Below are 115,343 nucleotides of genomic sequence, written 5' to 3' on the forward strand. Positions count from 1 at the left end.
GCATCGAGACCAGCACAATCCATCTCGACACCATCCGAGACCTCAAGCAGATCAACTCGCTGCTCGCATCAATGGCCTATCCCGTCCTCGAAGAACAGGGCCTCCTCAGCGATACACGCCTCAAGACACTCCAACAAGTTGGTCAGCTTCAGGATTGAGAACGCACTACACCCAAACAGATGTAGACAAATTACCGGCTCTTCTTTTGCGTCAATTAACGGCACAATAGCCCCTGAGCCGAAAATTTCTCAATAGTATCGAGGATTGGACGCTTCCGAGGAGAAATGGTGATGAATGATCTGCGTCCCATATCCAATGAGACCCTCAATGTCGGCGGCGTCCAAGCCACATCTTTAGGCTCCACCGCCGGACATCTAGCGCTCGTGCCGACGTGGCTCCCTTTCGATATGGCATCAGGTGCAACCGGTAATTCCGCCGGGAATGGTGGAATGGGCCTTAGCGTTGGCGTCATCAGCAGCGACGCTTCTGCCATATTCGTTCCCTCGAATACTGCCATTGCCGGGCCGGGCGCCGAGGTCGGCGCGGATCAGTTCAACAATGCGCTGATCAATCAGCATGTCGTTGAGATAGCAGGAATGGGCGGCGACGGAGGAAACGGTGATGCGGTGATCGGGGGGACCGAAGGTGCGACCTCCAATCACGCGGGTAGCGGTGGCAACGGCGTTTTCTTTGGTGGACTGGTCAGCTCAGATGTGGCCGTCTTCGCACCGGTCAATAGTGCGGTCGCGGGTGGGTCCGGCTCCATCGCATCCGCCAACCAGACCAACAATGCGGCCTTCCTACAAGGCGCGGACCAGATGGCAGGTATCGGCGGCTCAGGCGGAGACCATAACCTCGCAGGATCCGTCTCTCCAGTACATTCAGACACTGGACCCACCTATCTTTTCACCGGTGACAATTACGCCGGGCACGGCGGAGCCGGTATCTTTGCTGGCACCATGATCGATGTGAATGTTGCGATTTTCTCGCCCATCAATATTGCTATCGCTGCCGCTGGCGGCAATGCAGACGCCCACCAGACAAACAATGTGATTTTCGATCAGGGCGGCACGCAGATTGCCGGGATCGGCGGCAATGGCGGTGGCTTCAACATGGCCTCGGACACAATTTTCACCGGCAGCACAGCCGCGGGAAGCAGTGGAGATGGTGTTTTCGCCGGCAACCAGGTGGATGTGAGTATCGGCTATTTCCACCCGATCAATATTGCAGTTCCGGCTGGTGGAACCGCAGACGCCGAGCAGATAGACCATCTGCTTGTCGACCAGCATGCTCTGCAGATTGCCGGGATCGGTGGTTCGGGCGGGCACGATAATCTGACCGACGCCAGCCATGATGCGCTTCTCGCAAATGATATTCTTGCTCTTCTCCACGTTTGATACGTGCCCATCCGCCCCCACCCTAAAGCAGGTACCCGAATTTCTAGCTAGTCCCAAAACATCAACACGCGCACTCTTTGAACACGGTCGGTAGCGGTATTTTGCCAATGTCTCATCGGGAATTGCGGGCTGCCAAGACCGGTGTTCAATCCGAAACAGGGCCGGGGCCACAACAGGGAGGAATGAAACGATGCCTATTCCGCGTGTTTCCGACACAATTCATCTCAGTGACGTTTACGCAGGCGATGCGAATGCCGGTAACGGTGCTGACGGCTATAATTATGGGAATATCAACTACAATCCCAGTGCGGTCGTGGCCAATACGCAAAGCGTAACGGGCGCAGCCGTGGATGTGCATAGTGGCGATTCCCCGTGGTTAAACGCAACCTGGGATGCAGGTCATGCGGGACACGGTGGTGGAGCCGATGCAGCGAATGGTTTTCTTGCCAATATCACCAATAATGGCCACGGCGGAGCTGGCGGCGACGCGAACTCCAATGGCAGTCTGGGTTCTTCAAGCGGCGGCAATGTAGCAGCCGGTCAGGCGGACACCAGCGCCCTTCAATATACCGAACTTCTGGCCGACCAACACGCGACGATCCTTGCGGGTGTCGGTGGCAACGGCGGAGACGGGAACATGGCTCGTGGAGGTGACATTTCCTCCGCGCTTGTGCATTCGAACCCGGAAACGACGACGACAACAACGACCAACACGACCAACGATATCGCGAGCTTTGTCGATAGCTTTAACGACAATTTTCACGATATCGATCTGAGCCATCTGCCATTCTGACTGGCGGTTGGTTTTGTCGGGTAATTGAGAAGCTTGATTTGGGAGCAGCGACTGAGGTCGTTGCCTCCCATTTTTCCCACGTATTTCCAACGATTCATTCGAAACAGGAAATGCTTGGAGCGCTGATCTGATTAAATCAGATCGAAGCGCGCTCTAACATCGGAAATATCGACGGAGATGAGCCTATGACGGCGGCATTTACGCAAGCACGCTATACGGTGACCCCATTGGTCGCTGCCCTGCATCGGTGTACCGGTGCCTTCGGCTTGGTTTTCGCCTATAGTTGCGGTTACAATATTTTTCTGCTCGCTCCCTCCATCTATCTTCTTCAGATCTATGATCGTGTTCTGTCTAGCCGCAGCGTCGATACCCTGGTGATGCTGACGATCATCATCGCGATAGCGGTTATTGTCGGTTCTCTGCTCGATATCGTACGTCGTGCTGCGCTTTCCCGGATCGGTAGCTGGGTCGACCGCCAACTACGGCCTGTCGTGATGAATGCGTCGTTCGAATACGCGGCGCGCGCCGATGCCGGGATGGCGGCTGAAAATTATCGCGACCTTTCCGTTTTGCGTCAGTTTCTGGATTCCCCATCATGTGCGTTGCTATTCGATGTTCCTTGGGCTCCAGTTTTTCTTGTGTTGCTTTTTCTGGTTCATCCGCTGCTCGGATTTATCGGGTTGGGCAGTGCATTATGCCTGCTGCTTTTGGCTTTACTGAATGAATTCGTGACACGTGAGTTGAATGAACAGGCAAACATTGCGCAGGCACGAAGTTATTCCCGTTTCACGATGGCTCTCAAATATATCGGCGTCATCCGCGCTATGGGAATGCAACAGGGTGCGGCTCACCTCATCTATAGGGATGCAGAAGCCGTCAGAACGGCTCAGGACGGTGTGGCGCGAAGGACGGAGGTGCTTCTGGCATTTTCGAAATCGCTACGTTCGCTGACCCAGATTGTGATGATGGGAGCCGCGACATGGCTCGTACTCCAGAACAACAGTAATCCCGGAATTATTTTCGTCGCCAGCCTGTTGCTGGGACGTGGACTGGCACCCGTAGAAGGAGCCATAGGCGCATGGCGAGCACTCGCCTTCGCACGCGGCGCATTCAACCGTCTGAACAAGATGCTCACGATAATTGCTCCCGGGGAGAATATACGCACCATTCTGTTACCGGAACCCAAAGGCCAGCTCGTCCTCGACAATGTCAGTTATAGGCTCCCGTCATCGGACCGGTTCATTCTGCGAGGCGTTTCATTTCAAATCGCTCCAGGTGATTGTGTTGCGCTGATCGGACCGTCCGGATCGGGCAAATCCACCCTTGGGCGAATTTTGGCCGGCGTTTCGCGACCCACGTGCGGATGCGCTCTTTTGGGCGGCATCGACATTTCACTGCTTCGCCATTGCGACAACGTCCGGCATATCGGCTATCTTCCGCAGGATATTGAACTCTTCGGCGGTGCGATCAAAGACGTGATCGGGCGGCTCGACGGCTCGGATCCGCAAAAGGTCATTGAGGCCGCCAAGCTCGTCGGATTGCATGAGGCGATCATGCGATTACCCCAGGGCTACGAAACCGATATCGGCGAAGGTGGCGTGTTGCTTCTACGGGCACAACGCCAGCAATTGGGGCTTGCGCGCGCCGCCTATGGCAATCCGCCCCTTGTGGTACTGGATGATCCAAACTCAAGTCTCGACTATGAAGGCGAGCGACTGTTGTTCGACGCCATCGAGCGTATGAAGTGCAGGCAGATTACAATTGTGATCATTACGCATCGAATGGGCATATTGCCCGTGACCGACAAAATCGCCGTAATGCGCGACGGTACGGTAAGCGCTTTCGGAGATAGCGAGAAAATCTTCGATGCTTTCCTTCGCGTGCCCGCGAAAACCGGACTGTAAGGGACGCCTCGCCATGCCCCTCGTCCATCTCGAACTGCCGATGAAACTGGCAAATGCATTTAAGTATTCGCTGGACCTGGTTTCCTTGCGAACAATGCAGCTAAAGCTCCCGTCTCCTCCACCACTGCCGCGCAGGAGAAACACTTTGCCAACGCCGCTGACTTCGCGGCCGAGGCTGCGAGGCGTGGCCTGGACAGGAAACATGCTCGTATTGATCTTCGTTGCAGGTTTCGGAATATGGGCGATTTTGGCGCCGCTTAAAAGTGCGGCAGTCGCGGTGGGTGTTGTTGAAGCGGAAACCAGCCGCAAAACCATTCAGCATTTGGAAGGCGGCATCGTTCAGCAAATCTATGCCCATAACGGTGATCTGGTTTCTGGCGGCCAGGTTCTGATCAAGCTGGATGACACAAAGCCGAGGACGGAGTTGGTCGGTATTCAGGGACAGCTATGGGACGCGCAGGCGAGCCGTGCTCGGCTCGTCGCCGAACAGGCAAACGAGATGCAACTCGCCTTTCCACCGGAGTTGGAACAACTTGCACCGCACAACCCGGCAGTGAACGCCGTCGTCGTTGGGCAGCGAAGAATATTCGAAGCACGTCGCGACGTCTATCGATCCGAAATTGCCATAACCCACGAGAAAATGGGGCAAGTGAAGGAGGAAATAAGCGGACTAGCGGCACAAAAGATGGCCTTGTCTTCGCGTATTGAGATCACGCGCCAGCAACTGGACATGATAAACCCGCTTGTCAAAAAGGGGCTCGAACGCAAAACGAGCGTGCTGAATCTCGCGCGCGAGAAAGCGGATCTCGACGGACAATTAGGAGAAACCACAGCTCAGATGTCCCGCGCCTATCAGGTGATCAATGAAGCGCAGGCCAATCTCGTGAAGCTGGAGAGCGACCGGCAAAACGAGATCGCCAAAGAATTGCGTGAGACCGAAAATCAGCTTTTCCTGCTAAGCGAGCGGTACCGCGCAATTAATGACCAACTGATCCGCACAGAGATCAAGGCACCCGAAAACGGCATCGTCATGGATTTGCGTGTTCACACGACGGGCGGCGTTATCGGTGCGGGCGAGCCGTTGCTCGATCTGGTGCCACAGGACGGCAACATGATTGTTTCGGCGCATGTTCGACCCGAAGACATCAACGTCGTGCGCGCTGGCTTGAACGCGCAGGTGCATCTTTTACCTTATGATCAGCGGCGCGTGCCGCTTCTGAATGGAAAAGTGACCTATGTTTCCGCCGACCGGCTCCTCGATAAGCAGACAGGTCAGCCATATTACGCCGCGACGATCCGTGTGACCGACGATGAATTGCTGCAGGCGGGAGACGTGGAAATGATCCCCGGAATGCCGGTACAGGCTTTGATTGAAACCGGGGAAAGCAGCGTTGCAGTTTACGCGGTCAGACCATTGCTGGACAGCTTTCACCGTGCATTCCGCGAAAACTGAGCACCTGCGCTTATTGAACAGCACTTCCATTGGAGGCTGCTTTCACACCAAGCGATAGGACGACCTCAGTTCGGTTCTGAACACGCAACTTGCGCATAATATGCTGCAAGTGCATCTTCACCGTGTTGTCAGATAGATTGAGCTTCTCAGCAATAATTTTGTTTGAATGACCGTGTTGTAGCTCAGTCAGGACATCAACTTCCCGAGGCGTGAATCCCGCAATGGCCGGTTGACGCGAACTGTATTTGATAGGGATGGCAGCATCTTCGGTTAATTCCGCTTCCGACTTACCTCCGATGGAGTTTGTTTCGTGGATAGTTCCTTGAGCGCCGAGCGGGTGTGGACAGAAGATGCCTCCCGCAAGCACCAGCCGAATGCCGGCCAGGGCGATTTCTATCGGAAGAGACGGCGTAAAGATGCCGCGCACTCCCATTTTGATCGCTTGCGACTCCATCAGAACGTCATCTCTGTTGGAGAAAAGGGCAATCGATGCCCCTTGAAAATGGCACTCAACCGTAAGGAGATCTTCCAGCAGGGTAGAGTTGTCCATTGCCCTACCAGCTAAATCCAACGCAATCAGGGCTACGTCTCGCCCACATGCTTTGGCCAGTTCCGTTGTGGAATCCATCCCAAGAAAATCCCATCCGGCAAGTTCGTATTCAAGGAATTTTACGATGCATGTGCGCGCGAGGGTGTGTTTGGCCACGATGATCATCGTCGGACGTTTTCGCATTGCGCGCGGTGTTTTTTCATGCTCGGTCGACACTGCAGGCTCCGTTTCTCCAATCACCGGAGATCTTCTCCACGGTTCCGAAATTTTGATCGAAGGTTGGGATACATCAAATAAAGATATGGTCTTCTTCTAATCACGGCAATATTTCAACGATGTATAGTACCATAATTAATGACCAAGGCGCCAATTCATCTTTGGTTTATATTTCATTATCAGGTTGGATTATCGGCATAAAATCAGGCTAACATAAATTAACCTGTGTAAAATACATCAATATGATAGGAAAGATGTGTCGCTAAAATTTTCACTGCGACTAAGCAGCCACAGCCGGATACGACTTGCAAGCATCGTCTGAAACGAGCAATCCAGTATTCCAGGCCGACGATAACTCACATTGTGCAAGAACGCTTTCGACTATCTCAAAGAGCCAGCATCGATCCCACGCTGGTCACTCGCCCGCTAAGAGACGAAGGACGACACTTTCTGAACACTGTGCCCTTTCTGGAGCTTTTGGCGCGTACGGCATGGAACTGTCCGATAAGAAGACGCTTCGTATTGTGAGCGAAGCAAGCCTATGGGGAACGATCCGATATCACGAGCTTTTGGACAACATTCACGATTGTCTTTGATGATACCGGCCCGCCAAAGTCAGCAACGATACCGAGCTGTTCCACCGCTTGTCGTCGACCATATGAATGATCACGGTCATACAGGATGGTAAAGCCCGGATGATCGTCCTGTCAGTCCCTTCAAACGTAACCTCACCACCAGGCTTGCTTCCCTGTATCGTGGCAAAGCCTCTTTGTTGATGCAGAAGCTGTAAACGCTTAACGATATACTGGTTCATCAAACATCAGCATTGTTTCACCCAGACTGCCAATCTTGATCTCGATGATCAGTCTCTTCTTCCTGATCATCAACACCTGCTTCTCTGTCTGCCCGGATCATAGTCGATTACCGACATGCGTGAGGCTGCACAGTAAGACGGCCTAATATATCCGCTCCAGCCCCTAGAGGCTGAATAATTATTATATTGAAAAATATAGCTATTTCCGAGAAAACTAAAGCGAAACTGGCTTTAGATTTCGTCTCGCTGACAACAAGAATTCGCGCTTGAAAGGGGAATTTGGTGAAGCTCAATAATCCAATGCAACAGCGCGGACGGAGCCTTTCTGATGTTTTCGATGCTACCCTGATTTGGTTAAGAAATCCATCCCCGAAGATGGAAAACCAAGCAACCAACAAAGGTCATGCATTCGCAACAACCTTTGAGGCGGCCTTCTTATCATCGAAATCCGCAATTGTGAGAGAACTCGATATCGAAATTGAAGCAAGTCGGACAGAACCCTTTTTCCCTTCCGCAAAAGCCTCCCGGGCCTTCCTTTCGAAAACTGCCCTCCCCAGCCATCAGTAGGATCGTTTGAATCGTGCTGTGCATGCTTCCGTCACGCTATTTCAACTTCGCATCCCTCGCAGCTTCGTAAAAAGGTGAAAGGCTCGGCGTGAACTCGGGCCGATATAGTGCCTGTGAAGTTGTTTCGTCATGAAATAGCATGAGACCCCATCATCGGTAATACGATGCCGAGCTCCTAACAAGACCGGTCAACCGCACATGCTGCCGACGCACACAGGGAACAAGCTTCAACCTTCTCCATCCAAAGCAGCGCAGATCATCTGGGGACGCTTCGAACAACTGTCCTGCCGACAATAAGCGCCTCGAAACCATCCCCTCATCCGTCCGGTTTCGATCTCTTGCCGTGAACAACACTTCGGGCCTGCTTTATAGGCCGAGACAGAAAGCGCCTCATCATTTCGGGATCGGAATGATGTCAACGAAGCGCATATTCATAGAATCGCTAAAATATTCTCTTTCACTGGAGAAGCAGCCTTATTCCTATGTGGAAACAGCCTCTTCACGATTGAAATCCCGGCTGGAATGAAGTCGTCATCTTTTAGACCGCCGTCTATTCTCTATAAAATAACATAAAAACAATGGGATAGGTCAATTTTAGGCGAATCGATAAAATTTGGCTTAATTTTAGTGTTGGCGCTAACTCTTTGTTAATTCGGCTACCTCTTGCGATAGAATAAGAATCGGACATAATGACGGTATTTAGGCGGTATCAGTTCCAGTGCCGTCACTAGGGATCCCAAGTCAATGAATATCGCAAATCCAGCAGCAGCCTTGTCGTTTGACGACATGATACTATCGCAAGGGCGCGAGATTTCTCGCAAGCTCAATCTGCTGCGTCACGAAAACTTTCCGCCGGATGCACGCAAGAGCATGCTGCGACAGTTTTCGATGGCTGAAGCCGCGTATTTCCTTGGCGTTTCACCCAGCAATCTCAAGAAATTACATCTGGAAGGCAAGGGTGTCGAGCCGACAATACTGACAGGGGGGCGCCGCGCTTATAGTGTCGAACAGATCCAGGAACTGCGTCGGTGGCTCGACCAGAACGGCCGCGCCGAGGTGAAGCGTTACGTTCCGCATCGTCGCGCCAATGAAAAACTTCAGATCATTGGGGTCGTCAACTTCAAGGGCGGGTCCGGCAAAACCACGACGGCTGCGCATCTCGCGCAACATATGGCGTTGACTGGCCATCGCGTGCTTGCAATCGATCTTGATCCGCAGGCTTCGCTCTCGGCTCTGCATGGAATTCAGCCGGAACTCGATGAGTTTCCATCGCTTTATGAAGCCATTCGTTACGACTCCGAAAAGAAATCTATCAGCGAAGTCATTCGGCGGACCAATTTCCCGGGGCTTGATATTATTCCGGCAATGCTGGAGCTGCAGGAATATGAATATGATACGCCGCTCGCCATGCAAAATGGCGGCGAGGGCAAAACCTTCTGGAACCGTATCGCGCAAGCTCTCGCGGACGTCGAGAACGAATATGATGTCGTGGTCATCGATTGCCCTCCCCAGCTCGGCTATCTGACCCTCACAGCGCTCTCAGCCGCAACCTCCGTGCTCATTACCGTTCATCCGCAGATGCTGGACCTTATGTCGATGTCGCAGTTTCTGCTTATGCTCGGCGATATTCTGAAAACAGTTCGCCAAGCGGGTGGCGCCGTGCAACTGGATTGGTTCCGTTATCTGATCACTCGTTATGAGCCGACCGATGTTCCCCAGGCTCAGATGGTAGGCTTCATGCAAAGCATGCTCGCCTCACATATGCTGAAGCACCAGATGCTGAAGTCGACAGCGATCTCGGATGCGGGCCTTACCAAGCAAACGCTTTACGAGGTCGATCGTTCGTCGATGAATCGCGGTACTTATGATCGCGCCATGGAAGCCATGGAAGCGGTCAATGCTGAAATTCGCGGCCTCATTCATGAGGCATGGGGGCGTTAGACTGCCGTCTAAAGCGGCGAATATTGAATAAAATCAGGTCTCTGACCGGTTTGAGGACACGAGAATGGCAAGAAAGAACATATTCGAAAGCGTTATGCGGGACGAACCAGTGGCGGAACAAGCTTCGCAGCCGGTCGACAACGTGTCGCGCCGGTTCGGTGCCGCCAAGTCTCTGTCCGCATCAATTGACGAACTGGCAAAGCAGGCTGCCCAGAAGCTTGATGGCGAAACCATCACAGAGCTTGATCCCAATGATCTAGACGTCTCCTTTGTGGCAGATCGCTTGCCTGATGCGAATGACGAAGAATATCTGGAGCTTCTGGAAGCCATTCGAGAACGCGGTCAGGACACCCCTATTCTCGTTCGTCCCCATCCCGAAACCGGCGGTCGCTATATGATCGTCTTTGGTCATCGCCGCGCACGGGTCGCCAGAGAACTTGGTCTCAAGGTGAAGGCGGTCATCAAGCCCCTCGCCGATCTTGAACATATTCTGAGCCAAGGGCAGGAAAACTCCGCTCGTGCCAATCTGAGCTTCATTGAGCGTGTTTTCTTTGCGGCACGCCTTGAAACGCTCGGTTTCGAGCGTGATGCCATACAGGCCGCGTTGACAGTCGACTATCAGACTCTGTCGAAGATGCTGACCATTCCGAAAGCCATCCCTGAGCATATTCTTTTGGCTATCGGCCCAGCAAAAGGCATTGGTCGTGACCGTTGGCTGGAACTGCGCAAGCTGATCGAAATTCCTGGGAAAAAGGATGCCGCAGAGGAACTTCTGGAGACGGCAGCGTTTGAAAATGCTTCGTCAGGCGATCGTTTTGAACAGCTTTACGGCTACTTGAAAGGCGGAATGCAGAAGAAGCCGGTCACCAAAGCGGCCCTTCGTCCTGGAACCAGTTGGACGGCTTCTGATAAATCCGTCAACGCAGTTATCAAACAGAATGGCAAATCAGCTACATTGGCTCTCAGTGCAGCCAACGGACCTCGTTTTGCCGATTGGATTTCTCGCAATCTGGAGGAGCTCTATGCGTTGTTCCGGAACGAGGAAAAGTAAGTAAGCGTACGGACTAAAGGCAGTTGCCGTAGTTCGATTGTGTCTTGTGTAAAGCATGTCTCCCGAAAGGGGCCCGGTTTCGGGATAGCGACTTGTTTCAATAGTAAGCGTATTTGCGTCGAAACTGTTCAGGAAGAGGAACGAGACAGCAAAAGAAAAAGGCCCCCAAACGTCGCCGTGTGGAAGCCCTTCTCATTGGTTTAGCAGCTAGAGAATCGCAAATCCACGAATCACTGTCAAGTGTAATTAGCGTCTTTTCGGCGGGTGGATTTCTTTTGCCTTGTGAAAGGTGAAGGAAAATGGAGATTCAGTTGGCCTCGACGCCGTTCGGCAGTCGACGGATGACGCTTGCCTTATTGGCAAGTCAGCAGAATACAAAACAATTAGCACCGGGAACCGTTGCCGATAAATGGCAACTGCACCGCTGGCTGTGTGAAGCAAAGGTCTTGTTCAGTCTGAATGACCGCTCTCTGGCGGTTCTTTCGGCTTTGATGTCATTCTATCCGGAAACGGAACTGAACGAGCAGAGCAGCTTGATCGTATTCCCATCCAACAAGCAACTGGCATTGCGCGCCCATGGAATGGCAGATGCAACTTTGCGCCGTCACCTGGCAGCGCTGGTCGATGCCGGTTTCATTCTCCGTCAAGATAGCCCGAATGGTAAGCGCTATGCCCGCCGTGCCAAGGCTGGAGAAGTACAAATCGCATTCGGTTTTTCACTCGCGCCGCTCTTGGCGCGTGCCGCAGAACTGGAAGCAGCAGCCGAACAGGTGAGGGCTGAAAAGATCGCATTGCGCGAAATGCGCGAGCGACTAACATTACTGCGCCGCGATATAACCAAGCTTGTCGAATTCGCTGCTCAAGAGAAGCTTGCCGGTGACTGGCAGGCCATTAATTATCGCTTCCGTTCCATTGTCGACGGCATTCCCCGTCGCGCTGAACGTGAAGAGCTTGCTATGCTCGTTGAGGCATTGCAGATTATTCGTTCAGATATCGATAACACATTGAAACTTCACGAAAATGTTCAAAATTTGAACGGCAATGAATCTCAAAATGAGCGGCAGCAAATTGAATCAAACCCAGATTTCTATTTTGAAAAGGCAAAGCCTGAATTTGTCGACCAGCGTATAAGCGAAATCACCAGCGCACCCGCTGAATCCCTCGTCTCGCTCGACATAGTGCTTCGATCCTGCCCGGAAATCACCGCCTATGCCCCCTCATCCATCCGACACTGGCAAGATTTATCGGATACGGCAGAGAAAGTACGCGCTTTCCTTGGCATTGATCAAAAGCTCTACGATCTCGCTAAGAAAACGCTTGGAACCCACAATGCATCTATCGTAATCGCCTATATCCTGCAGCGTTATGATCAAATTCGCTCCGCTGGTGGGTACCTTCGTATTCTGACGGAAAAGGCTGCCAATGGTGCTTTCTCGATCCAGCCAATGCTGATGGCCGCTCTGCACATGCAAAACCGATCACAGTAGATCCACGCCTTGCCGCATGGATAAGCAATGACGTGCTGCTACTGACATCAAGCGACATCAATTCAGTGACGCTCTCAAACGGAGAACGAGGGGGGTCATAAAGCACGACGCACCCGTCAATCAGATTGAAACGCGCTTTAGAAAAGCCGACCAGCGAAAGGATAGCACCCACTCACAGCCTCATTGCACAGGCGGCAACCGTGCTGGCACTTTCTGTTTCATAACTGGCGCTGATGTCCAGATAAACGTAGGAACACGCATCAACGTAACCGGCGACGGGTCTTTGGGCTTCTTGGTGAAAACCACCGGCACGAAGAGGTTTACGGGACGAAATGCTGCCTATACCTTGCCAGGAACACTATCGGTTACGGGGGCTAACGCGGCAGCTTTTGCTGCTTCGGGAGCGAACGCGAAAATAATTCTTGACGGAATAAATTTTGCAACGGCATCTATCGTCACGCTGGGTAACGGTGACTGAATGGCTTATGCCCTGACCAACGGCCAAGTGGAATTTAAGGGCAATACGAACGCTGCAAACACAAAGCTTCTGGCGACTAGTTCTGGAAAACTTTTGTTTACCGGCGCTACGACGGCGATGGGCGGGCGTGTGAAGCTGGACGGCGCTGCAAGTGCGCTCGATATCAGCGGAGAGTTCTGTCGGCTCGCTTGAGGAGATGAGTGGTCAGGTTGTTCTCGGCGTAAACAATCTGACGATTGACAGTTCGACATCGACGATGTTCTGGCAGCATTATTGCAGGCGCGGGCGGGTTTGTTCGTGGAGGTACCGGCACCAGTTATGCATCGACCAGCCGCGCGGTGACGTTGGGTACAGGCGGCGGCTCCCTCGATATTGCGACAGCACGAAACATCGTTCGTCGTCGCACAGAATATCAGTGTCGGCGGTGCACTGACCAAGAAGGGAGCCGGTACGCTGGTTCTATCCGGCACCAACACCTGCACCGGCGGTACTCAGATCGATAGTGGCGTGCTGGCCATTCTTGAAGATGCAAATCTCGGCCAGGCTACCGGTAACATCCTCATCGGCGACGCTACTTTGCGCCTGGATGACAGTTTCGATACTGCGGCAACATCAGCCTCACCAATGCCAGTCGTGCGGTTGACGTTCTTGACGACGGTACAAATACGCTCACCGGCGTGGTCAGCGGAACCGGTTCTGAACAAGGGCGGAACTATTATCAAAGCTGGCATTCTGCAGGTTTCGATCTGACTGAATCAGATCCGTGCTCTAAGTATTTGTTTTAACGCATATCTTTTCCGGAAACTGTTTCACATCTTTCGAGATGCGCTCTAATCTGCATCTGACGACAGATGCACTTGGCATTTTGCGATCTCAGGGCACAGACTGTGCGGTGGCCTGATCCAGCAAGCGGTGATCGGCAGAAAAGAACTGATGAATGGAAAGATGGCGGTGGAGGTTTTGGATAGAATCGGGAATGGAAGCAAAGGGTTGCAGATGACACGCGAATTTAAACCGTACATGCCCCATTCGCGTTGCCGGGGCGACTGGGGCCAGTCTATTGTTCGAGCACTTTTGCAATTCTTGCGAACTCTTGCGATAAATGATGAGGATATGAAAAGTCGGTAGCGTTTATTGGAAGCAAATGCGCACCTGTGGCCCGAGCGTCGCGGGGATACATGCCGAAACGGCTTTTGAAAGCGGTGGCAAATTGGGCCGGATCATGAAAGCCGCACCGATAAGCAACTTCCTTGGAATAAACGATCCGGTTGCGCGCTTCCGACAGCAGGCGAAAAGCACGGTCCAGCCTCTTGTCGCGGATAATCTTTGCCACACCACCATCATTTTCGAAAGCGCGATAAAGATGGGAGCGCGATATATGAAAATTCTGCATAATCATGCGAACACCTAAAAGAGGGTCGTGAAGATTATTGTCGATGTATGACAGAATCCGCTTCCGCATCGGCAGATTGACAGGCAATTGCTCGACTAACTCGTCCTTCAGGCCCGTAATGCCGCTTCCAAGCAAGGTAAGCATTACCCTTTGAGCCGCGACCGCCTCATCTGCGCCTAGGTCCGGGGCAACGCAGTTAAGCTCCTGAATATAGTTGAAAGTAAGCTGGGTCATTGGCGCATTACCTGGCAAGACAAGACCATGCAGATTTCTTCCGCCCGCTATCTCTTCAAAATCGTTTCGACGAATAAAAACCGTCGTTCGCGATCCTGCGAAAGCGCGGCTGACAAGCGTTTTTGCGAGATCTATAATGATGATATCCCCAGGCTGTGCGGATACATTCCTTCCGTTGAAATCGCCCAGAAGATGCCCTCCTGTCATGAGCTGAAGGACATAAAAATCCAGTCCGCCTTGTGCGATGACTTTGGGAGTACGGCTATAATTTTGAGTGTTGAAGGTGGTCGTGCCGATCGTGATGAGACCGGAGGTACGCAGGTTGGCGGTGCCAGAAAGTTCATAGCTGCGCTCATCTGGATCCATGACGATTTCGTACAAAGGCCTCATGGCCGCTCGCAATAAATCATTACGAAACCTGCTCTCAACCAGCTCGGTTGAGAAAAAAGTACTATTCGTCATGGTTTTATATCGCTTTACCAAATAACTGCAAATGCATGTGGTTTAAGCAAATATATTACCTATTTTTATTTAGGCAGTAAAGATTTCCAATGCCGGTGGCTCGTAATTTAGAAGTTATAAATTTGCCAGAAGCAGTGGGGTGACCGGTGTTGTGAAATTTCTTTGTTTGTTTGGCTTGTTAGAGCGCTGATCTGATTCAATCAGATCAGCGCGTCTCAACCATTTGTTTTGACACACATCTTATCCGAAAACCGTTTCACCCTTTTCGGGATGCGCTCTAATCGTCGATGGTTGTCAGACATCTGTGAATCCAAAGCTATCAACAGCGGTGCAAAGGCGGGCTCGCAACGTTCAACATCCAGTACTGACGGCAGCAACTCCGCAGGCAAGGTAGACTACTGGGGATGTACGGAGAGTTTTTCTGTCATCAGATGGAATCAAAGTCCCCGCGGAACGATTAGTTCCGTCGGTATCATTTCCGGCAGGTCGGCTGTTTGAGTAGGTTCGTCCAGAAGTTCAAAGGCACGCTCGATCATTGCCTGAACATCCTGACGGATCATCACAACCGGGAAGTGGAGAACTTCGATGAATGGATCCCAGTCGAAACATCCGATGGAACATTCTCGAACCTCGTCAACTGGAAGCGTTTTGAGAAAGCTGACGACACCCTCAAAGGGGCTTGTCGAGTTAACGAACAGTGCCTCAGGGAGCCCATTCAACGCGTTGTAGATATCACGGATCGTTCTTGCGGCGATATCGGGATCGTAGCCATTCGTCATGATAGCGTCAGTGTGAACCGGAAGGTTCAGCGCAGCCAGCTCATCCTGATAGCCGCGCACACGCGCGCGTGTGTTGTAGTCGCTGTCTACCCCGCCGATGAAATAGACACTGTTGTTTTTTCGGCGTGATCGACGACGGGCGATCTGATGCGTGAGCTGGCGGGCGCCATCATAGTTGTCGCTGATCACGGATGCGCCGTGCTTTCCCGGAAGATCGACATTGATATGTTTCAGATGCGCCGTTTCACAGAGTTTGGCGACACTGTCCGGGTCGGTTGCGCCTGCGATCAACAAGGCGTCGACATTATGGGCAATCAGTGTTTCCACAGTGCTGCGTTCTTGTTGCGGATCGCGCAATGTGCTGGCCACGACGGGGATGAGATTCCGTGAGCGCGCCACCGTTTCGAACGACGCTGCCATGGAGCTGAAATAGCGATTATCCAGCATTGGCAAGATCATACCGATCAGCCCGGAATTCGATATGCGTAGTCCACGCGCCTGAAGATTGATTGTATAGCCAAGTTCGCCCGCTATTATTCTAACTTTGTCGGCTGTTGCTTTGGTAATTCTCCGGATTTTCCAAGATCCATTCATAACGGAAGCAACGGTCGAGGCGGATACACCTGCCCGTTCCGATATATCATAGATGGTTACTTTCCGGGAAATACTCATCAAGCGCGCTTATCCATCTGAATTGGGACCTGATCTTAGCGGGCGGAGACCATTTGCTGCAAGTGGGAGCGGGGCGTAATCCGACCTATTCCTCCGCCATTTTCCTCTTGACCAGATGCCGAGTGTTGCGCAATGGTAATGCTGCACTATCGATGGTGCAACATGATTATACCTCTGGTGATGCGATAGGCCGCAAAGCGAAGCAGTGCCGAAAGAACAGCATTCGTGGCATGGGAGGCGTTACAGGGAGAAATATGGGTGGAGCAGCGAATTAAATTTCGCCAGCAAGTTGGTCGAACCAGAAACTGAAAATGGTGGGAGTGAGACATGAAGAATATGTTTGGTAAGGCAGCGTTTGCTGCAGTGTTGCTGTCATCTTTCGCAAGCAGTGGCGCACAGGCGGAAGTGAAGGATGCGGTGGTCGGCTTTTTGATGCCGGATCAGGCATCAACACGTTATGAAGAGCGTGATTATCCTGGCTTCGCCGCCGAGATGAAGAAAATCTGCGAAAGCTGCAAGGTGCTCTATCTCAACGCCGATGGCGACGCGAGCAAGCAGCAACAGCAGTTCAACTCGGTCATTTCGCAGGGCGCGAAGGTGATCGTGCTTGATGCGGTCGATACGGCAGCGGCAGCCTCGCTGGTCAAGCTGGCCCAGTCGCAGGATATCAAGGTTATCGCTTATGATCGCCCGATCCCGGATGCGACCTCCGATTTCTACGTGTCGTTTGACAATGAGGCTATCGGCAAGTCGATTGCTGAATCGCTGGTCAATGACCTGAAGACCAAGAATGTTGCGACCGATAAGGGCGGTGTACTGCAGATCAACGGTTCGCCGACCGATGCTGCGGCTGGTCTTATCAAGAAGGGCATTCATGCCGGCCTGAAGGATAGCGGCTACAAGACGCTGGCCGAGTATGACACACCGGAATGGGCGCCGAGCAAGGCTCAGCAATGGGCGAGCGGCCAGATCACCCGCTTCAACGACCAGATCGTCGGCGTGGTGGCTGCAAATGATGGCACCGCAGGCGGCGCGATTGCAGCCATGAAGGCGGCTGGTATCGATCCGCTTCCGCCGGTCACCGGCAATGATGCAACGATTGCAGCACTTCAGCTCATCATTTCGGGCGATCAGTACAACACGATCAACAAGCCGTCTGAAATCGTTGCAGCAGAAGCCGCACGTGTCGCGGGCCAGCTTTTGAACGGCGAAACCCCGAAGGCGGAAGCCACGCTCTACAACACGCCGTCGAAGCTTTTCGTTCCGGTGGTTGTGACGGCTGAAAACCTCAAGGCGGAGATCATCGACAAGAACATCGTTTCAGCCGAAACGCTGTGCGTCGACCGTTATGCCGAAGGCTGCAAGAAGCTCGGTATCACCAATTAAATAGTGCCACGCCCGGCCGGTTATCCGGCCGGGCAATTTGGTGCGCAATGGCGTATCCTGCCATATGCCAGGGAAAGTGAGATCATGTCCCAAGATCACAATGCCGCTGCGTCGTCGCGGCAGCCAGTGCTGCGTCTAAGCGGTATATCCAAGAATTTCGGCGCCGTTTCAGCGCTGACCGATATCGATCTGGAAGTTTTTCCGGGCGAAGTTGTCGCTCTTGTCGGCGATAACGGCGCGGGGAAGTCCACCCTTATCAAGACGTTGGCAGGCGTCCATCAGCCGACATCCGGCGCAATCGAATTCAATGGCGAGAAGGTTGTGCTTTCGTCGCCGGGCGTTGCGCTTGATCTGGGCATTGCGACGGTCTTTCAGGATCTGGCGCTATGCGAGAATCTCGATGTCGTCGCCAATATTTTCCTCGGCCGCGAAATGAGCCCCTATCGCCTCGACGAGGTGTCGATGGAAATCAAGGCATGGAAGCTTTTGAACGAGCTTTCCGCCCGTATTCCGAGTGTGCGCGAGCCGGTTGCCTCGCTATCAGGCGGCCAGCGCCAGACGGTTGCAATCTCGCGTTCACTGCTGCTCAATCCGAAGCTCATCATGCTCGACGAACCGACAGCAGCGCTGGGCGTCGCACAGACGGCCGAAGTTCTCGATCTGATCGAGCGTGTCCGTGACCGCGGGCTCGGCGTCTTGATGATCAGCCACAACATGGAAGACGTGCGCGCGGTTGCAGACCGCATCGTCGTGCTGCGGCTTGGCCGCAACAATGGTGTCTTCTATCCGGATTCCTCGAATGAAGAACTGGTCGCAGCCATTACCGGCGCGAGCAGCAATTCCGTTTCCCGCCGTGCCGAACGGCGTCAGGCGCAGCATGAAGCCGGTCAGGTCCATGATCGGGGAGAAGCATAATGAACCAGGCAACCGGAAATACCCCTCTTGATCGTCAGGATAGCCGCGTGCGCCATGACGAAGGCGTTTCAGGCGCGCTGCGCAATTTCTTCGACCGTGTTCGTTCGGGCGATCTTGGATCGCTGCCGGTTATCGTCGGTCTCGTCATCATCTGGACCGTTTTCCAGACGTTGAATCCGGTCTTCCTTTCGAGCAACAACCTCGTCAACCTGTTGTTCGACTGCTCGACCATCGGTGTGATTTCACTCGGTATCGTCTGCATTCTGATGCTGGGCGAAATCGATCTTTCGGTCGGTTCGGTCAGCGGTCTGGCTTCGGCTATCGTTGGCGTGCTCTGGGTCAATCACGGCTGGCCTGTCGGGATCGCGATGCTGGCGGCGTTGTGTGCTGGCGCGCTGATCGGCCTGCTTTATGCATTTCTCTATAACCGCTTCAGCATGCCAAGCTTTGTTTCAACTCTGGCCGGTCTGCTGGCAGCGCTTGGCCTTCAGCTTTATCTCCTCGGCAATACGGGCTCGATCAATCTGCCCTATGGCTCGTGGCTCGTGAGCTTCGGCCAACTTCTGGTCATGCCGCGCCCGCTTTCCTATGCGCTGGTGCTGATTGCCGGACTTGCGATCTTCTTCACCGGGTTTCGCTCGGCGCAGCGTCGTCGTGAAGCCGGTCTGTCGGCGCCGTCGTCGGTCGGGATCGCGCTCAAGGCCATCGTCATCACGATCATTGTCGGTGGCGCGGTGTTCTATCTCAACCAGTCGCGCGGCGTGCCGTGGATGTTCGGCCTGTTCGTGGCGCTGGTCATCGCGATGAACTATGCACTCACACGTACCCAGTGGGGGCGGGCGATGCAGGCAGTCGGCGGCAACCGTGAAGCCGCGCGCCGTGCCGGTATCAACGTGAAATTCATCTATATGTCGGCTTTCATGACCTGTTCTGTTCTTGCTGCAGCCGGTGGCATCCTGGCAGCATCGCGTCTGGCATCGTCCAGCCAGCAGGCAGGCACCGGCGACGTCAACCTCAATGCCATTGCGGCAGCCGTCATCGGTGGAACCAGCCTCTTTGGCGGACGCGGCAGCGCCTGGTCGGCTCTGCTCGGCATTATTGTCATCCAGTCGATCGCCAGCGGTCTAACCCTGCTCGATCTGTCGTCTTCGCTTCGCTACATGATCACAGGCGCAGTGCTCGCAATCGCTGTGATCGTCGATTCTCTTGCCCGCCGCTCGCGCCAGTCGCACGGTCGCGCCTAAACCTCTAAGGACTGAAAAATGGCTCAGGATCTCAACGGAAAAGTTGGCGCCGTTACCGGTGCTGCCTCTGGCATTGGCTTCGAATGTGCCAAGCATATGATCGAAGCGGGCATGACGGTGTTTCTCGTCGACCGTGACGAGAAGGCGCTGAAGGAAAAATGCACCGAGCTTGGCGACAAGGCCAGGCCTCTGGTCATCGATCTGCTTAATCCGGCGTCCGTCGCCACCATGATGCCGCAGATTCTCGAACAGGCTGGCCAGCTCGACGTGTTCCACGCCAATGCCGGCGCCTATATTGGCGGTCCTCTGTGGGAAGGCGACCCGGACGCCTGGGACCGCATGTTGAACCTCAATATCAATGCGGCCTTCCGCACTATTCATGCGGTGTTGCCGCATATGATGGAACGCAAGACTGGCGATATTATCATGACCAGCTCCGTTGCAGGCGTCGTGCCGGTGATCTGGGAGCCGATCTATACGGCATCCAAACATGCCGTTCAGGCTTTCGTGCACACGGTTCGCCGTCAAGTTGCCCCGCATGGAATCCGCGTTGGCGGCGTTCTGCCGGGCCCGGTAGTGACCGCGCTCATCAGCGACTGGCCAAAGGCCAAGCTCGATGAAGCACTTGCCAATGGCAGTCTGATGGAGCCGAAGGAAGTTGCGGAATCTGTGATGTTCATGCTGACGCGCCCGCGCAACATCACCATTCGCGATCTGGTCATCCTTCCGCAGAGCCTCGATCTGTAAATGGGAGCGACCATGACCAGTTATTATCTGGGCGTCGATGTCGGCACCGGCAGCGCCCGCGCCGGGCTGTTTGACGCCAGCGGTACCATGCTTGCTTCGGCCAAGCGCGATATCACCATCTGGCGCGAAGCAGGCAGCGTTGTCGAGCAGTCGAGCGCCAATATCTGGCAGGCCGTGTGCGAAAGCGTGCGTGAAGCAGTCAAGATTGCCGGTGTCAATCCAGTGGAAATCGCCGGTATCGGCTATGATGCGACATGCTCGCTGGTCGTATTAGGCGAGGGGGGCAAGCCGCTTGCCGTAGGGCCATCCAACGATCCTGAGCGCGATATCATCGTGTGGATGGATCATCGCGCCGTCGAACAGGCAGAGCGGATCAACGCGACCAACGCCAAGGTACTTGACTATGTTGGCGGCACCATTTCTCCCGAGATGGAAACGCCGAAGCTGTTGTGGCTGAAGGAAAACAAGCCGGAAACGTTCGCCGCTGCCTGGCAGTTTTTCGATCTTACCGATTTTCTCACATGGAAATCCTGCGGTAGCCTTGTCCGCTCGGCCTGCACCGTAACTTGCAAATGGACCTATCTCAGCCACGAAAAGCGCTGGGACGAGGTTTATTTCCGTGAAGTCGGCCTTGACGAACTGGCGGATGAAAATTTCGTCCGCATCGGTACCGACGTTCGCGCGGGTGGCGAGAAACTCGGCGGCTTGAGCGAACAGGCTGCGACAGAACTTGGCCTGATGCCGGGCACAGCAATTGCCGCCGGACTGATTGACGCTCATGCAGGCGGTATCGGCACTGTCGGAGCGCGCGGTTCGGAAGGCCGGATATTGTCGCGCATGGCCTATGTGTTCGGCACGTCGGCCTGCACCATGACCACCACGGAACAGCCGGTCTTTGTGGATGGCGTCTGGGGTCCGTATTATTCCGCGATGGTGCCGGGTCTGTGGCTCAATGAAGGCGGTCAGTCGGCAGCGGGTGCTGCTATCGATCACCTGATCCACATGCATCCTTTTGCGGCTGAAGCCGAAAAGCTGGCGGCAGCTAAAGGCATGGGTTTGGCTGACAGTCTTGCAGCCGAAGTCGAGGCTAGAGGTGGTGTTGAAAATGCGGTTGTGATCGTCGGTGACATTCATGTCGTGCCGGAGTTCCTCGGCAATCGTGCACCTTTCGCCGATCCCGATGCGCGCGCGATCATTGCCGGGCTGGACCTTGATGCCGGAATCGACAGCCTGACGGCGCTTTATCTCGCCGGGCTGTGCGGCCTTGGCTATGGTGCGCGACAGATCGTCGAGGCGCAGAAGGCAAAGGGCATCGTGACAGACACTATCGTCGTCTCGGGCGGAGCAGCGCGTTCGCATTTGGTGCGACAGGTGCTTGCCGACACGACAGGCCTTGTCATCGCCGCCTCAACGTCGCCGGAACCTGTTCTGCTCGGCTCAGCCATGCTGGGCGCGGTGGCGTCGGGCGCTTATCCTGATCTTGCCTCCGCAATGCTTTCCATGTCTGAACTTGGGGAGGTGAACAGGCCGGATGCCGGGCGAACCAAATGGCACGACAGGCGTTGTGAGGCTTTCACGCTATTGCAGGCAACCGCTCGCAAGATCCGCTCAGCTCAAATACGCTAGTGGATTGAATTTGACGTTTGAATCCCGACCAACTGAAGCGCTGTTTCAAACGTCAAATTCGAAAAATCCACTCAATTCATAAACTTGCTGGTAGTCTTTTTGATTCCGGCATTCGTCCCGCGCCAGTGACGAATGTGGTGGAACGGCTGATCTCTGTCTTGCCGGTTCCGCCCCTGATCGGAGATTGACTGGCTTCGCTTGAAAATATGGCTCACAATTGCGCGTTGGGCTTACCAGATCTGGGCAAAATGCGAGGATTGCAACGTTAACGGGTTGTGGCTATTCGCGATCCGGCAAACGCCAGAAATGTTCCATCGTCTCATCAAGGAGCACCCATTCATGTTTCGATTGCTCGAATACAGATAGTGTGGGTGTTATAAAAGCGGGATCGGCGAACGAACCGACTGCTACTCCAATCACGGAGGGAGCAGCTTCGGGCAGCCAATAAACGGTTGAGCCGCAGTTTGGACAGAAATGCATCCGGACCTTGCGCCCGCTTTCGGCTGTCCGAACGAATTCGGTCGATGCACCGGAAATTTCAGCGCAATCTGACGCATAGAAAGCATTAGCGCTGAACGGCGATCCTGTCCGTCGCTGACAGGCGAAACAGTGACACAGTGCCGTCTATTGTGGTGGCCCATGCGGCGTTACTCTAAGATTTCCGCAAGCACATTGAGCATAGGTCATGGATTTCTCCTGCATGGTGAGATCGCATCAGTTGAAATGGAGTCGGAAGACAGCCCGAACGGCCATGTGGCTCGGGTGGAAGCTGGCGGAGACTCTGGCTTTGACGTGCAGTCGTTCGGTGCCAGCTTCATTCTGGGTTTCAGTTGCAACGTTGGCAATATCTGAACCGAGTACTGCATATTATTACCGCTTGAAGTTCTATCCGCAACCTCGATTAAACAGAATTTCTCACGCTTGCTTTTGTGCAAGATATTGCCGACGTTGTTGCCTGAGCTCCCATTCGGGAGAACACATGGGAGGAAAGACATGCAGCATTACAGACTGAAATCGCTTTCCCTTGCCGCTGCTATTGCCCTTGTTGGCCATTTGCCTTCGGCCTACGCGGCATCACCAGCCCCGGCGGAAGGCGAAAACGGCATGGTGGTTACAGCCCAGCATCTCGCCTCGCAGATCGGTGTCGATGTGCTGAAGAACGGCGGCAATGCCGTCGATGCGGCTGTCGCGGTCGGCTATGCTCTGGCAGTCGTTTATCCGACTGCTGGCAATCTCGGCGGAGGCGGCTTCATGACGATCCGCTTCAAGGACGGAAAGAGCACTTTTCTTGATTTTCGCGAGCGCGCGCCGCTCGCCGCCACCAAGACCATGTATCTGGACAAGGATGGAAAACCCGTCGAAGGCGCCAGTACTGAAACCTATCTCGCCATCGGCGTGCCAGGCACGGTGGCTGGCCTTGAGGAAGCACGCGAAAAATATGGCACCCGCAAGCGCGAGGAGTTGATCGACCCGGCACTGAAACTTGCCAAGGACGGCTTCACTCTGGAGCTGGGCGATATTCTCTCCTTTGCCGATGGTAATGAAAGACTGGCGAAAGACCCGGCTGCGGCGAAAATCTTCCTGAAAGACGGAAAGCCGCTTGGCTTGGGCGAGAAGCTTGTTCAGCCGGATTTGGCGAAATCGCTTTCGGCCATTTCCGAAAAAGGCACATCGGCCTTCTATCAGGGCGATATTGCCGATCTGATCGTCAAATCGAGCAAGGAAAATGGCGGCATTCTCGCCAAGGCCGATTTCGAGCAATACAAGGTCCGCGAGCTGGAACCGGTCAAGTGCAGCTATCGCGGCTATGACATCGTCTCATCGCCGCCGCCTTCTTCGGGCGGACTGATCATCTGCGAAATCCTGAACGTGCTTGAGGGCTATCCGATTTCCTATCTGGGCTACGGCTCGGCAGAAACCACGCGTTTGATGGTGGAAGCGATGCGCCACGCCTATGTGGACCGCAACACGGCATTGGGCGACCCTGATTTTATCGATAATCCAATCGAGAAGCTCACCAGCAAGGCCTATGCCGCAGAAATCCGCAGTCGTATCGATCCTTATCGCGCCGGTGTCAGCGAGGCGCTGAAGCCAGCCGAATTCAAGGAGTCCAACGAAACCACGCATTATTCCATCGTGGACAAGGACGGCAATGCGGTCGCCGTGACCTATACGCTGAACGGATCGTTCGGCACGGCCAAGGTGGCCGAAGGCACCGGCATTCTCCTCAACAACGAGATGGACGACTTCACCATCAAGCCGGGTGTGGCCAATCTCTACGGTCTCATACAAGGCGAAGCCAACGCCATCGAACCGCGTAAGTCACCGCTGTCCTCGATGAGTCCGACCATTGTGTCGAAGGATGGCAAGCCATTCATGGTCATCGGCAGTCCCGGCGGTTCGCGCATCATCACGATCACGCTGGAAGCAATCATGAATGTGATCGATCATGGTATGGACATTCAGGAGGCGATTGACGCCCCGCGCATCCATCACCAGTGGCTGCCCGACCGCGTCTATACGGAAGCGAACGCGCTTTCGCCGGATACGATCCGGTTGCTCACCGGTATGGGCTATACGGTCGGTGAAGACGCTGACTGGCCGGTCTGGGGTGAGGCAGCGGGCATTCTTGTCGGCGGCAAGGATATGGCAGCCATCGAAAAGGGCGGCGACAACCGCTATTATGGCGCCATAGACAGCCGTGCCGTCGCAGGTGCCGCCATAGGGTACTAAAACTGAACCACTTCGGCGGTAGCTGAGGGTATAGAAGCGAGGAGACGAGATGACGTCACGTCTCCTCGCTATTGAGGCTGATCAACCAGCGCTTTTGTCGTTTGTCCGTGCGCTCGTCAGTATTTCAATGACCATTTCGGAGGCCTTGTTAAGCGAACCGACTGGCAGAAACTCGTAAATTGAGTGGAAGTTGTGCGCGCCGCAGAACAGGTTCGGGCACGGCAGCCCTTTTTCGGATAGCACTGCACCGTCATAACCGCCGCGCATAGGCAGCGGTGTGGGCGTCAGGCCTATTGCCTTCATGGCCTGAAGGGCAAGCACGACCGGATAACGGTTCTCGCCCTGCAGGCTTTCGGCGGCGTTCCGATAGACAGCCTTGTAGTCTACATGAACTGTGCCGTCGCCATGGAGCTGGTTGAAACTTGCGGCGAGGTTCTCGATGAACGCACGACGTGTTTCGTAACCGTCCTTCGTGAAATCCCGGATATCGATAATGAGGCTTGTCTCGGCAACGGTCCCCTGAATGCCCTTGGCCCAATAATAGCCTTCAGTGCCTTCCGTATATTCCGGGCGTTCGCCGCCTGGCATCATTGCAATGAATTGCTGGGCATAGAGAATGGCATTGCGCAATTTGCCCTTGGCCGACATCGGATGGGCTGGCTGGCCCTTGAAGGTGAGGCGGAATTCACCGGCGTTCCAGTTCTCATACACGATCTCGCCAACCGCACAGCAATCGAGCGTATAGGCGAAATCGGCTTTCAGTGACGCGACGTCGAGCGCCTTGGCTCCAAGCAACCCGATTTCCTCATCGGGAACAAAGACCACCTTGACTGTGCCGTGCTCGATTTCGGGGTGAGTAGTCAGGACCTGCATGGCATGCATGATCTCGGCGATGGCGGACTTGTTATCGGCGCCGAGCAGGCTGGTGCCGTCCGTCACGATGATCCTGTCTCCGACATAACGTTCCAGCTCGGGAAATTCGGCAAGTCGCATGACGGCGCCAGTCGCTTCATTGAGCAGGATATCCCCACCCTGATAATCGACCACATGGGCGCGGGTGTCGGTCGTATATTCACTGGACGTATCGAGATGGGCGACCCATGCAATCGTCGGAAACTGCTGATCGGCATTCGAGACATTGGCAGGCAATGTGCCAACAACGATCGAGTGGTCACGCTCTTCGACTTCCATGCCCATGGCGCGCATTTCGCTGGCGAGCAACTTTGCGAGATCGGTTTGCCCTTCGCTCGACGGGAGTTTGCCTGCATTCGGCACAGCGGTTGTGTTGATGCGGGTATAGGCTAGAAAGCGGTCTACGATATCCATCTTGTTTTCTCGGCTAGAGCATTTCCAGCAAAAGTGCGAAGCGGTTTTGCGTCGGATAATGCGTAAAAACAAATAGATAGAGCATTTTCAGCAATTCGCTTAAATTGAAAATGCTCTATTGGTCAACTTGGCTCGGATTTCATCTGAGCACGAAAGAAGAATAGCGGGCGTTTAGGCCCGCCACCCGGAATTTATCGCCAGTTGTCGAACCGGCGCAGGAAAAGACTTATTCCTCGATGTTGACGTCTTCGAAAAGATAGCCGCCAAAGGGATCGATGCGGAAGTCTTTGACTTTCTTGCTGATCGGCTGTTCGACGATCTGATGGGCGATTGTCAGCCAGGGGGCCTGCTCCTTGAAGACGACCTGCGCCTGCTCATAGAGCTTGGTGCGTTCTGCCTGATCGGTCGTCAGCTTGGCTGCCTGAATGAGCTTCTCGAAATCCTGATTGCACCAGTTTGCGCGGTTTGCGCTGCCGATGGCCTGACAGCTCAGAAGGGCTGCGAGGAAATTGTCGGGATCGGCGATGCCGCCGGTCCAGCCAAGCATGACGGCGCCGTCGCGATCCTTTTCCAGCGAACGCTTGAGATATTCACCCCAGTCATAGGTGACGATTTCCGCCGTTACGCCCACCTTGGCGAAGTCGGACTGCATAAGTTCGGCTGCGCGGCGCGCGTTCGGCATATAGGGCCGCTGCACGGGCATCGCCCAGATTTTCATCTTCAGGTCTTTGACGCCCGCTTCATCAAGCAGCTTGCGCGACTGTTCGGGGTCATAAGGATCATCCTTGACGTTCTTGTTGTAGCCCCAGACACTCGGCGGCAGCGGATTGACCGAAACGACTGCCGAGCCGAGATAGACCGCATCGATGATCGCGGCCTTGTTGACCGCCATGTTCAGCGCCTTGCGGACACGTACGTCGTCAAACGGCTTCTGCTGGGTGTTATAGGCAAGGAAGGACAGATTCAAACCTTCCTTGTGCAGCATTTCAACAGCCGGGTCCTTCTTCATCTCCGCAATATCGGCAGGGTTGGGAGCGGCGATGACGTGGCATTCGCCCGACTTCAGCTTCTGATAGCGCACGGCTGCATCCGGCGTGATCGCAAAGATGAGATTGTCGATCTTCTGCTTGCCCGCCCAGTAATCGGGATTGGCCTGGTAGCGGATGGCGCTATCCTTCTGATAGGCGACAAACTGATAGGGGCCGGTTCCGACGGGCTGCTGGCTGAATTCCGCAATGCGGCCTTCCGCGACGAGCTTGTCGGCATATTCCTTGGACTGAATGACGGCGAATGTCAGCGACAGCGTCGAGATAAAGGTCGCTTCGGGATGCGCCAGCACAAACTTGACCGTGTGATCGTTGATCTTTTCGATTTTCTCGATCAGCGAAGGAAAGGAATAGGCCCCGAATTGCGGCCATGCGCCCTGATTGTAGTAGGGATTGTCCTTGTTCCCCTGACGGTCGAACGTGAAGATCACATCGTCCGCATTGAATTCACGCGTCGGGGTGAAAAAACTTGTGGTGTGAAACTTCACGCCCTTTCGCAGATGAAACGTGTATTCCTTGCCGTCGGCAGAAACGTCCCAGCTTTCCGCGAGACCGGGTTCCAGCTCCGTCGAGCCGCGCTTGATCTTGATAAGTCCATTGGAAACATTGCGCGCCGATGCGTCATATACGGCGCCGGATGTCGTCTGCGCTGCATCGAACATTTCAGGAGATGCCTCGGAGCAATAGATCAATGTCTTGGCAAAGACCTGTCCAACTGCCGTGCTGTTGAGCGCAGCCGCGACCAGCGCGGCTGAAAATAGTTTTCCGTAAGTATTCATGAGGCTGCATTCCCTTGCTGGCGACGCGACCGACCTTCGGCGGTATGTTGTTCAGTATCGACTTTTACAGATGATTCTAAACAGCAGTGCAGTTTCATATGAGCGCGCAAAGGCTCGTGAAGCAAGCTCAAAAGGCCCTAGCTCGCGCTGCCCGTTCCTGGAATTTCGGGGATCATCTGGCGAAGCAGGTTCCGCAGGATCGAACGCACGGCGACGGTTGCTGCCGATTGTTCGCGGTCACGAGGCGTGATGAGGCGAACCTCACGCACGATGGCGGGGTCCGTCAGGGGGCGGGCCACGATGCCGCGACCGCGCAAGGCGGTGAAGGCATAGGCGGGTAGAACTGCGATGCCGGCATTGACCTCCACCAGTGACAGTACGGTATGAATCTGGTTGGCTTCCATATGCGGTCGAAGTGCCAGTTTTGCCTGTTCGAAGCCGATTTCGGTTAAAAGCCGGATGTTGCTCTTCTGCGTGAGCGTGATGATCGGCTGATTGTCGAGTTCGGACCAGCCGACCTGTTCATATCCGGCGAAATCGTGATCGGGCGAAACGAATATCATCAACTGATCGCGCAGTGCCGTCTGGCTTTCAACGTCCGAGTCTTCACCGGAAAAGGTGCCGACGCCCAGATCGCAACGCCCGTTGCGAACCTGTTCGATGACGATTTCGGGCCCGACATCCTCGATCTTGATGACGAGGTTGGGGTGTTCATCGGCCACACGGCGAACCAGACGCGGAAGCACTGTCGTGCACAGCAATGGCGGGGCGGCAATACTGACCTGACCGCGCCGCAACTTCCCCAGATCGCGCACCACTTCGGCGGCGCGATCAATTTCGGCAAGACCGGCAAGCGCGCCTTCGGCAAAGGCACGCCCTGCATCGGTCAGGCTGACACGCCGCGTCGTCCGGTCGAACAGACGCGTATCCAGCACCGTCTCTAGATCGCGGATGGTGTGGGAAAGATTGGCCTGGGTCGTCCTGACACGCTCGGCTGCGCGGGAAAAATTTCCCAGTTCGACCACGGCCTGAAAACATTCGATCTGGCGGAGAGTGGGGCGCATCGGCTCACTTATGAGTTTTTGTTTATGAATATATTCTACTTACAAGACTTCCCGAATGAAAGAAAGTCAGGCTCGATCAGGAAGACGCGGGTATGGAGTGACCCGCCCCCGAAGCGAGGATTCCGATGAAGTATGACCGTCAGAACGCCAAGGCCCATTCGCGCGCTACGATGCGCGGTATCTGGGCTGCGGCAAACACGCCTTTCAACGAGGACGGATCGATCGATGAAGGCGGCTTTCGCAAGAATGTCGACCATTGGATCAACGATCTGGGCATTGACGGACTTTTCGTCGCGGGAAAGCAGGGCGAATTCTTCTCCATGTCGGTTGACGAGCGCAAGCGCATGTTCGATCTGGCTGTTTCGGCAGTTGGTGACAAGGCGCAGACGATCATGTCCTGCTCGGACCAGAACATGGATGTGGTTATCGATCTGGCCAAACATGCGCAGGCCAGCGGCGCCGACTATATCGTCGTTCATGCGCCGGTTCTGCATTTCCTGCGTGCGCAGGATGAAACGCTGCTGCGCTATTACGAAACGATTGCCTCGAAGGTGGATATCGGTCTTGCGCTGTGGTCGCATCCCGATAGCGGCTATCTGATGAGCCCTGAGCTCTGCAATCGTCTGGCCGATATAGAAACGGTCGTCGCGATCAAATATTCTGTCCCGCGCGATATGTATCGCAAGCTCACCGAACTGGCGGGCGACCGCATTCTGGTCTCGACCGCATCCGAAGACGAGTGGCTGGACAATATTCTCGAACTGGGCTGGCAGCTTTATTTGTGCTCTTCGCCACCCTATACGCTGCAGACCAAGTTTGATCGCCGCATGCGCGATTATACCGATCTGGCCTTTGCGGGCAAAGAGGCTGAGGCGCGCGCCGTCTGGCAAAGTCTGGAACCTGTCCGTCATGCCTTCAAGTCGACGCGACCGGCTGAAAAGCCCACTTCGCATCAAAAATACTGGCAGGAGCTGCTCGGTCAGGTTGGTGGACCTGTTCGCGCGCCGATGCTTGAGCTGACCGATACTGAAAAACGGGCAATCCGGGAGGCATTTGATAGCTGCGGTCTCAAACTGTCCTGATCGAACCAAAAAGGGGAACAAGAATGACAAAACTAAGCGCCTTCAATTTTCAAAAATGGATCGATGAACACAAGCACCTGCTGAAGCCTCCTGTCGGCAATCAACTGGTGTTCAAGGATGCGGACCTGATGGTTACGGTCGTCGGCGGTCCGAACAAGCGCACCGATTATCACGACGATCCGGTGGAAGAGTTTTTCTACCAGCTCAAGGGCGACATGCTGCTGAAGCTGCACGATACGTCGACGGGCGAATTTTACGATGTGCCGATCCGCGAAGGCGATATCTTCCTTCTGCCCGCGCATGTCCGTCATTCGCCGCAACGCCCGCAGGAAGGCTCCATCGGGCTGGTGATCGAACCGGCCCGTCCAGAAGGTGCTCTCGATGCCGTCGAATGGTATTGCTTCGAATGCAGCAGCCTCGTTCATCGCGCCGAAGTAGATCTGGAGTCCATCGTCGAGGATCTGCCGCCGCTTTACGCCGCTTTCTACAATGACGAGAAGCTGCGGACCTGCCCGCATTGCAACACCGTTCATCCTGGCAAGAACCCGCCGGAAGGTTGGGTCGCGCTTTGATGGGGTGCGCCCGGCGAAACTGTCGGGCGTCCATGCATAAGCATAAAAAGACAAGGGGAAATGAAATGAGAAACAAACTTCTGATGATCGGTCTGCTGGCGGGGCTGACGACTGGCGCTGCTGCCGCCGAGCCTGTCAAGATTGGCGTGATTACGACCCTATCGGGTCCGGGCGGTTATCTCGGTCAGGACGTGCGCGATGGCATGAAGCTTGCCATCGATGCAGAAGGCGGCAAACTCGGTGGCGTGCCGGTTGAACTGAAGGTCGAGGACGATGCGGCCAAGCCCGGCAACGGACGGCAGATCGCCGAGCGGTTCATGTCGGAAGACGGCGTCAAGCTGTTTACTGGCATCATCTTCTCGAATGTTGCCGGTGCAACGGTGCCGGATATCATCGACAATGACGGTATCTATATCAGCGCCAACGCCGCGCCGTCGAACATGGCGGGCAAGGGCTGCGATGCGAATTACTTTGTGGTCTCCTGGCAAAATGACTCACTCCATGAGGCATCGGGGATTGCTGCTGAGCAGGAAGGTTTCAAGCGCGCCTTCATTCTTGCGCCGAACTATCAGGCGGGCAAGGATGCGCTGGCAGGCTTCAAGCGCCGGTTCAAGGGCGAAGTTGTTGGTGAAATCTATACCCAGCTCGACCAGACCGACTATTCGGCTGAGATGGCGCAGATTCGCGCCGCAAACCCCGATGTGGTCTTCCAGTTTCATCCGGGCGGCATGGGTATTGCGTTCATGCGCCAGTATCAGCAGGCTGGTCTTCTCGGCAAGATTCCGATGGTTCTTTCCGAACCGTCCAGCGATGCGGTGATCCTCAAATCACTGGGTGACGCTTCGGTCGGCATCATGGCCACCAGCCACTGGAGCCCGGATATGGACAATGCAGCGAGCAAGGAACTCGTGGCAAAGTGGAAAGCCGCTTATCCTGACCGGCCGCTGACCTATTACGGCACGCAAGGCTACGACGTGGCTCGTCTGATTGCTTCTGCCTTGAAGCAGACCGGCGGCGTTGACGATATGGATACGGTGCGCGAAGCGCTGCGTAAGGCGGATTTCCAGTCGGTACGCGGCAATTTTGCCTTCGGTCCGAACCAGCATCCGTTGCAGGACTGGTATCTCCTTGATGTGGTCAAGGGCGAGGATGGCAATCCGACCACCAAGATTAAGAAGAAGCTAATCGAAAATTACGGTGATTCCTATTCTGCAGAGTGCAAACTCTGACAGCCACCGTCCGACGCGCGCGAAAGCGCGCGCCACGCTTCTTTTCATTTCTCATGAAGGTCGTTTTCTCCAATGACACTCATCTTCGAGCAGCTTTTGAATGGCCTTCTCTACGGCATCATGTTGTTCCTTCTGGCGGCAGGGCTGACGCTGATCTTCGGGATCATGGGCGTTATCAACCTCGCTCACGGTTCGCTCTACATGATCGGTGCGTTCATCGGCACCTGGGTGGCGGTGCAGACCGGAAATTTCTGGTTGGGCCTGCCCGCAGCCATTCTGGCCGCGACGATTGCCGGTATCGTGATCGAGCTTGGCATCATGCGAAAGCTCTATCAGCGCGATCATCTGGATCAGGTGCTGGCGACTTTCTCGCTCATTCTGATTTTCAATGAGCTGACGGTGCTGATCTTTGGCCGTCAACCGATTTTCACGCAATTGCCCGCATCGCTCTCGCAGCCGATCGAGCTGTTTTCAGGCCTGAGCTATCCGCCGTTCCGGCTGCTCATCATTGTGGCTGGCCTGCTGGTCGCTGGCGGTCTTTATCTGCTCATCAACCGCACCCGCATCGGCATGCTGGTCCGCGCAGGTTCGACCAATCGCGACATGGTGCGCGCGCTCGGCGTGGATATCCGCCTGCTCTACACGCTGGTGTTTGCATTGGGCGCTGCCTTTGCCGGGCTTGCCGGTTTCATGACCGGGCCGATCCTTGCCGTTCAGGTCGGTATGGGCGAGCAGATCCTGCTTACCACCTTCGTGGTTGTGGTTATCGGCGGCGTCGGCTCGATCAAGGGAGCCTTCATTGCCGGGATTTCGCTTGGCATTATCGATACCTGCCTGCGCGCCTTTCTGCCTTCCATTCTGCGCCACTTCATGGCCGGGGCCGAAGCCGACGCGCTTGGCGTGGGCATCGCCTCCATGGGCATCTATCTGCTGATGGCCATCGTTCTTCTGTTCCGCCCGAGAGGCCTCTTTCCGGTGGGAGCCTGAATCATGTCATATCGCTTTTTGTTCGTTCTTCTCGGCTGCGTGGTGCTCGCACTTTTCCCCTTTGGTGTCGAAGCGCTGGGGCAGACGGCTGCATCCAGCCTTGTCGCCCGGATCATGATCTATGCCATCGCTGCGGCCAGCCTTAATCTGATCCTCGGCTATGGCGGGATGGTTTCCTTCGGTCATGCCGCCTTCTTTGGCATCGGCTCCTATGTCGTGGGTATCCTTTATTTTCACCACGCCGAGGAGACTATGCTTTTCGGCTTTATTCCGGGTTCCGACCAGTTCCTGATCACCGTTCCGGCGGCAATGCTGGTGGCAGGTCTTGCAGCGCTGGTGATTGGCGCGCTGGCACTGCGCACTTCAGGCGTGCAGTTCATCATGATTACGCTCGCCTTTGCCCAGATGCTGTTCTTCCTCTTCGTTTCGCTCAAAACCTATGGCGGCGAAGACGGTATCATCGTGCGCCGGGCAAATGATCTTTTCGGCCTCAGCCTGCGTGACAAGACGACGATGTATTATGTCATACTCGTCTCGATGATCCTGTATTTCGCTTTCCTCTGGCGGGTCGTGCATTCGTCCTACGGCGCAGTGCTTTCCGGCATTCGCCAGAGCGAGCGGCGCATGACGGCCATGGGAATCGAAACCTATCGCTACAAGCTCTATGGCTTCGTCCTCGCCGGAATGGGCGCTGGTCTGGCGGGCGCGCTTCTCACTATTTTCATGCGGTTTGCGAGCCCGGATACGCTGCACTGGACCAAGTCGGGAGAGTTGATGGTGATGGTCATTCTGGGTGGTGTCGGCACGTTCTTCGGGCCGATCTGGGGCGCGGCTGCATTCCTGATCCTCCAGACCTATCTCGCCTCCTGGACCGAGCATTGGCAGCTCGCCATGGGCATCATTCTGCTTGTCGTGGTTTTGGGAACCAAAGGCGGCATCGTCGGCGGCTGGCGTGCGCTTTGCCGTCCGTTTTGCAAAGACCGCAAGGTGGAGGTGCCCGCATGACTGCGATATTGCAGGTCCGCGATCTGGTGAAGCGCTTTGCCGGTCTGGTTGCGACGGATCATGTGACGCTCGACGTTACGGAAGGGCATATCCATGCCCTGATAGGTCCGAACGGAGCGGGCAAGTCCACGCTCATCAACCAGCTTTGCGGTGAATTGACGCCCACATCGGGAACGATCAGCCTGATGGGCGAAGATATCACCAAACTGCCAGCGGCCACGCGTGTCGGGCGTGGATTGGGACGCACATTCCAGATATCGACGCTCCTGAACGATATGAGTGTACGCCAGAATATCGCCATGGCGGTGCAGGCGCGCGAGGGGCACAATTTCCGGATTCTCGACAGTCTGAAAGGCCGCAGCGCCATCTGGCGTGAGGTTGATGCAATCCTTGCCGGAAGCCGTCTGGCCAATCACCCGGAGAAGCTTGCAGGCGATCTATCGAGTGGTGGGCGCAAGCAGCTGGAACTGCTGATGGCGCTGGCCGGAAAGCCGAAGCTTCTGCTCCTCGATGAACCGATGGCTGGTCTCGGCCATGTCGAAAGCCAGGAAATGATCGAGCTTTTGCAGGGGCTGCGCGGCAAGGTTTCGATGCTGCTCGTCGAGCACGATATGGAGGCGGTGTTTGCGCTCGCTGACCGCATATCGGTGCTGGTCTATGGTCGCCTCATCCTCACAGGTACGGTGGAAGACATTCGGGCAAGTGAAGCTGTGCGGGAAGCCTATCTCGGCGGGGAGGAGGAACTGTGCTGAAAATCGAAGGGCTTCAGGCCGCCTATGGCCATTCACAGGTATTGTTTGATGTCTCGCTGGAAGTGAACGAGGGGGAACTGGTCACGCTCATGGGCCGCAATGGCATGGGCAAGACCACCACCATACGCACCTTGATGGGTCTGCTTGCCCCCAAAGGTGGGCAAGTCCAGATCGCAGGTCGCGACACGACCAGCTACAGCCCGGAAAAAGTGGCGCGTCTCGGTGTCGGCCTTGTGCCGGAGGGACGGCAGATTTTCCCGACATTGACGGTGAGGGAAAATCTGATCGCAACCGCATCAAACCGCTGCAAGCGGCAGTCGCCGTGGGATCTTGGAAAGATATATGCACTTTTCCCGCGTATGCAGGAGAGGGCGGACCAGACGGCGGGCACGCTTTCAGGCGGCGAACAACAAATGCTGGCCATCGGGCGTGCCTTGATGACAAACCCGCATCTTCTGATCCTTGATGAAGCGACGGAAGGTCTTGCCCCCGTCATCCGTACCGAAATCTGGCACTGCATCATGCAATTGCGCGAAATGGGCCAGTCGATCCTCCTGATCGACAAGAATATCGCGGTTTTGAAGAAGCTGGCGGATCGGCACTATATTGTCGAAAAAGGCCGAACGGTCTGGCGCGGAACGAGTGCCGATCTGGAACGTGACCGTGACCAGGTGCATGCCTATGTCGGCATCTGAGACAATCATCCTCGTCGGATGGGGTGCTATCGGCAAGCGGGTCGCAGAACTTCTTGCTGAGCGAAAAAGTACCGTAAGGATCGGCGCTGTGGCGGTACGCGACAGGTCGGCATCCCGTGACGGACTGCCTGCTGGTGCTATGCTCATCGAAGATCCTGCCGAGCTTGCAGCCACCGGCGCGAGCCTTGTGGTGGAGGCGGCAGGTCGTCCCAGCGTCTTGCCTTGGGGCGAGGCGGCCCTTTCCGCCGGAATGGATTTCGCGGTTTCATCGACATCGGCTTTCGTAGAAGACGCGATCTTTCAAAGGCTGAAGGATGCTGCTGCGGCCAGCGGTGCGAGACTGATTATTCCACCCGGCGCGCTGGGTGGCATCGACGCGCTGTCGGCAGCAAGCCGACTTTCGATTGCAAGCGTCGAGCATCGCATCATCAAGCCCGCAAAAGCCTGGGCAGGTACACCGGCGGCCCAACTGATACCGCTTGATGAAATCAGTGAAGCCACGGTCTTCTTCACGGATACCGCTCGCAAGGCCGCGGATGTTTTTCCGCAAAATGCCAATGTCGCGGTGATTACTTCGCTTGCCGGGATTGGTCTGGATCACACGCGTGTCACACTGGTTGCAGACCCGGCGGCGCGCCTCAACATGCATGAAATCATTGCCGAAGGCGATTTCGGCAGGATGCATTTGCGTTTTGAAAACGGTCCATTGGCGACCAACCCGAAATCGTCTGAAATGACCGCGCTCAATCTCGTCCGCCTGATCGAGAACCGGATCGCCACTACGGCAATTTAGAGCATGTCTCCCGAAAGTGGGAACCGGTTTCGGGATAAAGACATGCGTAAAAACAAATGGATAGAGCGGTTCCAACGACTCTGTTTTAACCGGAACCGCTCTAGAACATACTTCCCCAAAACGGGAACCGGCCTTGGAATGAAGACATGTGCAAGAACAAACATTACATGCAGCATCTGGCTGAAGAAGCGGGTTTCGACCCTGCACGACTTGATCGCGATTACAATGCCAAGGCTACGGTTTCACCGGAAGCCTTTGCCGCCGAAATGGTGCGCTATCGCGAGGCAAGTGTTACGCCGCGGGCCGATTGGGGCCGACATTTCGATGTGGTCTATGACGCAGAAAGTGGACAACGGATCGATATTTTCGGCCCAACTTCCCGAAGCGGGCTAAGTCCGGTTTTCGTGTTCATTCACGGCGGTTACTGGCGGGCTCTGTCAAAGGAGGATTCCGCCATGATGGCTGCAATGCTTGCGGCCGAAGGTATTGCGACCGTCGCGGTCGATTATCGTCTGGCGCCGGAAGCATCGCTCGCGGAAATCACGCGGGAGGTGCGTGCTGCTCTCGCCTTCGTCTGGCATCACGGGCAGGAATATGGCCTTGACCCGGACCGGATATCGGTTGGAGGGAGTTCGGCGGGCGGTCATCTCGCCGGTGCGCTTCTTGCGGAAGGCTGGCATGGCGATTTCGGTTTGCCGTCGGATATTGTGAAGTTTGCCATGCCGGTCAGCGGGCTTTTCGAGCTTGCGCCACTGGCGGCAACTTTCCCGCAGGAGTGGCTGAATCTCAGTCCGGCCGATGTTGATCAGCTTAGCCCGATCCGGCACATTCCGGTGCGCGGTTGTCCGATTACGGTGGCATGGTCAGAAGATGAAGCGGACGGCTTCAAACGCCAGTCGCGCGCTTATGCTGATTGCTGGGCCGCAGTAGGCGGGGAAGCGAAGGCAATCGAGGTCGCAAACCGGAACCATTACAATATTCTGATGGACTGGTGCTCACCTGAAACCGAGATGTCGCAAGCACTGCTCGCCGGCATTCGAAATATCGGCTGACTGACTTCCAAACGGAAATCGTTTGGCCGCACGACATTGCGCGGCTGGTGGCTTCGCTCGGGCAAAACTTGTCAATGCACCTATTAACTTATGCGATAATCCTCATAGATATATGGTTTTAAGATGAATTGTCGCATGAATTAAAACATCCCATTCTGACTGTAACGATGATCTGGGCGTGGGCCCGAAATTTTAGATTGCAGAGGCTTTCTGATGCAAAAATCCGACGTGCAGCTTTTCATAGGCGGTGAATGGCGCAAGACCGCCGATACGCTTCCCATTATCAATCCTGCGGATGAGACCGAAATCGGGCAGGTTGCGGTCGCGGAACGGGAGGATCTGGAGGCAGCCCTTCAGGCGGCGTGGAATGGGTATCAGATCTGGCGCAATACGGCGCCTGCCGCCCGTGCTGCGATCATCATGAAGGCGTCGGCGCTCATGCGCGAACGGCAGGAAGAGATCGCGCGCGCGATCACGCTGGAAAACGGGAAACCAATCACCGAAGCCCGACTTGAGGTTATTCGCGGCTGCGAATTCTTCGAATGGGATGCTGGCGAATGCATTCGTTTCTATGGCCGTGTGATTCCGAGCGCACCCGGTATCCGTTATATCGTTATGCATGAGCCGATCGGTCCGGTCGCAGCATTCGCACCCTGGAATTTTCCAATGAGCCAGCCAGCGCGCAAGATTGCAGGGGCTCTTGCTGCCGGTTGCTCCATCATCCTGAAAGCCTCCGAGGAAACGCCGACCGCCGTTACTTATATCGCGCGTGCGTTCGAAGATGCGGGACTGCCAGCCGGTGTACTGAATCTGGTTTTTGGCGTACCCGCAGATATTTCGCAGTTTCTCATTCCGCGACCTGAAATCCGGGCAATCGCGTTCACCGGATCGACTGCCGTTGGCAAACATCTGACCGAGATCGCTGCGCGCCACATGAAACCGGCGCTGATGGAACTTGGCGGCCACGCTCCCGTCATCGTTTGCGAGGATGCCGATCCGGTCGTCGCGGGTATCGCTTCTGCACGCCGTAAATACCGAAACTCCGGTCAGGTCTGCACCTCGCCGACGCGCTTTTTTGTTCATGAAAGCCATTATGAACGTTTCACTACGGCTTTCATCGAAACGGCCCAGTCGATCCGCGTCGGTAACGGCATGGATGAGGGTGTCCAGATGGGCCCCGTTGCCAATGATCGCCGCGTCATGGCGCTGGAAGAACTGGTGAACGATGCAGAGGCGAAAGGTGCGAAACTGCTTTTCGGTGGCCGTCGCCTGAAGAATAATGGCTATTTCTTCCCACCAACAGCCTTGGCTGAACTGCCGGACGATGCTCGCGCGATGTCGGAGGAGCCATTCGGTCCGCTGGCGCTGATCAATCCGGTTGCGTCTCTCGATGCGGCCATTGAAAAGGCGAATTCGCTTCCGTTCGGTCTGGCGGCATATGGTTTCGCAAACTCAGCGGAAAATGTGGATCGTCTGATGACGGGGCTGGAAGCTGGAAACGTCTCGATCAATACGCTCGAAGCTTCCGTTGCCGAAACCCCGTTCGGCGGCGTCAAGGACAGCGGACTTGGCCGCGAAGGCGGAGCCGAAGGACTGCATCATTATACGGTTGTGAAAAACGTCTCGCATCGTCTGGTGAACAGCCTGTAGGCGACTTCAGTTTAACGCTTCTTGGACCTGTCGCCGTCGATCACGGGCGGCGGGTTGATCCGTATCAGCGGGATGTTAGAGCCAGCGTGCGGATGGCTTCCAGATGAGCATGCATGGCGTGGTGAGCTCGGTCGCTTTGCCGTGCTTCGATTGCATCGACGATTGCCAGATGCATCGCGCTTTGCTCGGTCGCATATTCGCGTTTACGGGCCTCCCGAAAGATCGCATCATGTCTCCGCTGCCAGGTTGAGCGTCCACGAACCGAGGCGAGAGAGCTGAAGATTGCGGCGAGCAGGGCATTTCCGCTCGAGCGCGCAACTGCCTTGTGAAAGGCATCGTCCAAACGTTCATATTCCCGCCAATCGCGGGCTGTACCAGTCGCCAGAGCAAGCTTGCGCAAGGTGGCGAGGTCATCTTGCGTGGCATATTGGGCCGCAGCCGCGGCAAGCGCTGGCTCATAGACGAGTCTTGCATCCATGAGGTCCTGAGCGGATGCGGATTCGATGATCCGGTCTATGGGCCGTTCGATGTTCGACTCGGGAGGGCCTATGAAGGTGCCCTTGCCCTGATGACGCCACACCGTGCCTTCGATCTCAAGCTGACGTAGCACCTTTCGCGTCGTTTCGCGGCTGCAGCCGAGTGTCGCCGACAAAACCCGCTCGGGCGGGATCTTATCCTGCGGCCCGAAGTTCTTCTCCACGAGCAGCCTCCGCATGCGTTGCATCGCTTCGGCGGTCGGAATGCGATCTGTCATCCGGCAGCTATCCATACCAATTTGTAGACCAATTGCGCAAAGACCTATCCCCCAAACAAGGGTCGGTCAAGCTGACGAATGGCCGACGAACCAATGGTGGACGAATAGATGCGCCTTGATCCTTTTTTGATTCTGATGATTGCCGCGGTTGTTCTGGCAACTCTCTTTCCGGCGGCCGGCAACGCAGCAGACATTGTCAGTATGCTGGGAACTATCGGCGTTGCCCTGCTGTTTTTCGGCCACGGAGCGGCCCTGTCTCACAAGGCGATCGTTTCAGGTTTGAAGCAATGGCAATTGCATGGGTTTATTTTCGCGACGACATTTATCGTTTTCCCGTTGATCGTGCAGCCTTTGCGGCTCGTTCCCGAAAGCATCCTGCCACCGGATCTTGTCCTTGGTTTCATCTATCTGGGCGTTCTGCCTTCCGCAATTTCCAGTTCGATTGCCTACACCGCTTTGGCAAGGGGCAATGTGCCGGCTGCCGTCTGCAATTCGGCTGGGTCGAATGTCTTCGGATTGTTGCTGACGCCGCTTCTGATGACGATTTTCATGCGTTCATCCGGGTCTATCGATTTGGGGCAGGCTTTGCGCGATGTGGTGATTGAATTGCTGTTGCCGTTCGGTCTGGGACAAGCCTGCCATCGCTGGCTCGGGCCGTTCCTTTCGACGCGCAAGCACTGGCTGGAGAATTACGATCAGTCGGTGATTGTGCTGATCATATATTCGGCTTTCTCCCAATCGGTCACCGCCGGACTCTGGCAGGTTTTGCCACCATCGGGGCTCATCATGGCAATCGTGCTTTGCGTCGTTCTTCTGGCGGGCGTGATTGGCTTTACGATGGTTGGCTCGCGCTGGTTGGGCTTTACCCGTGAAGATGAGATTGCGGCTGTGTTCTGCGGGTCCAAGAAGAGCCTGGCATCCGGGCTTCCACTCGCTCAGGTCCTGTTCGCTGGCCTGTCCGGCTTCGGCATGATCGTGTTGCCGATCATGCTCTATAACCAGATCCAGATTCTGGTGGGCGCTGTTCTGGCGCGCCGCTATGCGATGCGGCTTTCCACAACCGACACCGCCACGCAGACGGGTTGAGCATGGCAAAAGACGAGATGGTACGAGATGGGCCAGCAGAATGGCTGCGCCCATTAGACAGGCAGCCGCTTGTGATACAAGTCGCGGAGACAGTGCGGCTTGCGATCCTTGAAGGGCGATGGCGCAGAGGCGAGCGCCTGCCAAACGAGGCTGATCTGGCCGATGATCTCAAGGTTTCTCGTGCAACCTTGAGAGAGGCAATCGGCATGTTGGTGTTCGCCGGAATTGTCGTGCGTCGGCATGGATCAGGCACATTTGTTAGAGACGAGAAGCGGGAAGAAAGAGAGAGGGCGGTTAAACCGGCTTCCTTTTAACCGGAACTGCTCTAGGAGCGGAGGACGTCGATGACACTGGCAAGCTGCATGTCCTGCTCACCCGCCTCCATGGTGCGCCGGAGGACTTCGGACACGCTAGCGGCAGCGCCGCGCGCAGCCTCGACCAGCGTGTTCCCTCGCGTCAGTTTGGCGGTCAGAAGGCCTGTGAAAAGGTCGCCGGTCCCGACCGGAACGATCGGCAGGCGCGGTGAGGTCAGCCGCGTGCAGGTTTCGTGGTCGAAGACAATATTTTCGAGCAAGCCGTCTGGCGTGTCCGCCAGATTGCAGCCTGTCACGACCAGCCTTGCGCCACGAAGCGCCTGCACCTGAGCGGCTGCCATTTCAAGTACAGGCCAGGACATCACTTTGGTACGCGCAATAAGACCCAGCTCGAACTGGTTGGGGGTCAACAGGTCGGCGAGCGGAACAAGTCTCTCGATGATACAGGCCACCACCTGATCGGCGACGAAAATGCCCAGATTCATATCGCCCATCACCGGGTCGCAAATGTATTTGATGTCCGGATTGATCTTGCGCGCGCGTTCGACGAACGCGGCGACAACATCCCCGTTGGCCCGAGAGCCGAGATAGCCAGAAACGATATAGCGGCTTGTTTCAATCAGCCCCCGTTCTTCAACGCCGCGCAGCAGATCGCCAACCAGTTCGGATTCGAGAACGCGCCCGCGCATGGTTTCGAAATGCGGATTGTTCGACAGCAAAGTCGTGGGGACTGCGGCGACATTCAACCCATGGGCTCGCATCGGCAGAACGGCAGCACTGTTGCCGACATGCCCGTGCACGACCTGGCTCTGGATTGAAATGATGGAGGTGGTCATTCCCTTGATTTCTGTAGTCATTTCGCAGCTCCTTCGCTCATGCTCAGTTTGGCCCGTTCACGGCGCGGCAGGCGACCGTTGAGAACGATATAGGCAACAAGTCCGATTATCAGCCCCCAGAAAGCGCCGCCGATACCGAAGAGCTTGATGTTTGCAGCCGAGGCCAGAAAAGTGATCAACGCGGCCTCACGATGTGCGGGGTCTGACATGGCACCAGCTAGACTGCTTCCTATCGTGCCCAGCAGGGCCAGACCTGCGAGTGTTGTAATGAAGCTTGCCGGAAATGCCATGAAGACAGCGGCGAGTGTCACACCGAATATGCCGACGAGAACGTAGAACACGCCCGCTGCAATACCGGCGATCCAGCGCTTTGATGGGTTCTCGTGTGCTTCGGGTCCGGTCGCGATCGCCGCCGTGATTGCCGCAATGTTGAAGGCATGCGATCCGAAGGGCGCCATGATGAGCGAACCGAGACCTGTTGCGGTGACGATTGGATTGGCGCTGGTCTTGAAGCCGTCATTGCGTAGAACCAGCATCCCCGGCATGTACTGCCCTGTCAATGTGATGAGGAACAATGGCAGCGCGACGGATAGCAGGGCATTGAGAGAGAATTCGGGCATGGTGAAAACCGGAGCTGCAAATTCCAGCCGCAATCCAGACAGGTCGACCCGGTTTTGCAGAAGCAGAAAGGCCACTCCGAGCACGAGAATGCCGACCACAGCATAGCGAGCGGATAGCCGTTTCAAAACGACGTAGGCAACAATCAGCAGTCCGACCAGCAACGGATCAATAGTGGCACCGCCGAAGGCTCCGATTCCGAATTGCAGAAGGATGCCAGCAAGCAGACCTGCAGCAATACCCGGTGGTATCAGCCGGATGACTTTCTCGAAATAGCCCGACACACCGAGGATAATGAAGGCGAAAGCCGAAATCATGTAGGCACCGATCGCCTCTGCATAGGATGTGGTGGCAAGCGCTGTGACAAGAAAGGCAGCGGCTGGGGTCGACCAGGCGGTAATGATCGGCTCGCGATAGTGCCAGCTAAGGTAAAGACCGGTCAAGCCGACGCCGATAGAGACCGACCAGACCCAGGAGGCCGTCAGTTCCGGGCTCAATCCTGCGACCTTTGCAGCCTGAAAAACAAGAATAAATGTGCCGCCATAGTTGACGATGACGGAGATCAGCCCGGCCACAATGGGATGGGTAAGATCGCTCAAGCGGATTTTTGATGTTGATGCACGGGATGAAACCATCCTGGGAAACCTCCTGGGAATCGAGGCGCATGGCCGACAAGATGTCTTGACAATTAGTCGTTTAATGGCCTGATGATCCCATCCATTTTTCCATTTAGGACCAGACCATTTGTTCAAGAACTCCCAACTTGAATCTGTGAAGGCGTGGATTGCCCATCCTGCCCATGCGGCCATGCCGCTCCACGCCCGCATTCAACGATCGATCAGGCAATTGATCGTTGATGGGGCGCTTGGACCGGGAAAGGCGCTTCCGGCTTCGCGTGGTCTCGCCAAATCGCTGGGCGTGTCCCGAGACACGATCGAAGCGGCTTATGCGCAGTTGCATGCCGAGGGTTTCATCGACCGCCGGGTGGGCAGCGGAAGTTTTGTGGCGCAGATAACGGAATTTACGCCCGGACACAGCGTTTCCCAGCGCGATGCTATTTTGCGCAATCAGGCGCCCAACCTGAGCAAGCGCGGAGCGGTCATGTTTCACAGCGGTGGCGTGCGCGAGCTGCTGGCACCACGGCCTTTCGCCCACGGCGTTCCAGAAACCCGGAACTTCCCGCTTCAGCTTTGGGAGCGTCTGGAGCGGCAGGTGTTGAAGGAAACCGGCACGCAGGTGCTTCTGCATGGCGCTCCGCAGGGGACAGGGCCCTTGCGGAGCGCTGTCGCCGAATACATGAACCTGGAACGCGGCGGACGCGCGACACCCGACAGGTTGCTGATCCTCACCAGCTCGCAACAGGCACTGACTTTATGTGCAAACATGCTGTTCGATCCCGGTGACCGGATCTTCATCGAGGATCCTGCCTATTACGGCGCACGCAAGGCGTTCGATGCCGCCGGACTTGAAGCCATCCCGGTCGGAGTGGATGACCAGGGCATTGTGATCGAGCGGATGGTAAGCGAAACGAGCAAAGCCAAAGCCGTGTTTCTCACGCCTTCGCACCAGTTTCCAACCGGTGCGACCCTGTCGCTGGATCGTCGCTTGGCACTGATCGAATGGGCTGCCCGCCAGCAGACATGGATTATCGAGGATGATTATGACAGCGAGTTTCACTACGCTGGCAAGCCGATGGCCTGCGTGCAAGGCCTCGACCGGCATGACCGGACAATCTATATCGGCACTTTCACCAAATCACTTTTTCCGGGTCTGCGTATCGGCTACATGGTATTGCCGCCACAACTGGTCAAACCGATGACGGTTGCGCGCACTCTGCTCGACGGGCATTCCGCACCAATAGCGCAGTTGACGCTTGCCCGGTTCATGGAGGGCGGACATTTTGGCGCACACGTCCGGGCCATGCGGGGCATCTATGCCGAACGGCGTGATGTACTGGCGGGACTGATCGAAAAACATCTGGCTGACTTTGTTGAGCCACAAGTATCTGCCGGAGGCCTGCAAATGTCTTGCCTGCTCACCGGCGATCTATGGGAGCGTAATGCTGTTGCTGCTGCCCAACGTGTCGGCATCGACCTCCTCGGCCTGTCCGGGCTTTACGCCGCCGGGAATGGAAAAGCCGGTTTCCTGATGGGATTTGCGGCCTACACGCCGAAAGAAATCGAGATCGCGGTCAAAAAACTGGCAGGGGCTTTTCGGGCGGCCGTGAAACCATAGTTTTTCCAGCAGACACCGCATTTGCCAGCCTCGTGAAACTCCAATAACCTCACAAGACTGAATAATATTATGATTATCAGTTGGTGCGATATTCTGTCTGAACAGCGACTGATACCGGGATGCAATTTATGAACCTCCACAATAGAAGCATCCGGTCTGCCGCACTTCCGATCCTCATGTGGTTGCTGTTCAATATTCTGGCGATAGGTAGCCTTGTCCTCTATCAGCGTGCCGCGTTGTTGTCCGAACTTCAGGCCGCCAGCTTTACGTTGCACCGCGAGGCTTCACAACGTGCTGACCAGCACGATGCCCATTTGACGGCGCTTTCGACGATTGCTCAATCCAAGGCGCGAACGGCCGATCTCTCGCAGGACGATGTTTTCGTCGAAGTGGCGGCAACGATCATTCGTTTCTATCCGCGCATAGATGAAATTCAATTGGTGCCGATGGAGCCAACCGCCCCAGTGACCGGCACCAGAAAGCTGGAACCGGAACTGGTCGACGCCATACGGGCGGCGGCTCGCTCGTCCCGCGGCGTTCCCGAACTGTTGGCACCGGCAGAACGGCCCGGACATTATCTGATCGTAAAACGCAGCCCGAATACGGATAATCCGCATGACGGCCTGGCTCTGGCGATCAATGCTGGCAGCCTGATTACCTCTGACGACGCATTCTGGAGCCGTAAGGGCGTTGCCCGACGCCTCGTCATGCCCGACGGAACCGTTCTGTTCAGTAGCCCGGCCTCGTTCGGCGAAGCGCGCTTCTCCAAGAAACTGGGCAGTGCTACACAGCCGCTTCTTTTCCAGACCGCTCTCGCAATGGGATGGACCGATCTGTTGCCACTCGACCAGTTGATTGCGATTCTCACCCTCACGAATTTACTGTTCTTCGGCGGATTGGTCATCGTTCGCCAGACACAGCGCACACGCCATGCGGAACGTCAGGCGGAACTGAGCGGCCTTGAGGCCCGGCTCGCCCATGCCTCTCGCGTCAACACGATGGGTGAGATGGCAAGTGGCATGGCGCATGAACTGACACAGCCCCTAACGGCAATTCTCGCTGGCGCGCAGGCGGGGCGCCGCTTGTTGATTCGCAACAATACGGAGGCTCTCGCTGGAGCGCTGGATGATATGGTGGACCAGGCGCGCCGTGCATCGGCCATTCTGGATCGGCTGCGCAACTGGTCTCGCCCGCAGCGGCGACAGACGGCACCTGCCGATCTGCGCCTGTCGCTTCAAAATGTGCAGACCTTGCTGGCTTCGGAAGCGACCCGGCAGAATGTCAAAGTTGAGCTTGTGATGCCGGAAACACCTTTGATGGCTGCGGTTGATCCGGTAGAAATGGAGCAAGTGATGTTCAACCTTCTGCGCAACGCGATTGAATCCTTTCATGACGATGATCAGGACCGGCGGGTAAATGCATCCCTGAAAGCTGACGGGCCGATAGCCATTCTGGAAATTGCGGACAATGGTCCCGGCGTTGCGCCTGAACTCTTGCCGCGCCTCTTTACCCCCTTTACCACAAGCCGCCCGGAAGGGACCGGCCTCGGTCTGGCGCTCAGCCAGCGGCTGGTCGAGCGTTTTGGCGGCGAGATTTCCTATATTCCACAGGAGCGCGGCGCGCTGTTTCGCGTTGTGCTTCCAATTGCTGAAGACGCAGGAAGTTAAGAGGAATGGTTCAGCCAGTCTATCTCGTCGATGACGATGAAGCAGTACGAAAGTCGCTTGGCCTTCTTTTGTCGACTATAGACATCGAGGTCAGGAGTTTTGCCGATCCTTCGGCATTTCTGGCCCACCTGCCGCGGCTGAAGCCGGGATGTATGATTTTCGACATTCGCATGCCGGTCATGACGGGGCTGAAACTCCAGGAGCTGTTAGCCGGGCAGGAGATTGACTGGCCGGTGATCATCATCTCCGGCCATGGCGATATCGAAGCCTGCCGTCGCGCCTTTCGAAATGGTGCGGTGGATTATCTTTCCAAGCCCGTTGATGAGCAGGATCTGATCGATGCAATCCAGAAAGCGCAGCAATTGCTTGAACACAGGCTGGGGAGCAAGGCGCTGAGAGCCGAAACGCTGGCACTGCTCGATACGCTGACAACACGTGAACGCGAGGTTCTTGACCGTATCGCGCAAGGATTTACTACCCGGCAAATTGCCGATGGTCTTGAATTGTCGCCCCGCACGATAGACAGCCACCGTGCGGCCATCGGCGCGAAACTGGGTACAACCTCACAAGCGGAAATGACCCGTTTGTGGCTGGAGGGGCAGCCAAATCCGTAGAACTACCGATAAGATCGTAAATGCTACGGATTTCGCTGGACGCTGGCGGCGACTAAATGTTTCTCATCACAACCGAGGAACGACCATGATCCGTAAACTTGCAATAATCGCCCTGTCGATGGCTCCGGCTACCGCTTTCGCTCAAACGCTTCCCACCACGCCCTATCTGCCGCTTGATCTCGCAACCAAGGCTGCACAGGCTGCGCTGGATGCCTGTGTCGCCAAGGGCAACAATGTGAGCGTCGCAGTCGTGGCCCGCGATGGATCGACCAAGGTTTTGCTCAAGGCCGACCTTTCCGGCCCGCATACCGGTAATAGCGCTGAAGGAAAAGCATTCACGTCAGCAGCTCTGGGTCGCGATTCCGGTGAACTTGCAGAGTTTATCGCGTCGAAGCCGGCCAATAATGGCATGCGGGACATGGATTCTCGCTTCGTCATTCAGGCGGGCGGACTGCCGATCAAGATCGGCGACGCGCTGGTCGGAGGCATTGGCGTCGGCGGTGCACCATCCGGCGCAACCGATGCGGAATGCGCCCTTGCCGGTCTTCAGGCTATCGAAGCAAAGTAAGAACGAATAAGCGGGGCTGGACTTTTGTTCAGCCCCATCTCTTTGCGCGTCCTTCTAATACCAAAACTCGATGAGTTTGGCTCATCGAGTTTTGGTTAAGCCTGTGCGGCGATTGAGCATTTTCAGGGCGTGATGCGTTAGCATCTCAGCGCCCTGGTATGAAGGATGCTGTTGCCTTCAATCTGTGTTGCTCTCCTGCGCTTCAAAAACCGATTGGATTTGTCGGTCTGATTCATCGGAGGCCGTGTTTATCTGGTGTTCGGTTATCAGTTCACCAATTATCGCCAGAAAACGCTTAAGTGTTGGTGAGGTGTCTCCTGCGCGATAGGTCGCGTATAATGGGATCTCTGGCGGTGACGGATGAATCGGCTTGAAAACCACTTCCGGCTGCGCCAGTTGCCGCATGCTGGCGGGCAACAGGGCGACGCCGATGTTGGCGCCGACGAGGCTTAGAAGAGATTGTACCTCGACGACCTGCTGGCGAATTCTCGGCGTGAATCCGGCTTTAACACAACACTGATAGAGGAAATCTGCAAATCTCGACTGATGCAGGCCGAACATGACGAACGGTTGATCTTTCAGTTGCATCAGGGAGACGGTGTTTTGACTGGCGAGAGGATGCGATCTCGGCATAGCTACCATAAGCGCTTCCTGCATAATGATTTCCCGTTGCAGGCCTTCCTGATGCGGCGGCATGCGAAAAAGACAAATATCAATGCGACGTTCGAGCAATCCCTGTATCTGGAGCGCTGGCGTCAATTCGTGAAGCTGCCAGTCGACATCGGGATAACGACTGGTGAAGATATCAAGCGCCCTGGGAATGATGCCGACCAGTGATGAACTGATCACTCCTATGTCCAGTCGACCGGTGGAACCTGCGGCAGTCATACGGGTCGTGACCACAGCTTTTTCCAACTGCTGGAAGATCAGCGGAGCCTGCTCCTTCAGAGCCAGGCCGGCCGCAGTCAGTTCAACATTGTGATGACTACGTTTGAACAGCACAACGTCGAGACGGTCTTCCAGTTGTCTGATTTGCTGACTGAGAGGAGGCTGCGACATATTTAAACGTACGGCGGCGCGACCGAAATGGAGTTCCTCCGCGACGACGAGGAAGTAACGCAGCGTTCGCAGATCGAACGGTTTCAGATGATTGTAAGCCATATCGAAAACCTCTCGCCAACCGGAACAAACAATACTGTACGTCTCAAAGGGGGAGGGGCGATAGTCCTTGAAAATACGAAACTCTGTTGCTGGATGCGTCTTGATTTCACTGCCGTCTTGCGTTTATGAGACCCACGTCAAGCGTGGGGATGAAGATCTGGGAGATCTTCAAGGGATGCTGACCGGTAAATCCTTGCCCGTTCAACAAGGCCCTGTGGCTTCCCATTTTCGAGGTTTTCGTGTTCGATATCATCCTTATCTTCGCTGTTCTCAGCGCAACCATGCTGTTCGACTGGAGCAAGCAGCTTGCCAAGTGACTGCCAGCGACGGTTTTGTACCACGCGAGTTACAGCCGACCTTTGGGTCGGCTTTTTTATTGCCTGATTTTGCTTTTCCGGGCAGGGCGGACAGATGTCGAAACTGCGCCCCAATCATATCGAAATCGTCTCACCATGTACTGAAAGCGATATTGTACGTCTCACCATCTATGCGACGATAGTGGGTAGTGACGAAAATCACTGCTGTCGAAAAATAAGCCTGCCGTCGCTTGGCGAACGGTTGTCGCACCAAAGGGGGACGCAGTTGGTTTTCTCGTGGATCGGTCCTTCATGACCGGGAAAAGGAGACCAATCAATGATCATCGATACCAGTTGCTATCCGACCAATCTGGTCGATCTGGCCTGGCAGCATGATGGCGATCCGTTCAGCGGCGAGCGCCTGATTCAAATGATGGACGGCCCCTATACGATCAATGGCAAACCGCGCCGCATCGACAAGGCGTTCATCCAGCCGCCACAAGGCAACACCATCTACACATGGACGGACGGGGAACTCGACGGGCGTCAGTCCATTGATGCCTATATGGCGTATACGCTTGAAATGGTTCAAAAATATCCGGACCGTTTCATTGGCTGCTTCGTCTATAATCCGCGTTGCGGCGTGCGCAACGGGGTCGAGGCCATCGAGCGTTACGTGAAGGAACACGGTTTCCGCATGGTTCAGTTGCAGGCCAACATGCACGCATACCGGCCCGATCGCGCCAAGGATTGGCTGTGCCCTGCACTCGACAAATGTCGGGAGCTTGGCGTGCTCGTCAAGCTGCATACGGGTGACGGCCCCTACAGCATTCCGACGGAATGGATTCCGCTGATCAAGGAATATCCAGACGTCAATTTCATCATGGCGCATTTCGGTGTGCAGACGGGAGGGGTCTACTGCTTCGAGCCTTTCCAATGGGCAATGGAATATCCGAACGTATTCTGTGAAAGCAGTTGGTGCCTGCAGTCGCGTATCGTTGAATTTGCCAAGGATTTGCCGACGCACAAGATTCTTTACGGCTCAGACACTCCGCCCAACGAACCGGGCATGTGGCTGAACCTTCTGGAAGTGCTTTGCCACGAACCGCCGCAAGGGATGAACCTCGACGAGGACACGCTCGAGGATTACCTCGGCAACAATCTCGCCCGCATGTTGGGCATGGAGCCAACCCCTCCGCCCGCCACCTATCAGGATGCAGTCGCCGAACTTGAACGTCATGGCATCGAAAACAAGCACTACCTGGCGACCCTTGCCTAGTTCAGCGGAGAATCCACATGATCATCGACACCCATCTGCATCCAACCAATCTCGTCGACGAGGCTTGGCGTCATACCGGTGAACCGTTCACCGGCGAGCGTATGCTGAAGCTCATGGACGGCCCCTATATGATCAACGGCAAGCCACGCCGGATCGATATGGGCTTCATTCAGCCGCCACCCGGCAATACGGGTTATCGCGATGGTAACCGCCGCGGGCGCGACGGCATTCGCGATTACATGTCTTACGTCGCCGAGCTTTGTCAGAAATATCCTGACCGCTTCATCGGCAACTTCAATTTCAATCCTCGCTGGGGTCCGGAGAACGGGGCTGCAGAACTGGAATTCCACGTCAAGGAATACGGCTTCAAAATGCTGAAGCTGCATTCCAACATGCATGGTTATCGCCCCGACCGGGCATTGGAATGGCTCCGGCCTGCCATGAAGAAATGTGCGGAGCTGGGCGTCGTCGTGCTTATCCACACGGGTGACGGGCCCTATTCGATCCCGACGCAATTCTATCCCATCATTCGCGAATTCCCGATGGTAAACTTCATCATCGGCCATTTCGGGATACAGACGGGCGGCAACTACTCGTTCGAAGCGTTCTGGATGGCGATGGACTCACCGAATGTCTATTGCGAGTCCGGCTGGTGCTTCCAGTCGCGCATCGTGGAGTTCGCAAAGCAACTGCCGCCAAACAAGATCGTGTTCGGAACGGATTCGCCGCCGAACAATCCGGGCATGTGGCTGCGCGAACTGGAGGTTCTGTGTTCGCCCGAGCCGCAGGGCATGAACCTCAGTGAAGATATTCTCGAAGACTATCTGGGTAACAATATTGCCCGTCTCGTCGGTATCGAACCCACCAAGCCTCCCAAGGATCTGGCGGAAGCGGAGAAACGTCTCAAGGCGACCTACGTCTGAGGGATTGTGCGGGGTGCGCCTGCATCCCGCACGTTTCAGGAAATGACATCGGGAGGAGTCATGAACGAGCTGCATTCAGTCACCAAGACGGGAACACAGGATTTTCAGGGTTTCGCGAACGTCTACCGGCAACTTTATCCCGATGACGTTGTTCATATCCGCGAACCCCTGCAAGATGGTCGCGATGTCACCGCTCTGGTGGCCGCGCTGGCCGAAAAAGGCAAGACGCCCATGCTGGTCTGCGATCAGGTTCCGGGCAGCGAGGTGCCGCTGGTCACGAATGTGTTCGCGTCGCGCGAACGGATCGCCCGTATTTTCGGAACGAGTGTCTCTGAGCTTCATGGCGAGTATCAGAAACGCGCCAACACTCCGATCGAGCCTGAATATGTTGCCGATGGCCCGGTAATGGAACAGGTCGATGAGAGCAAGGACGTCGATCTCGACAAACTGCCGATGATCCGGCATTTCGAGAGCGACCGCGGACCCTACATCACAAATGCGATCATTGTTGCGAGCGATCCGGAAACCGGTATCGCCAATCTCAGCTATCACAGATCGATGCGGCACGCCCAGTCGGCGCTGGCAACAAGCTTGCATTCACGCGGTCATTTATGGCGCATGTATCAGACGGCGCGTGAAGCCGGTCGCCCGTTGCCGGTCGCGATGGTGATCGGAGCGCATCCGCTTTTCATGCTGGCCGCTTCGGCAAGGTTGCCGTTCGGTGCCGATGAGCGTGCTGTTGCTGGTGGGCTGATGCGCGAGCCGTTACGTCTTGTCAGGACGCCACGCTACGCCATCGGCGTTCCGGCGGCGGCGGAATATGTACTGGAGGGACACCTTGACCCTAACGCTCATGTCGAGGAGGGCCCGTTCGGTGAGTTTTCCGGTTATTCCTCGGATCGTTCGACCAATACGCTGTTTCACATAACGGCGGTCATGCGTCGCAAGGCGCCCTGGCTGGTCGATGTGGTGGGCGGAGCGACGGATGAGCATCTCAACCTTGCACGCCTGCCGCGGGAAGCTGAAATGTTCGAAAAGCTGAAGGCACGGTTCCCATCGGTGACGCGGTTGCACTACCCCACCTCCGGCACGCACTTTCATTGCTATGTGGCGCTGAAGCAAAGCCGACCCGGCGAGGCGCGCCAGGTCATGCTCGGCCTTCTCGGCTGGGACCCGTACTTGAAGACCGTTATAGCGGTTGATGACGATATAGACGTCACGCAGGACAGCCAGGTGCTGTGGGCTTTGGCCACGCATTTCCAGCCGCATCGTGATCTCTTCAGGATTGACGGTCTGCCGGGCAGCCCGCTCGATCCTTCCTCAAGCGCCGACGGCACGACGTCACGGCTTGCTCTCGATGCGACCCGAAGCCCGGATTTCCACGGTATTCGTGCGGTCATCGGCGACGATGCGCTGGGACGTGCGCGCGATCTGGTGGGTAGTCTGGCCGGGGTAAAACTGAGGAGAGCGGTGACATGAACGCCATTTCCCCAAGATCAGACGAATACCGCCCGCGCATGGTCGTCGGTATCAGCGGCGCATCGGGCTTCGTTTATGGCTTTCGCCTTCTCGAAATTCTGCAACGGCTCCAGATAGAAACCCATGTCGTCGTCAGCCGGTCGGCGCTTCTGACCATGACCCACGAGACAGACTATAAGCTCGCCGATATCCGCGATCTGGCAAGCTATCTCTACAAGTCCGACGATATGGCTGCCAGCATTTCGAGCGGATCCTTCAGGACCATGGGCATGGTCGTGGCGCCATGCTCAATGAAAACGCTGGCGGAAATAGCGCACGGCCTGTCGGGAAGCCTGATTAGCCGAGCGGGCGACGTCACGTTGAAGGAACGGCGCAAACTGGTGCTTCTGGTCCGGGAAACGCCTTTGACGCAAACCCATATCGCTAACATGCTGACCGTCACCCAGATGGGCGCAATCGTGACACCCCCTGTTCCGGCATTCTATGCCAGGCCCGCGAGCATCGCGGAGATGGTCGATCACACGGTGGGCCGGGTTCTCGATCTTTTCGATCTTGAGACAGGTGGCGTGCAGCGGTGGCTCAAGACGCCCTGATAACGAAAATCCAAGGGAGAAGAAACGATGTTGAAGACAGTCAAGGACAAGATTCCGGTCACCGTGCTTACCGGTTTTCTCGGCTCCGGCAAGACGACGCTGCTGAACTACATCCTGAAGGAAAATCACGGCATGAAGATTGCCGTGATCGAGAATGAATTCGGGGAAATCGGTATTGATGGCGATCTGGTCGTCGGCAGTACGGAAGAAATTTTCGAAATGACCAATGGTTGCGTATGCTGTGTGGCCGAAGCGCGTGATGATCTTTTGCGGGTTATACGCCAGTTGCTGGCCAGACCCGAACGTCTCGACCATATCATTATCGAGACGAGCGGACTTGCCGATCCCTATCCGGTTGCACAGACATTCTTCCTTGACGATCCGATCCGCAACGAAACCAATCTCGATGGCGTCATCACGCTGGTCGACGTCAAGCATATCCGCCAGCATCTGGACGATATTCATCTGGATGGCATCGACAATCAGGCGGTCGATCAGATCGTCTGTGCAGACCGCATCGTGCTCAACAAGGTGGATCTGGCGCGGGATGCTGATATCGGTGATGTGACCAAACGCATCCGCCACCTGAACGAAACTGCGGATATCGTCTTGTCGAGCTATGCGCAGATCGATCTGACCAAAATCCTGGGGCTGGCGGCCTTCGACCGCAATCGCAAAATGGCAGCCGAGATCGATTTCGACTGGCATGCACACAGTCATCATCACCATGATGATGACTGCAATCAGAAACATGCGGATCACGGTCGCGACCATGCATGGCTCGGTGATGCCAGCCATACGCATGACGTGTCGGTCACGTCGGTCGGCATCGAGCTTCCGGGTAATATGGACCCGCAGAAAATTTCGCGCTGGGTGCAGGAACTCAAGCGACAGAACAACGAGAATCTGTTCCGAATGAAAGGCATCTTTTCCGTGCAGGACGATGACTATTGCTACGTCCTGCACGGCGTTCACAACGAGATCGAGTTCCGCCCCAATCATCCATGGGCCGGAGACCAGCGTTCGAACAAGATGATCTTCATCGGGCGCAATCTCGACCGGGCTTCGCTGCAGGCCCGTATAGAAGCGTGCCGGGTGCCATAACCCACGACTGATCGGCTTCGGAGCTGGGAGTTTATCCGCCAAACTACATAGCGAGGGGATGATGTCCGAAGCCGGTTTGATGGAATACGTGAAGAAAACGTCGAGACAAGACGTCATGAAAGGAACGGCCACAAGTCGTTGGAAATTGACTCAATAAGGGGAACAACGATGACATCTGCAATACATCCAGTCGATGAAATACTACCAGCCAAGAAAACGCTCACTCTGGCGCTGCAGCACGTTGCTGTGTCCTATGTGGGATCGGTTGCGGTACCGCTGATTATCGCCAATGCGCTCGGCTTCAGCTCCGAGGAAACCATTATATTGATCAGTGCTACCTTCTTCTGTTCAGGTATCGCGACGCTGTTGCAAACCATCGGGTTCTGGCGTTTCGGCGTGCGTCTTCCGATCATGAACGGTGTTGCCTTTTCGAGTGTTTCGGCCATCATCGCTATCGGCTCCATGCCAGGAGTCGGTATAGCGGGGATTTGCGGAGCCGTGATCGCAGGCGGCATCTTCATCATGCTGATCGCACCGATCACCGGTCATCTGCGACGCTTCTTTCCACCGGTCGTAACGGGCTGCATTGTCACCGCCATCGGGGTGCAGCTTCTGCCGGAAGCCTATCAATGGGCAGGCGGCGGGCGGGGCCAGTCCGATTTCGGCGATCCGGCCTTTCTGGGCGTGGCGCTGCTGGTCCTGATCGTCATTCTTGCATTCAATCGGCTTGGATCACCGCTCCTGAAAAATCTGGCCGTGCTTTTCGGCATGGGGGCAGGGGCTATCGTCGCCTTTCTCTTGGGGATGGGCAATCTCAGTCCGGTTGAAACCGCTCCCTGGGTGACCGTTCCAACGCCGTTCCATTTCGGTCTACCGACTTTCGCCGTCCTGCCTTTTATGACGATCGTCATCGTCATGATCGTCCAGACGGTTGAATCCATGGGGCTGTTCATTTCGATCGGCGAGATCGTTGACAAGGATGTGACGCCTGAACAGGTCGCCGATGGCGTGCGCGCCAACGGTCTGGCCAGCGCGGTTGCGGGTGTCTTTGCCGGGTTCCCCTTCATTGCTCATATGGAAAATGTCGGGCTCATCATTTTGAGTGGCGTGCGCAGTCGCTGGGTTGTTGCCCTGTGCGGCTTTATGCTGTGCGTTATCGCCTTCTTTCCAAAGTTCGGTGCAGTCCTCGCGGCGGTGCCCGCTCCGGCACTCGGCGGCGCAGCAGTGGCGATGTTCGGCATTGTCGCGGCGGCTGGCATCCAGTCGCTGTCCAAGGTCGATTATGCGAATAATCAGTACAACATTCTGATTGTCGCACTGACGCTGGCCATCGCTTTCATTCCGATCATGTCACCCAATCTGTTCCAGCAACTGCCGGACTGGACGCAGTCTATCCTGCATTCGAGTGTCGTGGTCGCTTGCGTGGTTTCAGTGACGCTCAATCTTGTCCTTAACGGTTTGGGAGACCGCAATCAGGCACATGATGGTCATCTGGCCGTGGCGAAGTCCCAGACAGACGGCGGCTGAACATAACCAGCTACGGGGTCGGGCGTGCTGCCCGGCCTGCGAGCGGAAGCTTCGCACCTGTCGTCACAGACATCGCCGAAGACGGCAGGCGACATAAGCCCGTTCTACCCTTTCAGTTCCATTCAGATAATGAGGTTTCACGATGGACAATTTGTTCCAGCAATCCGCCGCGCCGCGCCGTCGTCTTGTCCGGGGAGGTATGGTCGCAGTCGGCGCCAGGAATGCCCGACAGGCCGATATGCTGATTTCCGAAAAGGGCGTCATCCTAGATATTGCATCCGACATCGAGCTTGAAGATGACATGCAGCTCATCGATGCGGAAGGCTGCATTGTTTCGCCGGGTCTGGTGGACATGCACCAGCATCTCGACAAGACAGGCGTACTGCGTTTCGCGCCCAACCCGTCGGGCACTTTGCAGGGCGCGCGCGACGCTTTCGCAAAATATGCACGGCAGGCCCCGCCCGACGATATTTTCAAGCGGGCATCCAGAACCATCGAGCGTTGTCTCAGCCGCGGCACCACGGCTATCCGCAGCCATGTGAATGTGGACAAGGATGCAGGCTTCAACGGTATAGAGGCGCTAGCGAAACTACGATCGGACTGGGCCGACCGGGTGAAACTGCAGCTCGTGGCTTTCCTGATCCCGCATCCGGGGCAGGATCTGGACTGGCTGGAGGCCAACATCGATCGCGCGGTCGCGCTGGCCGATGCCGTTGGGGGCACGCCCGCAGTGGCGGAAGACCCGGAGCACTATCTCGATATCCTGTTCGCCGCTGCGGCACGCCATGGCCGTCCGGTCGACCTGCATCTCGATGAACATCTCAATCCGCAACGCCCGCTTTTTAATGCTGTTTTTGAGCGGGTCCGCCGCTATGGTCTGGAGGCGCGCACCGTGCTCAGCCATGCTTCGGTTCTCAGTGCGATGGACCGGCCGGATTTCGAAGCGATCCTGGAGCAGATCGTTGCGTTGAAGCTCGGTGTTGTCACGCTGCCTGCGGCCAATCTTTATCTGCAGGCGCGCGATTGCGACAAGCTGCCGCCACGCGGACTGACGCGGGTGGCCGAGATCGTGCGGGCCGGTGTGCCTATTGCCACTGCCTCCGACAATATCGAAGACCCTTTCGTTCCGACCGGCTCCGGTGACATGTTGGAAATCGCACGCTGGACCCTGCTCGCGGGTCATCTCAAGGGCGACGAACTTGCCACCGCCTACGCGATGATTACGGCGATCCCTGCAAAACTAATGGGGCTCAAGGAATATGGCTTGCATCGGGGAGCGCAGGCTGATTTTCTGCTGGCCAAAGCCGAAAGCATCGACGGCTTCGTGGCCGGCGGAACACCACATTTGCGTGTTTTCTCCAACGGAACGCTTGTATCGGAGACGCAAATCGCCACGGTGACCGAGGCGAAGACGCAATCCGTCGTGCGTGAAACGGCCTGAGACGTCGCGTGCTCCGGATAAAAGCGGGGGAGATGCGATGGCCGGGGGATTGGCAAAGCGACTGACAGTATTCGGCATGGTTATCCTGCGCGAAGCGATCAGCGTCTATTGGACGCTGATCAAGATCATGCTGCCGGTGATGGTCCTGACACAACTGGCAATCGAGATGGATTTGATCAAGGCCATCTCGCCCGCCTTCGCTCCGGTCATGCAGTTCGTTGGACTGCCCCCGGAGGCGGGTTTCGTCTGGGCGATGAACCTGCTCGTTGGCGTATGGAGCGGGGCGGTGGTGATGTTTGCCGTGTTGCCGGTCGACACGCTGACCACAGCGCAGGTGACGATTCTCGGTTCGCTCTTCCTCTTCGCCCACGCCATTCCCATTGAACAGCGTATCGTGCAAAAAGCGGGTCCGCGCTTGATCGTTTCTACCTTGATCCGGCTTGGTGGCGGGCTTGTCTTCGCATGGGGGATCAACCTGATTTCCAGCCATACCGGCTGGCTGGCGGAACCGGCTGCGCCGAGCTGGGTGCCGGGCCACTACGATTCAGGCTGGAACAGCTTCGTTGCCGACACTGCTTCCACGCTGGTCTGGATATTTGTTGTTCTGCTTGGTCTGGTGGCCGTGCTGAGGATAATGGACGCGCTTGATGTGACGCGCTTCCTGAACCTGCTTCTTTCACCCCTGTTGCGCCTGCTCGGCATAGCGAAGGATGCCGCTCCATTGACCGTCGTCGGACTGGTGCTGGGTCTGTCCTATGGCGGGGGCCTCATCATTCGCGAAGCGCAACGCGGGCACATTCAGCCTCGGGATGTCTTTCTCGCGTCGAGTTTCATGGGCCTCTGCCACAGCCTGATCGAGGATACGCTGATCGTGGTGGCTCTTGGCGCGGATATCTATGTCGTGCTGTTTGGACGTCTGATTTTCTCCGTGCTCCTGATCGCGATATTTGCCAGACTCCTGCGTGGAACGGGCGATGTCTTTTTCTTCCGCTTCCTTTATCGGGACACGCAGCATGGCAAATCGCGATCGCAATACCGACCGGTGACAGAGCAGCCATTGGATTCATAAATGCTGAATTTGATCGTGCTTCAGTTTGAACTGGAACAGGGTGAAGAACGCGCAGCGGAACGATCGCTGACGACGCGCCAAGAGTCATGAAGCCAGAACAAAACAGATGCTGATCTGTCCCAAGTGTGCCTCTCAACCCAAACGCTTTCTTTCAAGCGCGATCTGGCTGGCGAGCCGTGCAGTTTCCTCGTCGGAAATAAGAACGTTGCCGGTCCCGGACAGCAGAGCTGCGGCAAGCGCCTCAGCCTTGTTGAGGCCGCCCGAGGCAAACACTACCGTTGGCACGTTTTTCAAAGTGTCGAAGGAAGGCGCTATAGCGCGCTGATTGATCGGATGATTGATCGGCGATCCGTTCTTGTCGATAAACTGCGCCATGATATCGCCGCAAGCACCTGCCGCGATCAACTCCTCCAGCTTGACATCGCTCGGCAATCCATAGCGCACTAACAGGGAGCGCGGGGTCATGTCGCCGATACTGACGATGATAATATCGTTCTTTCGAATCTGCTCGAAGGCATTCTCGAAAACATCCTGGCTCACGATCGCGTCCCGCGACTGAGGACTGCCGGCATAGATCGGTGCTGCGAGATAGGCGCACTGGGCGTTGAGCTGGCGTGCAAGATCGCTCGCAATATCGAATGTATTGATTTCGATCCCGTGCGTTAATCCACCCAGCACCGAGTTCACGGAGACGTCAGGGCGCTTCATCATTGGAATATGGCGCACCATTTCACGCAATGTGGCGCCCCAGCCAACGCCGATTCCCGATATTGCGGTGGTGTTCAGTTGAGTGACAAGATAGTCGGCTGTCGCCTGCCCGACCAGAACCGGCACGAGATCGGCGTTGTCGGGCGTGGGTACAATGCTTGCATGATGCAAAGAAAAATCGGCTACAAGCTGCTGTTCAAGTTCGACGCACGAAGCCAGCCGGGAGTTCAGCGTGATCGTCACCAGCCCAGACCGGCGCGCTTCGGCAATGATCTTGTTGATGCGCAATCGATTGGTGGAAAGTGCCTGGGCTATTTCTCCCTGAGTGCGGCCTTCCATGAAGTACTGCCAGACCACACGCATCTGCATTCGCTCGTCAGCGTGAACGGCTGAAGAATTTTGCGTCGGCTTCCCGTTCATCGTCTGAACCTCATTTTTCTGTCATGCAAATTCGCTGTTCGGCGTCCTGGTTTGAAGACGTTTGTCCATCCCTGATTAGCAGCGCTTTCCTTGTTCGAAAAGATATTTGCAAGATCGGCTGTATAGCGTGCCCTTCTTCCCTTCCAACTCATATCGCATAGGAATTTACAAATGTAAATTAATATTGACACTTGTATGAATGCTCTTCTAGATTGAACGCACCAAACGAAAGCCAATGGGAGAAAAAGGCTATGCCACGAGCAAACCAGACGACGAAGCCGCTTCGAGGTTTCTCCTGGCGACTCAATTTTGGTGCAATTTGGTGAGCGCGATGAACAGCATGTGCTTGACGAACGAGCTCGAGAATATTGCGCTGGTCATTTTCGATTGCGACGGCGTGCTCATCGATAGTGAACCCCTCGCCAGCCGGACGCTTGCCGAAATGCTGCAGGAAGCCGGAATATCTATTGATGCGCGGGAGGCACATGTCAGGTTCACTGGCAATTCGGAACCGGCAATTCGCAGGATATGCGAAGAAGAGTTCGGTTTGACGGACGTTGATGAGCGTTTTGAAGCCTGGCACGAAAACCTCTACCGAGAATTCGGCCGTTCACTTAGGTCGATGCCGGGCATGGATGCGGTGGTTGCGAGTATCAATCGCCCCAAATGTGTGGCCTCTAACAGTTCTCTGGACCGTTTGCAGAAAAGCTTGGGAAGGCTCAATCTCTGGGAGCATTTTTATCCGGCTGTGTTCAGCGCTCAAATGGTGGCCAAGCCCAAGCCCGCTGCAGACCTTGTTCTGCTTTGCGCGGAGAAATTTCAGGTCAGGCCGGAGCATTGCGTGATGATCGATGACAGTCCGCATGGAATAGTAGCCGCTGTAGCGGCAGGAGCTGTGGCAATAGGATTTGTCGATCCGGCAGATCCTAGGCCTGATCGCGCATCCCTTCTGATGGCCAGTGGGGCGTCGTTCATCGCCCATGGTGCAGCAGAATTGCCAGTCGCGATATCTGCGGCCAATAATTTGCTCGGTGAAGCAAACAGGGTGGCTTGAACGCCGTGTTACATTTGCAAGATTGCACCAACAACTGTAAGCTTTTATTCGATGCGGTGAATTGATCTAATCAGTTTACAATCCGGGGAACGAAAAAATGGCCCGCGTCATACAGATTTCAGATACCCATCTTGGCCGCCGGAAGGCGCATTTCGTGGGCAACTGGCAACCCTTGCGAGACTGGCTTGTCAGTCAGAATCCGGATCTCATCATTCATTCCGGCGACATCAGCGTGGATGGTGCGGATGTCGATGATGATTTTGTATTCTGTCACGAGATCATGGCGGATCTGCCGGCTCCGATGCTTGTCGTTCCGGGAAATCACGACGTTGGCGAACCGAAAAACGTGCATCAGCCGACTGACAATCATCGTCTGGAGCGCTGGAACCGCCGGTTTGGCAAGGATTTTTGGGCGAAAGACGAGGGAAACTGGCGTCTGATCGGTTTTGATTCCATGATCCTCAGTTCTGGTCTTGCAGCCGAAGAAGAACAGTTTCACTGGCTGGAACAACAGATGGATAATGCGAATGGCCGCCGCATCGCATGGTTTTGTCATCAGCCGTTGTTCATAGATAGTTGGGATGACGTCGATAATGGTTATTGGTCGGTCAAGCGTGAACCACGTGGCCGACTGCAGGATTTGGTCAAGCGTTTCGGCGTTGATCTCATTGCCAGTGGCCATCTTCATCTTTCGCACGATTTTGTTCTCGACGGGGTTCAGTTCGTCTGGTGCCCGTCGGCTGCGTTCGCAGTCGGTCCCGAGATGCAGCCGCCGCTGGGCGGTGAAAAGCAGCTTGGCGCGGTGCGTTATGAATTCTCGGATGCGGGTTTCACATTCGAACGCGTGCATCTGCCAGAGCTGACGATGATGTGGATCGATGACGTCGTGCACGAAGTTTACCCCCCGCGATAAATTGGCGGACGACGAATGCTGGAGGAGAGCTTTTGTCCCAGGTTGATATTCAGAACATAAGCAAATCGTTCGGCACTCTTCGGGTGTTGGATGACATCAATATTTCGATCCGTGACGGGGAGTTTCTTACACTCGTCGGCCCATCCGGCTGTGGGAAATCAACCTTGGTGCGCATTATTGCCGGCCTGGAAAGGCAAACCTCCGGCACGATTTGCGTGGATGGTTCGCCTGTGAACCATTTGCGCCCCCACGAACGCAAAGTGTCCATGGTTTTTCAGAGTTATGCGCTCTATCCACATATGACTGTTTTCGACAATATCGCCGTTCCGCTAACGGTTGAAAAACTGAGTCTCTTCGAGCGAATTCCACTTCTGAAATATCTGTCCCCCCGGCGTAAAAGGCTGATGCACGGGATCGGCGAACAGGTGGAATCCGTCGCCGCGCAATTGAAAATAGAAGCTCTTCTTGGGCGAAAACCCGCTCAGCTTTCGGGCGGGCAACGCCAGCGCGTTGCCCTCGGCAGAGCAATGGTTCGCCAGCCGCGCGCCTTCCTTATGGATGAACCGCTGTCCAATTTGGACGCAAAACTGCGCGTCCATATGCGTACCGAACTGACGGAACTACATAGGCGCATGCGGGCGACTTTCATTTATGTCACCCATGATCAGACCGAGGCCATGACCATGTCGGATCGTGTCGCGATGATGGATGGCGGCAAGGTACAACAGCTTGGAACACCGTCTGAGCTTTACGAGCGGCCCGCCAATCTGGAAGTGGCCCGTTTTATTGGAAGTCCGACAATAAACACGATGGCTGCCGCCGTCGGACAAGGCGGTCGCGTGGAGATACAGGGCAGGTCCCTCGGTATCGCCGTCGATTTGGCCCAGGGCCAGAATGTGACCCTGGGTATCAGGCCAGAGGCGCTCAGCTTGCTTACGAACGAGCGGACATCCGCATACCGGTCGATCATCGACGCGCGCTTGCGCCGCATGGAGAATCTTGGGGCCGAATTCCTCTACCATTTCGATCTGACCGGCACTGACGCGAACAGCTTTATCGTACGGGCGGCTTCTTCTCATAACGCTATCCATGAAGGGGACATCGTGCGGCTCACCTTCGATCCCGCTCTTTGTCATATTTTCGGCTCCGATGGACGTCGGGTGGAAAAAACGCCTGTGCTTTTATCGGGCGATGAGGCAGGGAGGCCGAAACATGGCTCCATCGTCTGAGAATGCCGTTACCTTCGGGAATGGGAGACGAGTTTTCATCGAGAAACTGACAGGGCTCGGGCTTGCAGGGCCAGCGTTGCTTCTGCTCCTGCTGCTACATATCGTGCCTCTGATCATGCTGGTCGTTTTGAGCCTCACCGACTATCAACTGGGTGACCTCGCGTTGAATTTTGTCGGCCTCAAGAACTTTTCGAGCGCCTTGCAGGACGATGCGTTTCGACGGTCGCTTTTCAATACCTTCATCTACGTAGCCATCGTCGTTCCTGGTTCGGTCGGTCTCGGCCTTTTGTTTGCACTCCTCATTCATGGCAGAAAACAAAGTCGGGCGATCTATGAGGTGATATTCTTCCTGCCAGTCACCGCGACCCTCATCGCCATGGCGTCGGTTTGGAAATTTCTACTCCACCCTACTCTCGGCCCTATCAACGCAGTTATCGTTGCGCTGGGCTTCGAACCGGTGAACTTTCTCAGCGATCCCTCTTATGCGCTGCCGACGCTAGCGGTCATCGGCATCTGGCAGCTCGTCGGTTTCAATATGGTGTTGTTTCTGGCGGGGCTCTCTTCAATCCCCAAAGATCTCTATGAAGCCGCAGATATTGACGGCGCAGCGGGCGTGATCGACAGGTTTCTAACCGTAACCTGGCCCATGCTCGGACCGACGACTATGTTCGTCCTCATCACGACGTCGATCACCGCCTTCAAGGTGTTTGATACTGTGGTTGCTATAACGCGGGGCGGTCCGCAGGATTCTACCAATGTGATCCTCTACGCGATTTATCTGGAAGGTTTCCAGTATTTCTCGACTGCCTACGCCGCTGCCCTGACGCTGGTCTTCCTGACATTTATTCTGATTTTTTCCGGTATCCAGACCTTTTTCATCGATAGGAGGGTCCACTATTGATAGCGCAACACAACGAAACCGCTGCAATCGGCAACCCGCCAGCCCGAAATTCGACGAGATTGAAAAAGGGTCTGATGTTTCTGACGGTCCATGGAATCCTGGTCCTCGGTGCGATCTTCATTCTCATGCCGTTCGTCTGGATGCTTGTGACATCGATCAAGCCGCCGAACGAGATCTTCAGTGCGCAGTTGCGATTGTGGCCAACACAGTTTTATGGCGTCGAAAATTACAGCTTTGCGCTTGAAAGCGCACCTCTGCTTCGCTTTGCCTTGAATGGCATCATTGTTTGTGCCGGGATACTTCTGGTGCAGCTAATTGTGGCCATTCCCTGCGCCTATGCGCTGGCCAAGCTGGAATTCACTGGTCGCAACGTATTTTTCGTTCTGATCCTGCTCGCATTGGCCATACCCATACAGGTGCCGGCGCTTCCACTTTACATAGGTCTGGCCTGGGTCGGTCAGTTGAATACCTATTTCTCGATGATGCTGCCGTTTTTCCTGTCGGCCTTCGCGATCTTCCTGTTCCGGCAGTTCTTCAGGAGTTTTCCCGATGACATCATTAATGCCGCGCGTCTGGATGGCATGGGGGAGCTGGAAATCATCTGGCGTATTGTCACGCCAAGCGCCATGCCTGCCATTGCGGCATTCTCGGTCTTTTCGATCGTAGCGCATTGGAACGATCTTTATTGGCCGCTCATCGTGATTTCCGACAACCAGCTCGCACCCCCACCGCTTGGAATGCTGCTCTTTGCGGATGCCGAAACCGGTTCGAATTACGGTGCACTGACGGCTGCAGCAGCCATGCTGACTGCGCCTTTGGTGATCTGTTTCCTGATTGCTCGCAAACGCTTCATTCAGGGCATCACCATGACCGGCGTTAAATAAAAAGCCTCAATAAATAGAAGAGTTTTATCCAGGGAGGAACCAATGAAACACATAGCAAAACTCATCGCTGCCGGTGTTTTGACAATGCAGATGACGGGGCAGATGACGGGAACAACGCTGGCCGCCGACGTAACGCTGGACGTGCTCTATGCTCAGCCGGGCTTCGCAAAGTTTCACGATCCGATCGCACAGGCCTTCATGAAGGAGCATCCAGACATAAAAATAAAATTCCGGGCTCCAGCGAAGGATTACGATGAAGGGCACCTTCTGATGCAGCGGCTCGCCGTGACCAATCAGTTGCCCGACATCTATTTCCCAGGCTACCATCTGCTGCCGGAACTTGCGCGCACATTGTCCAAGCGCAAACAGATTACCGACCTGAAACCGTTTCTGGACGCTGAACCGGAAAGCTGGAAAACGGAGAATTATTCGCAGTCGATGCTCAACTTGGGCATCGTTGACAGCGTCAAATACGGAATGGCCTTCAATGCGTCGCTTCCCATTATATATGTGAATGAAAACGCAGTAGAGAAAGCTGGTCTGGACCCAAAGGAAGTACCATCCAGTTGGGACGATCTGCTGGCGCGCGCCAAAAAAATCCATGACGCGGACCCGAAAATGGCGGGTATCGGTTATACAATCTACGACTGGCCCGACGACTGGCTCTGGCAGACCATTTTGCGTCAGGAAGGGACACAACTCGTTGATCCTGAAACCGGAAAGGCCGGTTTCAACAATGAGAAGGGTCTGGCAGCCCTGAAAATTCTTCGCCGTATGGTGACCGATGGTGGCGAGACCTTGCTGGAATTCGAACAAGCGCGCCAGCAGTTCGCCGCGGGCCAGACGGCCTATTTTGTAGACACTCCGGCACGTCTCGCACAGATTATCGGTCTGGTTGGAGATCGCTTTAAACTGAACACGATGACAGTGCCGCTCGATGACAAGGAGAATGGTGGCTTTCCCACTGGTGGCGCAGCCGGGATCATTCTTTCGCAAGATGAAGCCGTGCAGAAAGCTGCATGGGAATATCTGAAATTCGCTACCGGCCCGAAAGGGCAGACTATTGTGGTGGAAACAACGGGTTATCTGCCGACAAACAAGCTGGCTAACGGTGCTGACTATCTTGCTCCATTCTACGAAAAGGAGCCGCGTTTCAAAACGGTGGCATCAGAGATAGAACAGGCGCGACCATGGGAAGGTTATCCGACGGGTTCATCGGTTCGCATCTGGCGAGCAGCACGCGATGTCATCGCCAAGGTAATGCGGGGTGATCTTACCCCCGAAGACGGCCTTCCTGCTCTCGTAAAAACGGTCGATGAGATGACCCAATAACGGTCACGCACCAATGCAGATAAGCACGGGCTTAGTGTTCGCTAAGCCCGTGTGTGCTTTTCGGGTTCATTTTTAGCAGGTTTGCACCAATAATCTTGGTCACCGCGTTCGGCTCGTTTCAAGCGCAGCACCACGGGTTAGGGTTTGAGGCTGATCCAGTATGAACCTTCAAAGGGAACGGCTGCGAAACGGCGGTTAATCTCCGTCAGTGTCGCTTCGGGGCTGAGATCGACAAACAACTCCGGTCGCAGCCAGACAGCAAAGGCCTCTGCCGCCAGGATGTTCAGGGGAACGGCGTTGAAAAAGTTCCACAGTCCATGTACGCGTCGATCCTCTACGGCATCCAAACCGGCGCGGAAAGGATTCTTCAAGGCGTTTGAAAGTGTGTCGCGGGCTTCCTGCTCGCTTACGCCCGGTCCAATCGAGAAGCCGCTATATTTACCCCCTGGGGATGAGGTGGCGATGTAAACTTGGGGGTCGGCGGCGACAATATACTCGCTGCTGATCACGGCCCCCTGGGACGGACCGTCGGCGGCAATGTTTCGGCTGCCGGTCAGCGTAATGAACTCGCCCATACTGTCTCGCCCATAAGCGTAGCAGCATTGTTCGGAATTGGGAAAGGCTTCAAGCAATACAGTAGGCCCGGCCCCATTCGTCGCCACCCGATCACGAATTCGCGCAATGCGCTCGTCATAGAAATCGGCAAAAGCGTTTGCCTGCTCCTCGCGGTTGAGTACCTTGCCCAACAGGCGCATGTTCTTCGAGGTATTTTTGAGTGCATGGTTGCCGAAATCGACCACGATCACCGGTACGCCCATTTTCTCGAGATAGGTGATCGCCTGCATACCTTCTTCATTGCGCATCTGCCAGTCTGAAAGAATGGCCAAATCGGCTTTTACAGAAACGATCTTCTCGACCGAAACTGTCATGCCGTCACCAATGATCGGGACCTTGTCAAGCTCCGGAAAACGTTGTCTGAAACTGGCATAGATTTCCGGGTTGTCCCCCTTGAGGTCATCGGCCCAGCCGGCCAGCACGCTGACGGGATCGGGATGGATAAGCGACAATGCAATCAGATTGAAGCCGCTGCCAAGCAATACGGACTTTGGCTGGGCGGTAATGGTGACGTCCCGGTCAAGGGCATCCTTGACATGAATGGGATAAGTCACTTCTGCAACTGCGCTGTTACCGAGAGCGAGCCACATCACAGTCAAACAGACAACCAGACGGATCATTTCATTGCCTTCTCAGTTCGGGTAGCGCACATAATTCACCGCATCCTGCAACACCTGGCAGTTTGTAGCGCAGACAGCAGATCTTGCGGCGGCACAAATTTGCGCCATGATCTGCTTCCTGGCGCAGACAGCCAAAAAACGGGTTGCGCGTTCCATCGGCGAAAGTCTGTGTTTCAAACAGCGGACGACACGGCCAGCCTTCATCAGAATGATCTTCCGCCGCGCTGTTGACGGCGTAATCGATATAGACTGCCGCATTATTCCAGGCGAGCCGCGGTGAGATGCCGGCGCGGTCCTTGAGGACCTGAACAACAGTGTTCAAGTGATTTTTTGCGACATGGCTGATCACGTCCATGACATCCAGCGCATCACACGCCCGCCCGCCATTGAGCAAGCCAAAGGAACGTGGCAAGCCCTGCTCATTGATGGCAATGGTCATATTCTCCAGCTCGACCGGAAGGGCCACTCCGTTCTGTCTGGCGCAGATATAGGGAATGACCAGCAGAGAAAAATAATAGAGCGACCAGAACGACGAAACCGCCCGCAGATCGGCATCGGGATAGGCAGCCGCGCATTTATGCAGAGTTTTCGTCAATTGAGCGCCGTGCAGAAACTCCTGCACAGGCATACCGTCAGTCAGTTCGGATGACAGCATCATACTGTCGGCGCACCATGCATTTTCACCATGGAACAGTGCTCTCAGGCCCTGCGGCCTGAGAGCTTCATTTTGTGTATCGGCGTCTACCATGAATATTTCAGGCTGCCGACAACGGTTCGGCCCTGATCGCGATAACAGAAACCTGCCGAGCAGACCGGCTTGCGGGTGTCGAAAAGGTTGGTGGCGTTGACCTGCAGTTTTACGCCTTCATAGTCCTTCTTGATAGCGCCAAAGTCGAAATCGATCGCTGCGTCGACAAAGGCGCGCGAACTGTTTTTCATGGTATTTTCGTCATTGCCGTAACTTGAACCGACAAAGCGCACGCCCGTGCCGACGCCCAGACCGTAGAGGATGCTGTTTTCTGGCAACTTATAATGCGCCCAGGCCGATGCCATGTGGGTCGGTACGGACGAGATTTCATTGCCTACCGTACCTTCCGGCCCGTCTTTGATGCTGGTCTGCATATAGCTGTACGACGCGATGAGAGACAGGCCATTGTCGAGACTGGTGCTGGCTTCCAATTCCAGACCACGCGAGCGTAGTTTACCACGCTGTACCTGAATGTTGGCCGGCCCGGTATCCAGTTCAACCACTTCGTAATAGAGGCCATTGTCCTGATTGATGTTGAATAGAGCGGCCGTTATCAGGGTATTGCTGTTGGGCAACTGGTACTTGATCCCGATTTCCTGCTGCTCACTCTCCGTTGGCTTGAACGGGTTACCGGTTTCCTGGTTTACACCGGCGTTGGGCGAAAACGCCGTCGAATAGCTGGCATATGGCGTAATACCCCAAGGCGTCTCGTAAGTCAGTCCGGCACGCCATGTGAAGGCCTTGTCGTTCTGGTCAGAATCGCTGGATGTATTGGTTGTCAGGTCGCTGCTTTTGGTGTCGGTGCTGACCCAGTCCTGGCGGCCACCGAGGGTGAAAGTCCAGGCATCATAGCGGATCTGATCCTGTAGATAGATACCAGCCATGAACTGGTCCTGAACGTCTTTTGTCTGGAAGTCGATCGGTGCTACAGGGCGCCCCATGGACGGATGTCTGGTATCCAGCGGCGGCGTATAGCCATAGCCGTTCAATCCCTTCCATTGCAGTTTTGTCAGATCAATGCCGGTCAGCAGTTGGTGTTCCAGATTGCCTGTATCGAAATTCGCTTCCAGTTGATTATCGATGGTGAAACTGGTCAGACGTTCTTCAAAAGTTCCCGCACTGCTGTCGAGAAGGAATGGATCGTCTTCATTGGCCTGATAGGCAAAAGCCCAATCGGCTCCGATCTTGGTCGAGGCAAGGCGGGCATTCTGGCGGAACACGAAAGTATCGTTTATGCGCTTTTCAAATTCATAGCCTATGCGCCCCTGTGTTTGTACAGAGTCGTTGAAAGCGGTGTTGCCTGCAAAAATGTCGGATACCTTGCCCGTAACGGCATCATAATAATAAGCAGCAGTGCCGCCAGTCTTGGTGCGGGAGAACTCGCTAAGAACGGTCAAGCGGGTGTCTTCATCCGGTTTCCACGTAAAAGCCGGTGCGATGTAAATGCGATCATCAGGAACGGACGGCTGTTCAGTATCGGCGTTGCGCCAAAGGCCGGTCAGTCGATAGTAAAGCGGGTCACCTTCCTTGACCGGTCCGGACAGATCAAACTGGGTCTGATAACGATTGTTGGTACCGTATTGAATCTGCACCTCATGAAGCGGAGTTTCCGTCGGACGCTTGCTGATCAGGTTGAACAGACCGCCTGCACCGGACGCGCCGTAGAGGGCTGACGATGGGCCGCGCAAAATGGAAACGCCTTCCAGACCATAAGGTTCTGTCTTGAAGAGTGCTGAACTCGCTCCCGGCTGGCGCAGATTGTCGCGAAAGACGCCGGTATAAGTGACATCGAAACCGCGCACCGTGAAGGAATCAAAGCGCGGATCAAAGCCGTAGCCACCAACGCGCGCGCTGGGTGTATAGGCAATGGCGTCGAGCAGGGTCTGCGGATTACGATCTTCAAGCTGCTGTTGGGTGACTGAGGAAATAGACTGTGGGGTCTGCACAAACGGGGTGTCGATCTTGGCGCCGGTAGCACTGCTGCGCGCCACATAACCGTCTGCATCAATCACACCACCGCTACCGCCATCAATGACGATCTTGTCGAGGACGATTGCGCCACTCTCTGCCTGAGGAGGGGTGGTCTGGTCCTGCGCCATTGCCGTAGAGGCAAGGGCAATCAGGGATGTGCCAGCCAGAATTGTGCGGCGAAGAGGCATGCAGTCTGAGCGCATATGGAATATTCCCAACATGAGTATAACAATCATGACTGTTATACTCATGTATCCGTGCTGGCAAGAAATTACCTGATAAAACAAGTCATGTTTTTGTGCCTGTAATCATCCTGCAACACTTCGGCTGATGCGGCGTTCAACGCTCAATACTGGCTTCGCCTCGCGTGGTTGAAATGACAGGATCGAGGAATAAAAGATCGGAACGATGAGCTGATCTGACTAGCCCCAGCGGCCGGTTTCGGCAACTAAGGCAGGAGGGCCGGATTAGGCGGTGGAAGAGCTCAGCTTGACGATCCACATGACAAATAGTGCGCCTGACGAAGAAATTCTCGTCAACGCGCGGCCTCCTCTTTTTAGAGCGCATCCCGAAAAGTGTGAAACGGTTTTCGGAACAAGATGCGCGTAAAGACAGAAAGATAGAGCATTCCCAATGATTCAATCAAAACAGGAAATGCTTTGGTGGATTGAATTTGACGTTTGAATCCCGGCTGATGCAGATGCTGTTTCAAACATCAAATTCGAAAAATCCGCTAGATGGATATACTTGCTCGTGGTCTTTTTGATTCCGACATTTGTCCAATGCTTGTAGCCGACGGATGCAGATGTCGGAACAAGACCACTAGTTGGATTGTTTCCCGTCAACTTCCTTGTAAGCTGCATCGAGGAAGCTGGTGTCGATCCACTTGTCGTAGTCAACTGAACCCTTGAGCAATTTGGCATCGGCCATGAATTGCTCTTCGACCTTAAGCGCAGCGAGTGCTTCGGGGATAATTCTGGGGTCCTGGTAAAACACGTTATTCCGGTAGGTCTGGCGAACCGACTTCTCTGACGACTTTGTTTCGGCAACGAAAATCTTGATCGTTTCTTCGGGATGGGCGTCGGCCCAGCGTGCTGTCTCGATATCGACCTTCAAGAGGCGCTTGACGATCTCGGGATGTTTGCGGACAAAGTCTCCATTCGCGGAAATGAGAAATGGGGCCGACCATTCCGGGTGCGAGGAGGCGTCGAGGATGACGCGGGCCTGACGCGCTTCGACGAGTTTTGCGGCGACGTCGCCGCTTTCGACGACGGCATCCACATCACCGCGCACCAGGGCCGGGCCTGAAGCATCAAAGGCGAGGTTGAGAGACTCTACGTCGTCAAGAGACAATCCGACCGACTTGAGAGCCTTGGCGAAGATTGAATGACGGACTGTTCCTGTGAGATAGGCGACCTTCTTGCCCTTCAGATCTTGCAGCGATCTGATCGACGAGTTTGTGTTGACGATAATCGCTGAACCGTTTTCCTTGATGAAGCTGGAAAGGCCGATTGCTTTGACATCCGCACCGGCTGCGGCGACCCGCAACGCTGGATTGTTGCCGGTGTAAATGAACTCTACGGCTCCAGTTGCAAGGGCCGTTGTTGCTTCGGAACCGCCGTTGGTGAAAGCGATGAACTCGACCTTGATGCCATCTTCCTCAAATTCCTTGGCAAGCGTGCCATTGTGTCTTTCGAGGATGAATTTCAAGTGGCCGGGCGCCGTGCTGCCGATACGGATCACACCGGGCTTGTCGTCGGCAAAAGCAGGCGATGAGGGGGTAAGGTTGCCGAGTGCGAGTGCCACAAGGCCACTCAACACGACGCGGCGCAGGATGGGAGAATTGAAAACGGTCATACGGTGTTTCCCTTGAGAGCAGGTTGATGTTGATGTGAGCTCAGGCGTGGGAGATGTCGGAACTGCCTTTCCAGGCGGTGGCCCAGCGTTCGAACCAGACCAGCAGATAGTTCACCAGCAGCCCGATTGCGGTCATGGTTATGATGCCGGCATACATATCGGCGGTTTCCATCATGAGCTGCGATTGCTGGATCAAAAATCCGAGGCCGGATTTCGCAGCAAGCATCTCTGCGCCGATTACCGCGAAGATGGAGGCTTTGACGGCAAGCCGCATGCCTGAGACGATCGAAGGAATGCTGGCTGGCAAGATGACTTTCCGGAACATATCGATGTCCGATGTGCCCATTGAGCGTGCCGCCTTCAACAGCAGTGGATCGACGGATTTGACGCCCGAGATCGTATTGATCAACAGAAAGAAGATCGACGAATAGAAGGTAATCGCAATCTTTGATGCTTCGCCTATACCGAGCAGGAGGATGAAGACTGGCAGCAACGCAAATTGCGAGGTGTTGCGCAGCGTCTGCACGAGAAGATCAGAAACTTTTTCGAACAGGGGGTAACGCCCCATCAGAAAGCCGAGCGGCACCGCAACGATGACGGCCAGGACGAAACCAATCGCCGCCCGTTGCAGACTTATACCGATATTGGTCGTCAGTGTGCCGTCGAGCATCATCGCGTACCATGCCTCTGACACTTCGCTCAGCGGAGGAAAAAAGATACGATTGAGCCAGCCGAGCCGCGGTGCGATCTCCCACAGTGCCAGGAAAACCAGGAGCAGGGGCAAGCCGTACGCAAATGTGCCGACTTCGGGCAGCTTGATTTTCCAAGCTCGCCCTTTTCCCCTCTTGGAAGAAGAGCGCGCACCGAATGCGGTCTTATCGGTTAGATAGGCCATCGTAGTGGACTCCTTCAGTGGGCATAGTCAGGCGCAAGCACCCAGTCCTTTTGTGCCTTGTTCACTTCATCACGAAGCGCTTCCCACACGCGGCTGCGATGCCGGTTGAATTCGGAACTGGCGCGGATATCACTGCCACGAGGCCTCGGAAGATCGACATCGATTATCTCCTTCACCGTGCCCGGACGTGCAGTCATGACGACGATCCTGTCCGCGAGGTAGATCGCCTCATCAATCGAGTGGGTAACAAAAACAACAGTTGTTCTTATCTTCTCCCAAATGCGAAGCAACTCGGTCTGGAGAATCTCCCGTGTCTGCGCATCGAGTGCCGCGAAGGGCTCGTCCATGAGCAGAACTTCAGGGTCGGTGACGAGAGCCCTGGCGATTGCAACGCGCTGTTGCATGCCGCCCGAAAGCTGATTGGGGAACCGGTCTTCGAATCCGGAAAGTCCGAAAAGTGAAAGGAAGTAGCGCGCCTTATCGGTGCGCTCCCGCTTCGAGATACCATGCAGTTCCAGCGCATATTCGATGTTGGACAATGCTGTGCGCCATGGAAACAGGGCATATTGCTGGAAGACGTAGCCCGTCTTCGGGTCCGGCTTGACGATACGCTTGCCGTCGATGCTGACGATGCCGTTGGAAGCCGCTGTCAGTCCGCCGATAATGTCGAGCAAGACGGACTTGCCGCTGCCACTCGGCCCCACCAGTGTTATGAACTCACCCCTCTGGATGGCAAGATCGACGCCATTCAGGACAGTGACGCTGTCGGAGGTGCGGCCATCGATCAAAACTGACTGTCCGGGCTTCAGCCGGAATGTCTTGTGGACGTCAGTCACTGTGATGCGGTCCATTTGATTCTCCATTCAGACTTGCGCAACGCGGATGCGGTGTGTCGGGTCGAGTTCCGATCCGCCCGGTTTGCCACGCCTCCATCCAAGCGCGCGTGAATAGCTGCCAAAAAGGTTCCGTTCTTCTGCTTCGGCCTCGGTTATCGAAAGCGGGCCATCCGCCCGTTCGGCGACATAAAGAGCGTCCGTCGGACAATAGATTTCGCACAGAAAGCAGGTCTGACAATCATCCTGACGGGCGATGAGGGGGACACCGTCCGACCCGTCGAAGACGTTGGCCGGGCAGACTTTCACGCAGATATTGCATTCAACGCAGCGGCTTTGGGAAATGATCTCAATCACGACGCGATTTCCTGATGCCCATAGATGGCGGTCGAGACGGTGATCTCGTCGATGCCACGTAACGTGATGGGTTGAGAAAATGCCTTATCGTTACCTTTGAAATCGCTTCGGCGATGCATGCCACGGCTTTCCGTGCGGGCAAGTGCTGCCGTTACCGACCAGCGTCCGGATGCTGCGATTGCTGCCGCCTCGCGCGCCTTCAGGCGATCAAGCCCTGATCCAGCAAGATGGTGTTTGACATCGCTCCAGATTGCATCGAGTTTTTCGCTGCTGGCCTTCAGGCGATTGCCTTCGCGGAAATAGTTTTTCTCCAGGGGCGTGACTTCAGCACGCACGCCGTCGATGACATCCTTCGGTGTGAGCGAAACCTTGGTTGCCGAGACGGGACGCAAACCTGCCTGCCCGAGCGCGCTGGAATTGTGCCTGAAGGTCCTGGTGCCTCGGTGCTTGGCATGAGATGCGGCTCCCTGGCCGGACCACCAGCCACTGGCAATCGCCCAGGAAGAGTTAGGTCCCCCTCCGCCGGAAGCAGCTCCGGCGATCTGTTCGCGGCTTGCGGCATCTCCTGCGACATAGAGCCCGACGACGTCAGTTGCGCAATCGGACGAGGCGATACGGATACCTCCGGTGCCGCGCACGGTTCCTTCGGCGCGGAAAGTAACACGGAATAAATCGTGGAAAGGATCGACCGGCATCCTGTTATAGGGCACGAAGCAGTTCGGCTGACCACGGCGCAGCCAGTCCTGCAGGGCAGGCTCTGCTTGATCGAGTATCGCATAGACCGGGGCGTCGATCATTGCCTTGGCGATTTCCTTTTCGCGCTCGCCAATTCCGTTCTGCAGATGATTGCCGTCACTATCGAGAATTGGCGTGCCATCCTCGCGATAGAATGAAGCCCAGCGGAACGGTAACCCCTTGTTGAGCGACGTACCGAACGGCGCCAGAGTGTACTTGCCGGTGAACTCCATGCCGGAAAGGGCTGCGCCGGCTTCAGCGGCCATAAGATGTCCGTCGCCCGTCAAGGTCGCGGCACCCAAGATGCGCTCGTTGAAGGCGCAGCCGCCTGTCGCGAGCACAACCGCACCGGCATCAACACGCCAGTCGCGGTTGCGCTGACGATCCATGCCCGCAGCGCCAGTAACCGCTTCGCCGTCGAAATAGAGTTCCAAGGCAGGATGGTGGTCCAGCACCGTAATTCCGGTTCCCAGAAGGCGGCGGCGCATGAAAGCCATATAGTCGGGCCCGCGTAGATTGGCGATATAGAGCTTGCCATCTTCGTCGTCGGGAAATGGATATCCCCATTCAGCCAGCTTAAGCAGATTTTCATAGGCTTGATCAACGGTGCGCAGCATCCAGCGTTGATCAGCGAGATTGCCTGTACGCTGCCAGCGCCGCTCGATGATCTGTGCCCGATTGTCCCCCGGCGGTACGGTCCAGGTACCGGTATTTGACGGTGCCGTCGCGCCGCTGGTGCCTAAATAACCCTTGTCGGCAATTACGACGCGGGCGCCGCTCTGCACAGCAGACAAAGCAGCCCAGGCACCTGCAGGGCCACCTCCCAGTACGAGTACGTCCGTTTGCAAATGCAGCGGGTCACCGCCTGTCAGGTCTTTTCGCTTCAATGACATTGAGATTTCCGGAAAACATTATGCGGGTTTGCGACCGCGCAACTGTCTGTTGTCATGCCACATTGGAGAACCAGGATGGTTCGTTGCCAGCAGTCCATTTGATGTTGCAGCCGATCGAGGGTGTTTGTGCCGCCGCAGGCTTCCTGCCAGCAAGTATTGCATCGGTTGCAGCGCGGAGATCCTTGCCCGTTACCACCTTGCCGTTGCCCGGGCGCGCATCGTCGAATTGGCCATGATAGGCGAGCTTGCGGTCGCCATCGAAAACGAAAAGATCAGGCGTGCATGCCGCGCCGTAAGCCTTCGCGGCCGTTTGCTCCTCGTCCTTCAGATAGGGGAACGAGTAACCGATCTCATCGACTTCCCGACCGATTGCCTCGATGCTTTCTTGGGGGTGGGCCTCGGCATCGTTGCTGTTGATGGCAACTATCTGCAGGCCTTTGGTCTGATATTCGCGGGCGAAGGATGCGAGTTCATTGCGAATGAGCTGTACGAAGGGACAGCGATTGGAGATGAAAGCGACGAGAAGCACCGGCGCGGCTTCAAAATCGGAGAGCCTGTGCGCTACCCCATTTGCATCGCTCAGGAGGAAATCGGCCGCTGTTGTGCCAAGCTCGATGGAATTGGATAGGGTTTTGGGCATAGGATCCTCCTTTAGTGGAGGGTCTATAGTCTACAATTTTTATAGGTAATGAAGGAAAGAAGATTGCGTCTTCTTCCCGGAATCGGAATTAACTTCCCACGGCTGTGACGTCACGCAAAAGCTATAGATTGTGAAGAAAAATAATTCGGCAACCTGCTGGCACTCCGACGAAACGCCGAGCCGAGCTCGAACGATGTCAGCTACGATGAACAACTGCGAGTTGCTCAAGTATTGCAACAGGTACGTCACAAAAATCTATCGGTCGGTGTCGTATTCCGAACCAAGATCCAACATGGACAAGTCGTGTGGGTAGAAACGATACGGTGCTCATTTGAACGAAGTAAACGATGTCTGCGTGGTCATTCTCATTCCTGCTTATGGCCAGCCTTCGGTGACGGCAGAAACCTTGCGCACGGCGGTTGCGCAACAATGTGACTTTCCGTTTGCCGTCGTGGTTGTAAATGACGGTTGTCCATCGCCGGAAACCCATGAAATCTGTCAGACTTTTACTCGCTCCATAGCGGGACAGTCTTCTATTTGCGCAAGGCGAATAACGGTCTGAGCGCAGCTCGTAACACTGGACTGGAATTTGCACTTCAGGCTTTTCCGGCGCTGGAAGCGGTCTTCTTTCCAGACTGCGACAATCATATCGATCCGGCTCTACTGCAACGGCTTGTACACGCGTTGAGAACAAGCGACGAGCGCACCGGTTGGATCTATACGGACGTGGACAAGTTCGGCTTTTCAAGTTTCAGCGATATGTCCGGGCCCTATTCCGCCCTTAAGCATCTGTTCAGAAGCTTCTGCGAAGCAGGCAGCATGGTCTCTCGCCGCATGCTGGATGCGGGTGCCCGTTTCGATGAGGCAATGCGGAGAGGCGTTGAGGACTGGGAGTTCTGGCTGCAGTGGCTTTCCCTCGGCTTTCACGGCATCCATGTTCCGAATGCCGACTTTCATTATCGGCGGCGCGGCGAAAGCATGCTGACCGATGCAGAACGCGATCCGCTATATTTGAATGGGCGGATAGCTGGTCCTGCATCATTCCTTTAAATTGCAGCGGAGACGACGATTTCGATACGCATGTCTGGATCAGCCATCAATACCTGCCCGCAGCATCGGGTCGGTGGATTGGCCGGATCGATCCAGGCATCCCACACCTCGTTCATTGCCTTGAAGTCTGACATTTCCCTCAACCAGATCTGCGCCGTAAGCAAGCGAGATTTGTCAGTCCCGGCGCGTGCCAGAAGGTCGTCAATCTTGGCGAGAGTTTCTCTCGTTTGCTGAGTGATGTCCTTATCTGAATCCGAAAACTGGCCCGACAGGAAACACATGCCATTGTATTTCACCAGACGGCTGCGGCGGTGATTCACATCAAGTCGTTCAATCTGCATTTGGTTTCCTCTCGGATTGAAGATTGGAAAAATTCCGCTCTCATGGTGTTGATGAAGCGGGCACAGGCTGTATCGCGTCGCCAAGGCAATCGCGCAGCTCATCGATGATCTTGGGGAGCCAGTCTTCCGTCATCATCTCAAGCGGTGCTGTGAATGAAATCGCAGCATTCAGCTCATAGGGACTTGTGGCGCGCACTGGCAAACCGAGCCCGCCTTCCCCAGGCAGATAATATGCCATGTTGACAGCGAAGCTCCGCCGTCGCGCGTCCTCAATCTGCGATATGACAACAGCCTTATCGACATATTGAACCGAAGGATGGCTAAGATAACGTGGTGCATTTGCCTCAAGTAGCGCGAGACAGTCGGCTTCAGGCATGATGGACATGAGAGCAATGCTTCCGGCTGCGACGCCCATCGGCACGCGCCCGCCAACCCCCATCGTAAACTGCCGGTCTGGAAATCGCGAAACCATCTCGGCGCAAACGGCGTCAACGCCCGCCTGTACCATCATGTAAACGGTGTGTCCGCTTCGCCGCGCAAACTCGGTCATTCCGGGTCGGAATTTTGAAATCAGGGGCTCGAGACGGGCCTGACCCCTCGCAAGCATTGGGATAGCTGGCCCAAGCCGGTAAAAGCCGTGCTTGCCAGCAGGCTCTGCAAAACCCTTTTGAAGAAGCGAAACGAGGCTGCGGTGAACTGCAGGTTTGGCCTCGCCAATGCGTTCGGCAATATCGGCTAATGCGAAACCATCGGCGCCTGCTTCTCCCAGGACAATTAGAATATCAAGTGCGCGTACTGCATTGCTTGATGCGTTCGTAGTCACAGCCGACTCCAGGGTTCTAATTATTAGAACATTTAATAAAATCTATTCCAATAAAAGGAATAGGTTGACTTCTGTCATATTTTTCGTTGTCATTCAACTCCGGCGTTAAGTCTTTGAACCGAGGGAGGAGCGTTCAAAGATTGCTGCTTTTACACCTGATCTCAGGTCGTTGACGCACGCCCCTGCCATGCTCCCCCATCATCTGTTTGAGGCGAGGACAACAGCATGGTGTCGTTCCTGATCAAACGAATGGGCTTCGCGCTTTTCACGCTGTTCAGCGTGTTGACGTTGGTCTTCGTAATTGTTCGTGTTCTGCCGGGCGATCCGGCGCTTGTCATCCTGGGCGATCAAGCCAGCCCCGCAAGTATTGCTGCACTGCATCACAAGCTCGGCTTGGATCAGTCGATCATTGTTCAGTACGCAAACTTCATGCTGGGCGTTCTCCAAGGTGATCTTGGTAAGTCCATGATAACGGGCCGGTCTATCACAGCCGAAATCATGAACGTTCTGCCCTATACAATGGAGCTGACGATCGCGTCGCTCATACTGGGGGTGCTGTTGGGTGTTCCTGCAGGTGTTTGGGCGGCAGTGAAACGAAATAAGCCGGCTGATCTGATGTTGCGCCTTGTTTCGCTACTGGGTCTTTCCCTTCCAGCTTTTGTTGCGGCGATCATCTTGCTCATGATTTTCGCAATTCAACTGCGCTGGTTTCCTGTCATCAGCTCAGGTGGCGGTGATGGATTGCTGGATCGGCTGAGACAAATGGCGCTACCGACCATTTCGCTGGCGTTGATCATGATGGCGTACATCACGCGTGTCACGCGCTCGGCCATGCTCGAAGTTCTAAATCAGGACTTTGTGCGTACGGCGAAAGCCAAAGGCGCTTCACATCACGCAGTTGTTTGGCGTCATGCGCTCGGTAACTGCATGATCCCGATTACGACGGTGGTTGGGCTCTATCTTGGTATTCTGATCGGTAATTCCGTTCTGACTGAAATCGTCTTCTCCCGGCCGGGCCTGGGCAAGCTAATTCTCAACGCCCTGACTCAGCGTGACTATACCCTGCTGCAGGGGATGATCGTCATTTATACGCTTATCGTTGTTGCGGTGAACATGCTGACTGACCTGACCTATGGCTTCCTCGATCCGAGGGTTCAGTACAAATGACATCCATTACAACCAATTCATCTGCCGCTCCACGCGCGCAGTCCAGATGGCAATTTCTACGTCGATTGAATTTTTCCACGTGGCTGGGCATAGCCATTGTCCTGACGCTTATTCTGTGTGCGGTTTTCGCGCCGGTCCTGGCGCCGTACGATCCGAACGAACAGAACATCATTGTGTATCTGTCACCGCCAAGCGCAGAGAATCTGCTGGGCACGGATCAGTTCGGCCGCGATGTTCTTTCGCGATTGCTCTATGGAGCGCGTTATTCGCTGACCATTGGCTTTCTGGCCATTGTGGTCGCGCTGATAATTGGCTCATTTCTGGGTATGATAGCCGGTTATGTGGGTCGCAAGACCGACATCATCCTGATGCAGATCATGGATGTCGTGCTGGCGTTTCCATCACTGATCCTTGGTTTGGCGCTGGTTGCTCTGATGGGGGCAACGCTGACGAACATCGTTATCGCTATCGCATTTACAGCGATACCGGCCTTTGCGCGAATTGCACGCGCTGGCGTTCTGACACAGCGCGACCGTGAATATGTGCAGGCCTGTCATGCAATGGGGTTTTCCCACGCGCGCATTTTGTTCGGCCATATTCTGCCTGCGATCCTGCCCGAGATCATGGTCATGGCATCACTATGGATGGCAACTGCCGTCCGCACAGAAGCCTCGCTTGCTTTCATCGGGTTGGGGCTCGCGCCGCCCACACCAACCTGGGGAGGCATGGTTCGCGAAGGCTTCGACAATATTCTGAGCTCTTTCCATCTGGCCCTCTATCCGAGCCTTGCAATCCTTGTGCTCGTTCTTGCTCTCAACCTGATCGGCGATGGTCTGCGCGACGCAATCGATCCACGACTGAAGGATGCCAGCTAATGACCGATCAGCCTGCAATCATCGTTCGAGATCTCAAGATTTCCTTCGCCAGAAAGCCGGTTGTCCATGGGATCAGCTTTCAGATCGAGCCTGGGAAGACACTAGCTCTGGTGGGGGAATCCGGCTCTGGCAAGAGCGTTACTTCACTGGCAATCATGCGTCTTCTGCCTGATCGCATCGCCAAGGCTGAGGGCGCTGTAATGCTCGGCCAGCAGGCCTTGCTTACATTGCCCGAAGCCGAGATGCGCCGAGTACGCGGCGGCAAGATCAGCATGATCTTTCAGGAGCCGATGACGTCACTCAATCCGGTACAGACTGTGGGAACACAGCTTGCTGAAGTTCTGAGAATTCACAAGAAGATCAAGGGAAGGGACCTGCAGGAAGCCGTTCTGGAGCTCTTGCGCAAGGTACGCATTCCCGATCCGGAGCAGCGCGTCAATCAGTATCCGCATACATTTTCCGGCGGTATGCGACAGCGTGTGATGATTGCGATGGCACTGGCATGCAATCCGGATCTGATCATCGCCGATGAGCCCACAACTGCTCTGGATGTGACCGTGCAAGCTCAGACGCTCCAGCTTTTGAAGGAACTGCAGCAGGAAACGGGAACCGCTGTTCTGTTCATAACGCATGATATGGGCGTTGTTGCCGAAGTCGCCGATGACGTGCTGGTCATGCGCCATGGCCGCGTCATTGAGCAAGGCCCGGTGATGGAAATCTTTAGCAATCCGAAGGACGCCTATACGCGCAGCCTTATCGAGGCAGCTCCCAGCCTGGTCGGCAAGTTACAGGCCGGGCCGGTTCCGGCGCGTCCCGTCGACAGTCCGGTGATGGCAAATACCGCAACGCCGGTTCTGGAGGTAAACGACCTGTCTGTGAGATTTCCTGTTCACGGTGGTCTCTTGGGTCGCGCCAGAGGTGCAGTGCACGCGGTCGAAGACGTGTCGTTCAGCATCAGCAAGGGCGAGACCCTTGGACTCGTCGGTGAGTCCGGTTCGGGAAAATCCACCATTGGCAAGGCGATCATCAATCTTGCACCTGTTCACAATGGCAAGATCACCGTCGGTGGGGAGACAATCGACTACCTGGATCGCAAAAGCCTTTTTTCATTGAGACGGCAGGTGCAGATGATCTTTCAGGATCCTTTCGGCTCGCTTGACGCACGTCAGACCATCGGCTCGGCGATCATGGAACCAATGAAGGTTCACGGTCTGGAGACCGGTGCAGCCGCACAGCAGAAAATGGAATGGTTGATGGAGCGTGTTGGATTGGATCCCAATCGCGCATCCAGCCTGCCTCACGAATTTTCAGGTGGACAACGTCAGCGCATCTGCATTGCACGAGCTCTCGCAATGGCCCCCCGTTTGATCATCGCCGATGAAGCGGTTTCCGCACTTGATGTCGCCATCAAGGGGCAGATCATTGAGCTGATGATCGATCTCCAGAAAGAATTCGACATTTCGTATCTCTTTATCAGCCACGATATGGCTGCCGTCGAACGCATCTGCAACCGCGTTGCGGTCATGTATTTTGGTGAGATTGTCGAGATCGGTCCTCGGGACGAAGTGATCGGACGCCCTGGGCACGAATATACACAGCGGCTGCTTTCCGCGATTCCCATAACACACCCTGACCAACGCGGAATACGGCAGCGGCGAGCTGCCGATGCTGGTCCGCCAAGAAGTCCGCTCAAGCCCCTCGGCTATAGCGCGCCAACTGCGCGCTGGAGCATGGCTGCGGACGGTCATTTCATTCGTATGGCGAGCTAGATTGGAGTCTTCTGGAAATGCATGCCCTAACTCAACTTGCTAAATTTGTTTCTGGCCACCCTAAAGGCGCGTTGCCGTCGGAAACGCGTGAAGCCATCTCACTTCTACTGCTCGATCTGATGGGGGCGACCGCAGCGGGCCTTCATTCGCGTCTGGCAGCCTCGGCGAGACAAGCAGCGTCCGATGTATATGGCTCAGGTGTTGCGCAGGTTTGGCTTACAGATATGAAGCTGAGCGTGGCTGGCGCTGCCATGGCAAACAGCGCGGCTGCCAGTGCGCTTGATATTGATGACGGTCATCGTGGAGCGGCGGGCCACGCTGGTGCTGGTGTCATTCCAGCGGCGCTGGCTGTCGGCCAATCCATCGATGCGTCGGACACCGAGATGCTTGATGCAATTGCTTTGGGTTACGACGTAGCCCTGCGTGTTGCAACATCACGCCCCACCAGCACTATCGAAACTTATGCAAGCGGCAGATGGGTAAGCTATGGTGCGGCTGCGGCTGCCGGACGGCTTCTCGGGCTCGACGCCGACGAGATGGCGCATGCGTTGGCGATTGCAGGTTCTGAAGGCCCTATCGTTTTTCCAACCGGTTCCTCCAAGTTTCAGGGCAGCACGGTGAAGGAAGGAATTCCACCTGCCGTCGTTGCCGGTATCACCGGGGCTTATCGCGCGAAGGCAGGAGCAACCGGGCCGGTAGACCTGCTCAACAATGAAGAGCGTTATGATCGCAGAATTCTGCTGGGACAGCTCGGCGAGGTCTGGGAACTGCAACACTGCTATCTCAAGCCTTATGCTTGCTGTCGTTATATGCACGCGGCCATCGATGCGATCCTGAAAATGCGCAGGGACGGACACCAGATTCACAGGCTCCGTATCGAAACCTTCCCGCAGGGTCTTCGCCTCGCTAATGAGCGCGCGCCGAGCACGTTGGAAGGCGGCCAGTATAGTTTCTATTTTAGCTGTGCGCTTGCGGCGTTGCGTGGGCCGGAGGCACTGCAGCCCGTTGACCCCGACAGCTTGAAAGACATAGAAGTGCTCGGCCTTGCGAACCGGATCGAGCTCGAAGCCTCGACCGATTTCGTCACAGCGTTTCCAGTGCGTACACCAGCCCGTGTTCTGATTGATCAGGGCGACGGTGCCGAAGAACTGGTTATCGATCATCCGCTTGGCGATGTAGCCAATCCGATGAGTTGGGATCAGGTCGCTCACAAGTTCAAGAATATTGGACGTGTCAGTCTGAGCCCCCAAAACCAGGACAGTATTATTTCGGCGATTAGCAGTCTGAAAAAAACGGGATTTACCTCACTGCTCAGTGCGCTTGCCAAGCCTCAAGACAATAATATTCAATAAAAAGGGAACAATCATGAAACTGAAAAGCATCATGGGTCCACCGGCGCTTGCCGCTCTCATGGCCTTCACGGCACTCGGCACACTCTCGGCATACGCAGCACAGACCGAATTACGCCTTGGTGCCGCCGCTGCCGATATCGGCAATCTTGATCCGCACTTCGCCGCGAGTACGTCGGATCGTACCCTCGTCGCATGGATTTTTGGAGGACTGGTCAGATTCGCGCCCGGTTCTACCGATCCGGCGACTATCGAAGGTGACCTTGCCGAAAGCTGGGAAGCAACAGACAATAATCTGGTCTGGACCTTCAAACTGCGCCCTGGCGTGCAATGGCAACATGGCTACGGCGAAGTGACGGCCGATGATGTCGTTTTCAGTTTGCAGAAGGCGGCAGATCCGAAGCGTTCAGCGTTCGCAACAGATTATAAGGCGATCAAGAGCGTCGAGGCCGTAGACCCACACACCGTACGCATCACGCTTGCAAATCAGGTTCCAAGTCTGCTTGGCCTTGTGACCAACTATTCCGGCGGCTTCATCATCAGCAAGAAAGCGTATGAAGAGCGCGGGGAGGGCTTTACCCGTAATCCTGTTGGTTTTGGGCCTTTCCAGTTTGAATCAATCGAACCCGGTGTTGCAGTTCACTTTATTGCCCACGAAAAGTATTTCCGTGGCAAGCCGAAGATCGAAAAGGTGACTTATCGTTTTCTCAACGCGGCGGCAGGTCGTGATCTTGCCTTTACAGCAGGCGAAATCGATGTATCCGCGGGCACGACTGATCGGCGCTGGTTACAGCGAATGAAGGAAACACCCGGCGCCAAGGTCGATATCTTCGATCCTGCCGAATTGACCGTGGTACATATCAACCGCAACCAGAAGCCGTTCGATGACATCAGAGTCCGGCAGGCCGTTGCCTACGCGATTAATCCTGCACAGATTGCGCAGTTCCGTGGGCCTGAATTCACGCGAGTTGCAAAGTCAGTCATTCCTTCGAACAATATGGGCCTCAATCCCGATCCAGGCCTCGTTCAACCCGATCCTGACAAGGCCAAAGCACTGCTTGCAGAAGCGGGTTTTCCCAATGGTCTTACCGTCAAGATGATCTCTAGCCAGATGCCCAGTTATGCGACCACGGACCAGCTTCTCCAGGCGCAGCTTGCGAAGGCCGGCATCAAGCTTGAGCTTGAACCGGTTGAACATGCGACCTGGCATCAGATGATCCGCAAGGACTTAAGCCCGCTTGTTGATTACGGTGCGGCACGCTTTCCTGTCGCCGACACTTATCTAACGCAGTTCTATCACTCCAACAGCGCTATTGGTGCGCCGGGGCAAGTAACAAACTTCAGCCATTGCTCGGTTGCTGACAAGCAGATTGAGGCCGCTCGCACGGAGGTCGATCCCAAAAAGCAGATCGAACTCTGGCAGGAAGCGCAGAAATTGATTGTCGCTGACGTTTGCGCTGTGCCGGTGACAGAGACCGCCCAGGTCTGGATCAGAAACGAAAAGCTTGACTGGGGCTTTGAGCTCAAGGGCTCGATGTCGCTGGGCCCGCTACTCACCGAACAAGCTCACTTCAAGGAATGATAAGAGCAATCGGGATGGTGCGGTGCACTGTCCCGAAATCTTTCAGGCACCAAAATGACAAAGCTAACCTATCCCTCCTATTCCAACCTGTGTGGTTGGAATGCCATGCTCCCGCCACGCCAACCGCGCGCCGCACTCACCCAAGACATTACGGTCGATTACGCAATTGTCGGAGCTGGATTCACTGGTTTCGCCATCGCACGTCGATTGCGTGAACTGAACCCCGACGCCAGTATCGCAGTGATTGAAGCGACTACGATAGGGGAAGGTTCCTCTGCCCGAAATTCGGGTTTCACAGGCTCGGATGTATTGCCGCGCAATGCTTCGATAGAAATGGCTGAAAAGGCGCGTCTTCAATCCGGCTTTTTTAACGAAGCTTTCCAATGGCTGATGCAGATCATCAGTGACAACAACATTGATTGCGACATGCGACAGGTGGGATCGATCCGCGGCGCGGCGACTGAACTTGGCGAAGCGTCGTTACGCAATGTTGCGGAAGTCGCTCGCGTCAATAAAATTGCTCATACTATCCTGTCGCGGGAGGACATCCATCGTCGCATCGGGAGTGCTTATTATCGCTTCGGCATCCACATGCAGGATACATGGTTGCTACAGCCCGCCGCCTTGATACGTGGTCTTGCCGATGCGTTGCCAAGCGACATTGCGATCTATGAAAACACACCGGTCAAGACCCTGGTCAAGCGCGATGGGTGGGTTTTGGAGACGACGGGCGGCGTTGTAAAATGCAAGAACCTTGCCCTGGCGACCAATGCCTTTATCCGCAAGTTCGGCTATTTGAAATCGCGCATGGCGACCATTTACACTTATGCTGCCGTGACTGAAGAAATCGCTGATAAACGGCTTGATGAACTCGGCGAGTCCGAGGCATGGGGCCTGTTGCCCTCGCACCGGCTTGGTACGACGTTGCGTCGCATTGGCCGCAATCGGATCATGGTACGCAGTCTATATGCGCATGAGGCTGAACTCGGTGAGCGTGAGGCTTCGAATAAGCTCAGGGATCGCTTTGAACGCCGCTGGCCAAATCTCAAAGACATGCAACTGGAGTATTTGTGGGCCGGTACGACAGCGTTCACAATGAATGGGGCGCCGTGGTGGGGGCGCGTTGAAGACGGTCTTTATGCATCAGGCGGCTGCAATGGGAGCGGCATTGCCAAAGGAACAATGCTGGGGCGACATCTTGCAGAACTCATGCTGGGCCAAGGCGAGCATTCAAGCATGTCTGCCATCATGGGTACAGCAAGCTGGATTGCTCCAGAACCCCTCCGGTCCATCGGCTTCAACCTCATCTCTACGCTGGAAAGTCGCAAAGCGGGTCTGGAAATGTGAAGCTGAACGACAACAAAAGCGGTCTGAATACGGGGCCGAATTGCATGAACATTTGCCTGGAAAGAGGCGGCCACACTCAACTGGCCGTCTCTGTATGTAATCGGTGTCGAGACCTCGCATGTGCTTGGCTTTATGACGCTTGCCGAAGTGTTTGCGATCCTTTGCCGAAACCAGGCTGATCTGATAGCTCACAGCATGATGCACCGGACGAGTTCTTAACAATAATGACGATTGATCTATGATCATCGCCTCTTTGAAGATGCGTTTCGGCTTCGGCTACGCGCCGTATTTCGACTCCACCGGCCAGACCGATTGAAGCTTCTCACCGCCGAGAATGCGGTCACGCGCCGAAGCTTCATTTGCGCCCAGCTTGTCGGCCTGATCGGCGACTGCGGCAACCATGGTCTTGGGAATGACGACAACCCCGTCAATATCCGCGAAGATAACATCGCCCGGAGCAATTTTCACACCGGCTATTTCGATTGGAACTTGTGAGAGCTTCGGCTCCATCTTGCCGGACACCGAAACAGGAGACCGGGCGCGACCGAAAAGCGGATAGCCCAGATGGCGAACCTGCGCGATATCACGGACCGTACCGTTGACAATCGTCGCCGCAGCGCCGCGCGTTTTAGCACCTGTGCTCATCAGCTCTCCCGAGCAGGAGCCTTGCGCGCAGGATGCATCGACGACAACAATTCCACCCTTCGGCGCGTTGTCGATGGCATTGTGATAGACATCCTGCGGCTGATTGCGACGCTCGCTTGGAGCAAACTGAACGGTGACGGCGGGACCGCAGACCACTTCGCCCGGCTTCAACTCACCCTGCAACGATATACCGTCCAGATAACCCCAACCGCCGAGTTGTTCCAGACTGTCATGGACATCGCCGGAATACCATTTCGAAAGACGCTCGATCGACGCCCAGTCTGTATCGGAATAATCGAAGTTGCTCATTTGGTTTTGACCTTGTTCTTGAGATTGGAATTGTCCAGCGCGACCTTGAGATAGCGCGAACTTTCATCGATCTGTCTGCGGATAGCTTGGCGGGCAGTCTCCGGCTCTCTGGCCTTTATGAGGTTGTAGATTTCCTCATGTTCGGCAAATCCGTCCTCCAGCGACTTGTTCGGCACACGGCTCGTAACCCGGATGACATCGATGATGATCGAGAAAAGATTGTCATAGACGACATTGAGGATCTCGTTGCCCACGGAATGCACGAGCCCAAGATGGAAAGCAGCGTCACTGTCGGTGAACCGGGCCATGTCATTGGCTTCGGCTGCAGCTCTCATACTGGCGAGCGCCTCATCCACTTCCGGCGTCATCACCAGGTCTTCCGAACTCAGTCGCGTCACGACTTCCGTCTCGATGATCCGGCGCACATCCATCAACTGGACGAGATAGTCGGAATTATTGGCAAAGAGCTGTTTGACAGTCGTTGCAAGCGAACCGAGAAACTCTCCAACATCGTCGCGCACGACAAGCGCTCTTTCACCATGCTTGCGGCGAACGAGGCCTTTTGTTTCGAGAATTTGCAGCGCTTCACGAACAGATCGCGTGCTCACATTGAATTCACGCGCTATTGCGGCTTCGGCAGGCAGACGATCGCCAATCTTGAGTTTGCCGGAAAGAATCTGTGCTTCCAGCGCCTCAACGACCGAGACGTGCAGCTTGTCACGATCAGGTAACGCGCGTCTCGTCAGAGTTCGATTGTCTGCCTGTTCTGTCACCATGCCGTAAAGCCTCCATCCACAACGACATTCGAGCCTGTCATATATGACGAGGCATCGGATGCCAGAAACTGTATCACGCCATTATATTCATCGATTTCCGCTTGTCGGTTCATGGGAACGCGTTCAAGAAACGCATCCACAAATTCCTTGTCGAAGTTTGCAGTTTTCACGCCGCCGAAGGAAATCAGGTTAACTCTGACATTCTTGGTTCCCCAATAGGTGCCGAGATAGCGGGTCAAGTTGACAAGACCGGATTTCGAAGCAGCATAGGATACCGCCTTGATGAAAGGCTCACCGTCTCGCGCCTCGCGATAGGCATAAAGCGCCTGATTTGGTGACACGATGCCGTAGATTGAACCGACATTGATGATGCTGCCGCGTCTGGCATCGGCCATCTTCGAGCCGATGACCTGACAACACAGCATCACACCCGTCAGATTGGTTTCGATGATCTCGTTCCAGTATTTCTGCGGATAGATTTCAAAGGGACTGTTCTGGTCAGCCGATCCTGACGGCTTTGAATCGATGCCTGCATTGTTGACCAGAATATGCGGCACGCCCCAATCGGCAATCAGCTTTTCGGTCGCATGCTCCAGGCTGGCCTTGTCCGTAACACTCGCCACATAAACGCGAATGTTCTTCGTCAAGCCCGGAAACTTTGCTTCAAGATCGGCGGCGTCGATTGCCCGGCGGCTGAAGATCGCCACTTTGGCGCCAGCCTCGGCAAGCGACTTGCTGAACTGCGTTCCGAGCTGCCCCAGCCCGCCTGTCACAATGGCAATCTTGCCTCTTACACTGAACTTGTCTGTCATCATTTCATTCCTGCACGTTAATCTACTGGTTCGGGGATTGTCCAAGTTCTCAAGAGCAAGGTTCCGTTCCGTCAGCATTCAGGCAATTGCCGTGGCGGGGCATGGTTTGCACCGGCCCCGCGACGGCACCTGTGTCACGACCGAGGCAAGTCATTGGCCAGCAGCTTCTGCGGGTCCAGACGAGCGCCATGATACTTTTCGTAGACGTCGACCAACTTGCCATTGTCGAGATTGGTCTTGATCCAGCCGTCGATCCATTCCTTGAGCTTCGGCTCATTCTTGCGAAGGGCAACGCCCAGAGGGTAAGCCTTGGCGACAAACTTCTCTTCGAGGTCGAGTTTGGGATTGGCCTTGATCAGTTCGGTCAGAAGCGGACGCGATGTTGCATAGATTGCAATCTGGCCGCTGGTTACTGCCGCACTCGATGTCGGATCATCTTCAAACCGCACGATCTGGACGCCGGAAACATCTGCTGTCTTTTCCGTGAGATTGGTGTCGTTGACCGTGCCGCGCGTTACCGCAACCGATGCATCGGTAAGATCCGCATAGGACTTTACGTTTGCTTCTTTGGGGGCTGCGACGACGATTGCGGTTTCAGCATAGGGGATGCTGAAATCCACAACCTCAAGCCGCTCCTTTGTTATCGACAGCGTCGACACGGCCAGATCCGCCTTACCCGAAACCAGGAACGGAATACGGCCCGAGGTCGGAACCGTCAGGAACTCAATATCCACGCCCATGTCTTTGGCCAGCAGCTTCGCTGTTTCCACTTCCGAACCTGTCGGCTGGAACTGCGCATCGCGCATCGCATAAGGCGGGTTTCCAAGATCAATGGCGACCTGCAACTTACCTTTCTGACGGATCGTATCCAACTGATCGGCAAAGGATGGCTGCGTTATCATGGCGGCCATGCCGATGCCGAAGCCCATTAACGCCAGAAACTTTCTCTTGTTCAGAATAGTCATATTTCCTCCTCCTCCTGTTGTTGATGATGTCTCTCCTCATCGACACCACATGCGTTGATTGGATGTTCAGTGGCGCGCGCCAACGAAGCTGCGCAATTCAGGGGTCTGCGGGCTCGTCAAAATGGCCGGACTGCCCTGTTCGCAAATCTGGCCCTGATGCATGAAGACAATCTTGTCTGCGACGCGTTGGGCGAAATCCATCTCGTGGGTGACGAGCAGCATCGTCATGCCATTTCTGGCAAGATCCTCTATGACCTTCAGCACTTCGCCGGTCAGCTCGGGATCGAGTGCCGAGGTAACCTCATCGAACAACATGACTTTCGGCTTCATGGCCAGCGAACGGGCGATAGCCACGCGTTGCTGTTGTCCGCCGGATAGTTGTTCGGGATAGGAATCGATCTTTTCTGCCAGCCCAACCTGCCGCAAAACGGTTTCGGCTATATCCCGCGCAACCGGTCTCGTCATTTTCTTGACCCAGCGCAGCGCCAGAGTGATGTTCTGTTCAACCGTCAGATGCGGGAAAAGGTTGTAGCTCTGGAAGACGATGCCGACGTCCTGACGCAGTGCGCGCAGATTGATATCAGGATCGCTCACACGATGATCACAAACCCAGATATCCCCGCTATTGACTGTTTCAAGCCGATCGACACAACGCAGGGCCGTGCTTTTGCCGGAGCCGCTGCGTCCGATCAGTGCAACAACCTGCCCCTTCTCTATTTCGAGATTGATGCCTCTGAGCACCGGCAGCGAGCCATAGCTTTTATGAACCTCAACGAACTTAACGACGGCTGACACTGTACATCCTCTCGAATTTCCGGCTGGCCGCTGAGAGCGGGAAGCAAATGCAAAAGTAGAAGAACGCGATCACGAGATAGGTCGTGAAGGGCTGGAAGGTCGAAGCGTTGATTTCTTTGCCGATATAAGTCATCTCGGCCATGCCGATGATCGATGCGAGCGACGTATTCTTGACGATCTGAACCATGAAGCCGACTGTTGGAGGTGTCGCGATACGCATGGCTTGCGGCATGATGACAAGCCAGAGTCCCTGCAAGCCGGTCAAAGCCAGGCAATCGGATGCTTCCCATTGCGTGCGTGGCACGGATTGCAGGCTGCCCCGCCAGATGGCGCCAAGGAAAGCGCTCGCAAAGATTGTCATTGCAAGGCTTGCGGCAAAGAGCGAGGAAACCTCGATGCCAAAGACCGGCAAGCCGAAGTAAACGATGAACATCAGGATCAGAACCGGTGTGCCCTGGACCAGAACGATATAGGCATCGACCAGCGCAACCACAGCCTTGTTTCTTGCTATTCCTGCCAATGCAACCGCAAAGCCAAGCAAGCCACCAAATATGAAAGCAATGGCGGAGAGCAAGACTGTCCAGACCAATCCCTGCAGCAGAACTTCGATGTGTATCCAGGAGAAATTCGTGAACATCCCGACCTCCTAAAGATTGGTGCCAAGGCGGCGCTTGCGTGGAAACAACGCCAGCCCCAGAAGCTTGAACAGCCCCCGCATTAAAACGGAAAGGACGAGATAGATGACCAGAATGACGAGATAGACTTCGAAAGAACGAAATGTCATCGACTGGATTCGCGACGCCGCTCCGGTCAGCTCTTCAGCCGAGATTTGCGATGCCACGCTGGTTGCCAGCATCAACAGCACATACTGACTGACGAGCGCGGGATAAACTTTCTCAAGCGCAGGTGGCAACATGATCCCCGCAAGCATCTGTAGACGCGACAGCCCGAGCGTATCGGCGGCTTCCAGTTGGCCGGGGTGAATGGCTTGCAGACCAGCACGAATAATCTCGCTGGAATAGGCACCGACATTGATGGTCAAGCCGATCAGCGCCGATGTCTGGGCGGAAAATTTGACGCCCATCGAAGACAGGCCGAAATAGACCAGAAATAGCTGAACCAGCAGCGGCGTATTGCGAATTGCTTCTACGTAGACCGCCACGAGAATACGCAGGAATTTGTATTTGCTGATGCTGGCAACCGCACAGATCGTGCCCAGGATGAAACCGAGCACCGTAACTATCAGGGACATCTGGATGGTCGCCAATGTGCCCTTGAGTAACAGCGGCCAATACTGGCTTAGGAAGCTGAAACTGAATTCGTAACTCATAGAGACTTCACCGAACCGGACGAAGCGTCATGCAATTCACAAACCAGTTTTTGATCTGCTCCCAACCATTTGCAGGCGGTTGCTCCGCGTGAAACATAGTTACCCGCAATCATGCAATCGACGATTGCAATGTACAATTTAGTCACAAATATTTCCTCCCAAGCTCAACGTGCTTCACCCTGGGGCGGGTCTCCTCGAAGCAACATCTGCTCAATTTCAATCAAGCTAATTCTAACTTATGACATATGTCAAGATTGGAAATTCAGTTCCTTGCGATGTGCATGAAATTGCTGATTATCGAAGAAACTATCCTGAGCTCCGGCGAGATCACCGCAGTTCTGGCCAATGTGCTTGGCTCTGCGCGTCTAGGCTCCAGACTCCATTGATCCACCATGTGACCATGGCGGCGATGTAGCAGGTCGCCGCGAAGTTAATCCTGAGCTTGTCATATCGTGTCGCTACGCGCCTGCAATCCTTGAGGCGGCAGAAGGTGCGTTCGATGATATTTCGCGGTCGATAGGCGATCGGATCGAACGGCCTGATCCGCTTTCGGGTTGGATTGTTGGGAATGACCGGTTGCGTGCCTCGCGTTGCAAGGAAGTCTCGCAAAGCGTCGCTGTCGTAAGCCGTGTCTGCTGCACAGAGGCGTGTCCGAGGCAAAGGCTCGAGCAGTGGAATGGCAACGGGGGCGTCGCCGCGTTGCCCTGGCGTTATTCACAACGCGACTGGACGGCCACAACCATCGACAACAGCATGGATTTTTGTCGATCTGCCGCCTCGCGCGCGACCGATTGCTTCGGCATCGGCCCCCTTTTGCGCCAGCGGCAGAGCGGTGTGCTTTTGCGGTGGTGCTGTCGATCATATGGATGTCCCGATCGGTCGATTTGCACCAAAGCTTCAAACAGCCGCCGCCATATTCCTTTGGCTAACCAGCGATGGAAGTGATTGTAGACGGTTGTCGGAGGTCCGTAACAGGCTGGACAATCCTGCCATCGGCAACCCGATCGCAGGACGTGGATGATCCCACTGATGACCCGGCGATCGTCGGTGCGATGAGCACTAGGCTGGTTGGTCGGAAGCAATGGCGCAATCACTGCCCACTGCTGGTCATCAAGCCAGAATTCTCCTGCCATGGTCCAAAACTCCTGCTGTAGAAGGCAGTGAATCACGGAGAGCCAATATGATAAAAAGTCTGATTGGGTTTTGACCCTAGGGACGGCCACAATCAACAGCACGGTTTCGGCACTGCGCTTTCTGTTTACGGTTACGCTGAAGTGGCGGGGCTTGGCGCGAGCGCTTGTGATAACCCGTAATCCACGCAAGCTGCCTGATGTGCTGAGCCTTGAGGAAGCTGCACGGCTGCTCGAGGTCGCACCGAGTATCAAATTCAAAGCGGCGCTCGGCGTCGCTTATGGCGCGGGCTTGCGCATCTCAAAGTCGACGATATTGACTCAACCCGCATGCTGATCCGGGTCGAACAAGGCAAGGGACGCAAGGACCGTAACGCCATGCTCTCGCCGCAACTCCTCGAACTTTCGCGGCTGTGGTGGCGTGAAGGAAAGCGGCGCGGCGTCATGTTGCTCCATGGCTGGCTGTTTTCAGGGCGCAACCGCACCGAGCCGATTTCGCCACGGCAATTGCATTGTGTGGTGCAGGAGGTCGCCGAAGTTGCCGGCATCCACAAGCGTGTCAGCCCACATACATTACGGCACAACTTTGCCACTCACCTTCTGGCGGACGACACCGATATTAGGGTCATTCAGGTTCTGCTCGGACATAGCAAGCTCTTACAAGGTGCAAACGGCGGGGGTTCGTTAGGCGAAAGTGACGGCCGCCACAGAGAGGCTAGCTTTAGAGTTTTGTTTGGTGTTCTGGATTGTCAGCCAAACATCAACGTAATCCTCCCACGTACCGGAAGCTTCATTGTATAGCGCAAGGGTCTGAAGCCGTCTGTCATGTGTTGCTTGCTCTGCATCTCAGGAATAAATCCCGGTAAGATTGATGTGTTCCCAACTGAGTGGCGAGATATGTTTCAATAACTCGTCTGGAATATTCCGGCTTGTTGTCGCAAAAATGTGCGGCGGCCGACTGAGATAAACGGTACTCCAGTAAACAATTGCGCTCACGATCAGATTGAGTCCGGACGTACGGAACGCCTGGCTGTCGTAGGAGTGATCACGGATTTTGCCGCGTTCGTGGAAAACGACCGCGCGTTTGAGTTTATGAGCTGCTTCGCCCTTGTTGAGTCCGGCCTGACAACGTCGGTGAAAAGCCGAGCTGGAATACCTTCGATCAAGAACAGTGTCTGCTCGATGCGCCCGAGTTCGCGGAGTGCTCTGGCCAACTTGCCGGATTTCGAGGAGGCGGACAGCTACTACCCCATTCATGCACATTAGTGGCGACGAATACATTTGGATAACCAAATGTAACGATTTTGATCGCTGTATTTAACGAACGTATTTTCTAATCATAATCCGATTAAAAGGTCAGCCGGAAAGAAACCTAGGGGATGTCGCCATGTGTAATACCAAGGGAGCGCGAGAGTGAAACGGATTGATTACGATAGTCTCATCAGTCTGGAGAGAGTGCGAAGCAAGCATTTATTGAGATATATTTCCGCGTTAATCATTCTAGCAATGTGCGTTATTCTTTTTCAATCATTTGCGCATGCCAAGATCGATTGGAGTGTTGTCAGAGAATATTTGACAGCGAAAACTATTTTAAGCGGCCTGCTGAAGACGATCATCATGGCGCCTCTGGCCATGGCGGTCGGTCTTGTTCTTGGATTGCTTCTCGCGTTGATGCGTATGTCGGACAATCCCGTTACACGTTGGGTTGCTGTCGTTTACATGTGGATCTTTCGTGGCAGCCCACAGCTCCTGCAACTGTTCCTCTGGTTCAATCTTGCGCTAATCTGGCCCGTTATAGCTGTTCCATATTTGTTTGAAGTGTCCACAGTTACACTGATGACGCCATTCGTGGCGACATTACTGGGTCTCGGCATTTGCCAGAGTGCTTATACGGCGGAAGTGATCAGAGCGGGCATCATGTCGGTGGACATGGGGCAGGCCGAAGCAGCCGATGCACTGGGCATGGGGCGAGGCTTGGCGATGCGACGCATCATCCTCCCCCAAGCGCTGAGAGCGATCGTACCTCCGGTTGGCAATGAATTTATCAGCATGGTGAAAGCTACCTCTCTGGCTAGTGCCATTCAGTATTCTGAAATATTAAATGCCGCGCAGCGTATCTATTACGTCAATAATTACATTATGGAACTGCTTATAGTTGCAACGTTTTGGTATCTTCTTCTGGTAAGTCTGCTTACTATCGGTCAGCACTATGTAGAATATTACCTCGGGAAATCTTCTAGAAAGAACAATAATTCCGTTTTGGTAATCGAAGATAGTAAGGCGTAAATCATGAGCGCGTCAAAAATAGTCATTCGCGGATTGAATAAATACTTCGGCTCGGCGCAGGTGCTTTACAATATCAATCTGGAGATTGCTCAAGGTGACATTACCTGCCTCATAGGGCCGTCCGGCTCCGGTAAAAGCACACTTCTGCGTTGTATCAACCAGCTTGAGCGAGCGGAAGAAGGGCTGATATGGGTCGATGGATCCATACAGGGATGGCGCGAGAAAGGCGGAAAGCTTGTCGAGCGTTCCGCGAAGGAAATTGTCGCGCAGCGTGCCAAACTAGGCATGGTGTTTCAGCGCTTCAATCTCTTTCCCCATTTCACTGTTCTGGAAAACATCATCGAAGCTCCCATGCACGTGAAAGGTTTCTCACGTCGTCATGCAGAGCAGCGGGCATACGAGTTGCTTGCGAAAGTTGGTCTCAGGGAAAAAGCGTCTGCCTATCCCATCCAATTGTCGGGTGGCCAGCAGCAGCGTGTTGCAATCGCCCGCGCTTTGGCCATGGACCCGGAAGTTATGCTCTTCGATGAACCGACATCCGCACTTGACCCTGAGCTCGTGGCAGAAGTGTTGATCGTTATGCGCAAGCTCGCCGAATCCGGAATGACGATGATCGTTGTCACGCATGAACTCGGCTTTGCCCGGGAAGTCGCGAGCAATGTGATCTTCATGGACAAGGGCTCGATCGTCGAGACTGGCCCGCCCGAACGTATTCTCTATGCGCCAAGCAATGAGAGAACCAGCAATTTCATATCAACGGTACTTCGATAAAAGGGGAATAAAATGAAGGTAACACAGTGCCTTAAGACGGTTGCTAAAATATTGGGCCTTTCTGCTGCAACGATTGTGTCGGTCCATACGGCAAGTGCGACGTCGGCTGACGTCGTTACATCCGAGATCAGGCAGCGCGGCTTCTGGAACGTGGGTACTGAAACGAATTCACCGCCCATGGAGTTTCACGATCTCAAGAGTGGTGAGTTGACCGGCTTTAACGTTGAGCTCGTCAAAGCACTTTCCAAGAAAATGAACCTTGAACTCAAATTCCAGGAAATGGACGTGCCGTCGCTCATTCCTGCGCTGGATTCCGGACGCATCGACATGCTCGGCTCTCATATCAGCGACGTGCCCAGCAGGCAGCAGAAGTTGAGTTTCGTTGATTATCTGAAAACCGGCCCGGTCTTCTACACGCTCAAGGATAATGTTGGGACGATGAAGGAAGAGGTCGATCTGTGTGGCAAAGCCATCGGCGTGCCGGAACATACCACCTATTTCAAGCAGCTTGCCCAGTGGAGCGAAAAGTTTTGTCCGGCTGACAAACAACTTGTGATTATCGGCACAAAAGGCCTTCCAGACACCAAGTTGCAAATTCAGCAGGGGCGCGTGTTTGCTGGCGTGATTGGTGCTGAAAAACTCCCTTATTGGGCGACTGACCCAAAGAACATGTTTGTCGGTATCGGCAAACCTCTGTTCGAAGAGCTGTACGGGTTCGCCTTTGCCCGCTCTGGCACCGGAATGCGCAATGCCGTCAAGGCGGCACTTGAAGAACTGCTCGCCGATGGAACGTACAAGACCCTGCTTGAACAATTTGGCATGGGCGACCAGGGGCTGAGCACGATCACCATCGATGAAGGTAAAGAAGTCAGCTTTTAGGATCCAAATATGATGAGTTCCATAACGATAGACGGTAGGACATTTGAAGTTGAATTGCTGGACAAATGGGCGCCAAAGACCGTCGAAGCCATGCAGGCAATTTCAGAACTTGACCTCAGCTTCGAGCGTTCGAGCTGGTGCGGGCCAGCACTGCACGCGCGACTTGATGATGCCCGCGTGCTCGCCATCGAGGAAGCTGAGCAGCCAGTTATTTCCATGTATCCAGGAATGATCTGCCTGCGCCCAATCGAGAAGCGTAACTCGACATACAAGCCCGAAATATGGGCCAAACTGCCAGACTATTACAACCATACAGCAGAGCTGCTTCTGGCCCATGATCACGCGGAACACCGCAATGCAACCGGTCCGTCATATGTGACCCCCTTTGCACGTATCAGGAACTTCACGTCGGAAGTTGCAGCACACATCAAGGCGGCTTGCGACGCCGGCCAAAGCAAGGGCCGCATTTCAATGACGGGAGCAAACAGATGACACGGCGCTTGCACTTCAAGATTGGCGACATCACTGGATCGGCAACGCTGTTTAACGATCTAGCACCTGAAAACATTGCGGTTCTGTGGAACCATCTGCCAGTCCATGGTCCGATCCGCCACGCACGGTGGAGCGGCCAGCAGATTTACATGAAGATCGATGAGTTGGCACATCTTTGTGACAAGGTCGAAAACCCGACCTCGTTTCTGTCGCGCGGCCAGATCAGCTTTCGTCCCGAGCGTGGCATGTTTGCGGTGAGTTATGGTGTTGCGCAGGATCGTGACCAGCCTCTGCATGCACGTGTGGTCAATGGCTATGCTTCGTTGATCGGCTGTGTCGATGACAATGTAGATCAGTTGTTGGCTGCATTTGCTCAGACTGATTCAAAAGGCTCCATTCCGATTGAAATGTTCCGTGGTGAGTAACGACAATGATTAAAGTTAGTATTGGTGAGAGGTCAGTTTACGTCGAACTGTTCGAAGACACAGCGCCATTAACGACGGCAATTTTCAAACAGTCCCTGCCGCTCCATACGAAATTGAAAAGCCACAGCAACTGGACTGGCCGTTGCAGCACTTTCGACTTGCCGAAGTCAAAGGAACTCGACACGCTGGAATCGGCTGTGTGCTCGCTCTATCCCGGTTATCTGGCTGTGCGCCCTGATCAGGGCGTAGTTGAAGTGGGGTATGACGCTGCCGAAATCCGTTCGGAGCTTGGCCGCGAATATGGCTCTTTATTCGGTCGCCTTGTCGGCGACCAGGTCGATGAGTTCCTCGCCTATCTGGATGCGATGCACTACACGGAAGGTGATCAGACCCTGTCGATTGTCGAAGAATAGGCGTCAGTTGCTCATCAGGCCTTGTCTGATGGGCAATGCTTCCCGCTCGGTGGTACATTCACTTGTCTTCGACAAGATGTTTGTTCGTCGCATGAAATTCTTCCAGATGGGATAGGAAAGTACGGACCAGACGATTGGGTTTACTGTTCTTCCTGCGAAATGCGGAGATCGTTTTCCGATAATGCATCTCCGGAACCTTTATCTCCATCAATTCACCACGCAGGACATATTCGGCTGCTGCTTTGGATGACAGAAAGCCTATAAGGTGCCCCGTCTTCAGAAGAGAAATCAACGCTGGAGTTGAATGTGCAATCGCGGAAACGGAAACCTCCGAGAGGCACTTTATTTCGGCAGTGCAGGGAAAAGCTCTGCGCACATACTTTGCGTTGCCGAGAAGCTCTGATGAAGTCCCAAAGCTTCCGAATATATAGTGATTTGGCGCGGCGTAGAGTGAGTATTCATCGGCATAGAGGTTTTGTTGGAAGTATCTTTCGCTATTATCGAGGTGGCCGATAAGCAGATCAATTCTGGTTTCCTGCAATTTTTGTTCAAGATGCGCACGGTCACCTTCCGCAAAAATCAAACGGATATTGGGAGCGGAATGGCAGAAGGATTTCAACAGACCATCCATGAAAGGCGAAGAGAACCCGAGTGCATCGTCAGTGAAGCCGATATTCAGATCTCCGATGAGTTCCTTTCGAAGATTTGCGACTTCGGTGTTGAAGGTTTCAAATGAGGCAAAAAGCGTGTGAGCCAATCGATAAAGCTCTTCGCCCTTGACCGTCAGCTTGAATCCGGCACGGCCTCGATCACACACACGAAATCCGACTTTTTCTTCCAGACCGGCGATCATGTTCGAAATAGTGGGCTGACTTAAATTGAGATCGTTCTGCGCTTTCGCGAAGCCACCAGACTGCGTAATGGCGATGAAGACTCTCAGAGCCCGCAGATCCGTTTCGTTTATCGCCATTTCTCGCTCCCTGAAGCTTTTTAGGGAGATGCATCAATCAACCGTACATGAAAATCAATAGGAATAATGAACGTGGCCGATAGCTCCTTCTATGACGTCATCAAAACAGTGCCCGGCAATCTGTCCGGTCCTGCTCCCGAATTTCCCTGGCCGGAAGGCAAAAAGTCCGTACTGTTTACGGCTTTTGATATTGATACCGAATCCGTCTGGCTGGCCATGGATCCCAAAAACCAGACACGTCTAGTCACGCGTTCTTATGGCGGTTACGAGCCTCGTATTGGCGTGCCAAAAATTCTGGAAATTCTCAAGCGACATGAAGTTCCGGCGACGTTTTTCGTAACCGGATGGAGCGTCGAGACCTATCCGGAGATGTGTGAGACCATCTTGGTGGCAGGACATGAAATCGCGCATCACGGATATCTCCACTTCCGCCCGGAGCCGGGCAATATCGATTTGATGATCGAGGAGGTGGATCGCGGCATTGAGGTGATGCAGCGCGTTCTGGGCATTCGCCCCAAGGGTTATCGTGCCCCCGGTGGAGATTCCTATGTCGAGATGCTTCAGTTATTGCGGTCACGCGGTATCGAATATTCGAGCTCTTGGCGCGACGATATTCGTCCTTACCGCCATGCGCTTCCGGATGGTGCGGGACCAATCGAGATTCCAGTCAACTTCAGTTTCGATGATTGGAATTATGGCATGTGCAATCGCTACGATAGCAATCCGCTGTTCAGCCGTGAATCGGTTTTGAGCATTTGGAAGGATGAGTTTGAACAGACACACGAATGGGGCGGTGTTACCACTACCGTGTTCCATCCTCAAGTAAGCGGACGGCCAATGCGGAGTCGAATCCTGGATCAATTTCTCGCCCATACTCGTACTTATGATGATGTCTGGTACGCTACGGGTTCAAAAATTGCGGAACATTTTCATGCAAATGAACCTGTCTGATACCATACGTGGCCAGCCGATGGTGCCCGACGTGAGTTCCAAGATATGAGCGTTGTGAGTTGAATTAAAGGCCAACCTTGAGCGAAGTGGCTTAGGGGGTTGGGAGAAGCCAATCGAGCGGATCGAAGCTATTCATTTTTCATATCTAGAAAAGCGAGGTCAGTGTGGTCCATATCCACCCGCCATCCTCGCTTCATTCTGTAACTTTCTTGGACCAACTTTTTCATGCTTTTGGCGCTGCGAAACCGCGCAACGCATTCATCAATCGTATTGTTTTAAATCCATTCCTGCAAAGCAATGTATGTGGTTCCTATAGGGAAATGTATTCACCAATGCCGCGTCGGTCGCATAACCGCCATTGTCGATGAACAAGTCACGCTTGACTTCACCGCCTTTCGTGGTCTGCCCCCAGGGGGTGATCCGTTTGGAATGTTGGTGGGGGCAGACCAATCAACGCGTCAGTGACGACCGTTTCCGAGTTCTTTTTAGTTAAAACCCGATAGTCTCGTACTAATGTTGCGATTGAATGCCGATCGTTAGAAGGAAAATCAGCGGCGCTAAAGAGTTGGCGTTTGTCTACGTAAGTACCAAAAAGCAATCATGATTTTGAAGTTGCTGGCCTGTTGCTAAGCTAAACTCATTCTTGGGTAAACGATTAGTTTGTGCAAATTATCATAACAATTTCAAGGAGATCGAATGGTGGGCGTGACAGGGATTGAACCTGTGACCCCTACGATGTCAACGTAGTGCTCTCCCGCTGAGCTACACGCCCATTCGATGTGGCGCATACACCATATCGCGTTGCGCCCGTCAATGCTCTTTTTTGAAGTTTTTTCGTCTTTTTGTTGATGATAAAACAAAGAGCCGCAAATCTGCCGGATCGCCTCAGGCGGCGATCAGCATTTTTTCGATTTCGTTCACCAGGTCGCGCAGGTGGAATGGCTTGGAAAGCACCTTTGCGTCGCGTGGCGCGTCCGAATCGGGGTTGAGCGCAACAGCGGCAAAGCCGGTGATGAACATGATTTTCAGGTCCGGGTCGATTTCTGTGGCACGGCGTGCCAGTTCGATACCGTCCATTTCCGGCATGACAATATCAGTCAGCAGAAGGGAGAAAGGTTCTTCCTGCAATCTTTCATAGGCGCTCGCACCATTGTCGAAGTGCGTTACGTGATAACCGGCCTTTTCCAGCGCCTTGACGAGGAAGCGGCGCATATCATTGTCATCTTCAGCTAGAAGGATTCTCTTCATTGTTCCGTCCGAATTCTGTGTCGTGTTCATCGCCCAAAAGCTGACCCTTAACGACTCGATATCCACCGTAGAAAACGCTTCTTTGGTAAATATGGAATGAATGCTCGCGCGAATGTTAATTGTTATGGCGCGTATTTGGCAACAAGCTGTTCAGTGTGACAGGATTGTCGCATATGTACGCCATGCAAAGGCCGGAAGATTCGGCTTCCAGCCATTTGCACACATGGGCCGTCTGACGTAATTTGGTGCGTTACTGGTGAGGATCGTCGTCGGATGGTTCGGGTGTTCCGGTCGAAAACGGGTGAAGAATGAGTTTGGAGCGCGATTTTAGTCTGATACCGCCCTTCGAGATATGCGCTCCGGCGGAACAGCGCATTCCGTTTGTCTTCAATTCACCCCACAGCGGACGCTATTATCCGCATTCGTTCGTTGAGGCCTCTCGTCTAGACGCCTTGAGCATACGCCATTCTGAAGACTGCTATGTCGATGAACTGTTTGCTTCGGCAACACGGCTCGGGGCGCCTTTGCTCAAGGCGCATTTCCCGCGCGCATTTCTCGATGTAAATCGTGAGGCCTATGAACTCGATCCGCGTATGTTCGCCGAGCCGCTGCCGCCTTTCGTTAACAGCCAATCGGCGCGCGTTGCCGGCGGGCTTGGCACGGTGCCGCGTCTGGTCGGTGAGGGGCAGTTGATTTATCCGGGCCGCATCCCGCTTGCTGAAGCGTTTTATCGCATCGAAGACCTCTACAAGCCGTATCACCAGACGCTCGATGTGCTGCTTCAGTCCACGCGCCAGCGTTTTGGCTATGCGGTTCTGATCGACTGCCATTCAATGCCGGGAGGAGTGCGTCCCGGTGAGGTCGGCTCGCGCCCGGATTTCATTGTTGGTGACCGTTTTGGCCGGTCGTGCAGCGAAAGACTAACGCAGGCTGCGATCGATCTGTTGCAGGATCTGGGCTACACCGTTGCACACAACAAGCCCTATGCAGGCGGATTCATCACCGAGCATTACGGGAGGCCCGCCATGGCCTGCCATGCACTGCAGATAGAAATCAATCGCAGTCTCTATGTGAACGAGCAGAACCTGCACAAGCTTGCAGGATTCGAGACACTTTGCGCCGATCTGTATGGTTTCTTAAGCGATCTGACGTCCCTGCCGGGTGATCTCTTTATCGCGCCGCCTCTGGCCGCAGAATAACGCGCTTCATCAAGTACGCTCCCAGATAAAAAGAACCGCGCCCGAACGATACGAGCGCGGTCAAAGACTAGGGAGGAAATGCCCCGAAAGGCATCGACAGGAAAACCTGTCTGGGATTTAAGTTACGTCTGAATGGTATGAACGTCAAGAAAATGCGCATATTTTTTGAGCGAATTTTAGTATGCTCATTATGTAGGCAAAATTAGCATGGTTTGCACAAGTATGCACCATGTCTTGGAAACAGGAGTTCGGGGTTGCTGATCGATAAGGCATTTTTTTCCGAAGTGGCTGCTGCTGCGGCCCGTGAAACGCTTCCACGTTTTCGTCGGCTGACGGAAATAGACAACAAATATAGCGTCGGCTTCGATCCGGTGACCGAAGCGGATCGGGCGGCAGAACGCGCGATTCGCGCTGTTATTGGCAGCGCTTTTCCCGACCACGGTATTCTTGGGGAAGAATATGGGCCGGAGAATATCGACCGCAGTCATGTCTGGGTTATCGACCCCATTGACGGGACCCGTGCCTTCATTTCCGGATTGCCAGTCTGGGGTACGCTTTTGGGCCTGACTGTTGATGGCGATGCCAAGGCGGGAATGATGTCGCAACCCTTCACGGGCGAACTGTTCTACAGCGACGGCAATGGCGCTTATCTCGAGCGCAATGGCGGCGAGGACACGCCACGTCGTCTGTCCGTACGCAAGAATGCCGCTCTGGCTGATGCGACAATGTTCACAACGACGCCCGCCCTCTTCAAAGGGAAAAGCCGCAAGAGATTTGATCGTCTGGAAGGCGCTGTGCGGTTGTCACGTTATGGAGTTGATTGCTATGCCTTCGCCATGCTGGCAGGCGGGTTTGCGGACATCGTGGTTGAGGCTGGTCTGCAGCCCTATGACATCGTTGCTCTCATTCCGCTGATCGAGCAGGCTGGCGGTGTGGTGACGCAACGCGATGGTGGCCCGGCGGAAAAGGGCGGTGACGTTGTCGCCGCAGCTACTCCCGAATTGCACAGGGCAGCTCTTGATCTGCTGAATGGATGATTAGAGCATAATCCGACCGGAGTGAAACGAGGATCGATAAGATTATGCTTTAAATAGAAGAGATTAGAGCGCCGATCTGATTCATTCAGATCGAAGCGCGCTCTAAAAACCGGAGATCGCTGGCTCAATGGTCTCCGGTAAGATTTCCACTTCCGACGAGCCGGGAATGAAAGCATCGAACGCCGCCCAGAGCTGCTCACGATAAAAGTCAGCTTCCTGAAGCATTTCGTGGCGGGCGCCGATAATCGTCGTCACCGAGATATTGCGCGTGCGTGCCACAAAACGTTCGATCACCGGCGTTGAAACAACGCGGTCCGCACCGGCGGCAACGATGAGGACGGGTACTGTCAGCCCATTGTAAAAGTCTGGCTGATTTATGCGCCGCGCCGTTTCGAGTGCACTCCATAACCAGCGTGCCGTAGGCCCGCCAAGCGCCAGTTCTGGATAAAGGCGTGGAACTTCCATATTGCGCATGAAGCGTGCCGGGTCGCTGGTCAGCGGATTGCCAGCAAAGGGGCGCGAAGCCAGTCTGCGTCCACCGGAGGCATAAACCTGGCCGAGGCCAAGCCATCGAAAGGCGGATGCGATGCGGCGTACATTGTCGTCGCTGAGTTTTTGCCCATCGAGCCCCATGAAGGGCGCACAAAGCACCATACGGCTGATGCGTGATGTCAACCTGCCCATCGAAGAAAGCGCAACAAGTGCACCGGCGGAATGGCCGAGAATGTAGAAAGGCGGGGGACAGTCAGGCAAAGCGACTTGGTCAAGGACAAAGTCGAGATCATCGCAATAGTCATCGAAACTGCGGACATAGCCGCGCTGACGATCTTTCAGCAGCCGGTGCGAGCCACCTTGTCCGCGCCAGTCGAAAGTCACGACCGTGAACCCGCGTGCGCTCAGATCGGTCATGGTTTCGAAGTATTTTTCGATGAACTCATTGCGTCCCTGAAGCAGGACCACTGTTCCCCGTATCGGTCTCGTTTCGGCTTTCAGAACGGCATAGCGCAGGGTTTTACCGCCCTTCGCTTCAAGCAGCCCGGCCTTTATCCCATGCGGAATCGGATTCGCATCGGTTTCGAAAAGCAGTTCCGACATCCGATTGCGGGCCTTTCTGTTTCGGGTTGGGATAGGTGCTGGCAGCATAATGGGACAATTGATGATAAAAAGTAACCGGAAGTTCGAGAACGAACTTCCGGCTCAAAGAACAGCCGATGCAAGGGACGTTACGCCGGCTGGCCTATCGAAAAATGTGAAGAAAGAAGTGCTCAGTATCCGCCGGGGCGACGCTCACCGACGATGCGGCCCGAATAGGCGTCGACCATGACGATGACGCGGCGACCGTTCGGTCTTGTGGCGCGGACCAAATAGGTGTCGCGGTTGAGGCGTATGTCGCCGACATCATAGCCGCGGCGTTCCAGCGAGCGTGCGATACGGCGCGGTCCCATAATGTCGCGACGGCCATAATCGTCGCCCCAGCCTGGGCGGCGGTCCGGGCCACCATCCCAACCGGGACGCGGACCTGGGTAAGGACGCGGCGGACGATAGCCGTCATCATCATAGTACTGAATCTGAACGCGCAGGCCGCTATCGGCTGCAAGGGATTGTGTCGCAAAACCGGTCGCGACGGTGGCAAGTGCGGCAAAAGCGAGAACAGCTTTTCTCATAACCGTGATCCTTCAGTGAACCTGCTTTGCAGCAGGCATGGTGGGACATTAGCCCCAAGCGGCTGAACGCTCGCCAAAGATGATGTTCATTTTGGGTTCATTGTGCGGCCGATCCCCCAAAATGTAGGCCCCTATCGATCAGGAGTTGTTACGCAAAGTGACAGCGCGTGTAGACTTCGTTTCGCGATCGCCACGCGCGTGCGGCCTTGAAATGAAAAAGAACCGTTCCCAAATGAGTTTTGCGGTCGCCTGGAAGGGGCCGCCGGCATCCAGGAATTCGCCATAAGGGAATTTCGCCGCCCTGTATGATCCCGAATGGGCTCAGCGCTCTTCGGAAAAGATCATGCTGAAACAAGCATCATGTCGCTCTAAAGGAGGGCTAACACATGCGTCACGTAGATTTTTCCCCGCTCTATCGTTCCACGGTTGGTTTCGATCGGCTTTTCACCATGCTTGATACGCTCGCTTCGCCGGAAGGTAACCAGTCCTATCCGCCGTATAATATCGAGCGCACGGGTGAGAACACCTATCGCATCACGATGGCGGTTGCGGGCTTTTCCGAAAGCGAACTCGAAATCGAAGCGCACCGCAACCAGCTCACCATCAAGGGCCAGAAGGCCGATGAGAATGCTTCAGATATCGGTGAAGTTCTCTATCGTGGTATTGCCTCGCGTGCTTTCGAGCGCCGTTTCCAGCTTGCCGACTTCGTTGAAGTCGCCGGTGCGAGCCTGAAAAACGGTCTCCTGCACATCGATCTCAAGCGCGAAATTCCTGAACAGATGAAACCGCGCAAGATCGAAGTCGCCAAGGCTGGCTCTGACAGCGCTCAGCAGATTGAGGCGAAAACCGCGCATTAAGCTCGGCGGATAATGAATAAGAAAAGGCGGCGCTTGATGCGCCGCCTTTTTCATAGATATTAAAGAGCGTCAGGCGATCAAGTCGGCGAAACGGTCGATATCTTCTTCCGTATTGGCAAAGCTCGTCACGAAGCGGGCGAAAATTTCGCCCTCGCTGATGCGGTTCACTTCTGAATGCGGCGGGTTCCAGTCGTAGAAGATTGCACCCGCATTGCGTAGACGGTCATAGACCGACTGTTTCATGATGGCGAAGACCTCATTGGCTTCCGGCTTCCAGGCAAGGCGCATCTGGCTCGACGCATTGATATGACCGGCGAGGCGCGTTGCAAGCGCGTTCGAATGACGGGCCAGTTCAAGCCAGAGATCATCCTGCAGGTAAGCATCGAACTGCGCTGCTACAAAGCGGGTCTTGGAGAAGAGCTGCGCCGCGCGCTTGCGAATGAACGGCAGATCCTTGGCACGTGCCGGGTCCATGAAGACCAGTGCTTCGGCGCACCAGCAACCGTTTTTCGTGCCACCGAAGGAAACGATGTCCACGCCCTGTTTCCATGTCATTTCTGCCGGCGTCATGTCCAGCGAAACAAGCGCGTTGGCAAAACGTGCGCCGTCCATGTGCAGCGGCAGACCGGCATCGCGGCAGATCTTGGAAATGGTGGCGATATGTTCGGGCTGGTAGAGCGTGCCGACTTCAGTCGCCTGGGTGATGCTGACCGCCATGGGCTGCCCGGCATGAACGAAAGCCGGGTTGAAGCGCTTTAACTCGCGTTTGAGAAGTTCAGGATCGATACGACCATGCGCACCGTCGATCGGATGCAGGCGTGCGCCGCCAGTAAAATATTCGGGCGCGCCGCATTCGTCTTCGATCACATGCGCCTCACGGTGCACCAGCGAAACCCCGCCGGGCCGGTTGACACTGGCGAGCGCCAGCGAGTTGGCGGCTGTACCGGTTCCGACGAAGAACACCGCGACTTCGCGCTCGAACAACTCGTTGAAGCGCTGCTCTACACGTTTGTCGATCTCGCTTGCGCCATAGGCTGCCGCAAAACCTGCAGCATGCAACGAAAGGCTTTCGGCGATTTTCGGATGGGCGCCTGCCCAATTGTCTGACGCAAAGTGCACGTGTTCCTCCGGATGAGTTCAATAGGCTTTCGCACAGTCGATGTGTCTATAAACTGTCTGACAGAAGCGGTTAAGGCCTGACGCGCTGGAAAAATGCTGTCAAATTGCTCAATTTTTAGGCGTTTTCGGAAAAGGCGAGGGCGCGCCAAACTGACGCAATGGTGCCTGTACGCAATTAAAGTCCAGTAAAATCACGTCTTTTGATATTTTATTACGGAAGGTGCTGAGAAAAATTGCGTTTCCATCTTGTGAGGCAATTTGAATTCTGTCATACGTAATTAGGACAGCAATGCTGTCCAATTAGAGGCTGATGCAGACGAAAAGGATAGAATATCCTAGCCGTCGGCTTCAGAAAAAGCGCCGTGCTGGCGGGCCATCGGCCTGACGGTGACCGGCGCTGCGACTGTGACAGGGAAGATTCGCGTGCGCCTTAATCTGGCGGGCTGAGTGTTGTCTGTCCGAGCCTGATGAGAATAAGGCGCAAAACATTGTTCCTCGCACCGGCTTTGCCCGCTTGGCTTTGCCATTTGTCTGGAACCTCGTCCAACGCCTTGTCGATAAGGCTTTCCATATATCTAGAACAACGGCGAGATGGTTGTCACTATCTCGGTATATACTGATCGCGCGCCTCATGAAGAGGGCCAAACGGAGGGAATGACGATGACGCATTTGACGCCATCTGTATCGCATGTGGTTTCTCACAACGTACAGAACGGAACGGTCAAAGCTGCGACGACGGCTTCTATCCGAACGACGCGAAAAACCAAGGCGGCGGGCGTTCCCCCAGCTCAAGGTCTCTACGATCCGCGCAACGAGCATGATGCGTGCGGCGTTGGCTTCATTGCCCATATGAAGGGCAAGAAGTCGCACGAGGTCGTGGAAAACGGCCTCAAGATGCTGGAAAACCTCACCCATCGCGGCGCCGTCGGCGCCGACCCGCTGATGGGTGACGGCGCTGGCATTCTCGTGCAGATTCCAGATCGCTTCTTCCGTGAGGAAATGGCACGTCAAGGCATCGACCTGCCGCAGCCGGGCCATTACGGCGTTGGCTACCTGTTCATGCCGCGTGACGCAAAGCTGCGCGCCCACGCTGAAGAAATCGTCAAGGAAGTGGTCGCTGCCGAAGGCCAGCAGTTCATCGGCTTCCGTGAAGTGCCGGTCGATAACTCATCCTTGTCGAAAGCGCCGGATATTGCTGCGACCGAACCGTTCCATGTTCAGGTCTTCATCGGCCGCAACCCGATGCTGGAAATGGACGATGATTTCGAGCGGCGCCTTTTCGTGCTGCGCAAAGTCATTTCCAACCGCATCTATCAGGAAAACGACGGCGACGATAACGGCTTCTACGTCGTTTCCATGTCGGCGCGCACGGTCGTCTACAAGGGCATGTTCCTGGCTTACCAGGTCGGTGCCTATTATCAGGACCTGAAGGACCCGCGTTTTGAAAGCGCGGTGGCGCTGGTTCACCAGCGTTTCTCGACCAACACCTTCCCGTCCTGGCGTTTGGCTCACCCTTACCGCATGGTCGCGCATAACGGCGAAATCAACACGCTGCGCGGCAATGTGAACTGGATGGCGGCGCGTCAGGCTTCGGTCGACTCTGAACTGTTCGGCAACGACATTTCCAAGCTGTGGCCGATTTCCTACGAAGGTCAGTCGGATACGGCCTGCTTTGATAACGCGCTCGAATTCCTGCATCAGGGTGGCTACAGCCTCGCCCATGCGATGATGATGCTGATCCCGGAAGCATGGTCGGGCAACAAGCTGATGGCGGATGATCGCCGTGCGTTCTATGAATATCATGCTGCCCTGATGGAACCATGGGACGGCCCGGCTGCCGTGGCCTTCACCGATGGCCGCCAGATCGGCGCGACGCTGGACCGCAACGGCCTGCGTCCGGCCCGCTACATCGTGACCGACGACGATTTCGTCATTCTGGCTTCGGAAGCCGGTGTCTTGCCGGTGGACGAGAAGAAGGTCGTCAAGAAGTGGCGTCTTCAGCCGGGTCGTATGCTGCTCATTGATATGGAAGAAGGTCGCATCGTTTCCGACGAAGAAATCAAGTCGCAGATCGCGCAGAAGCATCCTTACAAGCAGTGGCTGGCTAACACCCAGCTCATTCTGGAGGACCTCAATCCGGTCGAGCCGCGTGCGCTGCGCAAGGATGTTAGCCTTCTCGACCGCCAGCAGGCTTTCGGCTACACTCAGGAAGACACCAGACTTCTGATGTCCCCGATGGCGACCACCGGTCAGGAAGCTATCGGTTCGATGGGTACGGATACGCCGATTTCGGCCATGTCCGACAAGTCGAAGATGCTGTTCACCTATTTCAAGCAGAACTTTGCGCAGGTCACCAACCCGCCGATTGATCCGATCCGTGAAGAACTGGTGATGAGCCTCGTTTCCTTCATCGGTCCGCGCCCCAACATTTTCGACCTTATCGGCAATTCACGCCGCAAGCGTCTGGAAGTGCGCCAGCCGATCCTGACCAATGGCGATCTGGAAAAGATCCGCTCCATCGGTCACACGGAAGATCGTTTCGACACCAAGACGCTCGACATCACCTATAATACGGGTGAGGGCGCAGCCGGTATGCATGGCGCCATTGAGCGTTTGTGCGACCGCGCAGAAGCGGCTGTTCATGGCGGCTACAACATCGTTATCCTGTCTGACCGTCAGGTTGGCCCGGACCGCATTCCGATCCCGGCTCTGCTGGCGACTGCTGCCGTGCATCATCATCTGATCCGCAAGGGTCTGCGGACTTCGGTCGGCCTCGTGGTCGAATCGGGCGAACCGCGCGAAATACATCACTTCGCCTGCCTTGCAGGCTATGGTGCCGAAGCCATCAACCCGTATCTCGCCTTCGATACGCTGCTCGACATGCATCGCCGCCGCGAATTTCCACCGGAAGTCGATGAATATGAAGTGGTCAAGCGCTACATCAAGTCGATCGGCAAGGGCATTCTCAAGGTCATGTCCAAGATGGGCATCTCGACCTACCAGTCCTATTGCGGCGCGCAGATTTTCGATGCGGTCGGATTGCAGTCGAGCTTTGTCGACAAGTACTTCTTCGGTACCGCCACCAGCATCGAAGGTGTTGGCCTGGACGAAATCTCGGAAGAAACCGTGCGCCGTCACACCGATGCCTTCGGCAACGACCCGGTTCTGCTAACCGCGCTGGAAGTCGGCGGCGAATATGCCTACCGCATGCGCGGCGAGGCGCATTTGTGGTCGCCGGATGCGGTTGCCAAGCTGCAGCATGCAGTGCGCACTTCGAACCCGGAGACCTTTACCGAATATACGAGCATGCTCGACTCCAAGTCGGCGCAGGCCAAGACCATTCGTGGCCTGTTCGATATCCGCTTTGCCGAAGAGCGCGGTCTCAAGCCGGTTTCCATCGACGAAGTCGAGCCGGCGGTCGATATCGTCAAGCGCTTCTCAACAGGCGCCATGTCTTTCGGCTCCATCAGCCGCGAGGCACACACCACGCTGGCGCGTGCGATGAACGCCATTGGCGGCAAGTCGAACACAGGCGAAGGCGGTGAAGAACCGGATCGTTTCTATCCGCTGCCGGATGGCACGCCAAACCCGGAACGCTCTGCGATCAAGCAGGTTGCATCGGGCCGTTTCGGCGTGACGACGGAATATCTCGTCAACTCCGATCTGATCCAGATCAAGGTCGCGCAGGGTGCAAAGCCCGGCGAAGGCGGCCAGCTTCCAGGCCACAAGGTCGATGCGACCATCGCCAAGACCCGTCACTCGACGCCGGGCGTTGGTCTCATTTCGCCGCCGCCGCACCACGACATCTATTCCATCGAAGATCTGGCGCAGCTCATCTACGATCTGAAGAACGTCAATCCGGCTGCAGATATTTCGGTCAAGCTGGTGTCGGAAGTGGGCGTCGGCACGGTTGCTGCCGGTGTTGCCAAGGCACGCGCCGATCACATCACCGTATCGGGTTATGATGGCGGCACGGGCGCTTCGCCGCTCACCTCGCTGAAACATGCCGGTAGTCCATGGGAAATCGGCCTTGCCGAAACTCATCAGACGCTGGTGCTGAACGGGCTCCGCTCCCGCGTCGCCCTGCAGGTCGATGGCGGTCTGCGGACCGGTCGCGACGTGGTTATCGGCGCGTTGCTCGGTGCCGACGAGTTCGGTTTTTCGACGGCCCCGTTGATTGCTGCTGGCTGCATCATGATGCGCAAGTGCCATCTGAACACTTGCCCGGTAGGTGTGGCGACGCAGGACCCGGTTCTGCGCAAGCGCTTCAAGGGCACGCCGGAACACGTCATCAACTTCTTCTTCTATCTGGCTGAAGAAGTGCGTGCGTTGCTGGCCTCCATGGGCTTCACCAAGCTGGAACAGATCATCGGCGAGACCGAGCTTCTGGAAAAGCAGTCCATGATCGACCACTGGAAGGCCAAGGGTCTCGATTTCAGCCGCATTTTCTACAAGCCGGAGGCCGAGAAGCACGAGATTCACTGGACCGAGCGTCAGCATCATCCGATTGAAGACGTTCTCGACCGTAAGCTGATTGCCGAGGCCGTGCCTGCGCTTGAAGAACGCAAGCCCGTCAAGATCGACATCGGCATCAAGAATGTCGACCGTTCTGCCGGTGCGATGCTGTCGGGCGAAGTTGCCAAGCGGTTCCGCCACAAGGGCCTGCCGGAAGACACCATTGCCGTTACGCTCCGCGGTACGGCTGGCCAGTCCTTCGGTGCCTTCCTGGCACGCGGCGTCTCGTTCGAACTGATCGGCGATGGCAACGACTATGTGGGCAAGGGCCTTTCGGGTGGTCGCATCGTCATCCGTCCGCCGGAAGATACACGCATCATCGCCGAGGATTCCATCATCGTCGGCAATACCGTGCTCTACGGTGCGCTTGAAGGCGAGTGCTACTTCCGCGGCGTTGCAGGCGAGCGTTTCGCCGTTCGCAACTCCGGCGCAGTCACGGTTGTCGAAGGCGTGGGCGATCACGGTTGCGAATACATGACCGGCGGTGTCGTCGTGGTTATCGGTCAGACGGGTCGCAATTTCGCGGCGGGCATGTCGGGCGGCGTCGCCTATGTGCTTGACGAGGAAGGCGATTTCGCCCAGCGCTGCAACATGGCAATGGTTGAGTTGGAACCGGTTCCGGAAGAAGACGACATCCTCGAAAAGCTGCATCACCATGGCGGTGACCTCATGCATAAGGGCCGTGTGGACGTTTCGGCCAATATGACCCATCATGATGAGGAACGTCTGGTGCAGCTAATCGCCAATCATCTGCACTACACAGGCTCGACGCGGGCGAAGGATATTCTCGACAATTGGGAGAGCTATCGCCCCAAATTCGTGAAGGTCATGCCGGTCGAATACCGTCGCGCTCTGGAAGAGATGGAGCGCATGCAGATCGGTGTCGCGGCTGAATAGGACATGATCCTGAAAAGTGGAGCCCGGCCTTCGGGTCGGGCGCCCTTCGCCATGTGAGAGATAACAACGCCCTGACATGCCTGCGCGTCAAAGATGACGCGGCGGACAGGGCAACTTCCGGCAAAGCAGACCATGCGCTGGTCGCAGGCCGAGGGGAGTAGAAGAATGGGTAAGGTAACTGGTTTTCTAGAGATCGACCGTCAGGTAGCAAAGTACCAGCCGGCGTCGGATCGTATCCGCCACTTCCGCGAGTTCACCATTCCGATGACGGATGGTGAAGTGCAGAAGCAGGCTGCGCGCTGCATGGATTGCGGCATTCCCTTCTGCCATGGGCCGACGGGCTGCCCGGTGCATAACCAGATCCCGGACTGGAACGATCTCGTCTATAACAACAACTGGGATCAGGCGATCCGCAACCTGCATCTGACCAATAATTTCCCCGAATTCACCGGTCGCGTCTGCCCGGCGCCCTGCGAGGAAGCTTGCACGCTGAACCTCGAAGATACGCCGGTTGCCATCAAGACGGTCGAACAGGCGCTGGGCGACAAAGCCTATGAGCTCGGCTACATTGTGCCGCAGCCTGCCGCCAACAAGACCGGCAAGTCGGTCGCCATCATCGGTTCAGGTCCCGCCGGTCTTGCCGCTGCGCAGCAGCTCGCGCGTGCCGGTCACATGGTCGATGTCTATGAGCGCGAAAGCCGTCCCGGCGGTCTCTTGCGTTACGGCATCCCAGACTTCAAGATGGAAAAGCACCTCATCGACCGCCGTGTCGCGCAGATGGAGGGCGAGGGTGTCCGCTTCCTGTGCAGTGTGAATATCGGCGTCGACAAGCCGTTGCGCGGTCTTCTCGATACCTATGATGCCGTGCTTTATAGCGGCGGCTCCGAAACGCCACGTCCCGCCGGCATTCCCGGTGCCGATCTTGAAGGCGTGCACGATGCCATGCCTTATCTCGTACAGCAGAACCGTCGCGTCGGTCGCGAGAATATCGAATCCGTTGCCTGGACTTCGGCACCGATCCTGGCGGGCGGCAAGCACATCGTTGTCGTTGGTGGCGGTGATACGGCTTCGGACTGTGTTGGCACAGCTTTCCGTCAGGGCGCGGTCAATGTCACCCAGCTCGATATTCGTCCGCAGCCGCCGGAAAAAGAAGACAAGCTCAGCGTCTGGCCTTACTGGGCGACCAAGATGCGCACTTCTTCCAGCCAGGCTGAGGGTGCTGCCCGCGAGTTTCAGGTCGCAACGCTGGAATTCATCGGTGAAGAAGGCCGCCTGACCCATGTGAAGTGCTGTCAGGTTGATGAAAAGCGCAAGCCAATTGCTGGCTCCGAATTCTTCATCAAGGCTGACCTCGCTTTCATCGCTATCGGCTTTGCCGGTCCGGGCGAAGACAGCGTGGTCAAGGAACTGGGCGACAGGCTCGATGTCGCAACTGATCGCCGCGGTTCAAAGTCGGTCAAGGCCAATGAGCATGACTACCGCACCAATGTCGACAAGCTCTATGCCGCAGGCGACGTGCGCCGGGGTCAGTCGCTGGTCGTCTGGGCCATCCGGGAAGGCCGTCAGGCAGCGCACGCTATAGATGCTGATCTGATGGGGAGTTCGGTTCTGCCGCGCTAAGAGAGGCCTATAGAAATGAAAAGCCCGCCAGATTGGCGGGCTTTTTGTTTTTAGCCTTGGCTGCGTCGCGACTTCATCACCAGATACGCGACGGCGAGAAGCACGAACCAGAGCGGGGTGACTTTCAGCGCGGCTGCGGTGTCGGGTTCCTGCGCCAGTGCCCAGAGGATGAAAGCAAAGAAGGCGAAGACCATTACAACGGCGGCACGTCCGCCCGGCATCTTGAATGTGGACTTTTCATGCAGGTCCGGGCGCTTGCGGCGATATTGCAGATAAGACGCCAGAATGATCGACCAGATGAAGATGAAAAGCAGCGCCGAGATCGTCGTGACGATGGTGAAGGCTTCGATGATGCTCTGGCCAGCATAAAGCAGAACTACGCCTGCGAGCAGGAAAACGCACGAGAAGAACAACGAATTGACCGGTACTTTCCGCTTGTTCAGCTTGCCGAGCGCCTTCGGCGCGAGTTTGGAAGTGGCAAGACCGTAGATCATGCGCGAGGTCGAGTAGATGCCGGAATTTGCGCTCGACGTTGCCGAAGTCAGCACGACGAAATTCACGACATGGGCTGCGATGCCGAGACCGGCGAGCGAGAACATAGCGACGAACGGGCTTGAATTCGGATCGACCTGATCCCACGGGATGACGGTGATGATGACGAACAGCGCACCAAGATAGAACAGTACCACGCGGATCGGGATGGAATTGATTGCCTTGGGCAGATTGCGCTCCGGGTCTTTGGTTTCAGCGGCGGCGGTGCCGACGAGCTCAATGCCAACGAAGGCGAAAACCGCGATCTGGAAACCGGCAACGAAGCCAAGGAAACCATTGGGGAAGAACCCGCCATGGTTCCATAGATGGGCAACGGATGCCTGACTGCCATTCGGAAGCG

General features: G+C 55.2%; 102 protein-coding genes, 1 tRNA gene and 4 pseudogenes (1 of these 107 running past the window's edge). 68 read left to right on the top strand and 39 right to left on the bottom strand.

Annotated features, from left to right (window positions below):
• The first annotated feature begins 290 nt into the window (after window positions 1-290).
• The 4 genes from ACYSN1_RS19370 (at window position 291) to ACYSN1_RS19385 (ending at window position 5,547) form a co-directional block, all read left to right on the top strand.
• Window positions 291-1,397, top strand: coding sequence for a hypothetical protein (locus tag ACYSN1_RS19370; RefSeq protein ID WP_461727163.1), 1,107 nt, complete (start codon window positions 291-293; stop codon window positions 1,395-1,397).
• 190 nt (window positions 1,398-1,587) lie between these two features.
• Window positions 1,588-2,190 (top strand): PE-PGRS family protein, encoded by a 603-nt coding sequence (locus tag ACYSN1_RS19375; protein ID WP_461727164.1) that lies wholly within the window; start codon window positions 1,588-1,590, stop codon window positions 2,188-2,190.
• Window positions 2,191-2,375: 185 nt separating this feature from the next.
• Entirely contained in the window at window positions 2,376-4,094 is a 1,719-nt protein-coding gene (locus tag ACYSN1_RS19380; RefSeq protein WP_461727165.1) for a type I secretion system permease/ATPase, read from the top strand.
• A 13-nt stretch (window positions 4,095-4,107) separates the two neighbouring features.
• Window positions 4,108-5,547 carry an HlyD family type I secretion periplasmic adaptor subunit gene (locus ACYSN1_RS19385; RefSeq protein ID WP_461727166.1) on the top strand — a complete coding sequence of 480 codons (1,440 nt, stop codon included), beginning with the start codon at window positions 4,108-4,110 and terminating at the stop codon, window positions 5,545-5,547.
• A gap of 10 nt (window positions 5,548-5,557) precedes the next feature.
• Here the strand turns inward: ACYSN1_RS19385 and ACYSN1_RS19390 are convergent, their stop codons facing one another.
• Window positions 5,558-6,262, bottom strand: coding sequence for a response regulator transcription factor (locus ACYSN1_RS19390; RefSeq protein ID WP_461727338.1), 705 nt, complete (start codon window positions 6,260-6,262; stop codon window positions 5,558-5,560).
• A gap of 1,147 nt (window positions 6,263-7,409) precedes the next feature.
• On the opposite strand from ACYSN1_RS19390, the gene ACYSN1_RS19395 reads away from it, so the two are divergent.
• The 6 genes from ACYSN1_RS19395 to ACYSN1_RS19420 all read left to right on the top strand — a co-directional run bounded on the left by ACYSN1_RS19395 (window position 7,410) and on the right by ACYSN1_RS19420 (window position 13,401).
• Window positions 7,410-7,694, top strand: coding sequence for a hypothetical protein (locus ACYSN1_RS19395; RefSeq protein ID WP_461727167.1), 285 nt, complete (start codon window positions 7,410-7,412; stop codon window positions 7,692-7,694).
• Window positions 7,695-8,438: 744 nt separating this feature from the next.
• On the top strand, window positions 8,439-9,635 hold the full coding sequence (gene repA / locus ACYSN1_RS19400; RefSeq protein WP_461727168.1) for a plasmid partitioning protein RepA: 1,197 nt from the start codon (window positions 8,439-8,441) through the stop codon (window positions 9,633-9,635).
• 64 nt (window positions 9,636-9,699) lie between these two features.
• Window positions 9,700-10,686, top strand: coding sequence for a plasmid partitioning protein RepB (repB, locus tag ACYSN1_RS19405; protein ID WP_461727169.1), 987 nt, complete (start codon window positions 9,700-9,702; stop codon window positions 10,684-10,686).
• A gap of 299 nt (window positions 10,687-10,985) precedes the next feature.
• Window positions 10,986-12,173, top strand: a complete 1,188-nt coding sequence (gene repC / locus ACYSN1_RS19410) for a plasmid replication protein RepC (protein WP_461727170.1) — start codon at window positions 10,986-10,988, stop codon at window positions 12,171-12,173.
• Window positions 12,174-12,651: 478 nt separating this feature from the next.
• Entirely contained in the window at window positions 12,652-12,843 is a 192-nt protein-coding gene (locus ACYSN1_RS19415; RefSeq protein WP_461727171.1) for a hypothetical protein, read from the top strand.
• Window positions 12,844-13,023: 180 nt separating this feature from the next.
• Window positions 13,024-13,401, top strand: coding sequence for an autotransporter-associated beta strand repeat-containing protein (locus tag ACYSN1_RS19420; protein WP_461727172.1), 378 nt, complete (start codon window positions 13,024-13,026; stop codon window positions 13,399-13,401).
• Between the two features lie 307 nt (window positions 13,402-13,708).
• Here ACYSN1_RS19420 and ACYSN1_RS19425 read toward each other — a convergent pair whose 3' ends face one another.
• Window positions 13,709-14,740 (bottom strand): helix-turn-helix domain-containing protein, encoded by a 1,032-nt coding sequence (locus ACYSN1_RS19425; RefSeq protein WP_461727173.1) that lies wholly within the window; start codon window positions 14,738-14,740, stop codon window positions 13,709-13,711.
• Between the two features lie 437 nt (window positions 14,741-15,177).
• Window positions 15,178-16,191, bottom strand: a complete 1,014-nt coding sequence (locus ACYSN1_RS19430) for a substrate-binding domain-containing protein (RefSeq protein WP_461727174.1) — start codon at window positions 16,189-16,191, stop codon at window positions 15,178-15,180.
• Window positions 16,192-16,527: 336 nt separating this feature from the next.
• Between ACYSN1_RS19430 and ACYSN1_RS19435 the strand changes: the two genes are divergently transcribed.
• The 5 genes from ACYSN1_RS19435 (at window position 16,528) to ACYSN1_RS19455 (ending at window position 22,109) form a co-directional block, all read left to right on the top strand.
• Window positions 16,528-17,577, top strand: coding sequence for an ABC transporter substrate-binding protein (locus tag ACYSN1_RS19435; RefSeq protein WP_461727339.1), 1,050 nt, complete (start codon window positions 16,528-16,530; stop codon window positions 17,575-17,577).
• A gap of 84 nt (window positions 17,578-17,661) precedes the next feature.
• Window positions 17,662-18,492: an ATP-binding cassette domain-containing protein gene (locus ACYSN1_RS19440; RefSeq protein WP_461727175.1), complete on the top strand. Its 831-nt coding sequence runs from the start codon at window positions 17,662-17,664 to the stop codon at window positions 18,490-18,492.
• Window positions 18,492-19,736, top strand: a complete 1,245-nt coding sequence (locus tag ACYSN1_RS19445; RefSeq protein WP_461727176.1) for a sugar ABC transporter permease — start codon at window positions 18,492-18,494, stop codon at window positions 19,734-19,736. Before ACYSN1_RS19440 ends, ACYSN1_RS19445 begins: the two co-directional genes overlap by 1 nt.
• A gap of 18 nt (window positions 19,737-19,754) precedes the next feature.
• The gene (locus ACYSN1_RS19450) at window positions 19,755-20,483 is read left to right on the top strand and encodes an SDR family oxidoreductase (protein ID WP_461727177.1); all 729 of its coding nucleotides are present in this window, start codon (window positions 19,755-19,757) and stop codon (window positions 20,481-20,483) included.
• Between the two features lie 12 nt (window positions 20,484-20,495).
• Complete coding sequence (locus ACYSN1_RS19455; RefSeq protein ID WP_461727178.1) at window positions 20,496-22,109, top strand: FGGY-family carbohydrate kinase; 1,614 nt, start codon at window positions 20,496-20,498, stop codon at window positions 22,107-22,109.
• A gap of 279 nt (window positions 22,110-22,388) precedes the next feature.
• Here the strand turns inward: ACYSN1_RS19455 and ACYSN1_RS19460 are convergent.
• Window positions 22,389-22,796: pseudogene (locus ACYSN1_RS19460) on the bottom strand (GFA family protein).
• Here ACYSN1_RS19460 and ACYSN1_RS19465 point away from each other — a divergent pair.
• Both ACYSN1_RS19465 and ggt read left to right on the top strand, forming a co-directional pair.
• Window positions 22,749-22,961, top strand: a complete 213-nt coding sequence (locus ACYSN1_RS19465) for a hypothetical protein (protein ID WP_461727346.1) — start codon at window positions 22,749-22,751, stop codon at window positions 22,959-22,961. The pseudogene ACYSN1_RS19460 and the gene ACYSN1_RS19465 sit on opposite strands and share 48 nt — an antisense overlap.
• A 141-nt stretch (window positions 22,962-23,102) precedes the next feature.
• On the top strand, window positions 23,103-24,842 hold the full coding sequence (gene ggt / locus ACYSN1_RS19470) for a gamma-glutamyltransferase (protein WP_461727179.1): 1,740 nt from the start codon (window positions 23,103-23,105) through the stop codon (window positions 24,840-24,842).
• An 81-nt stretch (window positions 24,843-24,923) separates the two neighbouring features.
• On the opposite strand, the gene pepT is transcribed toward ggt, so the two are convergent.
• The 3 genes from pepT to ACYSN1_RS19485 form a co-directional block, all read right to left on the bottom strand.
• A complete protein-coding gene (gene pepT / locus ACYSN1_RS19475) occupies window positions 24,924-26,168 on the bottom strand; it encodes a peptidase T (protein WP_461727180.1) in 1,245 nt (414 codons plus the stop codon).
• A 226-nt stretch (window positions 26,169-26,394) separates the two neighbouring features.
• The gene (locus ACYSN1_RS19480; RefSeq protein ID WP_461727181.1) at window positions 26,395-27,993 is read right to left on the bottom strand and encodes an ABC transporter substrate-binding protein; all 1,599 of its coding nucleotides are present in this window, start codon (window positions 27,991-27,993) and stop codon (window positions 26,395-26,397) included.
• Between the two features lie 137 nt (window positions 27,994-28,130).
• Window positions 28,131-29,057, bottom strand: coding sequence for a LysR family transcriptional regulator (locus tag ACYSN1_RS19485; RefSeq protein ID WP_140021696.1), 927 nt, complete (start codon window positions 29,055-29,057; stop codon window positions 28,131-28,133).
• Between the two features lie 125 nt (window positions 29,058-29,182).
• Between ACYSN1_RS19485 and ACYSN1_RS19490 the strand changes: the two genes are divergently transcribed.
• The 10 genes from ACYSN1_RS19490 (at window position 29,183) to ACYSN1_RS19535 (ending at window position 38,874) form a co-directional block, all read left to right on the top strand.
• Window positions 29,183-30,139: a dihydrodipicolinate synthase family protein gene (locus tag ACYSN1_RS19490; protein WP_461727182.1), complete on the top strand. Its 957-nt coding sequence runs from the start codon at window positions 29,183-29,185 to the stop codon at window positions 30,137-30,139.
• A 23-nt stretch (window positions 30,140-30,162) separates the two neighbouring features.
• The gene (locus tag ACYSN1_RS19495; protein WP_461727183.1) at window positions 30,163-30,711 is read left to right on the top strand and encodes a 3-hydroxyanthranilate 3,4-dioxygenase; all 549 of its coding nucleotides are present in this window, start codon (window positions 30,163-30,165) and stop codon (window positions 30,709-30,711) included.
• 65 nt (window positions 30,712-30,776) lie between these two features.
• Window positions 30,777-31,940, top strand: coding sequence for an ABC transporter substrate-binding protein (locus ACYSN1_RS19500; RefSeq protein WP_461727184.1), 1,164 nt, complete (start codon window positions 30,777-30,779; stop codon window positions 31,938-31,940).
• Window positions 31,941-32,012: 72 nt separating this feature from the next.
• Window positions 32,013-32,927: a branched-chain amino acid ABC transporter permease gene (locus ACYSN1_RS19505; protein ID WP_461727185.1), complete on the top strand. Its 915-nt coding sequence runs from the start codon at window positions 32,013-32,015 to the stop codon at window positions 32,925-32,927.
• 3 nt (window positions 32,928-32,930) lie between these two features.
• Window positions 32,931-33,932, top strand: a complete 1,002-nt coding sequence (locus ACYSN1_RS19510) for a branched-chain amino acid ABC transporter permease (protein ID WP_461727186.1) — start codon at window positions 32,931-32,933, stop codon at window positions 33,930-33,932.
• Window positions 33,929-34,684: an ABC transporter ATP-binding protein gene (locus ACYSN1_RS19515; RefSeq protein ID WP_461727187.1), complete on the top strand. Its 756-nt coding sequence runs from the start codon at window positions 33,929-33,931 to the stop codon at window positions 34,682-34,684. The genes ACYSN1_RS19510 and ACYSN1_RS19515 overlap by 4 nt, the downstream gene beginning before the upstream one ends.
• A complete protein-coding gene (locus ACYSN1_RS19520) occupies window positions 34,678-35,379 on the top strand; it encodes an ABC transporter ATP-binding protein (RefSeq protein WP_461727188.1) in 702 nt (233 codons plus the stop codon). Before ACYSN1_RS19515 ends, ACYSN1_RS19520 begins: the two co-directional genes overlap by 7 nt.
• Window positions 35,366-36,172, top strand: coding sequence for an aspartate dehydrogenase (locus ACYSN1_RS19525; protein WP_461727189.1), 807 nt, complete (start codon window positions 35,366-35,368; stop codon window positions 36,170-36,172). The genes ACYSN1_RS19520 and ACYSN1_RS19525 overlap by 14 nt, the downstream gene beginning before the upstream one ends.
• Window positions 36,173-36,318: 146 nt before the next feature.
• Window positions 36,319-37,224 (top strand): alpha/beta hydrolase, encoded by a 906-nt coding sequence (locus ACYSN1_RS19530; protein WP_461727190.1) that lies wholly within the window; start codon window positions 36,319-36,321, stop codon window positions 37,222-37,224.
• 213 nt (window positions 37,225-37,437) lie between these two features.
• Window positions 37,438-38,874 carry an NAD-dependent succinate-semialdehyde dehydrogenase gene (locus ACYSN1_RS19535; protein WP_461727191.1) on the top strand — a complete coding sequence of 479 codons (1,437 nt, stop codon included), beginning with the start codon at window positions 37,438-37,440 and terminating at the stop codon, window positions 38,872-38,874.
• A 64-nt stretch (window positions 38,875-38,938) separates the two neighbouring features.
• Here ACYSN1_RS19535 and ACYSN1_RS19540 read toward each other — a convergent pair whose 3' ends face one another.
• Window positions 38,939-39,628: a FadR/GntR family transcriptional regulator gene (locus tag ACYSN1_RS19540; protein ID WP_461727192.1), complete on the bottom strand. Its 690-nt coding sequence runs from the start codon at window positions 39,626-39,628 to the stop codon at window positions 38,939-38,941.
• A 108-nt stretch (window positions 39,629-39,736) separates the two neighbouring features.
• Between ACYSN1_RS19540 and ACYSN1_RS19545 the strand changes: the two genes are divergently transcribed.
• The gene (locus tag ACYSN1_RS19545; RefSeq protein WP_461727193.1) at window positions 39,737-40,714 is read left to right on the top strand and encodes a bile acid:sodium symporter family protein; all 978 of its coding nucleotides are present in this window, start codon (window positions 39,737-39,739) and stop codon (window positions 40,712-40,714) included.
• Between the two features lie 2 nt (window positions 40,715-40,716).
• Window positions 40,717-41,028: a GntR family transcriptional regulator gene (locus ACYSN1_RS19550; RefSeq protein ID WP_461727194.1), complete on the top strand. Its 312-nt coding sequence runs from the start codon at window positions 40,717-40,719 to the stop codon at window positions 41,026-41,028.
• 11 nt (window positions 41,029-41,039) lie between these two features.
• On the opposite strand, the gene pdxY is transcribed toward ACYSN1_RS19550, so the two are convergent.
• Window positions 41,040-41,885: a pyridoxal kinase gene (gene pdxY, locus ACYSN1_RS19555; RefSeq protein WP_461727195.1), complete on the bottom strand. Its 846-nt coding sequence runs from the start codon at window positions 41,883-41,885 to the stop codon at window positions 41,040-41,042.
• Window positions 41,882-43,117 (bottom strand): benzoate/H(+) symporter BenE family transporter, encoded by a 1,236-nt coding sequence (locus ACYSN1_RS19560; protein WP_461727196.1) that lies wholly within the window; start codon window positions 43,115-43,117, stop codon window positions 41,882-41,884. The genes pdxY and ACYSN1_RS19560 overlap by 4 nt, the downstream gene beginning before the upstream one ends.
• 109 nt (window positions 43,118-43,226) lie before the next feature.
• On the opposite strand from ACYSN1_RS19560, the gene pdxR reads away from it, so the two are divergent.
• The 4 genes from pdxR to ACYSN1_RS19580 all read left to right on the top strand — a co-directional run bounded on the left by pdxR (window position 43,227) and on the right by ACYSN1_RS19580 (window position 47,566).
• Window positions 43,227-44,717 carry a MocR-like pyridoxine biosynthesis transcription factor PdxR gene (gene pdxR, locus ACYSN1_RS19565; RefSeq protein WP_461727197.1) on the top strand — a complete coding sequence of 497 codons (1,491 nt, stop codon included), beginning with the start codon at window positions 43,227-43,229 and terminating at the stop codon, window positions 44,715-44,717.
• Between the two features lie 128 nt (window positions 44,718-44,845).
• Entirely contained in the window at window positions 44,846-46,384 is a 1,539-nt protein-coding gene (locus tag ACYSN1_RS19570) for a sensor histidine kinase (protein ID WP_461727198.1), read from the top strand.
• 5 nt (window positions 46,385-46,389) lie between these two features.
• On the top strand, window positions 46,390-46,998 hold the full coding sequence (locus ACYSN1_RS19575) for a response regulator transcription factor (protein WP_461727199.1): 609 nt from the start codon (window positions 46,390-46,392) through the stop codon (window positions 46,996-46,998).
• Between the two features lie 85 nt (window positions 46,999-47,083).
• On the top strand, window positions 47,084-47,566 hold the full coding sequence (locus tag ACYSN1_RS19580; protein ID WP_461727200.1) for a GlcG/HbpS family heme-binding protein: 483 nt from the start codon (window positions 47,084-47,086) through the stop codon (window positions 47,564-47,566).
• Window positions 47,567-47,743: 177 nt separating this feature from the next.
• Here the strand turns inward: ACYSN1_RS19580 and ACYSN1_RS19585 are convergent, their stop codons facing one another.
• On the bottom strand, window positions 47,744-48,727 hold the full coding sequence (locus ACYSN1_RS19585) for a LysR substrate-binding domain-containing protein (RefSeq protein ID WP_461727201.1): 984 nt from the start codon (window positions 48,725-48,727) through the stop codon (window positions 47,744-47,746).
• Window positions 48,728-49,360: 633 nt separating this feature from the next.
• On the opposite strand from ACYSN1_RS19585, the gene ACYSN1_RS19590 reads away from it, so the two are divergent.
• The 8 genes from ACYSN1_RS19590 (at window position 49,361) to ACYSN1_RS19625 (ending at window position 58,438) form a co-directional block, all read left to right on the top strand.
• Window positions 49,361-50,302, top strand: coding sequence for an amidohydrolase family protein (locus ACYSN1_RS19590; RefSeq protein WP_461727202.1), 942 nt, complete (start codon window positions 49,361-49,363; stop codon window positions 50,300-50,302).
• A gap of 17 nt (window positions 50,303-50,319) precedes the next feature.
• Entirely contained in the window at window positions 50,320-51,225 is a 906-nt protein-coding gene (locus ACYSN1_RS19595; RefSeq protein ID WP_105543700.1) for an amidohydrolase family protein, read from the top strand.
• Between the two features lie 60 nt (window positions 51,226-51,285).
• On the top strand, window positions 51,286-52,704 hold the full coding sequence (locus tag ACYSN1_RS19600; protein WP_461727203.1) for a UbiD family decarboxylase: 1,419 nt from the start codon (window positions 51,286-51,288) through the stop codon (window positions 52,702-52,704).
• Window positions 52,701-53,297 carry a UbiX family flavin prenyltransferase gene (locus tag ACYSN1_RS19605; protein ID WP_461727204.1) on the top strand — a complete coding sequence of 199 codons (597 nt, stop codon included), beginning with the start codon at window positions 52,701-52,703 and terminating at the stop codon, window positions 53,295-53,297. Before ACYSN1_RS19600 ends, ACYSN1_RS19605 begins: the two co-directional genes overlap by 4 nt.
• A 27-nt stretch (window positions 53,298-53,324) precedes the next feature.
• Entirely contained in the window at window positions 53,325-54,401 is a 1,077-nt protein-coding gene (locus ACYSN1_RS19610; protein ID WP_461727205.1) for a CobW family GTP-binding protein, read from the top strand.
• Window positions 54,402-54,569: 168 nt separating this feature from the next.
• Complete coding sequence (locus ACYSN1_RS19615) at window positions 54,570-55,928, top strand: nucleobase:cation symporter-2 family protein (protein ID WP_461727206.1); 1,359 nt, start codon at window positions 54,570-54,572, stop codon at window positions 55,926-55,928.
• Window positions 55,929-56,070: 142 nt separating this feature from the next.
• Window positions 56,071-57,369: an amidohydrolase family protein gene (locus ACYSN1_RS19620; protein ID WP_461727207.1), complete on the top strand. Its 1,299-nt coding sequence runs from the start codon at window positions 56,071-56,073 to the stop codon at window positions 57,367-57,369.
• Between the two features lie 37 nt (window positions 57,370-57,406).
• Window positions 57,407-58,438 (top strand): nucleoside recognition protein, encoded by a 1,032-nt coding sequence (locus ACYSN1_RS19625; RefSeq protein ID WP_461727208.1) that lies wholly within the window; start codon window positions 57,407-57,409, stop codon window positions 58,436-58,438.
• Window positions 58,439-58,570: 132 nt separating this feature from the next.
• Here the strand turns inward: ACYSN1_RS19625 and ACYSN1_RS19630 are convergent, their stop codons facing one another.
• Window positions 58,571-59,566 (bottom strand): sugar-binding transcriptional regulator, encoded by a 996-nt coding sequence (locus tag ACYSN1_RS19630; RefSeq protein ID WP_461727209.1) that lies wholly within the window; start codon window positions 59,564-59,566, stop codon window positions 58,571-58,573.
• Window positions 59,567-59,897: 331 nt separating this feature from the next.
• Between ACYSN1_RS19630 and ACYSN1_RS19635 the strand changes: the two genes are divergently transcribed.
• From ACYSN1_RS19635 to ACYSN1_RS19660, 6 genes are all read left to right on the top strand, one after another.
• A complete protein-coding gene (locus ACYSN1_RS19635; protein WP_461727340.1) occupies window positions 59,898-60,620 on the top strand; it encodes an HAD family hydrolase in 723 nt (240 codons plus the stop codon).
• 97 nt (window positions 60,621-60,717) lie between these two features.
• Complete coding sequence (locus tag ACYSN1_RS19640) at window positions 60,718-61,533, top strand: metallophosphoesterase family protein (protein ID WP_461727210.1); 816 nt, start codon at window positions 60,718-60,720, stop codon at window positions 61,531-61,533.
• Between the two features lie 32 nt (window positions 61,534-61,565).
• The gene (locus tag ACYSN1_RS19645; RefSeq protein ID WP_461727211.1) at window positions 61,566-62,762 is read left to right on the top strand and encodes an ABC transporter ATP-binding protein; all 1,197 of its coding nucleotides are present in this window, start codon (window positions 61,566-61,568) and stop codon (window positions 62,760-62,762) included.
• Window positions 62,746-63,663, top strand: coding sequence for a carbohydrate ABC transporter permease (locus ACYSN1_RS19650; protein WP_105543709.1), 918 nt, complete (start codon window positions 62,746-62,748; stop codon window positions 63,661-63,663). The genes ACYSN1_RS19645 and ACYSN1_RS19650 overlap by 17 nt, the downstream gene beginning before the upstream one ends.
• Before the next feature lie 74 nt (window positions 63,664-63,737).
• Window positions 63,738-64,547, top strand: a complete 810-nt coding sequence (locus tag ACYSN1_RS19655) for a carbohydrate ABC transporter permease (protein WP_461727212.1) — start codon at window positions 63,738-63,740, stop codon at window positions 64,545-64,547.
• Window positions 64,548-64,589: 42 nt separating this feature from the next.
• On the top strand, window positions 64,590-65,879 hold the full coding sequence (locus tag ACYSN1_RS19660) for an ABC transporter substrate-binding protein (protein ID WP_461727213.1): 1,290 nt from the start codon (window positions 64,590-64,592) through the stop codon (window positions 65,877-65,879).
• Window positions 65,880-66,016: 137 nt separating this feature from the next.
• On the opposite strand, the gene ACYSN1_RS19665 is transcribed toward ACYSN1_RS19660, so the two are convergent.
• The 9 genes from ACYSN1_RS19665 to ACYSN1_RS19705 all read right to left on the bottom strand — a co-directional run bounded on the left by ACYSN1_RS19665 (window position 66,017) and on the right by ACYSN1_RS19705 (window position 76,043).
• Complete coding sequence (locus ACYSN1_RS19665) at window positions 66,017-67,114, bottom strand: ABC transporter substrate-binding protein (RefSeq protein WP_461727214.1); 1,098 nt, start codon at window positions 67,112-67,114, stop codon at window positions 66,017-66,019.
• Window position 67,115: 1 nt separating this feature from the next.
• Window positions 67,116-67,862, bottom strand: coding sequence for a siderophore-iron reductase FhuF (fhuF, locus tag ACYSN1_RS19670; RefSeq protein ID WP_461727215.1), 747 nt, complete (start codon window positions 67,860-67,862; stop codon window positions 67,116-67,118).
• Entirely contained in the window at window positions 67,856-70,036 is a 2,181-nt protein-coding gene (locus ACYSN1_RS19675) for a TonB-dependent siderophore receptor (protein ID WP_461727216.1), read from the bottom strand. The genes fhuF and ACYSN1_RS19675 overlap by 7 nt, the downstream gene beginning before the upstream one ends.
• Before the next feature lie 619 nt (window positions 70,037-70,655).
• The gene (locus ACYSN1_RS19680; RefSeq protein WP_461727217.1) at window positions 70,656-71,690 is read right to left on the bottom strand and encodes an aliphatic sulfonate ABC transporter substrate-binding protein; all 1,035 of its coding nucleotides are present in this window, start codon (window positions 71,688-71,690) and stop codon (window positions 70,656-70,658) included.
• A gap of 40 nt (window positions 71,691-71,730) precedes the next feature.
• A complete protein-coding gene (locus tag ACYSN1_RS19685) occupies window positions 71,731-72,585 on the bottom strand; it encodes an ABC transporter permease (RefSeq protein WP_461727218.1) in 855 nt (284 codons plus the stop codon).
• A 14-nt stretch (window positions 72,586-72,599) separates the two neighbouring features.
• Window positions 72,600-73,436, bottom strand: coding sequence for an ABC transporter ATP-binding protein (locus ACYSN1_RS19690; protein ID WP_461727219.1), 837 nt, complete (start codon window positions 73,434-73,436; stop codon window positions 72,600-72,602).
• 12 nt (window positions 73,437-73,448) lie between these two features.
• The gene (locus ACYSN1_RS19695; protein WP_461727220.1) at window positions 73,449-73,775 is read right to left on the bottom strand and encodes a 4Fe-4S binding protein; all 327 of its coding nucleotides are present in this window, start codon (window positions 73,773-73,775) and stop codon (window positions 73,449-73,451) included.
• Window positions 73,772-75,403, bottom strand: a complete 1,632-nt coding sequence (locus ACYSN1_RS19700) for an FAD-dependent oxidoreductase (RefSeq protein ID WP_461727221.1) — start codon at window positions 75,401-75,403, stop codon at window positions 73,772-73,774. The genes ACYSN1_RS19695 and ACYSN1_RS19700 overlap by 4 nt, the downstream gene beginning before the upstream one ends.
• Window positions 75,404-75,455: 52 nt before the next feature.
• Window positions 75,456-76,043: a thioredoxin family protein gene (locus ACYSN1_RS19705; protein WP_461727222.1), complete on the bottom strand. Its 588-nt coding sequence runs from the start codon at window positions 76,041-76,043 to the stop codon at window positions 75,456-75,458.
• A gap of 355 nt (window positions 76,044-76,398) precedes the next feature.
• Here ACYSN1_RS19705 and ACYSN1_RS19710 point away from each other — a divergent pair, with 355 nt between their 5' ends.
• Window positions 76,399-76,605, top strand: a complete 207-nt coding sequence (locus ACYSN1_RS19710; protein WP_461727341.1) for a glycosyltransferase — start codon at window positions 76,399-76,401, stop codon at window positions 76,603-76,605.
• Window positions 76,539-77,093, top strand: a complete 555-nt coding sequence (locus ACYSN1_RS19715; RefSeq protein ID WP_461727342.1) for a glycosyltransferase — start codon at window positions 76,539-76,541, stop codon at window positions 77,091-77,093. The genes ACYSN1_RS19710 and ACYSN1_RS19715 overlap by 67 nt, the downstream gene beginning before the upstream one ends.
• Here the strand turns inward: ACYSN1_RS19715 and ACYSN1_RS19720 are convergent.
• Both ACYSN1_RS19720 and ACYSN1_RS19725 read right to left on the bottom strand, forming a co-directional pair.
• Window positions 77,090-77,434: a RidA family protein gene (locus ACYSN1_RS19720; protein ID WP_140021868.1), complete on the bottom strand. Its 345-nt coding sequence runs from the start codon at window positions 77,432-77,434 to the stop codon at window positions 77,090-77,092. The genes ACYSN1_RS19715 and ACYSN1_RS19720 overlap by 4 nt on opposite strands.
• 40 nt (window positions 77,435-77,474) lie before the next feature.
• Complete coding sequence (locus ACYSN1_RS19725; protein WP_461727223.1) at window positions 77,475-78,257, bottom strand: IclR family transcriptional regulator; 783 nt, start codon at window positions 78,255-78,257, stop codon at window positions 77,475-77,477.
• 225 nt (window positions 78,258-78,482) lie between these two features.
• Between ACYSN1_RS19725 and ACYSN1_RS19730 the strand changes: the two genes are divergently transcribed.
• Genes ACYSN1_RS19730 through ACYSN1_RS19755 form a run of 6 tightly spaced genes read left to right on the top strand, consistent with a single transcriptional unit; the run spans window position 78,483 to window position 86,346 of the window.
• Window positions 78,483-79,424: an ABC transporter permease gene (locus tag ACYSN1_RS19730; protein WP_461727224.1), complete on the top strand. Its 942-nt coding sequence runs from the start codon at window positions 78,483-78,485 to the stop codon at window positions 79,422-79,424.
• Entirely contained in the window at window positions 79,421-80,299 is an 879-nt protein-coding gene (locus ACYSN1_RS19735) for an ABC transporter permease (protein WP_461727225.1), read from the top strand. The genes ACYSN1_RS19730 and ACYSN1_RS19735 overlap by 4 nt, the downstream gene beginning before the upstream one ends.
• Window positions 80,299-82,068, top strand: coding sequence for an ABC transporter ATP-binding protein (locus ACYSN1_RS19740; RefSeq protein ID WP_461727226.1), 1,770 nt, complete (start codon window positions 80,299-80,301; stop codon window positions 82,066-82,068). The genes ACYSN1_RS19735 and ACYSN1_RS19740 overlap by 1 nt, the downstream gene beginning before the upstream one ends.
• Before the next feature lie 17 nt (window positions 82,069-82,085).
• Window positions 82,086-83,420 (top strand): MmgE/PrpD family protein, encoded by a 1,335-nt coding sequence (locus ACYSN1_RS19745; protein WP_461727227.1) that lies wholly within the window; start codon window positions 82,086-82,088, stop codon window positions 83,418-83,420.
• A 13-nt stretch (window positions 83,421-83,433) separates the two neighbouring features.
• Complete coding sequence (locus tag ACYSN1_RS19750) at window positions 83,434-84,999, top strand: ABC transporter substrate-binding protein (RefSeq protein ID WP_461727228.1); 1,566 nt, start codon at window positions 83,434-83,436, stop codon at window positions 84,997-84,999.
• A gap of 54 nt (window positions 85,000-85,053) precedes the next feature.
• Window positions 85,054-86,346, top strand: coding sequence for an NAD(P)/FAD-dependent oxidoreductase (locus ACYSN1_RS19755; RefSeq protein ID WP_461727229.1), 1,293 nt, complete (start codon window positions 85,054-85,056; stop codon window positions 86,344-86,346).
• A 276-nt stretch (window positions 86,347-86,622) separates the two neighbouring features.
• Here the strand turns inward: ACYSN1_RS19755 and ACYSN1_RS19760 are convergent, their stop codons facing one another.
• The 8 genes and pseudogenes from ACYSN1_RS19760 to ACYSN1_RS19795 all read right to left on the bottom strand — a co-directional run bounded on the left by ACYSN1_RS19760 (window position 86,623) and on the right by ACYSN1_RS19795 (window position 93,111).
• Window positions 86,623-87,300 carry an RraA family protein gene (locus ACYSN1_RS19760; RefSeq protein WP_140021752.1) on the bottom strand — a complete coding sequence of 226 codons (678 nt, stop codon included), beginning with the start codon at window positions 87,298-87,300 and terminating at the stop codon, window positions 86,623-86,625.
• Window positions 87,297-88,076: a FadR/GntR family transcriptional regulator gene (locus tag ACYSN1_RS19765; RefSeq protein ID WP_461727230.1), complete on the bottom strand. Its 780-nt coding sequence runs from the start codon at window positions 88,074-88,076 to the stop codon at window positions 87,297-87,299. Before ACYSN1_RS19765 ends, ACYSN1_RS19760 begins: the two co-directional genes overlap by 4 nt.
• Window positions 88,070-88,888, bottom strand: a complete 819-nt coding sequence (locus ACYSN1_RS19770) for an SDR family oxidoreductase (RefSeq protein ID WP_461727231.1) — start codon at window positions 88,886-88,888, stop codon at window positions 88,070-88,072. The genes ACYSN1_RS19765 and ACYSN1_RS19770 overlap by 7 nt, the downstream gene beginning before the upstream one ends.
• 134 nt (window positions 88,889-89,022) lie before the next feature.
• A complete protein-coding gene (locus tag ACYSN1_RS19775) occupies window positions 89,023-89,853 on the bottom strand; it encodes a transporter substrate-binding domain-containing protein (protein WP_461727232.1) in 831 nt (276 codons plus the stop codon).
• Window positions 89,854-89,919: 66 nt separating this feature from the next.
• Complete coding sequence (locus ACYSN1_RS19780) at window positions 89,920-90,648, bottom strand: amino acid ABC transporter ATP-binding protein (RefSeq protein ID WP_461727233.1); 729 nt, start codon at window positions 90,646-90,648, stop codon at window positions 89,920-89,922.
• On the bottom strand, window positions 90,632-91,285 hold the full coding sequence (locus ACYSN1_RS19785) for an amino acid ABC transporter permease (protein ID WP_461727234.1): 654 nt from the start codon (window positions 91,283-91,285) through the stop codon (window positions 90,632-90,634). Before ACYSN1_RS19785 ends, ACYSN1_RS19780 begins: the two co-directional genes overlap by 17 nt.
• Window positions 91,286-91,294: 9 nt before the next feature.
• Window positions 91,295-91,978: an amino acid ABC transporter permease gene (locus tag ACYSN1_RS19790; protein ID WP_461727235.1), complete on the bottom strand. Its 684-nt coding sequence runs from the start codon at window positions 91,976-91,978 to the stop codon at window positions 91,295-91,297.
• Between the two features lie 327 nt (window positions 91,979-92,305).
• Window positions 92,306-93,111: pseudogene (locus ACYSN1_RS19795) on the bottom strand (IS5 family transposase).
• A gap of 31 nt (window positions 93,112-93,142) precedes the next feature.
• Here ACYSN1_RS19795 and ACYSN1_RS19800 point away from each other — a divergent pair.
• Window positions 93,143-93,765, top strand: a pseudogene (locus ACYSN1_RS19800) (tyrosine-type recombinase/integrase); the annotation flags it as partial.
• A gap of 92 nt (window positions 93,766-93,857) precedes the next feature.
• Here the strand turns inward: ACYSN1_RS19800 and ACYSN1_RS19805 are convergent.
• Window positions 93,858-94,349: pseudogene (locus ACYSN1_RS19805) on the bottom strand (Tn3 family transposase); the annotation flags it as partial.
• A gap of 172 nt (window positions 94,350-94,521) precedes the next feature.
• Between ACYSN1_RS19805 and ACYSN1_RS19810 the strand changes: the two are divergent.
• From ACYSN1_RS19810 to ACYSN1_RS19835, 6 genes are read left to right on the top strand one after another with little or no spacing between them, the layout of a single operon-like run.
• A complete protein-coding gene (locus ACYSN1_RS19810; RefSeq protein ID WP_461727236.1) occupies window positions 94,522-95,394 on the top strand; it encodes an amino acid ABC transporter permease in 873 nt (290 codons plus the stop codon).
• 3 nt (window positions 95,395-95,397) lie between these two features.
• Window positions 95,398-96,165, top strand: a complete 768-nt coding sequence (locus ACYSN1_RS19815) for an amino acid ABC transporter ATP-binding protein (RefSeq protein ID WP_461727237.1) — start codon at window positions 95,398-95,400, stop codon at window positions 96,163-96,165.
• A 12-nt stretch (window positions 96,166-96,177) separates the two neighbouring features.
• Window positions 96,178-97,044 (top strand): transporter substrate-binding domain-containing protein, encoded by an 867-nt coding sequence (locus ACYSN1_RS19820; RefSeq protein ID WP_461727238.1) that lies wholly within the window; start codon window positions 96,178-96,180, stop codon window positions 97,042-97,044.
• A gap of 9 nt (window positions 97,045-97,053) precedes the next feature.
• Window positions 97,054-97,536, top strand: coding sequence for a hypothetical protein (locus ACYSN1_RS19825; protein ID WP_461727239.1), 483 nt, complete (start codon window positions 97,054-97,056; stop codon window positions 97,534-97,536).
• Window positions 97,533-97,961: a DUF3830 family protein gene (locus ACYSN1_RS19830; RefSeq protein ID WP_461727240.1), complete on the top strand. Its 429-nt coding sequence runs from the start codon at window positions 97,533-97,535 to the stop codon at window positions 97,959-97,961. The genes ACYSN1_RS19825 and ACYSN1_RS19830 overlap by 4 nt, the downstream gene beginning before the upstream one ends.
• A gap of 5 nt (window positions 97,962-97,966) precedes the next feature.
• Window positions 97,967-98,374, top strand: coding sequence for a hypothetical protein (locus ACYSN1_RS19835; RefSeq protein WP_461727241.1), 408 nt, complete (start codon window positions 97,967-97,969; stop codon window positions 98,372-98,374).
• A gap of 58 nt (window positions 98,375-98,432) precedes the next feature.
• Here the strand turns inward: ACYSN1_RS19835 and ACYSN1_RS19840 are convergent, their stop codons facing one another.
• A complete protein-coding gene (locus ACYSN1_RS19840) occupies window positions 98,433-99,344 on the bottom strand; it encodes a LysR family transcriptional regulator (protein WP_461727242.1) in 912 nt (303 codons plus the stop codon).
• Window positions 99,345-99,410: 66 nt separating this feature from the next.
• Between ACYSN1_RS19840 and ACYSN1_RS19845 the strand changes: the two genes are divergently transcribed.
• Window positions 99,411-100,295 carry a polysaccharide deacetylase family protein gene (locus ACYSN1_RS19845; protein ID WP_461727243.1) on the top strand — a complete coding sequence of 295 codons (885 nt, stop codon included), beginning with the start codon at window positions 99,411-99,413 and terminating at the stop codon, window positions 100,293-100,295.
• Window positions 100,296-100,992: 697 nt separating this feature from the next.
• On the opposite strand, the gene ACYSN1_RS19850 is transcribed toward ACYSN1_RS19845, so the two are convergent.
• Together ACYSN1_RS19850 and cpdR are read right to left on the bottom strand one after the other, a co-directional pair.
• Window positions 100,993-101,067: transfer RNA gene (locus tag ACYSN1_RS19850), tRNA-Val, on the bottom strand.
• A gap of 113 nt (window positions 101,068-101,180) precedes the next feature.
• Complete coding sequence (cpdR, locus tag ACYSN1_RS19855; RefSeq protein WP_002966536.1) at window positions 101,181-101,543, bottom strand: cell cycle two-component system response regulator CpdR; 363 nt, start codon at window positions 101,541-101,543, stop codon at window positions 101,181-101,183.
• A 308-nt stretch (window positions 101,544-101,851) separates the two neighbouring features.
• On the opposite strand from cpdR, the gene ACYSN1_RS19860 reads away from it, so the two are divergent.
• Both ACYSN1_RS19860 and hisN read left to right on the top strand, forming a co-directional pair.
• Complete coding sequence (locus ACYSN1_RS19860; protein ID WP_461727244.1) at window positions 101,852-102,742, top strand: N-formylglutamate amidohydrolase; 891 nt, start codon at window positions 101,852-101,854, stop codon at window positions 102,740-102,742.
• 254 nt (window positions 102,743-102,996) lie between these two features.
• Window positions 102,997-103,779 (top strand): histidinol-phosphatase, encoded by a 783-nt coding sequence (gene hisN / locus ACYSN1_RS19865; protein WP_461727245.1) that lies wholly within the window; start codon window positions 102,997-102,999, stop codon window positions 103,777-103,779.
• A 102-nt stretch (window positions 103,780-103,881) separates the two neighbouring features.
• Here the strand turns inward: hisN and ACYSN1_RS19870 are convergent, their stop codons facing one another.
• Window positions 103,882-104,874: an alpha/beta fold hydrolase gene (locus ACYSN1_RS19870; RefSeq protein WP_461727246.1), complete on the bottom strand. Its 993-nt coding sequence runs from the start codon at window positions 104,872-104,874 to the stop codon at window positions 103,882-103,884.
• Between the two features lie 170 nt (window positions 104,875-105,044).
• Window positions 105,045-105,443, bottom strand: a complete 399-nt coding sequence (locus ACYSN1_RS19875; protein WP_461727247.1) for an antifreeze protein — start codon at window positions 105,441-105,443, stop codon at window positions 105,045-105,047.
• Between the two features lie 386 nt (window positions 105,444-105,829).
• On the opposite strand from ACYSN1_RS19875, the gene ACYSN1_RS19880 reads away from it, so the two are divergent.
• Window positions 105,830-106,300: an Hsp20 family protein gene (locus ACYSN1_RS19880; RefSeq protein ID WP_461727248.1), complete on the top strand. Its 471-nt coding sequence runs from the start codon at window positions 105,830-105,832 to the stop codon at window positions 106,298-106,300.
• 69 nt (window positions 106,301-106,369) lie between these two features.
• On the opposite strand, the gene ACYSN1_RS19885 is transcribed toward ACYSN1_RS19880, so the two are convergent.
• Entirely contained in the window at window positions 106,370-107,419 is a 1,050-nt protein-coding gene (locus ACYSN1_RS19885; protein WP_461727249.1) for a threonine aldolase family protein, read from the bottom strand.
• A gap of 660 nt (window positions 107,420-108,079) precedes the next feature.
• Here ACYSN1_RS19885 and gltB point away from each other — a divergent pair.
• Both gltB and ACYSN1_RS19895 read left to right on the top strand, forming a co-directional pair.
• Complete coding sequence (gene gltB, locus ACYSN1_RS19890) at window positions 108,080-112,831, top strand: glutamate synthase large subunit (RefSeq protein ID WP_461727250.1); 4,752 nt, start codon at window positions 108,080-108,082, stop codon at window positions 112,829-112,831.
• Between the two features lie 165 nt (window positions 112,832-112,996).
• Window positions 112,997-114,451, top strand: a complete 1,455-nt coding sequence (locus ACYSN1_RS19895; RefSeq protein ID WP_461727251.1) for a glutamate synthase subunit beta — start codon at window positions 112,997-112,999, stop codon at window positions 114,449-114,451.
• Window positions 114,452-114,501: 50 nt separating this feature from the next.
• Here the strand turns inward: ACYSN1_RS19895 and cycA are convergent, their stop codons facing one another.
• Window positions 114,502-115,343 carry the 3' portion of a D-serine/D-alanine/glycine transporter gene (gene cycA, locus ACYSN1_RS19900; RefSeq protein WP_461727252.1) on the bottom strand. Its footprint extends 562 nt past the window's final position, so only the last 842 of its 1,404 coding nucleotides appear in the window; its start codon lies off the right edge, out of view; its stop codon occupies window positions 114,502-114,504.

Source organism: Brucella sp. LJL56 (assembly GCF_054871705.1).

Coding starts and splice junctions, on each gene's coding strand:
- ACYSN1_RS19455 (WP_461727178.1), top strand. CDS start 20,496: ATGACCAGTTATTATCTGGGCGTCGATGTCGGCACCGGCAGCGCCCGC.
- ACYSN1_RS19585 (WP_461727201.1), bottom strand. CDS start 48,727: ATGGCTTACAATCATCTGAAACCGTTCGATCTGCGAACGCTGCGTTAC.
- ACYSN1_RS19820 (WP_461727238.1), top strand. CDS start 96,178: ATGAAGGTAACACAGTGCCTTAAGACGGTTGCTAAAATATTGGGCCTT.
- ACYSN1_RS19580 (WP_461727200.1), top strand. CDS start 47,084: ATGATCCGTAAACTTGCAATAATCGCCCTGTCGATGGCTCCGGCTACC.
- ACYSN1_RS19490 (WP_461727182.1), top strand. CDS start 29,183: ATGAAGTATGACCGTCAGAACGCCAAGGCCCATTCGCGCGCTACGATG.
- ACYSN1_RS19845 (WP_461727243.1), top strand. CDS start 99,411: ATGAACGTGGCCGATAGCTCCTTCTATGACGTCATCAAAACAGTGCCC.
- fhuF (WP_461727215.1), bottom strand. CDS start 67,862: ATGGTAGACGCCGATACACAAAATGAAGCTCTCAGGCCGCAGGGCCTG.
- ACYSN1_RS19480 (WP_461727181.1), bottom strand. CDS start 27,993: ATGAATACTTACGGAAAACTATTTTCAGCCGCGCTGGTCGCGGCTGCG.
- ACYSN1_RS19575 (WP_461727199.1), top strand. CDS start 46,390: ATGGTTCAGCCAGTCTATCTCGTCGATGACGATGAAGCAGTACGAAAG.
- ACYSN1_RS19730 (WP_461727224.1), top strand. CDS start 78,483: ATGGTGTCGTTCCTGATCAAACGAATGGGCTTCGCGCTTTTCACGCTG.
- ACYSN1_RS19435 (WP_461727339.1), top strand. CDS start 16,528: ATGTTTGGTAAGGCAGCGTTTGCTGCAGTGTTGCTGTCATCTTTCGCA.
- ACYSN1_RS19840 (WP_461727242.1), bottom strand. CDS start 99,344: ATGGCGATAAACGAAACGGATCTGCGGGCTCTGAGAGTCTTCATCGCC.
- gltB (WP_461727250.1), top strand. CDS start 108,080: ATGACGCATTTGACGCCATCTGTATCGCATGTGGTTTCTCACAACGTA.
- ACYSN1_RS19510 (WP_461727186.1), top strand. CDS start 32,931: ATGTCATATCGCTTTTTGTTCGTTCTTCTCGGCTGCGTGGTGCTCGCA.
- ACYSN1_RS19775 (WP_461727232.1), bottom strand. CDS start 89,853: ATGACTATTCTGAACAAGAGAAAGTTTCTGGCGTTAATGGGCTTCGGC.
- ACYSN1_RS19485 (WP_140021696.1), bottom strand. CDS start 29,057: ATGCGCCCCACTCTCCGCCAGATCGAATGTTTTCAGGCCGTGGTCGAA.
- ACYSN1_RS19835 (WP_461727241.1), top strand. CDS start 97,967: ATGATTAAAGTTAGTATTGGTGAGAGGTCAGTTTACGTCGAACTGTTC.
- ACYSN1_RS19390 (WP_461727338.1), bottom strand. CDS start 6,262: ATGATCATCGTGGCCAAACACACCCTCGCGCGCACATGCATCGTAAAA.
- ACYSN1_RS19370 (WP_461727163.1), top strand. CDS start 291: ATGAATGATCTGCGTCCCATATCCAATGAGACCCTCAATGTCGGCGGC.
- ACYSN1_RS19875 (WP_461727247.1), bottom strand. CDS start 105,443: ATGAGAAAAGCTGTTCTCGCTTTTGCCGCACTTGCCACCGTCGCGACC.
- ACYSN1_RS19625 (WP_461727208.1), top strand. CDS start 57,407: ATGGCCGGGGGATTGGCAAAGCGACTGACAGTATTCGGCATGGTTATC.
- ACYSN1_RS19735 (WP_461727225.1), top strand. CDS start 79,421: ATGACATCCATTACAACCAATTCATCTGCCGCTCCACGCGCGCAGTCC.
- ACYSN1_RS19605 (WP_461727204.1), top strand. CDS start 52,701: ATGAACGCCATTTCCCCAAGATCAGACGAATACCGCCCGCGCATGGTC.
- ACYSN1_RS19505 (WP_461727185.1), top strand. CDS start 32,013: ATGACACTCATCTTCGAGCAGCTTTTGAATGGCCTTCTCTACGGCATC.
- ACYSN1_RS19465 (WP_461727346.1), top strand. CDS start 22,749: ATGCGGCGTTACTCTAAGATTTCCGCAAGCACATTGAGCATAGGTCAT.
- ACYSN1_RS19635 (WP_461727340.1), top strand. CDS start 59,898: ATGAACAGCATGTGCTTGACGAACGAGCTCGAGAATATTGCGCTGGTC.
- ACYSN1_RS19610 (WP_461727205.1), top strand. CDS start 53,325: ATGTTGAAGACAGTCAAGGACAAGATTCCGGTCACCGTGCTTACCGGT.
- repB (WP_461727169.1), top strand. CDS start 9,700: ATGGCAAGAAAGAACATATTCGAAAGCGTTATGCGGGACGAACCAGTG.
- ACYSN1_RS19870 (WP_461727246.1), bottom strand. CDS start 104,874: ATGTCGGAACTGCTTTTCGAAACCGATGCGAATCCGATTCCGCATGGG.
- ACYSN1_RS19770 (WP_461727231.1), bottom strand. CDS start 88,888: ATGACAGACAAGTTCAGTGTAAGAGGCAAGATTGCCATTGTGACAGGC.
- ACYSN1_RS19415 (WP_461727171.1), top strand. CDS start 12,652: ATGGCTTATGCCCTGACCAACGGCCAAGTGGAATTTAAGGGCAATACG.
- ACYSN1_RS19785 (WP_461727234.1), bottom strand. CDS start 91,285: ATGTTCACGAATTTCTCCTGGATACACATCGAAGTTCTGCTGCAGGGA.
- ACYSN1_RS19895 (WP_461727251.1), top strand. CDS start 112,997: ATGGGTAAGGTAACTGGTTTTCTAGAGATCGACCGTCAGGTAGCAAAG.
- ACYSN1_RS19650 (WP_105543709.1), top strand. CDS start 62,746: ATGGCTCCATCGTCTGAGAATGCCGTTACCTTCGGGAATGGGAGACGA.
- ACYSN1_RS19630 (WP_461727209.1), bottom strand. CDS start 59,566: ATGAACGGGAAGCCGACGCAAAATTCTTCAGCCGTTCACGCTGACGAG.
- repA (WP_461727168.1), top strand. CDS start 8,439: ATGAATATCGCAAATCCAGCAGCAGCCTTGTCGTTTGACGACATGATA.
- ACYSN1_RS19440 (WP_461727175.1), top strand. CDS start 17,662: ATGTCCCAAGATCACAATGCCGCTGCGTCGTCGCGGCAGCCAGTGCTG.
- ACYSN1_RS19545 (WP_461727193.1), top strand. CDS start 39,737: ATGCGCCTTGATCCTTTTTTGATTCTGATGATTGCCGCGGTTGTTCTG.
- ACYSN1_RS19615 (WP_461727206.1), top strand. CDS start 54,570: ATGACATCTGCAATACATCCAGTCGATGAAATACTACCAGCCAAGAAA.
- ggt (WP_461727179.1), top strand. CDS start 23,103: ATGCAGCATTACAGACTGAAATCGCTTTCCCTTGCCGCTGCTATTGCC.
- ACYSN1_RS19495 (WP_461727183.1), top strand. CDS start 30,163: ATGACAAAACTAAGCGCCTTCAATTTTCAAAAATGGATCGATGAACAC.
- ACYSN1_RS19515 (WP_461727187.1), top strand. CDS start 33,929: ATGACTGCGATATTGCAGGTCCGCGATCTGGTGAAGCGCTTTGCCGGT.
- ACYSN1_RS19790 (WP_461727235.1), bottom strand. CDS start 91,978: ATGAGTTACGAATTCAGTTTCAGCTTCCTAAGCCAGTATTGGCCGCTG.
- ACYSN1_RS19570 (WP_461727198.1), top strand. CDS start 44,846: ATGAACCTCCACAATAGAAGCATCCGGTCTGCCGCACTTCCGATCCTC.
- ACYSN1_RS19680 (WP_461727217.1), bottom strand. CDS start 71,690: ATGACCGTTTTCAATTCTCCCATCCTGCGCCGCGTCGTGTTGAGTGGC.
- ACYSN1_RS19535 (WP_461727191.1), top strand. CDS start 37,438: ATGCAAAAATCCGACGTGCAGCTTTTCATAGGCGGTGAATGGCGCAAG.
- ACYSN1_RS19660 (WP_461727213.1), top strand. CDS start 64,590: ATGAAACACATAGCAAAACTCATCGCTGCCGGTGTTTTGACAATGCAG.
- ACYSN1_RS19765 (WP_461727230.1), bottom strand. CDS start 88,076: ATGGTGACAGAACAGGCAGACAATCGAACTCTGACGAGACGCGCGTTA.
- ACYSN1_RS19525 (WP_461727189.1), top strand. CDS start 35,366: ATGTCGGCATCTGAGACAATCATCCTCGTCGGATGGGGTGCTATCGGC.
- ACYSN1_RS19385 (WP_461727166.1), top strand. CDS start 4,108: ATGCCCCTCGTCCATCTCGAACTGCCGATGAAACTGGCAAATGCATTT.
- ACYSN1_RS19825 (WP_461727239.1), top strand. CDS start 97,054: ATGATGAGTTCCATAACGATAGACGGTAGGACATTTGAAGTTGAATTG.
- ACYSN1_RS19685 (WP_461727218.1), bottom strand. CDS start 72,585: ATGGCCTATCTAACCGATAAGACCGCATTCGGTGCGCGCTCTTCTTCC.
- ACYSN1_RS19700 (WP_461727221.1), bottom strand. CDS start 75,403: ATGTCATTGAAGCGAAAAGACCTGACAGGCGGTGACCCGCTGCATTTG.
- ACYSN1_RS19600 (WP_461727203.1), top strand. CDS start 51,286: ATGAACGAGCTGCATTCAGTCACCAAGACGGGAACACAGGATTTTCAG.
- ACYSN1_RS19640 (WP_461727210.1), top strand. CDS start 60,718: ATGGCCCGCGTCATACAGATTTCAGATACCCATCTTGGCCGCCGGAAG.
- ACYSN1_RS19500 (WP_461727184.1), top strand. CDS start 30,777: ATGAGAAACAAACTTCTGATGATCGGTCTGCTGGCGGGGCTGACGACT.
- ACYSN1_RS19560 (WP_461727196.1), bottom strand. CDS start 43,117: ATGGTTTCATCCCGTGCATCAACATCAAAAATCCGCTTGAGCGATCTT.
- ACYSN1_RS19540 (WP_461727192.1), bottom strand. CDS start 39,628: ATGACAGATCGCATTCCGACCGCCGAAGCGATGCAACGCATGCGGAGG.
- ACYSN1_RS19880 (WP_461727248.1), top strand. CDS start 105,830: ATGCGTCACGTAGATTTTTCCCCGCTCTATCGTTCCACGGTTGGTTTC.
- ACYSN1_RS19690 (WP_461727219.1), bottom strand. CDS start 73,436: ATGGACCGCATCACAGTGACTGACGTCCACAAGACATTCCGGCTGAAG.
- ACYSN1_RS19550 (WP_461727194.1), top strand. CDS start 40,717: ATGGCAAAAGACGAGATGGTACGAGATGGGCCAGCAGAATGGCTGCGC.
- pdxY (WP_461727195.1), bottom strand. CDS start 41,885: ATGACTACAGAAATCAAGGGAATGACCACCTCCATCATTTCAATCCAG.
- ACYSN1_RS19720 (WP_140021868.1), bottom strand. CDS start 77,434: ATGCAGATTGAACGACTTGATGTGAATCACCGCCGCAGCCGTCTGGTG.
- ACYSN1_RS19815 (WP_461727237.1), top strand. CDS start 95,398: ATGAGCGCGTCAAAAATAGTCATTCGCGGATTGAATAAATACTTCGGC.
- ACYSN1_RS19745 (WP_461727227.1), top strand. CDS start 82,086: ATGCATGCCCTAACTCAACTTGCTAAATTTGTTTCTGGCCACCCTAAA.
- ACYSN1_RS19430 (WP_461727174.1), bottom strand. CDS start 16,191: ATGAGTATTTCCCGGAAAGTAACCATCTATGATATATCGGAACGGGCA.
- ACYSN1_RS19620 (WP_461727207.1), top strand. CDS start 56,071: ATGGACAATTTGTTCCAGCAATCCGCCGCGCCGCGCCGTCGTCTTGTC.
- ACYSN1_RS19740 (WP_461727226.1), top strand. CDS start 80,299: ATGACCGATCAGCCTGCAATCATCGTTCGAGATCTCAAGATTTCCTTC.
- ACYSN1_RS19380 (WP_461727165.1), top strand. CDS start 2,376: ATGACGGCGGCATTTACGCAAGCACGCTATACGGTGACCCCATTGGTC.
- ACYSN1_RS19655 (WP_461727212.1), top strand. CDS start 63,738: ATGTTTCTGACGGTCCATGGAATCCTGGTCCTCGGTGCGATCTTCATT.
- cpdR (WP_002966536.1), bottom strand. CDS start 101,543: ATGAAGAGAATCCTTCTAGCTGAAGATGACAATGATATGCGCCGCTTC.
- ACYSN1_RS19760 (WP_140021752.1), bottom strand. CDS start 87,300: ATGAGCAACTTCGATTATTCCGATACAGACTGGGCGTCGATCGAGCGT.
- ACYSN1_RS19595 (WP_105543700.1), top strand. CDS start 50,320: ATGATCATCGACACCCATCTGCATCCAACCAATCTCGTCGACGAGGCT.
- ACYSN1_RS19705 (WP_461727222.1), bottom strand. CDS start 76,043: ATGCCCAAAACCCTATCCAATTCCATCGAGCTTGGCACAACAGCGGCC.
- ACYSN1_RS19450 (WP_461727177.1), top strand. CDS start 19,755: ATGGCTCAGGATCTCAACGGAAAAGTTGGCGCCGTTACCGGTGCTGCC.
- ACYSN1_RS19675 (WP_461727216.1), bottom strand. CDS start 70,036: ATGCGCTCAGACTGCATGCCTCTTCGCCGCACAATTCTGGCTGGCACA.
- ACYSN1_RS19830 (WP_461727240.1), top strand. CDS start 97,533: ATGACACGGCGCTTGCACTTCAAGATTGGCGACATCACTGGATCGGCA.
- repC (WP_461727170.1), top strand. CDS start 10,986: ATGGAGATTCAGTTGGCCTCGACGCCGTTCGGCAGTCGACGGATGACG.
- ACYSN1_RS19530 (WP_461727190.1), top strand. CDS start 36,319: ATGTGCAAGAACAAACATTACATGCAGCATCTGGCTGAAGAAGCGGGT.
- ACYSN1_RS19375 (WP_461727164.1), top strand. CDS start 1,588: ATGCCTATTCCGCGTGTTTCCGACACAATTCATCTCAGTGACGTTTAC.
- ACYSN1_RS19665 (WP_461727214.1), bottom strand. CDS start 67,114: ATGATCCGTCTGGTTGTCTGTTTGACTGTGATGTGGCTCGCTCTCGGT.
- ACYSN1_RS19750 (WP_461727228.1), top strand. CDS start 83,434: ATGAAACTGAAAAGCATCATGGGTCCACCGGCGCTTGCCGCTCTCATG.
- ACYSN1_RS19590 (WP_461727202.1), top strand. CDS start 49,361: ATGATCATCGATACCAGTTGCTATCCGACCAATCTGGTCGATCTGGCC.
- ACYSN1_RS19755 (WP_461727229.1), top strand. CDS start 85,054: ATGACAAAGCTAACCTATCCCTCCTATTCCAACCTGTGTGGTTGGAAT.
- ACYSN1_RS19860 (WP_461727244.1), top strand. CDS start 101,852: ATGAGTTTGGAGCGCGATTTTAGTCTGATACCGCCCTTCGAGATATGC.
- ACYSN1_RS19445 (WP_461727176.1), top strand. CDS start 18,492: ATGAACCAGGCAACCGGAAATACCCCTCTTGATCGTCAGGATAGCCGC.
- pepT (WP_461727180.1), bottom strand. CDS start 26,168: ATGGATATCGTAGACCGCTTTCTAGCCTATACCCGCATCAACACAACC.
- ACYSN1_RS19425 (WP_461727173.1), bottom strand. CDS start 14,740: ATGACGAATAGTACTTTTTTCTCAACCGAGCTGGTTGAGAGCAGGTTT.